The organism is Rhizobium sp. BK456, from assembly GCF_014194045.1.
Lineage (GTDB): Bacteria > Pseudomonadota > Alphaproteobacteria > Rhizobiales > Rhizobiaceae > Rhizobium > Rhizobium redzepovicii.
On the sequence record NZ_JACIAO010000001.1, the window covers coordinates 772,081 to 883,771 of the forward strand.

Annotated in this window: 108 protein-coding genes, 3 tRNA genes, 2 pseudogenes and 1 riboswitch (1 of these 114 cut by a window edge); of the genes and pseudogenes, 46 read left to right on the plus strand and 67 right to left on the minus strand. The window is 61.4% G+C overall.

Going from position 1 to position 111,691, the window contains the following annotated elements; genetic code table 11:
* On the plus strand, nt 1-392 hold the 3' end of the coding sequence (locus FHX03_RS04105; RefSeq protein WP_183852660.1) for a Ku protein. The gene continues 460 nt to the left of window position 1, outside the view; the window shows 392 of its 852 coding nt (coding positions 461-852); its start codon lies beyond the left edge, outside the window; its stop codon occupies nt 390-392.
* Between the two features lie 44 nt (nt 393-436).
* On the opposite strand, the gene FHX03_RS04110 is transcribed toward FHX03_RS04105, so the two are convergent.
* Entirely contained in the window at nt 437-1,240 is an 804-nt protein-coding gene (locus FHX03_RS04110; RefSeq protein WP_183852662.1) for a Ku protein, read from the minus strand.
* Nucleotides 1,241-1,687: 447 nt separating this feature from the next.
* On the opposite strand from FHX03_RS04110, the gene FHX03_RS04115 reads away from it, so the two are divergent.
* Complete coding sequence (locus FHX03_RS04115) at nt 1,688-3,022, plus strand: O-antigen ligase family protein (protein ID WP_183852664.1); 1,335 nt, start codon at nt 1,688-1,690, stop codon at nt 3,020-3,022.
* Between the two features lie 101 nt (nt 3,023-3,123).
* Here FHX03_RS04115 and FHX03_RS04120 read toward each other — a convergent pair whose 3' ends face one another.
* A complete protein-coding gene (locus FHX03_RS04120; protein WP_183852956.1) occupies nt 3,124-4,269 on the minus strand; it encodes a right-handed parallel beta-helix repeat-containing protein in 1,146 nt (381 codons plus the stop codon).
* Between the two features lie 589 nt (nt 4,270-4,858).
* Here FHX03_RS04120 and FHX03_RS04125 point away from each other — a divergent pair.
* The gene (locus FHX03_RS04125; RefSeq protein ID WP_183852666.1) at nt 4,859-6,703 is read left to right on the plus strand and encodes an acyltransferase family protein; all 1,845 of its coding nucleotides are present in this window, start codon (nt 4,859-4,861) and stop codon (nt 6,701-6,703) included.
* Between the two features lie 52 nt (nt 6,704-6,755).
* Here the strand turns inward: FHX03_RS04125 and FHX03_RS04130 are convergent, their stop codons facing one another.
* Nucleotides 6,756-7,406 carry an esterase/lipase family protein gene (locus FHX03_RS04130; RefSeq protein WP_183852667.1) on the minus strand — a complete coding sequence of 217 codons (651 nt, stop codon included), beginning with the start codon at nt 7,404-7,406 and terminating at the stop codon, nt 6,756-6,758.
* 169 nt (nt 7,407-7,575) lie between these two features.
* On the opposite strand from FHX03_RS04130, the gene FHX03_RS04135 reads away from it, so the two are divergent.
* The gene (locus FHX03_RS04135) at nt 7,576-8,595 is read left to right on the plus strand and encodes a LacI family DNA-binding transcriptional regulator (RefSeq protein ID WP_097624163.1); all 1,020 of its coding nucleotides are present in this window, start codon (nt 7,576-7,578) and stop codon (nt 8,593-8,595) included.
* A gap of 33 nt (nt 8,596-8,628) precedes the next feature.
* On the opposite strand, the gene FHX03_RS04140 is transcribed toward FHX03_RS04135, so the two are convergent.
* The 12 genes from FHX03_RS04140 to FHX03_RS04195 all read right to left on the minus strand — a co-directional run bounded on the left by FHX03_RS04140 (nt 8,629) and on the right by FHX03_RS04195 (nt 20,526).
* The gene (locus FHX03_RS04140) at nt 8,629-9,639 is read right to left on the minus strand and encodes a zinc-dependent alcohol dehydrogenase family protein (protein WP_183777196.1); all 1,011 of its coding nucleotides are present in this window, start codon (nt 9,637-9,639) and stop codon (nt 8,629-8,631) included.
* Between the two features lie 88 nt (nt 9,640-9,727).
* Entirely contained in the window at nt 9,728-10,516 is a 789-nt protein-coding gene (locus tag FHX03_RS04145) for an L-iditol 2-dehydrogenase (RefSeq protein WP_183777195.1), read from the minus strand.
* Nucleotides 10,517-10,652: 136 nt separating this feature from the next.
* On the minus strand, nt 10,653-11,711 hold the full coding sequence (locus tag FHX03_RS04150) for a carbohydrate kinase family protein (RefSeq protein ID WP_183777194.1): 1,059 nt from the start codon (nt 11,709-11,711) through the stop codon (nt 10,653-10,655).
* A complete protein-coding gene (locus FHX03_RS04155) occupies nt 11,711-12,382 on the minus strand; it encodes a D-lyxose/D-mannose family sugar isomerase (RefSeq protein WP_183777193.1) in 672 nt (223 codons plus the stop codon). The genes FHX03_RS04150 and FHX03_RS04155 overlap by 1 nt, the downstream gene beginning before the upstream one ends.
* A complete protein-coding gene (locus tag FHX03_RS04160) occupies nt 12,382-13,536 on the minus strand; it encodes a Gfo/Idh/MocA family protein (RefSeq protein ID WP_183852669.1) in 1,155 nt (384 codons plus the stop codon). Before FHX03_RS04160 ends, FHX03_RS04155 begins: the two co-directional genes overlap by 1 nt.
* Before the next feature lie 22 nt (nt 13,537-13,558).
* Nucleotides 13,559-14,383, minus strand: a complete 825-nt coding sequence (locus FHX03_RS04165) for a class I fructose-bisphosphate aldolase (protein WP_183852671.1) — start codon at nt 14,381-14,383, stop codon at nt 13,559-13,561.
* A gap of 155 nt (nt 14,384-14,538) precedes the next feature.
* Nucleotides 14,539-15,312: an SDR family NAD(P)-dependent oxidoreductase gene (locus FHX03_RS04170; RefSeq protein ID WP_097624831.1), complete on the minus strand. Its 774-nt coding sequence runs from the start codon at nt 15,310-15,312 to the stop codon at nt 14,539-14,541.
* 11 nt (nt 15,313-15,323) lie between these two features.
* A complete protein-coding gene (locus FHX03_RS04175; protein WP_097624830.1) occupies nt 15,324-16,049 on the minus strand; it encodes an SDR family oxidoreductase in 726 nt (241 codons plus the stop codon).
* A gap of 12 nt (nt 16,050-16,061) precedes the next feature.
* Nucleotides 16,062-17,357, minus strand: a complete 1,296-nt coding sequence (locus tag FHX03_RS04180; RefSeq protein WP_183852958.1) for a class II D-tagatose-bisphosphate aldolase, non-catalytic subunit — start codon at nt 17,355-17,357, stop codon at nt 16,062-16,064.
* Nucleotides 17,357-18,334, minus strand: a complete 978-nt coding sequence (locus FHX03_RS04185; protein ID WP_097624828.1) for a sugar kinase — start codon at nt 18,332-18,334, stop codon at nt 17,357-17,359. Before FHX03_RS04185 ends, FHX03_RS04180 begins: the two co-directional genes overlap by 1 nt.
* Nucleotides 18,335-18,365: 31 nt before the next feature.
* Nucleotides 18,366-19,580 (minus strand): ROK family transcriptional regulator, encoded by a 1,215-nt coding sequence (locus FHX03_RS04190; protein ID WP_183852673.1) that lies wholly within the window; start codon nt 19,578-19,580, stop codon nt 18,366-18,368.
* 61 nt (nt 19,581-19,641) lie between these two features.
* The gene (locus FHX03_RS04195) at nt 19,642-20,526 is read right to left on the minus strand and encodes a sugar phosphate isomerase/epimerase family protein (protein ID WP_097624826.1); all 885 of its coding nucleotides are present in this window, start codon (nt 20,524-20,526) and stop codon (nt 19,642-19,644) included.
* Nucleotides 20,527-20,820: 294 nt separating this feature from the next.
* Here FHX03_RS04195 and FHX03_RS04200 point away from each other — a divergent pair, with 294 nt between their 5' ends.
* The 6 genes from FHX03_RS04200 (at nt 20,821) to FHX03_RS04225 (ending at nt 26,227) form a co-directional block, all read left to right on the plus strand.
* Nucleotides 20,821-22,254: an extracellular solute-binding protein gene (locus tag FHX03_RS04200; RefSeq protein WP_097624825.1), complete on the plus strand. Its 1,434-nt coding sequence runs from the start codon at nt 20,821-20,823 to the stop codon at nt 22,252-22,254.
* 94 nt (nt 22,255-22,348) lie between these two features.
* Nucleotides 22,349-23,224: a carbohydrate ABC transporter permease gene (locus FHX03_RS04205; protein WP_097624824.1), complete on the plus strand. Its 876-nt coding sequence runs from the start codon at nt 22,349-22,351 to the stop codon at nt 23,222-23,224.
* 4 nt (nt 23,225-23,228) lie between these two features.
* The gene (locus FHX03_RS04210; protein WP_097624823.1) at nt 23,229-24,065 is read left to right on the plus strand and encodes a carbohydrate ABC transporter permease; all 837 of its coding nucleotides are present in this window, start codon (nt 23,229-23,231) and stop codon (nt 24,063-24,065) included.
* Nucleotides 24,066-24,069: 4 nt separating this feature from the next.
* Nucleotides 24,070-24,276 carry a DUF2160 family membrane protein gene (locus tag FHX03_RS04215; protein ID WP_097624822.1) on the plus strand — a complete coding sequence of 69 codons (207 nt, stop codon included), beginning with the start codon at nt 24,070-24,072 and terminating at the stop codon, nt 24,274-24,276.
* A 153-nt stretch (nt 24,277-24,429) separates the two neighbouring features.
* Nucleotides 24,430-25,491 carry an ABC transporter ATP-binding protein gene (locus FHX03_RS04220; RefSeq protein ID WP_183852675.1) on the plus strand — a complete coding sequence of 354 codons (1,062 nt, stop codon included), beginning with the start codon at nt 24,430-24,432 and terminating at the stop codon, nt 25,489-25,491.
* A gap of 10 nt (nt 25,492-25,501) precedes the next feature.
* Complete coding sequence (locus FHX03_RS04225) at nt 25,502-26,227, plus strand: SDR family oxidoreductase (RefSeq protein WP_097624820.1); 726 nt, start codon at nt 25,502-25,504, stop codon at nt 26,225-26,227.
* A gap of 37 nt (nt 26,228-26,264) precedes the next feature.
* Here FHX03_RS04225 and FHX03_RS04230 read toward each other — a convergent pair whose 3' ends face one another.
* From FHX03_RS04230 to FHX03_RS04240, 3 genes are all read right to left on the minus strand, one after another.
* Nucleotides 26,265-26,465 carry a hypothetical protein gene (locus FHX03_RS04230; protein ID WP_183852677.1) on the minus strand — a complete coding sequence of 67 codons (201 nt, stop codon included), beginning with the start codon at nt 26,463-26,465 and terminating at the stop codon, nt 26,265-26,267.
* Nucleotides 26,466-26,573: 108 nt separating this feature from the next.
* Entirely contained in the window at nt 26,574-27,347 is a 774-nt protein-coding gene (locus FHX03_RS04235) for a response regulator transcription factor (protein WP_097624819.1), read from the minus strand.
* 641 nt (nt 27,348-27,988) lie between these two features.
* Nucleotides 27,989-29,077, minus strand: a complete 1,089-nt coding sequence (locus FHX03_RS04240) for a hypothetical protein (RefSeq protein WP_183852679.1) — start codon at nt 29,075-29,077, stop codon at nt 27,989-27,991.
* Between the two features lie 477 nt (nt 29,078-29,554).
* Here FHX03_RS04240 and FHX03_RS04245 point away from each other — a divergent pair, with 477 nt between their 5' ends.
* The 4 genes from FHX03_RS04245 (at nt 29,555) to FHX03_RS04260 (ending at nt 33,682) form a co-directional block, all read left to right on the plus strand.
* Nucleotides 29,555-30,130, plus strand: coding sequence for a hypothetical protein (locus tag FHX03_RS04245; RefSeq protein WP_012556558.1), 576 nt, complete (start codon nt 29,555-29,557; stop codon nt 30,128-30,130).
* Between the two features lie 93 nt (nt 30,131-30,223).
* Nucleotides 30,224-31,939: a type I secretion system permease/ATPase gene (locus FHX03_RS04250; RefSeq protein WP_097624817.1), complete on the plus strand. Its 1,716-nt coding sequence runs from the start codon at nt 30,224-30,226 to the stop codon at nt 31,937-31,939.
* A gap of 14 nt (nt 31,940-31,953) precedes the next feature.
* Nucleotides 31,954-33,396: an HlyD family type I secretion periplasmic adaptor subunit gene (locus tag FHX03_RS04255; protein WP_131711358.1), complete on the plus strand. Its 1,443-nt coding sequence runs from the start codon at nt 31,954-31,956 to the stop codon at nt 33,394-33,396.
* Entirely contained in the window at nt 33,386-33,682 is a 297-nt protein-coding gene (locus tag FHX03_RS04260; protein WP_131711357.1) for a transposase, read from the plus strand. The genes FHX03_RS04255 and FHX03_RS04260 overlap by 11 nt, the downstream gene beginning before the upstream one ends.
* Nucleotides 33,683-33,723: 41 nt before the next feature.
* Here the strand turns inward: FHX03_RS04260 and FHX03_RS04265 are convergent, their stop codons facing one another.
* The 10 genes and pseudogenes from FHX03_RS04265 to FHX03_RS04305 form a co-directional block, all read right to left on the minus strand.
* The gene (locus FHX03_RS04265; RefSeq protein ID WP_183852681.1) at nt 33,724-34,119 is read right to left on the minus strand and encodes a DUF3307 domain-containing protein; all 396 of its coding nucleotides are present in this window, start codon (nt 34,117-34,119) and stop codon (nt 33,724-33,726) included.
* Nucleotides 34,109-34,789 (minus strand): adenylate/guanylate cyclase domain-containing protein, encoded by a 681-nt coding sequence (locus FHX03_RS34295; RefSeq protein ID WP_312865333.1) that lies wholly within the window; start codon nt 34,787-34,789, stop codon nt 34,109-34,111. Before FHX03_RS34295 ends, FHX03_RS04265 begins: the two co-directional genes overlap by 11 nt.
* Nucleotides 34,790-34,980: 191 nt before the next feature.
* Nucleotides 34,981-35,922: a hypothetical protein gene (locus tag FHX03_RS34300; protein WP_246699184.1), complete on the minus strand. Its 942-nt coding sequence runs from the start codon at nt 35,920-35,922 to the stop codon at nt 34,981-34,983.
* Between the two features lie 58 nt (nt 35,923-35,980).
* Nucleotides 35,981-37,297: pseudogene (locus FHX03_RS04275) on the minus strand (NAD(P)/FAD-dependent oxidoreductase).
* Between the two features lie 3 nt (nt 37,298-37,300).
* On the minus strand, nt 37,301-37,774 hold the full coding sequence (locus FHX03_RS04280) for a DoxX family protein (protein WP_183852960.1): 474 nt from the start codon (nt 37,772-37,774) through the stop codon (nt 37,301-37,303).
* A gap of 12 nt (nt 37,775-37,786) precedes the next feature.
* Nucleotides 37,787-38,569 carry a DNA-binding domain-containing protein gene (locus FHX03_RS04285; protein WP_183852683.1) on the minus strand — a complete coding sequence of 261 codons (783 nt, stop codon included), beginning with the start codon at nt 38,567-38,569 and terminating at the stop codon, nt 37,787-37,789.
* Entirely contained in the window at nt 38,559-39,584 is a 1,026-nt protein-coding gene (locus FHX03_RS04290; protein ID WP_183852685.1) for a DUF692 domain-containing protein, read from the minus strand. The genes FHX03_RS04285 and FHX03_RS04290 overlap by 11 nt, the downstream gene beginning before the upstream one ends.
* A 42-nt stretch (nt 39,585-39,626) precedes the next feature.
* On the minus strand, nt 39,627-39,896 hold the full coding sequence (locus FHX03_RS04295) for a DUF2282 domain-containing protein (RefSeq protein ID WP_183852687.1): 270 nt from the start codon (nt 39,894-39,896) through the stop codon (nt 39,627-39,629).
* A gap of 216 nt (nt 39,897-40,112) precedes the next feature.
* On the minus strand, nt 40,113-41,156 hold the full coding sequence (locus FHX03_RS04300; RefSeq protein WP_183852689.1) for a patatin-like phospholipase family protein: 1,044 nt from the start codon (nt 41,154-41,156) through the stop codon (nt 40,113-40,115).
* A gap of 60 nt (nt 41,157-41,216) precedes the next feature.
* Nucleotides 41,217-42,047 (minus strand): 3-hydroxybutyrate dehydrogenase, encoded by an 831-nt coding sequence (locus FHX03_RS04305; protein WP_183852691.1) that lies wholly within the window; start codon nt 42,045-42,047, stop codon nt 41,217-41,219.
* Nucleotides 42,048-42,229: 182 nt separating this feature from the next.
* Here FHX03_RS04305 and FHX03_RS04310 point away from each other — a divergent pair, with 182 nt between their 5' ends.
* The 4 genes and pseudogenes from FHX03_RS04310 (at nt 42,230) to FHX03_RS04325 (ending at nt 45,680) form a co-directional block, all read left to right on the plus strand.
* Entirely contained in the window at nt 42,230-43,126 is an 897-nt protein-coding gene (locus FHX03_RS04310; RefSeq protein WP_183852692.1) for a LysR family transcriptional regulator, read from the plus strand.
* Nucleotides 43,127-43,357: 231 nt separating this feature from the next.
* Entirely contained in the window at nt 43,358-43,819 is a 462-nt protein-coding gene (locus FHX03_RS04315) for a cupin domain-containing protein (protein ID WP_246699196.1), read from the plus strand.
* 90 nt (nt 43,820-43,909) lie between these two features.
* Nucleotides 43,910-45,110 (plus strand): annotated as a pseudogene (locus FHX03_RS04320) (MFS transporter).
* An 87-nt stretch (nt 45,111-45,197) separates the two neighbouring features.
* Nucleotides 45,198-45,680, plus strand: coding sequence for a DUF302 domain-containing protein (locus FHX03_RS04325; protein WP_183852696.1), 483 nt, complete (start codon nt 45,198-45,200; stop codon nt 45,678-45,680).
* Nucleotides 45,681-46,134: 454 nt separating this feature from the next.
* On the opposite strand, the gene FHX03_RS04330 is transcribed toward FHX03_RS04325, so the two are convergent.
* From FHX03_RS04330 to FHX03_RS04375, 10 genes are all read right to left on the minus strand, one after another.
* Nucleotides 46,135-46,210 (minus strand) — tRNA-Phe (locus FHX03_RS04330).
* Nucleotides 46,211-46,494: 284 nt separating this feature from the next.
* Nucleotides 46,495-46,707 (minus strand): DNA gyrase inhibitor YacG, encoded by a 213-nt coding sequence (gene yacG, locus FHX03_RS04335; protein WP_003588672.1) that lies wholly within the window; start codon nt 46,705-46,707, stop codon nt 46,495-46,497.
* Nucleotides 46,708-46,874: 167 nt separating this feature from the next.
* A complete protein-coding gene (locus FHX03_RS04340; RefSeq protein ID WP_003570453.1) occupies nt 46,875-47,495 on the minus strand; it encodes a Maf-like protein in 621 nt (206 codons plus the stop codon).
* 55 nt (nt 47,496-47,550) lie between these two features.
* On the minus strand, nt 47,551-47,769 hold the full coding sequence (infA, locus tag FHX03_RS04345) for a translation initiation factor IF-1 (RefSeq protein WP_003545338.1): 219 nt from the start codon (nt 47,767-47,769) through the stop codon (nt 47,551-47,553).
* Between the two features lie 123 nt (nt 47,770-47,892).
* Complete coding sequence (locus FHX03_RS04350; RefSeq protein ID WP_179867088.1) at nt 47,893-48,378, minus strand: low molecular weight phosphatase family protein; 486 nt, start codon at nt 48,376-48,378, stop codon at nt 47,893-47,895.
* The gene (locus FHX03_RS04355; RefSeq protein WP_183779335.1) at nt 48,375-48,848 is read right to left on the minus strand and encodes a UPF0262 family protein; all 474 of its coding nucleotides are present in this window, start codon (nt 48,846-48,848) and stop codon (nt 48,375-48,377) included. The genes FHX03_RS04350 and FHX03_RS04355 overlap by 4 nt, the downstream gene beginning before the upstream one ends.
* A 4-nt stretch (nt 48,849-48,852) precedes the next feature.
* Nucleotides 48,853-50,151, minus strand: a complete 1,299-nt coding sequence (gene hisD, locus FHX03_RS04360) for a histidinol dehydrogenase (RefSeq protein WP_183852698.1) — start codon at nt 50,149-50,151, stop codon at nt 48,853-48,855.
* Between the two features lie 115 nt (nt 50,152-50,266).
* Complete coding sequence (locus tag FHX03_RS04365; RefSeq protein WP_183779331.1) at nt 50,267-50,698, minus strand: DUF2948 family protein; 432 nt, start codon at nt 50,696-50,698, stop codon at nt 50,267-50,269.
* A gap of 93 nt (nt 50,699-50,791) precedes the next feature.
* Nucleotides 50,792-52,084, minus strand: a complete 1,293-nt coding sequence (murA, locus tag FHX03_RS04370; RefSeq protein ID WP_088939387.1) for a UDP-N-acetylglucosamine 1-carboxyvinyltransferase — start codon at nt 52,082-52,084, stop codon at nt 50,792-50,794.
* Nucleotides 52,085-52,190: 106 nt separating this feature from the next.
* The gene (locus FHX03_RS04375) at nt 52,191-52,385 is read right to left on the minus strand and encodes a hypothetical protein (RefSeq protein ID WP_003588684.1); all 195 of its coding nucleotides are present in this window, start codon (nt 52,383-52,385) and stop codon (nt 52,191-52,193) included.
* A 156-nt stretch (nt 52,386-52,541) separates the two neighbouring features.
* Between FHX03_RS04375 and FHX03_RS04380 the strand changes: the two genes are divergently transcribed.
* Nucleotides 52,542-52,616: transfer RNA gene (locus FHX03_RS04380), tRNA-Thr, on the plus strand.
* Between the two features lie 190 nt (nt 52,617-52,806).
* Here FHX03_RS04380 and FHX03_RS04385 read toward each other — a convergent pair.
* A complete protein-coding gene (locus FHX03_RS04385) occupies nt 52,807-53,229 on the minus strand; it encodes a hypothetical protein (RefSeq protein WP_312865332.1) in 423 nt (140 codons plus the stop codon).
* Between the two features lie 279 nt (nt 53,230-53,508).
* On the opposite strand from FHX03_RS04385, the gene FHX03_RS04390 reads away from it, so the two are divergent.
* Nucleotides 53,509-53,751 carry a DUF982 domain-containing protein gene (locus tag FHX03_RS04390; protein ID WP_003588688.1) on the plus strand — a complete coding sequence of 81 codons (243 nt, stop codon included), beginning with the start codon at nt 53,509-53,511 and terminating at the stop codon, nt 53,749-53,751.
* A gap of 267 nt (nt 53,752-54,018) precedes the next feature.
* On the opposite strand, the gene FHX03_RS04395 is transcribed toward FHX03_RS04390, so the two are convergent.
* Nucleotides 54,019-54,279: a hypothetical protein gene (locus tag FHX03_RS04395; RefSeq protein ID WP_097624809.1), complete on the minus strand. Its 261-nt coding sequence runs from the start codon at nt 54,277-54,279 to the stop codon at nt 54,019-54,021.
* A gap of 58 nt (nt 54,280-54,337) precedes the next feature.
* A complete protein-coding gene (locus tag FHX03_RS34305; protein WP_183852701.1) occupies nt 54,338-54,598 on the minus strand; it encodes a BON domain-containing protein in 261 nt (86 codons plus the stop codon).
* Between the two features lie 178 nt (nt 54,599-54,776).
* Here FHX03_RS34305 and FHX03_RS04405 point away from each other — a divergent pair, with 178 nt between their 5' ends.
* Together FHX03_RS04405 and FHX03_RS04410 are read left to right on the plus strand one after the other, a co-directional pair.
* Entirely contained in the window at nt 54,777-55,043 is a 267-nt protein-coding gene (locus FHX03_RS04405) for a hypothetical protein (protein ID WP_097624862.1), read from the plus strand.
* Nucleotides 55,044-55,149: 106 nt separating this feature from the next.
* Entirely contained in the window at nt 55,150-57,210 is a 2,061-nt protein-coding gene (locus FHX03_RS04410) for an ATP-dependent helicase (protein ID WP_183852703.1), read from the plus strand.
* Between the two features lie 13 nt (nt 57,211-57,223).
* On the opposite strand, the gene FHX03_RS04415 is transcribed toward FHX03_RS04410, so the two are convergent.
* The 5 genes from FHX03_RS04415 to mscL form a co-directional block, all read right to left on the minus strand.
* Nucleotides 57,224-58,276, minus strand: coding sequence for an enoyl-CoA hydratase/isomerase family protein (locus FHX03_RS04415; RefSeq protein ID WP_183852705.1), 1,053 nt, complete (start codon nt 58,274-58,276; stop codon nt 57,224-57,226).
* Between the two features lie 127 nt (nt 58,277-58,403).
* Complete coding sequence (locus FHX03_RS04420) at nt 58,404-60,365, minus strand: putative bifunctional diguanylate cyclase/phosphodiesterase (RefSeq protein WP_183852708.1); 1,962 nt, start codon at nt 60,363-60,365, stop codon at nt 58,404-58,406.
* A gap of 106 nt (nt 60,366-60,471) precedes the next feature.
* Nucleotides 60,472-61,506, minus strand: coding sequence for a UDP-glucose 4-epimerase GalE (gene galE, locus FHX03_RS04425; protein WP_183779312.1), 1,035 nt, complete (start codon nt 61,504-61,506; stop codon nt 60,472-60,474).
* Nucleotides 61,507-61,700: 194 nt separating this feature from the next.
* Nucleotides 61,701-62,867 (minus strand): pyridoxal phosphate-dependent aminotransferase, encoded by a 1,167-nt coding sequence (locus FHX03_RS04430; protein ID WP_183852710.1) that lies wholly within the window; start codon nt 62,865-62,867, stop codon nt 61,701-61,703.
* A 122-nt stretch (nt 62,868-62,989) separates the two neighbouring features.
* A complete protein-coding gene (mscL, locus tag FHX03_RS04435) occupies nt 62,990-63,427 on the minus strand; it encodes a large conductance mechanosensitive channel protein MscL (protein ID WP_097624861.1) in 438 nt (145 codons plus the stop codon).
* Between the two features lie 221 nt (nt 63,428-63,648).
* Here mscL and FHX03_RS04440 point away from each other — a divergent pair, with 221 nt between their 5' ends.
* Nucleotides 63,649-67,152, plus strand: a complete 3,504-nt coding sequence (locus tag FHX03_RS04440) for a hybrid sensor histidine kinase/response regulator (protein ID WP_183852712.1) — start codon at nt 63,649-63,651, stop codon at nt 67,150-67,152.
* A 9-nt stretch (nt 67,153-67,161) separates the two neighbouring features.
* Here the strand turns inward: FHX03_RS04440 and FHX03_RS04445 are convergent, their stop codons facing one another.
* Entirely contained in the window at nt 67,162-67,719 is a 558-nt protein-coding gene (locus FHX03_RS04445; protein ID WP_183779304.1) for a TetR/AcrR family transcriptional regulator, read from the minus strand.
* Nucleotides 67,720-67,882: 163 nt separating this feature from the next.
* Between FHX03_RS04445 and FHX03_RS04450 the strand changes: the two genes are divergently transcribed.
* Nucleotides 67,883-69,076 (plus strand): MFS transporter, encoded by a 1,194-nt coding sequence (locus FHX03_RS04450; RefSeq protein WP_097624801.1) that lies wholly within the window; start codon nt 67,883-67,885, stop codon nt 69,074-69,076.
* A gap of 60 nt (nt 69,077-69,136) precedes the next feature.
* On the opposite strand, the gene FHX03_RS04455 is transcribed toward FHX03_RS04450, so the two are convergent.
* From FHX03_RS04455 to FHX03_RS04465, 3 genes are all read right to left on the minus strand, one after another.
* Complete coding sequence (locus FHX03_RS04455; RefSeq protein ID WP_183852714.1) at nt 69,137-71,494, minus strand: methyl-accepting chemotaxis protein; 2,358 nt, start codon at nt 71,492-71,494, stop codon at nt 69,137-69,139.
* Between the two features lie 259 nt (nt 71,495-71,753).
* On the minus strand, nt 71,754-72,218 hold the full coding sequence (locus FHX03_RS04460; protein WP_183852716.1) for a YybH family protein: 465 nt from the start codon (nt 72,216-72,218) through the stop codon (nt 71,754-71,756).
* Nucleotides 72,219-72,301: 83 nt separating this feature from the next.
* The gene (locus tag FHX03_RS04465; RefSeq protein ID WP_183779298.1) at nt 72,302-72,706 is read right to left on the minus strand and encodes a GFA family protein; all 405 of its coding nucleotides are present in this window, start codon (nt 72,704-72,706) and stop codon (nt 72,302-72,304) included.
* 54 nt (nt 72,707-72,760) lie between these two features.
* Between FHX03_RS04465 and FHX03_RS04470 the strand changes: the two genes are divergently transcribed.
* Complete coding sequence (locus FHX03_RS04470) at nt 72,761-73,261, plus strand: MarR family winged helix-turn-helix transcriptional regulator (RefSeq protein WP_097624798.1); 501 nt, start codon at nt 72,761-72,763, stop codon at nt 73,259-73,261.
* 223 nt (nt 73,262-73,484) lie between these two features.
* Here the strand turns inward: FHX03_RS04470 and FHX03_RS04475 are convergent, their stop codons facing one another.
* The 5 genes from FHX03_RS04475 to FHX03_RS04495 all read right to left on the minus strand — a co-directional run bounded on the left by FHX03_RS04475 (nt 73,485) and on the right by FHX03_RS04495 (nt 80,000).
* Nucleotides 73,485-73,694, minus strand: coding sequence for a cold-shock protein (locus FHX03_RS04475; RefSeq protein ID WP_003545273.1), 210 nt, complete (start codon nt 73,692-73,694; stop codon nt 73,485-73,487).
* Between the two features lie 458 nt (nt 73,695-74,152).
* Nucleotides 74,153-76,366 (minus strand): 3-hydroxyacyl-CoA dehydrogenase NAD-binding domain-containing protein, encoded by a 2,214-nt coding sequence (locus FHX03_RS04480; protein WP_183852718.1) that lies wholly within the window; start codon nt 76,364-76,366, stop codon nt 74,153-74,155.
* 16 nt (nt 76,367-76,382) lie between these two features.
* Nucleotides 76,383-76,766 (minus strand): cupin domain-containing protein, encoded by a 384-nt coding sequence (locus FHX03_RS04485; RefSeq protein ID WP_183852719.1) that lies wholly within the window; start codon nt 76,764-76,766, stop codon nt 76,383-76,385.
* Between the two features lie 2 nt (nt 76,767-76,768).
* Nucleotides 76,769-77,977, minus strand: a complete 1,209-nt coding sequence (locus tag FHX03_RS04490) for an acetyl-CoA C-acetyltransferase (protein WP_183852721.1) — start codon at nt 77,975-77,977, stop codon at nt 76,769-76,771.
* A 226-nt stretch (nt 77,978-78,203) separates the two neighbouring features.
* Nucleotides 78,204-80,000: an acyl-CoA dehydrogenase C-terminal domain-containing protein gene (locus tag FHX03_RS04495; RefSeq protein ID WP_183852723.1), complete on the minus strand. Its 1,797-nt coding sequence runs from the start codon at nt 79,998-80,000 to the stop codon at nt 78,204-78,206.
* 230 nt (nt 80,001-80,230) lie between these two features.
* Between FHX03_RS04495 and FHX03_RS04500 the strand changes: the two genes are divergently transcribed.
* From FHX03_RS04500 to FHX03_RS04540, 9 genes are all read left to right on the plus strand, one after another.
* A complete protein-coding gene (locus FHX03_RS04500) occupies nt 80,231-80,920 on the plus strand; it encodes a DNA-3-methyladenine glycosylase I (RefSeq protein WP_183852724.1) in 690 nt (229 codons plus the stop codon).
* 75 nt (nt 80,921-80,995) lie between these two features.
* A complete protein-coding gene (locus tag FHX03_RS04505) occupies nt 80,996-81,697 on the plus strand; it encodes an SDR family NAD(P)-dependent oxidoreductase (RefSeq protein WP_183852725.1) in 702 nt (233 codons plus the stop codon).
* Nucleotides 81,698-81,781: 84 nt separating this feature from the next.
* Nucleotides 81,782-82,147, plus strand: coding sequence for a VOC family protein (locus FHX03_RS04510; RefSeq protein WP_097624792.1), 366 nt, complete (start codon nt 81,782-81,784; stop codon nt 82,145-82,147).
* Between the two features lie 327 nt (nt 82,148-82,474).
* Nucleotides 82,475-86,260 carry a peptidoglycan-binding protein gene (locus FHX03_RS04515; protein WP_183852726.1) on the plus strand — a complete coding sequence of 1,262 codons (3,786 nt, stop codon included), beginning with the start codon at nt 82,475-82,477 and terminating at the stop codon, nt 86,258-86,260.
* Nucleotides 86,261-86,606: 346 nt separating this feature from the next.
* Complete coding sequence (locus FHX03_RS04520; RefSeq protein ID WP_054183786.1) at nt 86,607-87,530, plus strand: sulfite exporter TauE/SafE family protein; 924 nt, start codon at nt 86,607-86,609, stop codon at nt 87,528-87,530.
* Nucleotides 87,530-88,330 (plus strand): TIGR02186 family protein, encoded by an 801-nt coding sequence (locus FHX03_RS04525; protein WP_097624791.1) that lies wholly within the window; start codon nt 87,530-87,532, stop codon nt 88,328-88,330. Before FHX03_RS04520 ends, FHX03_RS04525 begins: the two co-directional genes overlap by 1 nt.
* A 181-nt stretch (nt 88,331-88,511) precedes the next feature.
* Nucleotides 88,512-89,069 carry a dihydrofolate reductase family protein gene (locus tag FHX03_RS04530; RefSeq protein ID WP_183852727.1) on the plus strand — a complete coding sequence of 186 codons (558 nt, stop codon included), beginning with the start codon at nt 88,512-88,514 and terminating at the stop codon, nt 89,067-89,069.
* 108 nt (nt 89,070-89,177) lie between these two features.
* On the plus strand, nt 89,178-90,164 hold the full coding sequence (locus tag FHX03_RS04535) for an alpha/beta fold hydrolase (RefSeq protein ID WP_097624789.1): 987 nt from the start codon (nt 89,178-89,180) through the stop codon (nt 90,162-90,164).
* Nucleotides 90,165-90,192: 28 nt separating this feature from the next.
* Nucleotides 90,193-90,774 (plus strand): transglycosylase SLT domain-containing protein, encoded by a 582-nt coding sequence (locus tag FHX03_RS04540; RefSeq protein WP_003588729.1) that lies wholly within the window; start codon nt 90,193-90,195, stop codon nt 90,772-90,774.
* Between the two features lie 70 nt (nt 90,775-90,844).
* Here the strand turns inward: FHX03_RS04540 and pdeM are convergent, their stop codons facing one another.
* The 3 genes from pdeM to FHX03_RS04555 all read right to left on the minus strand — a co-directional run bounded on the left by pdeM (nt 90,845) and on the right by FHX03_RS04555 (nt 94,846).
* Nucleotides 90,845-91,570: a ligase-associated DNA damage response endonuclease PdeM gene (gene pdeM, locus FHX03_RS04545; protein ID WP_097624788.1), complete on the minus strand. Its 726-nt coding sequence runs from the start codon at nt 91,568-91,570 to the stop codon at nt 90,845-90,847.
* Between the two features lie 69 nt (nt 91,571-91,639).
* Nucleotides 91,640-94,165, minus strand: a complete 2,526-nt coding sequence (locus FHX03_RS04550) for a ligase-associated DNA damage response DEXH box helicase (RefSeq protein ID WP_097624787.1) — start codon at nt 94,163-94,165, stop codon at nt 91,640-91,642.
* A gap of 48 nt (nt 94,166-94,213) precedes the next feature.
* Nucleotides 94,214-94,846, minus strand: coding sequence for a YitT family protein (locus tag FHX03_RS04555; RefSeq protein ID WP_183779284.1), 633 nt, complete (start codon nt 94,844-94,846; stop codon nt 94,214-94,216).
* A gap of 130 nt (nt 94,847-94,976) precedes the next feature.
* Between FHX03_RS04555 and FHX03_RS04560 the strand changes: the two genes are divergently transcribed.
* Together FHX03_RS04560 and FHX03_RS04565 are read left to right on the plus strand one after the other, a co-directional pair.
* A complete protein-coding gene (locus FHX03_RS04560) occupies nt 94,977-95,477 on the plus strand; it encodes an RrF2 family transcriptional regulator (protein ID WP_183852728.1) in 501 nt (166 codons plus the stop codon).
* A gap of 21 nt (nt 95,478-95,498) precedes the next feature.
* Nucleotides 95,499-95,960: a carboxymuconolactone decarboxylase family protein gene (locus FHX03_RS04565; RefSeq protein WP_183852729.1), complete on the plus strand. Its 462-nt coding sequence runs from the start codon at nt 95,499-95,501 to the stop codon at nt 95,958-95,960.
* A 377-nt stretch (nt 95,961-96,337) separates the two neighbouring features.
* On the opposite strand, the gene FHX03_RS34890 is transcribed toward FHX03_RS04565, so the two are convergent.
* The 3 genes from FHX03_RS34890 to FHX03_RS04575 all read right to left on the minus strand — a co-directional run bounded on the left by FHX03_RS34890 (nt 96,338) and on the right by FHX03_RS04575 (nt 98,379).
* Nucleotides 96,338-96,472 (minus strand): hypothetical protein, encoded by a 135-nt coding sequence (locus tag FHX03_RS34890; protein WP_275617445.1) that lies wholly within the window; start codon nt 96,470-96,472, stop codon nt 96,338-96,340.
* Nucleotides 96,473-96,603: 131 nt separating this feature from the next.
* Entirely contained in the window at nt 96,604-97,239 is a 636-nt protein-coding gene (locus tag FHX03_RS04570; protein WP_097624783.1) for a YitT family protein, read from the minus strand.
* Nucleotides 97,240-97,446: 207 nt separating this feature from the next.
* Nucleotides 97,447-98,379: a class I SAM-dependent DNA methyltransferase gene (locus FHX03_RS04575; protein WP_183852731.1), complete on the minus strand. Its 933-nt coding sequence runs from the start codon at nt 98,377-98,379 to the stop codon at nt 97,447-97,449.
* A 174-nt stretch (nt 98,380-98,553) separates the two neighbouring features.
* On the opposite strand from FHX03_RS04575, the gene FHX03_RS04580 reads away from it, so the two are divergent.
* The 3 genes from FHX03_RS04580 to FHX03_RS04590 are packed head-to-tail and all read left to right on the plus strand — an operon-like array spanning nt 98,554 to nt 100,689.
* The gene (locus FHX03_RS04580) at nt 98,554-98,820 is read left to right on the plus strand and encodes a DUF6460 domain-containing protein (RefSeq protein WP_064836366.1); all 267 of its coding nucleotides are present in this window, start codon (nt 98,554-98,556) and stop codon (nt 98,818-98,820) included.
* A 1-nt stretch (nt 98,821) separates the two neighbouring features.
* Entirely contained in the window at nt 98,822-99,319 is a 498-nt protein-coding gene (locus FHX03_RS04585) for a CAP domain-containing protein (protein ID WP_183852733.1), read from the plus strand.
* A gap of 29 nt (nt 99,320-99,348) precedes the next feature.
* Complete coding sequence (locus tag FHX03_RS04590; protein ID WP_183852735.1) at nt 99,349-100,689, plus strand: MATE family efflux transporter; 1,341 nt, start codon at nt 99,349-99,351, stop codon at nt 100,687-100,689.
* Here FHX03_RS04590 and FHX03_RS04595 read toward each other — a convergent pair.
* The gene (locus FHX03_RS04595; RefSeq protein WP_183852737.1) at nt 100,665-101,753 is read right to left on the minus strand and encodes a quinone-dependent dihydroorotate dehydrogenase; all 1,089 of its coding nucleotides are present in this window, start codon (nt 101,751-101,753) and stop codon (nt 100,665-100,667) included. The two genes, FHX03_RS04590 and FHX03_RS04595, sit on opposite strands and share 25 nt — an antisense overlap.
* Complete coding sequence (locus tag FHX03_RS04600; protein WP_183852739.1) at nt 101,750-102,103, minus strand: DUF952 domain-containing protein; 354 nt, start codon at nt 102,101-102,103, stop codon at nt 101,750-101,752. The genes FHX03_RS04595 and FHX03_RS04600 overlap by 4 nt, the downstream gene beginning before the upstream one ends.
* Before the next feature lie 118 nt (nt 102,104-102,221).
* Between FHX03_RS04600 and FHX03_RS04605 the strand changes: the two genes are divergently transcribed.
* The 5 genes from FHX03_RS04605 to FHX03_RS04625 all read left to right on the plus strand — a co-directional run bounded on the left by FHX03_RS04605 (nt 102,222) and on the right by FHX03_RS04625 (nt 105,364).
* Nucleotides 102,222-102,620 carry a hypothetical protein gene (locus FHX03_RS04605; protein ID WP_183852741.1) on the plus strand — a complete coding sequence of 133 codons (399 nt, stop codon included), beginning with the start codon at nt 102,222-102,224 and terminating at the stop codon, nt 102,618-102,620.
* Between the two features lie 93 nt (nt 102,621-102,713).
* On the plus strand, nt 102,714-103,361 hold the full coding sequence (locus FHX03_RS04610; protein WP_012556514.1) for a response regulator: 648 nt from the start codon (nt 102,714-102,716) through the stop codon (nt 103,359-103,361).
* A 113-nt stretch (nt 103,362-103,474) separates the two neighbouring features.
* Nucleotides 103,475-104,152, plus strand: coding sequence for a helix-turn-helix transcriptional regulator (locus FHX03_RS04615; RefSeq protein ID WP_012556513.1), 678 nt, complete (start codon nt 103,475-103,477; stop codon nt 104,150-104,152).
* A gap of 11 nt (nt 104,153-104,163) precedes the next feature.
* Nucleotides 104,164-104,868 (plus strand): thermonuclease family protein, encoded by a 705-nt coding sequence (locus FHX03_RS04620; RefSeq protein ID WP_183852743.1) that lies wholly within the window; start codon nt 104,164-104,166, stop codon nt 104,866-104,868.
* Between the two features lie 82 nt (nt 104,869-104,950).
* Nucleotides 104,951-105,364, plus strand: coding sequence for a tellurite resistance TerB family protein (locus tag FHX03_RS04625; protein ID WP_003570543.1), 414 nt, complete (start codon nt 104,951-104,953; stop codon nt 105,362-105,364).
* 114 nt (nt 105,365-105,478) lie between these two features.
* Here FHX03_RS04625 and FHX03_RS04630 read toward each other — a convergent pair whose 3' ends face one another.
* On the minus strand, nt 105,479-106,354 hold the full coding sequence (locus FHX03_RS04630; RefSeq protein WP_183852745.1) for a transporter substrate-binding domain-containing protein: 876 nt from the start codon (nt 106,352-106,354) through the stop codon (nt 105,479-105,481).
* A gap of 540 nt (nt 106,355-106,894) precedes the next feature.
* Here FHX03_RS04630 and FHX03_RS04635 point away from each other — a divergent pair.
* Entirely contained in the window at nt 106,895-108,901 is a 2,007-nt protein-coding gene (locus tag FHX03_RS04635) for a methyl-accepting chemotaxis protein (protein ID WP_183852747.1), read from the plus strand.
* Nucleotides 108,902-109,225: 324 nt separating this feature from the next.
* Here the strand turns inward: FHX03_RS04635 and FHX03_RS04640 are convergent, their stop codons facing one another.
* Nucleotides 109,226-109,609: a VOC family protein gene (locus FHX03_RS04640; RefSeq protein ID WP_097624776.1), complete on the minus strand. Its 384-nt coding sequence runs from the start codon at nt 109,607-109,609 to the stop codon at nt 109,226-109,228.
* Between the two features lie 363 nt (nt 109,610-109,972).
* Between FHX03_RS04640 and FHX03_RS04645 the strand changes: the two genes are divergently transcribed.
* Nucleotides 109,973-110,251 carry a hypothetical protein gene (locus tag FHX03_RS04645; protein ID WP_183852749.1) on the plus strand — a complete coding sequence of 93 codons (279 nt, stop codon included), beginning with the start codon at nt 109,973-109,975 and terminating at the stop codon, nt 110,249-110,251.
* Between the two features lie 22 nt (nt 110,252-110,273).
* Here the strand turns inward: FHX03_RS04645 and FHX03_RS04650 are convergent.
* Together FHX03_RS04650 and FHX03_RS04655 are read right to left on the minus strand one after the other, a co-directional pair.
* Nucleotides 110,274-110,347, minus strand: a tRNA-Gly gene (locus tag FHX03_RS04650).
* 58 nt (nt 110,348-110,405) lie between these two features.
* Complete coding sequence (locus FHX03_RS04655; RefSeq protein ID WP_183852751.1) at nt 110,406-111,500, minus strand: 2'-deoxycytidine 5'-triphosphate deaminase; 1,095 nt, start codon at nt 111,498-111,500, stop codon at nt 110,406-110,408.
* A gap of 73 nt (nt 111,501-111,573) precedes the next feature.
* A riboswitch (SAM riboswitch) is annotated at nt 111,574-111,652 on the plus strand.
* Nucleotides 111,653-111,691 lie beyond the last annotated feature (39 nt).

A 111,691-nucleotide genomic window follows, 5' to 3' on the forward strand; every position in this document is an offset into this window, starting at 1 on the left:
TGATCCGCCCGCATGACGACCACATCGTCGCGACCATGCTGAACTTCGACTACGAGGTGCGCTCGGCCGACAGCGTCTTTGACGAGATTCCCGACTTTAAATTCGACAAGGAGATGCTCGAGCTCGCAGGCCATATCCTCAAGACCAAGCAAGGCACCTTCGAGCCGAGCGAATATGAGGATCGTTACGAGGCTGCCCTCGTCGAGCTGGTGAAGGCAAAAATCGAGGGCCGGGCACTGCCAAAGAAAAAGCAGCCGCCAGAACGCAAGGTTGTCGACCTGATGGAGGCGCTGCGACAAAGCGCCGGGGTGAGCGGCAAGGCCACTGCAAAGAAGGCGCCGGCGAAGAAGGCGCCGGCGCGTAGCGACAGCCGCAGTAAGAAGGCGAGTTGAGCTGGCTTTTGAGATCTATCGAGTGAAATGCCCTCACCTTTTCGCTAATGCGGTTTGCGCCCGTCATCCGCGGCAAGGCTCTTCTTCAGCGCATCCATGATGTTGATGACGTTGCCGGTCGATTTCACCGGCGCGGGCTTTTTCGCGGGCGCGGCCTTCTTCAGGCTCTTCTGCTTGCCCCGGATCATCGATTTCAGGCGCTTCTGGATCGGATCCTGCACCATGGCCGGGCTCCAATCCTTGGTCTCTTCCTTCACCAGCCGTTTCATCAACGTTAGAAGCTTGCTGTCGATCTCGGCCTTGCTGTCGAGTTCGGCCACCGGTTCACGCACCTCGTCGCCATAACGCAGCGTCCAGAGAATGATGCCCTTGCCCTGCGGCTCCAGGAGCACGGCACGCTCGCGACGATAAAGCACCAGCCGGGCGATGCCGACCACATCGTTTGCCTTCATTGCCTCACGAATGACGCAGAAGGCTTCCACCCCAACCTTATCCTCGGGCGCCAGAAAATGCGGTTTGTCGTACCAGATCCAGTCGATCGAGCCGCGCGGCACGAAGCTGTCGATATCGATGGTGCGGGTGCTTTCGAGCCCGACCTCCTCGATCTCCTCGTCTTCCAGCAGAACATAGTCGTCCTCGCCGCGGGGATAACCTTTCACCTGATCCCGGTCGGCGACCGGCTTGTGGGTGACGCTGTCGACATAGCGGCTTTCGACGCGGTTCTTCGTCTGGCGATTGAGAACGTGGAAGCGCACCTTATTGCTTTCGGTCGTCGCCGGCGTCAGCGAGACGGCTGCCGTCACCAGCGAGAGCTTGAGGTAGCCCTTCCAGAATGTCTGACGTGCCATGTCTGTCTCCCGGACACGGTTGGACATCGCATTCAACGGCGGAGCCGATGTTTGGTTCCGAAAATTGGGTGCGCCGTAAAATCGCCTGGGTAGTGCCAATAGTCCAGAGTCGATCGGACGGTTAACGGCGCGACATGATGACATGATTATATCGGCTGGATTCGCGGAATGAGTTCGCTTAAAGTCGCGCCGCATGGCGAAGTGAGACGTGCCGCCTTGAGAAGCTTGGGGCCACTGGTCAAATTGCCCTGGCCAGATCGCCCACCGAAACGGGCAGTTTGGGAAACTAGGACGACGTTATCGAAACCGCCAAAAACGAATTCGTTCTTCGCGAGCGGAAGCCGAGGATGCGCAGATCAGTTCCCGCCTCCGTTCAATCGAATACCGGCATCGCCTTGATCGTGGCGAACAGCCGGGGTTCTGCAGATTGATTTATATGAGCCTTTGATGACGATAGAAAATGCAGCTTTGGCAAGACACCACTATCCGGCGGGCTACCACCGGCAGTCTGTGCCTCGGTGGCGCGTCCGGCGCGATGTGCTGGCAAAGCTGGTCCTTACGATAGCATTTTACGCGTCTCTATGGCGGGCGACAGGCATGTGGTACGGCCTGCCTGCAAACTTCGACGACGGCGCCGCGGTCGACCCGCTGCCGATGAAAATATTGCTCTACGGCCTTATCCCTTTGTCAGGATTATATTTTCTGTTGGAACAGAAACAGTTCCTACGGGTCTTTTCAAGGTTTTCGCCGTTCATCGTGGTTGTCGGCATTTCCTGCCTGACATCGATCGTCTTCTCCATCGACAAGACCGCATCCTTAAAGGGATTGGCTGCGGTCATCGTTCTCGCCATCCCGCCTCTTCTGTACCGCGCGCGCTACGGCAATGTCGAAGCCTTCCGAGTCCTCGGGCGTTTTGCGATTGCCGCCGCATTCATCAACGTTCTCTACACAGCAGCTTTCCCACAATTCGCCATCATGCGTGGCAGCTATGCGGGCATGGTCAAAGGCGCATTTTATCATAAGAACACGTTGGGGCAGTTTTGCTCGGTCAGTTTTGTCTGCCTGCTATCGACGGAGAAATTCGGCCGGCTTCGTTACAGTACCCTGATACGCTGGGCTGCAATGCTCTGCCTTCTCGCCTTGATTGTGGCAACGAAGTCCTCGACGGCTGTCGTCTTGACGATGTTCGGCAGCATGATGCTGTATGGCATTCGCGTTATTCACATTTACCCGAACCGCCTTTTTCGTTCCTTCGTCGTTTTCCTGTTGTTCGTGATCATCGGGTTCGGCGCCAGCTTCGTTTACCTCGGCGTGGCTTCAGCGGTTGCAGAAGCATTCGGCAAAGATATTACTTTCTCCGGTCGCACCAATATCTGGGAACAGCTATTGCCATTGATCTGGGATAGGCCCCTAACAGGTTATGGGTTTGCGATGTTTCGTCAGCCCGATGTCATGGAAGAGTACGTCAAGGTTACCTTCGATGCACGATCGACCCATAACACCTATCTTGAGCTAGCGCTCAATATCGGCATTCCAGGCGTTACCGCATGGACGTTGTTTGCGCTGACCCGCGTGTTCCGGAAGATGACAATCGTCGACCCCGATCCGGCAGAATCCGGCGCCAGGCGAAAGGAGATTGTTATCATCATCCTCATCATGCTTGGAGCCATGACCGAGGCAGGCATGATGCTGGCACCTTTCATTTGCTGGCCACATATGGTCATCGCACTCTCGGAACTGCGTCCCAGGTTGCGAACAAACCGGAATCAACGCCAGCCTTGAGGGAGGGTGTGTTCGACATCTGGCGATAGAGCGCCTCATTCCGTCCTTCTTGTCGCATCGGTCAATATCGTCGGCCGCCGGACGGGCATGCGAGCAGCCGTTCAAATCGAGAAATACCGCTTCTGCCAGGGCAGCATGTTTTCCTGCCACGCACGCGGCGTGAAATCGTCATAAGCAGTCTCAGCGATCGCCAACATCCAATTCTGCTCCTTGCGGGCCAGCAAGACGCATGACAATTCCATGCCGGCTTCGACCGTTATAGATGGCCGGTTGGCGCCCGGTATATCGATCCCCTTGTTACGCCACTGGATGCGGATTTCGTCGGGCTCGGATGTCCATTCACCTGAAGAAACGGAAGCCTTTCCGTCGGGTTTGACGCGAAGCGGCGGCGGAGTGACGTTCAGAAAGCTGCCGTCATTGAAATAGTTTCCGTCAATGTCCCCCGCAGTCGCCTCCCCGTTTCCCTTCAGCAGAATGCCCTGCTTGCACCGCAGGAATATGTTGCGCCGAAAGCTTCCGGACCATGGTCGATTGGCGAAAAAAGCGATGTCACATTCGCTGATGACGTTATCGTGGATATTCATATCTTTGCGAAATGCCAGATTCTGATCGGAATAACCGCTCAAACTCACGCCGCGATTGCTGTTCTCGATCCTGTTGTCATAAACATGGTGGCCGGCATGGCTGACTTGATCGCCAACTCCATAACCGAAGGAATAATCGTTCATCCTGCCGTCACGCATGATGTTACTGCGCACGACGGCGTCGTCGCCGATCGATGAAAAAGAAAAATTCTTCCCGCCGATGAAATTATATTCAACGAGGTAGTTTCGGGTCCTGCCGCAAACCAGCGCCCCCTTGTTCGAGGTGCTGGTCGGTCTTTGTAAAAGAAGGTTGCCCCGGACCACCACATTGGAACTTATATAGCTATCTTTGTTTTCGTAGGCGAATTGGCAACAATCCGCTCCCTGGCCGGGCGCTGAGCCGACGCGGTTGTTTTCCAGCAAAACATTCGACGTCATCGTAAGGTAAATGCCGTCGCCGTTCACATTTTCTGTTTCGCAGCGCCTTACGACAAGATTCTTGCCGTTGTGAAATTTGAAGCCGCGCGGAGAGTTCTTGACCACCACGTCTTCGACCACCGTGTCGGAAAACACCTGATAAGCGACGCCGATATCCTCAGCACCGTCGATGACCTGCCCCCGTGTGGATGCTCCATGAATTTTCTTTCGCAAGATGGCGGGCATCAGATCTTCCTTCGATACGCTTGTCGCTGACAATAGTGAGCGACGGTGTGGCGGATGTTTGAATATCTGAAAATTATCTTCACCTGAACGGCCGCTGAGAAATCTCTGCACATAGACCAATAGAGACAGTCCGCCCCGATTGTCGCGTTCAACCAGCCGACGCCCTTGCAGCGAGTTGAAGTCGCATTGCATCTCGGGTCGAGGATCGGCCGGTACCGGGCTCGTCACATGTTCGCCCGATTTTTCCTGCATGGCGTTCTGGCAACGCCGCCGCTGCGTTTCAGCAGCTCATTTTAATCGCCCGTCAGTCTTCTTCTGTGGCCTGAGTTGGGGACCGTTGAAAGGCAGCTGTTTAGTCAATCACTGTTGAGTTGATGGACGCCATTCTTCTCCTCGTCGGCGCCATCGGACCAGTGGTAAAAAAACACTATCTCGAAAACCTAGATGACCTTGCGCTCGCTCGCTGGGCCTCTATCTCTGGGCCGAAAGCGCCTCTAAGGCGAGTTGTTTTCATTTTACCATGACTCTGGTTGCATATTGATCGGTCTCACGTTACGAAATCCCGGGAGGCCAAACACCGAGGCCGACAATGATTACGCATCGTCAAGATATCGACGGCCTGCGAGCCGTAGCCGTCATTTTTGTGATTCTTTATCACTGCGGATTTGATCGCATTCTCCCCGGCGGATTTATCGGGGTGGACATTTTTTTCGTGATATCGGGCTTCCTGATAACAAAAATAATCCTCGCCGAAGTAAGCGATGGCCGATTTTCGATCGGCAACTTCTACAGCCGTCGGGCCAAACGAATTCTTCCCGCTGTCGTGGCCATGTATGCTGTCGTGATGGCGGTTTCGTATTTTACGATGCTGCCTGACGAAAGCCTGCGGGTCTTCAAGTCAGTGACGTCCTCCGCGCTCTTTGCTTCCAATGCCTATTTCTATTTGACGACTGGATATTTCGATGATTCCGCGGAATTCAATCCGGTCCTGCACACATGGTCGTTGTCGGTCGAAGAGCAGTTCTACGTCATTTTTCCGCTGATCGTCATGGCAGCGAGCCGTTATGGCCGCAGGGCAACCGGGATAGCCATTGCGGGACTTTTCGCAGTCAGCATCATTGCTTCCATCATCGCTGTTCCAATCAACCGCTCTGCAGCTTTCTATCTTGTGCAATATCGCGCGTGGGAGCTGCTGGTAGGCTCCCTCATCGCAGCACCGGCATTGACGAAATTTTCCGATATGCGGATCAATAATGCGCTTTCGGCATTCGGCGCCTTGGCGATCGGCCTCAGCGCGCTGCTGTTGTCGAAAACCTCTGAGTTTCCAGGGCTAATGGCCTTACCCGCGACGGCAGGCACGGCTCTTATCATCTGGGCGGGTCCAGGCACGCTGGTCAGCAGGCTTCTATCATTGAGGGTCGCCACCTCGATAGGTTTGATCTCGTATTCCCTCTATTTGTGGCATTGGCCGATCTGGGTGTTTTCGAACCAGTACGGGGCGTGGGAGCATGGCTGGCAATTGGTGCCCGTCGCTTTGAGTTTTGTCGTCGCATATTTCTCGTGGCGATTTATCGAAACGCCCTTCCGAACGATGCGATACCGGCCTCTGGTGTCCGTAGCCGCCGGGGCTGCCTCAATTGCTTCCGTAGCAATGCTGGCATTCGTCGGGCAACTCGCCGCCGATCAAATGAAGGACGACAACAAGCTCGTTGAGCGGGTGGCGGAATTTGCCGATTACGACCCCTCGAAAGCCTTCCGCAGTGGAAAATGCTTCCTTACGTCAAACGACGGTATCGAAAAATACGATCGCGATACCTGCTTGGCTCTCTCAAATAGTCAGCAAAACATAGCGCTCGTCGGTGATAGTCACGCTGCGCACCTATATCCGGGCTTGAAAACGCTGCCGGGGACCAACGTCCTTCAAGCTAACGCATCAGGATGCCGTCCTACTCTTGAAGCCGAAGGCGAAGAGCGCTGCCTAGACCTCATGAACTACGTCTTCAAAGAGTTTTTGCCGAGCCACAAGGTCGATGTTCTCGTGTTGGCCGGACGCTGGACTGAAGATGACGTCAAACTCATCAGAAAGACGGTGGACTACCTCTCACCCTTTGCCAAAAAGATCGTCGTCTTCGGACCAGTGGCAGAATATAAATCTTCCCTGCCGCGGCTGCTCGCTCATAGTCTCTATGAGAAGCAGCCATTTCATGCCGCCGATCATTTGGCGCCTCGGCAGCGCATCGGTGTAGATATTCACGACGCATTGGCCGGAAGCGGAGCAATGTACATCTCCACCTATAAGACCATGTGCAATCCCGACTGCATCGTGTGGACAAAAAGCGGGGACCCGGTGCAATTCGACTACGGGCACTTCACCGCTGACGGCTCCCGCCTGCTGATTTCAAAGGTCAAGCAGGACCTCATCGTTCAACGGTGAGGTCAGCCCACGCTGTGCGTTTTGAAACTGTCGATGAGGCAACTGTCGGTGTTCAGCTTGCGAACCGTCCATCCTGCAGAAACGACAGGGCTTGCCTCCACATGATCTTGTTGACCGGCAAGAAAGTGTGGTTGGCGGGAATGACGATATGCGCCGCGGCGCCGTCGAGGCGTGTGCTCTCCACCGACACCTTTCCATCATTCGGAATTCTAAGGCCGATGATCAGGGAAGAGACCGGGTCGATGGTCCGGTTCCCCGCGATGATGCCAAGTTCGTAATCGACCGTGCCGAACAGCTTGGTCATTGCGGTTTGATCGGTAATCAGCTGCTGCCCTGCCGGTCCATAGAACCTCCTGTAGAGCGGCCAGGTCTTGAGGAAATCGGCGATCTGGCTGCCGTTGTTCGGCGTTCCGACCATGACCACTCTTCCCAGCTTCGGCGGGCGATGGTTCCGGAGAAAAGCACGGATAAGCAGCCCACCCATCGAATAACCGATGAAATGCACACGGCCGTCGCCTGCCTCCTTCACAGCCGCGTCGATCTGCGGCCGAACGATGTCGACAAGGTCGCCGATCGAAAACCTGGTGGAGGGGTAACCGACATTCGCAACCCGATACCCCTTCCCGGACAGGAAGGCTGCGAGCTTCTCCATGCTTTTCTTCGTCCGGGCAATGCCGTGAAAAAGGATGACTGTGTCGTTCATCAGGTGTCCATGCCGAATAGCCATTCATTCGAAATGGCTTGGTTGTGGCGTACGAATTGCTTAGATCGGAATCGATTTAAGGATAAGTTGTGCAGCATTCAAACTGCTGCAGCGTCCTTTGCGCAGCTGCAAAGACGCTCAGTGCTGCACGAAGAGAGAAATGCGGGCCGTGACGACCAGCATCAGACATATCGCCAAACTTGCAGGAACGTCGGTCTCTTCGGTCTCGCGTGTGCTCAACAACAGCGGCTACGCCTCGCCTGAGCTCCGGCATCGCGTAGAGTCGGCGATCCGGACACTGAACTACACACCCAGCAAGGGTGCCCGTATGCTGCGCGGTGCACCAAGCCGGATGATCGGGCTGATGCTGCCGTCGATTGACGTGCCGTTCTTCGGTATCCTCGCCCATGCCATCGAACAGGAACTGTTTCAGCACGGCTATCAGACGCTGATCTGCAGCACGGCGGAAAATATGGATCACGAGGCGCGCTATATTTCCATGCTGCTTGCCCAGCGCGTCGACGGTGTCATCGTCGCAAGCGCCTTCGGCAGCATCGAGCATTTCGGGGTGCTGCGGGATGCCGGTATACCGATCATCGCCATCGACCGTGAGCTGAGCGGCATCGCCGACGACGCTGTCATGGCCGATCATGCGGAAGGCGGACGGCTGATGGCGCGCCATCTGATCGACCTCGGCCACCGGGCTATCGCCATCGTCGGCGCGCCGGCACACAGCCAACCTATCCAGCTTCGCCTTCAGGGCATCACGGCGGAAATGGCCAAGGATGGCATCGCACCTGCCATCGTGGCGATGGCGGAAGAGCACAGCTTTGCGGAAACCTACCGACTGGCGCGAGAATTGCTGGCGTCTCGACCTGAGGTCACCGCGATCATCGGCACAACCGACGTTTCGGCGATTGCCGCAATCCATGCCGTCCAGGATCGCGGATTTTCCGTTCCGAACGACTATTCGGTCGTCGGCTTCGACGACCTGCCGGAGGCAGCCTATGTCTTTCCGCGGCTGACAACGGTCGCGCAGCCGATCCGCGATGTCGGGCAGCAAGCAGCACGGTTACTGGAAGCGCTGATCGAAGAGCACCAGACAGGGGACGCATCTCGGCAGGGTGCGATCGTAAAGGTGCCGGTCACGCTGATCGAGCGCGATTCCACCGGCCCCATCCGCAGCTGAGCAGGCGGTGCGGATCAGAGTGGCGCGGCGAAGCTAGGGTCGGACGATGACCTTGATCTCGCCCGGTAATGGCACGTTGCCCACCACGTCGGCGACCTCCTCGAGACCGATGGTTTTGGTGACCAGCGCGTCCAGCTCCAATGCCCCGTTTGCTACCATTGCAGCAGCGCGCGAATGGGTGAAAGGATTGAGGTAGGCCGGCCTGATATCGACTTCGTTCACCAGCAGATCGAAGGGCAGAACCGGCACCTCGACACCTGCCGGCGTGACCCCGAAAAGCACGAATGTGCCACCGCGCCGCGCCATCCTCAGACCGCTTTGAAGCGTATCGGGCACGCCGGCGCACTCGATGACCACGTCTGTGCCGCCTTTGGTAACCTCTCGCACGGAAGCGATCGTGTCGGAGGAGGCCGGGTCGAAGGCATGTGTCGCCCCCAGGCGCAAAGCGGTTTGGCGTCTCGACTGCTGGCGCGTGATCAAAATGATCTCGCTCGCCCCCGCCAGGCGGGCCAGCTGCACCATCAGCAGACCGATCACGCCCCCGCCGAGGATCGCGACGCTGTCACCCGCACGGATCCTTGCCTTGTCGATGGCGTGGATACAGCAGGCCAGCGGTTCACTGAAGGCGCCGTGAACGGGATCGAGGTTGGCCGGCAACACGAAGGCCTGCGCATGCGGCACCGCCACATATTCCGCAAAGCCGCCATCCCGCGTCACGCCGATGGCAGTCAAGCTCTCGCACAGGTTCGGCCGCGCCTGCGTGCAAGCCGGACAGATGCCGCAGGCGATATTGGGGTCGACCGTCACGAGCTCCCCGCCGGTAAACCGTGTCACACCATCGCCGATCTCTTCCACGATGCCGCAGAATTCGTGGCCCAGCGTGACGGGGATCGCTGTCGGATATTCGCCCTTGTACATGTGGCGATCGGAACCGCAGATGCCGGCTGCTGCCACCCGGATAAGCAGCTCGCCTGGCCCGGCAACCGGTTTCTCAACGTTGCGCATGGTCAAAGACCCGATCGACTCCAAGCGTACAGCCTTCATTCCGCTCCTCCAGACCTAAAGTTCGATTGCCGATCGTGCTGATGAAGCCGCCTTGCAGGATGATGCACCCGCGACGCGGCTCAAGCGCTCAGCTCATGACATTGCCGCCGTCGACATTGTAGCACTGCGCCACGATATATGCTGCATCAGGCCCGGCCAGGAAGGCGGCCATTGCAGCTTGTTCTTGGGGAGCGCCAAATCGTCCGGCGGGAACGGCGGCAGCCACGCGGCGCTTGACGTCACCGGGTTTCAAACCTTCCCGGCTGCCGAGTTTTGCATCGACGACGTCCCACATCGGCGTATCGACGACACCGGGAGCGATGGCGTTGACGTTGATGCCGTAACGGATCAGCTCCAGAGCGCAGCTTTGCGTGATGCTGATGACCGCCGCCTTGGATGCGCAGTAAGCCACAGCAGGTCCTTCGCCCCGACGCCCCGCCTGGGACGAGAAGTTGATGATGCGTCCACCTTTCCCTCTCTCCACCATGTGCCGGGCAACGGCCTGTGTCATGAAAATCACGCCTTCGATATTGACCTGAAATACCCTAGCGGTGCGCTCCCGGGATATTTCCAGAATGGACTCGACCTCGTAAATGCCTGCGGCATTGACCAGGATATCGATCTGACCGGCAGTGGCGATGGCGAAGCGTGCAGCTTCTTCGATGCTGTCCTGGCTGGTCACGTCAAGCGCCACACCCCAGGCATGCGGACCGATCGCTTCCGCCACCCGTGCGCATCGTTCACCGTCGAGATCCGCCACGACAACCCTGGCGCCTTCGGCGGCGAAGCGTTCGCATACGGCCTTGCCGATACCGCTCGCTCCCCCTGTGACCAATGCCACCTTGCCCGAGAGCCGCGCCGTTTCCGTATGGGTCATCGTACTGCCTCCCCGCTCGGACCTGCGCCGGCAAGGGTGCCATGCGCGGCTGCCATCGTGAATAGCTTCATGTCTGCTCCTCCATTCTGACTGGATGGTTATTGGAACCGCCCTCTCCTGAAGCGACACCAATAGGCTAAGCGGATTGCGGGCTCGCCTCCTGCGCCTCCCGAAGGAGCACAGACATGTCGGGGATGCCGTCGGTGGCCGTCGCACCCGCGAGGCAATGCGCAGCCGCAGCATGGGCGACGGCGCAAATATGCTCGACCGGCCAGTTCTCATGCAGACCGTAGAGCACGGCGGCACAGAAGGCGTCTCCTGCGCCGACCGTACTGACGATGTCATCAGGATCGACGGGTCGTGAACGCGTCATGATCGGGGAAGCGCCTGATGCAAACCAGAAGCAGATTTCCGGTGCATGGATGATCGCGCCTTTAGTGACGCCTGCGGCAAGCAGGCGCTCGCCCGCTTCCAAAAGCCCCGCCTCGATCAAATCTCCCTTCGCGTCGCGAACGACAACATCGGTTGCCCGACCCGCCTCCATCTCGTTGATGATCAGATAATCGCAGAAGGGCAGAGCGACGCCGACCTTGGACGCAAATTCCGGGTCTTCGCTCGATACGAAATCCACGCAGGTTGTGAGCCCGGCGCGGCGCGCAGCCTCCAGCAGGCGCGACGCTCCCGAACGACCATCAGGGCCGATGCGGTCGAGACCCGGCAACAGCATGAGATAACCGAGATAGAACAGCCGATAGCCGGCCTCAGCGAAGGTGGCTGGTGAGACGAGCTCATCCGTCACGGCATCGTTGGCGCCGCCATGATAGAAGAAGGTCCGGTTCTGGCCGGGCACATTCATGACATGCGTATGCGCCGTCACCCGGTCGGCAAGCGCGGTCAGCCCACCGACATCGACGCCGGCAAGTGTAAGGCGGGCCTTGACGATCTCCCCGTCCTGATCAGCGCCGATGCATCCCGCCGCCGCCAGCTTTCCGGGAAATCCGAGCGAGGCCAGATCGGTAACGACATTGGCCGCCCCGCCGCCCACGCCCAGATCCTGGTGCAGGATATGCGCGAGATTGCCCTGTTCTGGCCAATAGGACAGGGTGTGGACGCGATCGACAATGAAGTTTCCCGCGCAGACGATGCCGCCGTGCTTCTGGCTATCGCGATCGCAAACCTCCTCCCCGGCTCGCATCAGCCGACTCCTTCATTCCACAAGGGTCTCAGCGGCGGCTCATCTTCCTCGATCGCGGCAAAGCGCCCGATCGGTTCCAGAAAGAAATTGTCGCTGTTGTCGTCGTTGACCTGACTGACCTCGCCGACAAGGACAGGTCCGCCCCCTTTCCTGCCGTAAAAGCGGTGGTAAAGCCCGGTGCGGATCGTCACGCTTTGGCCAGGCTCAAGAATCAGCGGCTCCCATGCCGCGAGCCGGTGCGGCAGCCCGTCGACCGGAACCGTCACATCCTCCGTCAGCACATTGCCATCGGCGTCGGTTGCGGCGAATTCGATGACGAGATCGCCGCCGGCGCGATTGATGATGTCTTCCATCTTCGCCGCATGGCGGTGCGTCGGCGTGACCTGGCCTTCTTCGACGAAGAGCAGCTTTTCGGCATAGGTCCGCTCCCCCTCGACATCAACGATGCCATTGCGCAGGCAGAACAACACGAGGCCGCGTTCGGCAAACCGGTTCGAGCCGAAATCGGTGACATCCCAACCCAGCTGATGGGCGCGCAGATAGGCCGATGCCTCCGGATGAGCGGCAAAATCCGCCGCCGTCCAATATCCCCATGCCGGCAGGGACCAATGCCAGCGCTCGAGGGTCTCGGTTGCCCGCAGCAACGCGGCGTTGATCGCGGAGCGCTGCATCAAACGGACACCCCGTCATACGCGACCGGTACCACGACGTCCTCGCGACCGGATTTGAGGGCTGCCGTCAGGACCGCATGATGCGCCTGCGCCTCCGCCGGCGTCGCGCAGCCGAAACCGTTGGCATCCCCGCCGGCAAGCTCATCGACGAAGGCCGCCCACATCTGCTGTATGGCGTCGGCAAAACCGAATTCAAAGATCTTGCCTGTGATGGCCGGAAACAGCGAGCCATAGCCGAGATCCTCGGTGCTCCAGGCCTGGGCTCCGCCATTATAATCCATCCACTGCCACTGGCGCGGCGACTTCGTGCTGAAGAATGCGCTTTTCTTCATGCCAAGAACCCTGATGTACCAGGTGTTGGATTCGCCGGGCGCGATGCGCCAGGTTTTCAGCACCATCGGGAAATCCTGATCCCCGGTGCGTACGCGGCTGCTGATCGTGGCATTGTCCCAGGTGGTGCAGGGCAGCATGCCGCCCTTGCCGTCGGGACGTTCGGTAACCTTCTTGACCAGTTGCGCATGCAGGGTCGTCGGGCGCCAGCCGAGACGCAGCGGCACATGCAGCACATGCATGCCGAGATCACCCATGCAGCCATAGTCGCCATTGATCTCGGCCATACGCTTCCAGTTGATCGGCTTCTGCCGGTCGATATCCGAAGAGTGCAGGAAACCCGCCTCGACTTCGATTATATCCCCCATCTCGCCGCTTTTTGCGAGCGCGATGACCTTCTGTGCGCCGGGGAAGAAAGGCATTTCCGACGAGCAGCGGACCAGGAGTTCGGGATGCTCGGCCAGAACCGCCATGATTTCCCGGTTCTGCGCGGCGTCCATGCCGAAGGGTTTTTCGCCGAGAAGATGCTTTCCGGCCTTCAGGACGTCGATGTAGAATTGCTGGTGCAGCACATGCGGGACGGCGCAATAGACCGCATCGACCTCGGTATTGGCCAGAAGCTCCCTATAGTCGGCGGTGAACTGCCGAACAGTCGGCACATGATCCTTGAACCAGTCGAGCAGCGTCGCGTTGGTATCACAGACGGCGACGATTTCCGGTCGCGCCTTCACATCGGCCAGATGCAGCCAGCGCGCCGCGGCACTCGCGAATTCGCGCCCCATCAGACCGCAGCCGATGACGCCGAAGCGGAATATTTTCGTCATGACATGTCCTCCCAGACGCGCGTCAGCCAATATGCAGCGAGGCTTGCTCGACGGAAGCCTGGTCATGGACGATTGCCATCAAGGCCCGCGTCATGCCGCCGGGATTGTGATGCTGGATGACGTTGCGGCCATAGACGATGCCACGGGCGCCTTGCTCCATCAACTGCTTGGTGCGGATCAGGATTTCCTGATCCGAAACGCGGCCGCCGCCGCGCACGAGCACCGGCAGGCCCTGAGCGATTTCGACCACGCGGTGATATTCCTCGACATTGTCGCAGGGATCGGCCTTGATGATATCCGCACCGAGTTCGGCGGCTTGGCGCACAAGCGGCAGGATCTTATCGATCGCGCCATCGACCATGTAGGCGCCCTTGGAATTGTCCTGCATGACGAGCGGCTCGACCATCAGCGGCATGCCGTAGATCTCGCATTCGCGCTTCAGGCTGTTCACATTGCGCACGCAGGCGCGGTAGACTTCCGGCTGGTCCGGCAGCATCAAGAGATTGACGACGACACAGGCAGCATCCAATGCAACGCCTTGCTCCCCCGCCCTGTCGATCATTTCGGAAAACAGCTGAGACGGCAGGGGATTGCCATAGATGTTGGCGATGTCGGTGCGCAGCACCAGTGCCGGGCGATGCTTGCCGGGAATAGCCTGCAGAAGGGGTGCCGTCCCCGGCGGCAGCTGAATGGCATCCGGTGCCGCTTGCGCGATCACCTCGATGGCAGTCTTCATGTTCTCGATACCGGCGAGGAAAGTCCGTTCATTGAACATGCCGTGATCGATAGCAACGTCAAAACAATTTCCAGACACGCCGAAAAGTCGGTTCAACCGCGCGGATTTCATCAGCTTCCTCCCAGATATGGCAACGTTTCCACATTCGAATAAACGCAGGAGAATTACGAGTCAAGAAAATGTGGTAACGTTTCCACATTCGCTGATTTGTTCGCTGCTGGCCCTCCATTGCGGACGAGGCGCCGCTCGCGCCTCGTCCGCAAGCACTACCAGCAGGTAAAGCCTGCATCGACGTTGACGATCGCCCCGGTCATGAGGCTGGCGGCGCCCGATGCGAGGAAGAGGACCGCGCTTGCAACCTCCTCCGGCGTTCCCATTCTTCCCATCGGCGTGTCGGCGAGCCAGAGCGGAATACGCTCGCGATTGGCTTCGACGGCCACCACCATCGGTGTCTCGATGTAGGTGGGCGCGACGGCGTTTACCCTGATACCATGCTGCGCCCACTCGGCGGCCAGCGACCGCGTGAGGTGATGGACTGCCGCCTTGGAGACGTTATAGGCCGTCTGAGGCTGCGGCCGGTTGCAGATGTGACCCGACATCGAGCCGAGGTTCACGATGGCGCCCCGCCTCATCGTGACCATGTGACGGCCGAAAGCACGCGAGCACCAGAAGACGCCGTTCAGATTGACGTCCATCATGCGCAGCCAGTCCGCGTCGGTGAGATCCTCCGCCGGGATGCCGCTCTGGCCAATCCCGGCATTGTTGACGAGGATCGTCGCCGGCCGGCCTCCGTCGGCAAGCTCATTGGCGATCTCGTCCATGCGGGCCGCGTCGGTGACGTCGCCCAGCCGGACTTCGATGTCGTAGCCGTTGTCGCGCAGCGCAAGCGCTTGCCGGGCGTCGGCGTCGCTGCGCTCGATGACGACGACAGCCGCACCCGCCTCCGCCAGCGCCTCGGTGCAGCATAGCCCGATGGCGCGCCCTCCGCCGGTGACCACCGCCCGTTCGCCGTCGAGGCGAAATTTCTTCTGGTAGCTCATATCAGGCTCCTTCAGATGTCAAAGGCGCTTGGAAGCACCACGATATCACGGATGGTGACGTTGCGCGGACGGGTCAGCATGAAGATGATCGCGTCGGCGACTTCCTTGGGCTCGATCAAAGCGCCGGCCTCCTTGGCCTTGCGAAGATTTTCCTCCGGCCAATCCGCAAGCAGAGCGCTGATGACCGGCCCCGGAGAAACCGACCCCACGCGAATGCCGTTTTTCAGAAGCTGGCGCCGCATCGTCTGGACGAAGCAGGTCATCGCCCATTTCGACGAGGAATACACCGGCTCCCACGGGATAGCCGAATGTCCAGCGACGGAGCTCGTGACGACAATGTCGCCGGTGCCGCGTTCGATCATGTGCGGAATGACATTGCGAACGTTCTTGATGACGACATTCACATTGAGATTGAGCATCCGATCGATCGTATCGAGGTCGGTTTCCACAAGGTCGCCGCCGATATAGGTGCCGGCATTGGCATGCAGGATGTCGATCTTGCCCGTCTTCGCCAGGACGCCCTCAAGCAGTCCCGCGCATTCGTTCGGATTGAGCAGGTTGATCACGAGCGGAATAGCCCGCTCGCCAAGCCGGCTGCAAACCGCCCCAAGGGCCTTCTCATCCCGGTCCACCAGCACGACCGTCGCGCCTGCGGAAAGCATTGCTTCCGTGGAAGCCAATCCTATGCCGGAGGCCGCACCCGTGACCGCCGCGATCTTCCCATTCAATTCCTGCATCGATGTCTCCTCCTATCTTGATCCCGATTGCTCATTTTTTCCGACGCCGCAGGCGGCATGATAGTCCGCCAGGCTCTTCGTTACTCTCCAGATCAGAACCTCATCCGGATCGAGCGGCGCTTCGGCGAAATGCTGGGCGGCCGGCATATGCTGCCAAAACAATGGCAGCGGTACCGACTGCCCTCGAAGAGCCTCGCACAGGCCCCAGACGGCCTGTTGTGCTTCAGCCGACGCCCAATAATAGCGGATGCGGTCAGACAGCGAGTAATGCCGCAGCCAACGCATCTCGGCCTCCGTTCCGTGATAGTGGCGCCGCCAATTTCCGGGCTGGTCGAGCATCAACACTTCCATCGCCGCATAGAGCGGACGCTGGCCATAACCGGGCAGGAGATCGGAAGCGATCGCGTCCAACCCGTAGAGCGCCTCGCGCAGGACGAAGGTCAGTTCGGGACCGACTTTCAGAATCGGAAAACCGTCCTTCACCAGCGCGCTCAACGGCTCGGCGCCCTGATAATCGGTCGAGTGCGCCTCGAACACGAATTGCGGCTCCTCGGTCAGCACCGATTGCAGCGCCTCCATCTTGCTGCTGTCGTAGACGATGACGTTGTGATTGCCGAATTCGACACCCGGCTGAACGACCAGGCCGATTGCCCGCCCAAACGCCTGCCCGAGGTCGGCCGCCGCAAAGATCCGGCGGTGGACTTCGATCGTCTTCAACGCCGCCGCGGCAGCCGTCGGCTCGATCGTCGTCAGGGCATGGTCGGCCCCGCCCGGCGGCGGCACTTCGGTGCCGATGACGTAAACCGGCATCGCGCCACCGGTCTTCCTGGCCGAAGCCTCGGCGACCGCGGCAAGCCGGGCGGCGCGACGGGCGGTGGTTACGTCGTCGAGCGCCATCGGTTCGCCCTTGCAGCCCATCGAAGCGTCGAGGTGAATCTTGCGGAACCCGGCGTCGACATAGGCGGCAACCATCGTCTCCGCCTCGGCCATGGCCTCCTCCGCAGGCCGGTCGCACCACGGATTGGGGCCGAGGTGGTCGCCGCCGAGAACGATGAGTTTTTCCGGGCACCCCTCCTCCGCCGCGATCTTCATGACGAGGGAGGCGAAATCGCTCGGCGTCATGCCGGTATAGCCGCCGAGGTGATTGACCTGGTTGCAGGTCGCTTCGATCAGCACGGTGCTTTTCTGTTGCCGCCCGTGCCGGAGGGCGGCGCGCAGCACGATCGGATGGGCGGAGCATACGGAGGTCACGCCTTTCGGGTGGCCTTCGATCCTGAGCCTCGCCAGTTCGTTGAGATGCACCTCCATCACGGCCGCCTTTCCGTTGACGCGACAAATGCATCGAGTTCCGGGCGGGTGCCCGCACCTTCCATCGGCCCCAGCACCGTGACGTTGCGGGCGCCGGCGGCCGAGGCATAGGTCAGAGCCTGCTTTGGAGACATTCCGAGCCGCCGGCAGGTGAGATAGGCACCGCCGAAGCAGTCGCCGGCCCCCGTAGGGTCGACCTCCTGAACGACGAAGGCGGGAGCGTGGATGCGGTCTCCGCTGCTGGCGAAGTAGGTCGCGCCGCCGGCGCCGCGCTTCAGCACGATCTCCTTGACGCCTATCTCGAACAAACGCTGGATCGCTTCCGCCTCGCCTTCGACACCGGCGGCGCGCTCAAGCTCCTCTCCGGACGGCAGAAGCAGATCGGCGGCAGCAACAAGCTTGGCAAACCGGCGTTCGGTCTCCTCGTCCAGCTTCAACTCCTTGCGAAGGTTCGGATCGACCGACAGCGTTCCGCCGCGCGCCTTGACAATGTCGACCGCCTTGTCGATCACCGCACGGGCACTCGGAACCGACAGCGCGGAGCCCATCACGTGAAGGTGCCCGGTCCGATCGATGAGATCGGCGACCCCTCGGGACCAGCCGAAGCGCGCGGCTGCGGAGGTGGCGATGTTGTAGACGAAATCTCTGGAGCCATCCTTGCGGTAGCGAACGAAAGCGCTTCCCGTCGGGTAATCCGGATCGATCGAAATCGCCGAGATATCGACGCCGTCGCGCTTGAGGCGATCGGTATTGACCCGGCCGAAATCGTCATCGCCGACGGCGCCGACCATTGCCGCCTGACCGCCGAGACGGCCGCATTGCGAAATGAAGATCGCCGGCGCACCGCTCGCGAACGGACCGACGAGCGGCTGGGCTTCGAGGAAGCCGTTTCCAACCGTCGTTGCGACGATCTCCACGAGGATCTCCCCTACGCAAACCGTGGGACCAAGTGCGTCCGGAGCCAGTATTGAAGCCATATGCAGTCCTGCTTTCGATCCCTGTTGTCTCTTAACTCAGCGCCGATTGGACCGGCGCACCGTCCTCGCTGCCGAACTCCTCGTTCTCCAACGACAGAAAGCGCCGGTGCAGCATACATGCCGCCCCGAAGGCGGAATCGAACTCTGCATCATCGTCCACGACGATCTCCGGCGTGGGGAAAGCGATGTTCTGGCCTTCCGACATGTGAACCGCCACGCGGGCAGCCACCATTGGATAGAGCGGTGCCACGGAGCCGCCCAGCACGATCCTGTCTGGGTCGAGCAGGCGACAGGCCTGCAGCAGTGCATATGCAAGATGGCGCGACCAGGTTTCGGCGATGTTGACCGCGGCCGGGACGCGGTCGCGAACGCCACCAAGGAAATCCTGCAGATCGGCGTCCTCGTGTCCGACAGCCTCGCGATATTGACCGATCAGCACCTCGCGACCGATCAGTTGTTCGAGCTTCTGACCGCCGCTTCCCGGCACCAGCGTGTGGCCGATTTCTCCCGACAGACCATGGCCGCCGCGAAACAGCTTGCCATCGATCATGATGCCGCCACCGACGCCCGTTTCCATCAGCAGGAACAGGGTCACCCCTGCGACGCCGTGACGATAGCTGTCGCCGATCGCAAACGCATTGGCATCGTTTTCGACCGCGATCGGGACGGCGGCCGGGAAGGCTGACCGGGCAATTTCCTTCAACGGCACGTCCCGCCAGCCGATGATCGGCGCCAGTGTGACAAATCCATCCGGACGCACGTGGGACGGCGTCGATAGGCCCAAGCCTTTGCACCTGTCGATCATGCGCTTCGCCATTGCGCCGACAATCAGTTCGATACCCTGCGCCACAGCCTCCTCCACCGTCGAAGACGGTGTGTCGAACGCGACTTTCCGACATGCGCGAACTTCGGCGGAGAGATCGACAACGACGGCCGATATATGCTCGACGCCGATCTCTATCCCGACGAAGAAGGCAGCATCCGGAACCAGTTCAAGCATGATGCCGGGACGGCCAGCACGGGAATGTTCCAGGCGCTGCCTGCCGCTCTCCTCCGACTCCTGAACGAACCCGCCCTCGGTCAGTTCGGCGACGATCTCTCCCGAGGATGAGCGGTTCATGCCGAGCTTACGAGCGAGATCGGCCCGGCTGAGGCTTCGGTGGACATAGATCGTCTGTAAGGCGGCGACGATGTTGTTCTGCCGGATCCTGCGCGGCGAACTTCCGATGGAGACGGTGTCGTTCATAGGTCTATTCCCTTCAAGCCGCCCACCCTTACACGACTGGAACAGGCTGTCAGAAGGATAATCAGGGCCGCGCGTTTGTGGCCCGGCGACGCTTGGCCTCGTCATATTTCAGCTCGATGTAGCGCTTGGCGTGCGCCGCAAGCAAATCATTGTCCTCCCAGGTATCGCGCCAGATGGCGCAGGCGAGCGACAGGCCTTCATCCACGACCGTCGTCGAGAAGCTCTCGAACACGATGTCTCTTTCGTAGCCGATGTCGAGCAGGGCGTCGAAGATCAGCTCGAAGTCGATGACGCCATCACCAAGATGGCCGCGATTGCTTTCGCCGATGTGGAAATAACCGATCTTGTCGCCGGCAAGACGGATGGCGGCGGCCGGATTGGCTTCCTCGATGTTCATGTGGAACGTGTCGAGATGGAGACGAACATGCTGCGATCCCGTCTCGGCGATGAACTTCAGCCCCTGCGCCGTGGTATTCAGCAGGTTGGTCTCGAACCGGTTGACCACCTCCAGCACTATGTCGACGTTCGCCTGCTTGGCGACCTCGCCGGTCGCGGCGATCGCGGCCACACTGTTGTCCCAGCCCTTCTTCGTCGGCTGGCGATTGTACTTGGTGTGGGCGGAATAGAGAATCCCGCCGAGCTTGTTGCCGCCGATATCACGGACTGCACGAACGGCGTCGGCCAGCGTCTGCCTGCCGGCGGACACCGCAGCAGCGTCCTCGCTCGACACGTCCTTGTCGAGCGGCAGCCCCATGGTTACGCCGATCTCCACATCGAGGGACTGGGCGAGCTTTGCCAGCCGGTCGAGATTGAATTTCTCGGGGCGCAGATAGGCAAATTCGATGGTGCGATATCCGTGTTCGGCGGTCTTGTTGAGGGCCATCTCCAGGCCTTCCTGCGTTTGGCCGCCTGTCCATACAAATGAATGGATACCCAATCGACGCATAGGTCTTTCCTCCACGATATGCCGGTGATTGTGCCCAGTGCTATGCCATTTAGTTTGGCAAGACAACAAATAAATTCTGACACCGTCATTTTGCTGTCCTGCAAAAAGACTTTGCGTTGCAGCATTTTATGCCATGGCCTTCGTTTCCAGGTCGGTACGAAAAATTTGTTCCTGTGAAAATCAATGGGATAGGCTATCTATTTGCATGTTTAGACAACAAATGTTGCGCTGTCGGTTTTTTTGGCCTACACAAGCACCGGCGAATGTTCTCGCTGCTATCTGGGAGGATTGGAAATGCACTATGCTTTGAAGGCTAGCGCGCTTGCGCTGACGCTCGGCCTTGCGACGACCGCTTCGCCGGCCTGGGCTGACTTCTGGTCCGACGCGGGCGCAAAATACAAGGGTGTGACCCTGCACGGCGTCACCGAAAGCACCCCGCCATCGAACTACATCAAGAACGTGCTCGCTCCGGAATTCGAAAAGAAGACCGGCATCAAGGTCGAAATCGAGACGACCTCCTGGGATCAGATGTACGACAAGGCGATCAAGGACATGGAAGCCAAGACCGGCATCTATGACATGGTCTACATCGAGCAGGACATCATCTATTCCTATCTGGCCAGGAATTTCCTCGTCGACATCACCAAGACGCTGAAGGATCAGCCGGATCTGAAGGCCCCGACCTACGACGATTCGAATTTCACCAGCTTCGCCGACTATTTCAAGGACGCCAACGGCGATCTCTTCGGCACGCCGATGGAAGCGTTCCTCAAGACATATCTCTATCGCAAGGACCTCTTCGACGATCCGAAGATCAAGGAGGCCTTCAAGAAGGAAACCGGCAAGGACCTGAAGCCGGCGACCACCCACGAGGAATACACTCAGATTGCCGAATTCTTCACCAAGTACGGCAAGGACAACGGCATGGAGCTCTGGGGCACGACCGCCCAGGCCCATACCGGCCATCCGGCTTCCTGGTATGAATTCTTCGAGTCCATCGTGCCGACGTTCGGGGTCTACAATTGGGGCATCGACGCCAAGAACAACTATGCGGCCACCGTCGAACACGGCGGCACGATGAACGGCGACAAGGCGAAGGCCGCGCTGAAATATTGGCTGCACCTGCGCGACATCGCTCCGCCGGAATCGACCCAGTCGACCTGGACGGAGACGGCAACGACCTTTGCCGCCGGCCGTGTCGCCCAGGGGCTGATCTACGGTGAGAATGCCGCGTGGATTGCAAGCGATGAAGCGCAGTCGAAGGTCGTCGGAAAGGTCGGGTTCGCGCTGCCGCCGCTCGAACCAGGCGTTTTGGACGATGCAAAAGCCGGAAAGGGCTATATCGGTTACTACGACGGCGGCGCCTTCGGCGTGCCGATCACGTCGAAGAACAAGGAAGCGTCGTTGCTGTTCCTCGAATTCATCGGTCAGAACGAAGTGCAGCCCGACTGGGCCATCGCTGCGCCGCGCATCACCAATAAGGCGACGTTCGACGATCCGAAGGTGAAGGAGATGGATACCAAGCTCGGCGGCTTCTACACGATGCTGAAGGATGAGGGCAAACTCTTCGCCGGCGCTCCTCCCTACCCCTTCCATGCGCAGGTGCGGGAAGCGACCGCCCCGATCTTCTACGACATCTTGACCGGCAAGATCGCTCCCGATGAAGGGCTCGACCAGATGGCGGCCAAGGCCGAAGAGGAACTGACATCGCTCGGCTATCGCAAATAAACATCCTCCCCAATTGACGGGTCGTGTCCTACGACCCGTCATCTTTCGCTCCAGGATGGGCGGACGTCACATAACGTTCAATGGGGGATAGGCGATGCATTCGCAGAAGCTCGGGTGGCTGTTGCTGTCACCGACCATCGTGATCCTTGGACTGTTCGGGATCTTTCCGTTCATCTACGTCCTCTGGGTCTCGTTCCATGCATGGAACCCGTTCGCGGCCAATCCGGGCATGGTCTTCAATTGGGCCGACAACTATCGGCGGCTCGTCTTCGACGCCCAATTCCTGGCATCGCTCGGCATAACCCTCACATTCGTCTTCTTCGCGGTCGTCTCGGAACTGATCCTCGGCTATATCCTCGCCCAGGCGCTGCTGAAGGATTTTCCTGGAAAAGCGGTGTTTCGCACGATCCACACCTTGCCGCTGATCATGGCGCCGATCATCGTCGGCTCTGTCTGGAAGCTGATGACCACACCGTCGATCGGCATCATCCCGTATCTTCTCAGAAGCTGGTTCGGCTACGATCTGAATATCGGCCAGAGTGCTGTCGCGGCCTTCACCGTTACGGTGATCATGGACATCTGGCACTGGACGCCGCTTGTCACCCTGTCGCTGATCGCCGCACTGGTCTCGCTCCCGCCCGATCCGTTCGAGCAGGCGCAGATCGACGGCGCAGGCAAGAGCCAGATCTTCTGGCACATCACGCTCCCGCTGATCCGCCCGGCCCTGCTCGCCACGGTGTTCATCAGGCTGATGGATGCGCTGCGCACCGTCGACGAGGTCCTGATGCTGACCGGCGGCGGCCCGGGTTCGTCGACACGCTATATCGGCGTCCACATCTTCAAGGAGGTCTTCCCCAAGACCAATTACGGCTATGGTTCGGCCATCTCCGTCATCGTCCTTTACCTCACCATCGTCGTGTGCTGGCTGCTCTATGTCGGCCTGATTGCGCCCCGCGTGAAGAGAGGTTGATCCGATGAAAAACCAGACCCCCTGGCTTCCGGTCGTCCTTTGGATCTTAATCAGCCTCGCGACGCTTTTCCCGATCTACTGGCTGTTCGTCATATCGGTGAAACAGCCCTTCGACCTGTTCTCGACGCCCGATGTCGTGCTCCGCAGCTTCTTCTGGAAAAACTACCAGGATGTGCTGACCAATCCGACCCTGCGCGGATACATGCTCAACTCGATGATCATATCGTCGGGCAACGCGCTGCTCGTCACGACGCTCGGCTTCTTTGCCTGCTACGCGCTGACCCGCTTCGACCTCGCGGGCAAGGAAAGCATCTTCTTCTGGACGATCACCAACCGCATGGCGCCTCCGGCGGTCTTCCTGCTGCCGCTTTTCCTGCTGCTGACGCAGGTCTACAAGATCGGCGACTTCTCGCTCGCCGATTCCCGGCTGGGCATGATCCTGGTCTACTGCTCCTTCAACCTTCCCTTCGCCATCTGGACGCTGCGCCCGACCGTCGAAGGCATTCCAAAGGAATTGGACGAGGCGGCCTATATGGATGGCGCCAGCCCATGGACCGTCCTCTATGACATCGTCTTTCCCCTGGCGCGGCCCGGACTTGCGGTGACCCTGATCCTGACCTGGGTGTTTGCGTGGAACGAATATCTGCTAGCAGCGACGCTCACCAACTTCAATGCGCGAACCCTGACCACCGGCCTGTCGGAATATGTGACGACCACGGGGACCGCCTGGGGCATCATGGCCGCGATCTCGATGCTGACATTGGTGCCGGCGCTCATCGTCTTTTCAGTGGTGCAACGTCACATCGTCGCCGGCCTGACCTTCGGTGCGGTGAAAGGGTGAAGCCATGAGCTCTCAATCAAGAAACAACCAACGCAAGCCGGGATTTCTGCCGATCGAAACGAACTGGTTCGACCGGCTGTTCATCTCGGTGGTGATCTGGGTCGCTCTCTCGTTGTTCTGGATGCGGTTCATCGAGCCGGTCGGGCTGTCGGTATGGTGCGCGGCGGCAATCTCGGCGGTGCTTGGCGCCTACATCGTCTGGAAGGGATGAGCCGATGACTTCCGTCAACACACCAGCCGCGCTGCTTTAAAGCGCGTCGCGATCTTTCAGATTCGCTCACGCTTTAGGTCTTTGTTTTTACGCATGTCTTTATCGCAAAACCGCTGCACACTTTTGCGAGACATGCTTTAGGGAGGAACGACATTGGCAAACGTACAGGTTAGCGACGTCACCAAGAGGTATGGCGCGCTTCAGGTCATGCACGGCGTCAGCGTCGACATCGAGGACGGCGAATTCGTCGTGCTGGTCGGCCCCTCCGGATGCGGCAAGTCCACCCTGCTGCGGATGATCGCCGGCCTCGAGACCGTCAGCGGCGGCGACATCCGGATCGGCGGCCGTGTCGTCACCAACGCTCCGCCAAAGGAGCGCGACATCGCGATGGTCTTCCAGAGCTACGCGCTCTATCCCCACAAGACGGTCGCCGAAAACATGGGCTTTCCGCTGAAGATGGCCAAGCGCCCCAAGGCGGAGATCGACGAGAAGGTCGGAAGGGCCGCCGAGATCCTCGACCTGACGCGTTATCTCGATCGCTATCCGAAGCAACTGTCGGGCGGGCAGCGTCAGCGCGTGGCGATGGGCCGCGCCATCGTCCGCGATCCGCAGGTCTTCCTGTTCGACGAACCGCTGTCCAATCTCGACGCCAAGCTTCGCGTCACCATGCGCGTCGAAATCAAGGAGCTTCACCAGCGGCTGAAAACCACCACCGTCTACGTCACGCACGATCAGATCGAGGCCATGACGATGGCCAACAAGATCGTGGTGATGCGCGACGGCAGGGTCGAGCAGATCGGCAAGCCTCTCGATCTTTACGACTTCCCGGTCAATCTCTTCGTCGCCGGCTTCATCGGCAGCCCATCGATGAACTTCCTTCAGGGCCGCATCGCCACCCGCGACGGCAGGAAGGTCGTCGTCACAGACCAGGGCGTCGTCCTGCCCATCGACAAGACGAATGCGGACGACGGACGAGCCGTGACCTACGGCATCCGACCGGAGCATATCACGATCGGCGACGATGGCGTTCCCGTCGAGGTATCGGTGTTCGAGCCGACGGGTTCGGAGACATTGATCTTCGGCCGTACGCAAGGTGTGCCGATCGACGCCTTGATCCGCGAACGTATCGAGGTAGATCCCGGACGGACGGTGTATTTCCACATCGATCCCCGGCGTGCACATATCTTCGATCGGGAAACGGGCCAGAGACTGTAAGGAGGCGACCATGGACTTCAATGGAAAGACGGTCATCGTTACCGGAGCGGGAAAGGGCATCGGACGCGAAATTGCCCGGATGCTCGTCGAACGGGGTGCTGATGTCGTTGCCCTCACCCGCAGTTCCGCCGACGTCGACGCCCTGCGAGAGGAAGCGGGTTGCCGCGCCATAGAGGTCGATCTCGCCGACGCCGATGCGACGAGGAAGGCGGCGATTGCGGCCCTGCCGGCGGATTTCCTGATCAATTGCGCCGGCACCACCGAACTCCAGCCGTTCCTGGAGACGACAGTCGAAGCATTCGACCGGCTTGTCGCGGTCAACACACGTGCACCGATGATCGTGGCGCAGGAATATGCCCGCTTCCTGATCAAGGAGGGCCGCAAAGGCGCCATCGTCAACGTCTCGTCGGTCGCCTCGTTTGTCGGGATCCCCGACCACGCAGCTTATTGTGCATCGAAGGGCGGGCTGGATGGCTTGACGCGTGTCATGGCGAAGGAGCTTGCCCCGCACGGTATCCGCGCGAACGGCGTGCACCCAACGGTGACGCTGACACCAATGGCGGTGAAGGCCTGGAGCGACCCCGAGAAGGCCGCCGGGATGATGCAGCGCATCCCCGTCGGTCGTTTCGCCGAGCCGAGTGACGTCGCCGAAGTCGTTCTCTTCCTGCTGTCGGATGAGGCGGCGATGGTGAACGGGATATCGATGCCGGTGGACGGCGGTTATATGATTGCCTGAGATCGATAGCTGCGCGTTTTTCCAAACGCGCAAAGATCTACTGCACCAATCGGCGCAACTGTTCCTGATCGACAAAGTGATCCGTCACCCCGGCCTCTTTATCCGGGTGACTGAAAACAAGACCGTCGGCATCCGCAAGCTCGAGGGCTTGCTCCGTATTCATGATCCCGAGCGGCTGGCGCTCATATTCGGACTCGAGCGCCGCCTCGACGATGGCCTTTTTCTTGCGCATGTCCATATCCTCCGTTCCTCAAAAGGTAACGGCCGGCTGGACTCGCGGTTCCCATGAGGGATTCACGATATAAAACCAGCTGACATGAACACGGCCGCGCGGGTGGTGCTGGGCCTAACTGGGCGAGGCGTCAGGCCCGCTGGCGGCTCTTTGGATCAAGCGGGCAACCACTTCAGTCCGGTTCTGCGCCTGCAGCTTTCGCATGATGTGTTGCAGATGCATCTTCACCGTATGCCCCGACAAATTGAGCTTTCCTGCAATGACCTTATTTGAACAGCCGGATTGCAACTCTGCGAGGACATCCGCTTCGCGGGGCGTGAACTCAGCAAGCGCCAAGTATTGCGTCCTCTCATCCAGGCTTTTTTCGGCCTCGTTTCTGGCGGGGCTATGCTCGTTTGAGCCGTTTGTAACTGCCCCCAAAAGCTGTGGGAAAAATGTTCCTCCTGCCAGGACGAGGCGAAGACCGGCAAGAGCAATGTCGATGGGAAGGGACGTCGAGAAAAAGCCGCGGATGCCGATCTTGAGCGCCTGACGGGCAATGATGGCGTCATCCGTACTTGAGAGCAACGTGATAGGAACCTCGGGAAAACGTGCGGTAATCGCGGCGAGATCATCCCGCAGGCTGGCGCTCTCAAAACCTCTGCCGGCCAGATCCAATGCGATCAAACGCACCTCGGCTCCAAGCGCCCGATCGAGACTTTCGGTCGAGCTCAAATCGATTAAGTTCCACCCGGCGAGTTCCCGCTCAAGTAGCTTCACCACGGTTGTGCGCGCCAGTGTAGAATGCTCAATAATGATCACAGTTGGTGCATTGCGCCGGCGCTTTGTTCCAGCACTGTCGGACACCTGCGTGCTCCCCAGATTATGTGCAACCCAACAGTCATTCATACTATTCCTGTTCTCGCGACATGTCATGAGAAAAAGCGAGTGTATTGCCACTATCAATAGTCTGATCTCTCAGGATAATTATTATAGCCTATAAGATTTCCATGAGAGATAACTATTCTCTGAGAGCATATTGATGCGCTTGTTCATCATTAGCCGATGGCTCGACTTATCGCCGAAGACTTTCCCGACTTCGCCGAATTCACGTACGGCAAGCAGGTCAACAAAGCTTTGAAAGGAGTTGAAAAGGCAACCGATCTGCTACGGTCCTATTCTGCAAAATGCTGTCTTACATAACAAGGTGCGGATCGTTTCGGCGTTATTTCTCTGTCTCAATTCAAAACAGTTGCAAATCTCGACAGAAAAACGACAAACGCCGGAAGCAACAAAAGCCTGAGATCGGCGACTACCCTTTTTGATTACTGAAAATCGCGCTCCAATGACGCATTAATACCAGCCGGCATCGCTTTTCACTCAGGCAGCATCGCGAAGGCGCCGACTATGCCGATAAGGTCATGGGGGAATGGTCGGTATCTCCGTTGAAACCGAGCGAAGAAAGCGATTCAACATAAGGCTTGAAAAACGGCACCGAGAACAATCTCGTGCAGTTGTGCCGGCGCAATACGAGCGGGGAGTCTATCCGGCTAGCTATGCATGAAAGTCAGAATGTCGTCGACGAGCGCCGAATGGGCGTCCGTGAGGTTACCCTCTCCGCCGTGGCCCGCGATGCCGGCCAGCTGAAGCGCATGCTGATCATAGAGAACATGATCGATCTGTTGGGCGTCCGCCGTTCCACCGGCGGGAACGGCAATGTTGATGGGATGGAAATAGCCGAAATTGACGTCGACCATGGCGCCGGTCGACGATCCGTCGCCGCCACCGCCACCGGCATGGTTGCCGGTAAAAATCGTGTCCGACGACAAGTTGAAGCCACCGCCATTGCCGCCCATGCCTGCGATCTGCACAGTGCCCTGATCGAAAATCACATTGTTTGTCTGATGAGCCTCCGCCGAGCCGCCTGCGGCGCCGATGGCAATGTTGATCGGCGAGAAGATGGCGATGCTCACGTCGACCATGCTGCCGACGAAATATCCATCGCCGCCGTGGCCGGCATAATAGTCGCCGGTCAATGTCAACGCAGTTCCCGGGCTCATCGACGAGCCATGGGTCGCGACATTATGGTCTCCGCCCGAGCCGCCTATGCCACCCATCTGGGTTGCGCCCTGCAGGAACATTGCGTTGTTCGACTGCTCGGCGTGAGCCTCCGCGCCTGGGCCGGCAGCCACAGCGGTATTGACGGGCGCAAAGACTGCGACTTCGGTGCTGACCAGCCCGCCATAGAAGAGCCCGTTGCCCCCGGTGCCGGCATGAGTGGCGCCATTGCCGCTGCCGATGGCAACATTGCCGCTTCCACCATTCCCGCCGATCCCAGCCATTTCGGTGGGATGCTGATTGATTGATGCATCGTTGCCCTGGAAAGCGTCGGCACTCGAGTGAGGTCCCGCAATAGCCGCATTGGACGGCATGAAGACGGCCAACGCATTGCTGCTGATCACGCCTTCGCTTATCCCGTCACCACCGCTGCCGGCTGACGTATGACTTGGCGCGGAAGCGACATCCAATGGAAGCCAGGTCGGCACTAGTGCCAGATGCCCCGCAGCCACATTGGCGGCGAGGTGTTGATCGGTGCCCGTCTTGGGCAGGTCTTCCAATAAGGGACGAGGTTCCGCCATTACCGTCTCCATTCGCGGTCGACCGCACGGCCACCGAGCATGCGGCGCCATGCCGCCTTTAATTGTTCAGGCATTGTGCATCTGAACCTCGGAAAAGCAGAGCCTGCAATTCGTCTACATCCACTCGGCTAGTTCTCTAGCCATTTGGGTGTCATGGCCGCAGCACCCGCTGTGCGCGTTGCAAGCACTCAATCGGCTTTGGATGAGAGGCTCCGGGCGTCGCTTCGGCGAAGTCGAAGACTTGATCATGAGCATGCCGCCCTGCGCCAAATCACCAAACATCAATCCAAATAACGTTCCGCCACATCAAGTATACATCCGAAGGAATGTCTCCGAATATCTAGGTAGTTCAAATTTTAAATCGCGAGCAATATTCATCCGCGGTCGTATTGGCTGTGGCGATATGCCGGAACGCATGCCGCAGGGGGACGCCGTAAAAAACCAACACGCACGAAACCAAGTAGAGGAGTGACATCAATGCCTATTCCACAAATATCCGACACGATTCATCTCAGCCATCCGGATGCGGGTGACGCGAATGCCGGCAACGGTGGTGATGGCCACAACGATGGCAACATCAACTACAACCCGGTTGCATATGTCGATCCCGTGCAAAAGGTCTATGGGGCCACTACCGATGTGCACAACGGCGATCACGTTTGGCAGACGGCCGATTGGGATGCCGGCCATGGTGGATCCGGTGGCTTTACCGAGGCCCAGAACGGCTTCCTGGCGAAAATCTCGAACCACGGCGACGGCGGCGCGGGCGGAGATTCCAACTCGAACGGCAGTCAAGGAAACTCAAGCGGCGGCGACACGGCTGCAGTGGCTGCGGCAACGACCGCGACACAATATACGCAGCTTATGGCCGATCAGCATGCCACCATCCTCGCCGGTGTCGGCGGCAACGGCGGCAACGGAAACATGGCGCATGGCGGCGATATCTCGTCGGCATTGGTCCACACGGATCCCGAAACGACGACGGTGACCAATTCTCTCGATCACTTCATCAACGCCTTCGGCCATATCGACGTCGACCATCTCGGTTCCTGAACTCAGACGACATCAAGGGCCGCTGGTTTCGGCCGGCGGCCCTCAGGGCAAGCAGTCTCTTCTTGTCAGTATCAAGGGCAGCGAGATCTGATAATGACAACAATCTCCATAAAACCGCCGCGACCACCGACACAGCTCGTTGTTGCGCTCCGGGCTTGTGCCGGGGCCTTCGGGTTGGTCTTCCTTTACAGCTGCGGCTACAATCTCTTTCTTCTCACGCCTTCCATCTATCTCCTGCAGATCTACGACAGGGTCCTGTCAAGCCGAAGCGTCGACACGCTGCTGATGCTGACGATGATCATCGCCATCGCCGTGCTGGTCGGGTCGACGCTCGATATCGTGCGCAGGGCAGCTCTTTCGCGCATCGGCAGCTGGCTGGACCACAGGCTGCGGCCCATGGTGCTTACCGCATCGTTCGAATATGCCGCTCGCGCCGATACGGGAGCCGCATCAGAGTGCTACAGGGATCTCGCCGCATTGCGCCAGTTCCTCGATTCACCGGCCAGCTCGCTTTTATTCGACGTTCCCTGGGCGCCGGTATTCCTGCTTCTGCTCTTTCTTGTTCACCCGCTGCTTGGAACCATCGGTCTTCTGTGCGCAGTTGCGCTCTTGCTGTTTGCGTTGGCGACGGAACTGGCGACGCGAGCGCCGCTTGCTCACGCCAATCTTGCCCTTTCGAGGAGCTATCTGCGATTTGCGACCGCACTGAAAAACATCGAAGTGATCCGGGCCATGGGCATGCAGGACGGTGCAGCGCTGATCGTCTATCGCGATGCGGAAATGGCAAGAAGGGCCCAGGACATCGCGATGCATCGCACGGAGATCATCCTTGGTTTCTCGAAATCGATCCGCACATTGGCGCAGATCCTGATGATGGGATCGGCGACCTGGCTGGTGCTCGTCAACAGCGGCAGTCCCGGAATCATCTTCGTTGCGAGCCTGCTGCTCGGGCGTGGGCTCGCACCGATCGAGGGCGCAATAGGGGCATGGCGCTCCTTCATGTTTGCGCGCAATGCCTTCAATCGCTTGAACAGAATGCTGATAGCAATTGCATCGGAATGCGATGCCCGCATGGTGCCGCTGCCGGAACCCAATGGCCTGGTTCTCGATAATGTCAGCTATATCAAGCCATTCGCCGATCGACCGATATTGACCGATATCACATTGCGCCTGGCACCTGGCGATTGCATTGCGCTCATCGGTCCGTCTGGATCGGGAAAATCGACACTGGGCCGCATCATGGCAGGCGTTGTGCCGGCAACGAGCGGATATGCTCTTCTGGGCGGGGTCGATATCTCGGCTCTGCGTCTTTGCGGGGGGACCTGCCACGTCGGATACCTGCCGCAGGATATCGAGCTTTTCGGCGGAGCAATCAAGGATGTGATCGGCCGGCTGGACGGAGGAGATCCCGGCAAGGCGATCGACGCCGCAAAGCTGGTTGGATTGCACGACGCGATCATGCGACTGCCGCAGGGCTACGAGACCGATATCGGTGAAGGCGGAAACCTGCTCCTTCGGGCTCAGCGCCAACAGCTGGGGCTGGCACGGGCCGCCTATGGAAATCCGTCCCTTATCGTTCTCGACGATCCGAATTCGAGCCTGGATTATGACGGCGAACGCATGCTGTTTACGGCAATCGAGCGGATGAGATCCAGGGGCATGACCGTCGTTATCATAACGCACCGGATGGGGATCCTGCCGGTCACCAATAAGATTGCCATCATGCGCAACGGGACGGTGGCTGCCTTCGGCGACAGCGAGCGGATTTATGAAACCTATCTTCAGCCACCGGCTCGAACGGGAACCTAGGGAGGGATGCTGCCATGACCCTTGTTCCACTGGACGCGCCGCCGGCGAAATTTTCGAATTCGTCAAGGATGGGCCAGCGCTTCGCTCATGGATGGACAGCGACAGCCAGGCAGACTGCCTATCCGCCGGTGATCGAACAGAAACAGCGTGGACCCGCCGCCCCTTCGCCCATGCCGGTGCTCAGAGGCGTCGTCTGGACGGGGAACCTGCTGATCCTCGTCTTTGTCGTCGGATTGGGAATTTGGTCGGCTCTGGCCCCGCTGCACAGCGCTGCGGTCGCATCCGGCGTTATCGAGCCGGAGACCAGCCGCAAGACCATCCAACATCTCGAAGGCGGAATTGTGCGGCGGATCCTCGTCAGGAACGGCGACACGGTGATGGCCGGGCAAATCGTCATAGAACTCGACGACACCAAGTCCCGCTCGGAGCGCGACAGCATCCAAGGGCAGCTTTGGGACGCCGAAGGAAGCCGCGCCCGGCTGCTTGCGGAGCAGACGGGCGGCGACCATGTCGCCTATCCCGACGATCTCAGGGCAGCCATGGACAAATATCCTTCGGTCGGCGCGATTCTGACCGGGCAACAGAAAATCTTCGAGGCCCGCCGCCGGGTCATGGAGGCGGAAATTCAGATCGGCAATGAAAAAATCGCGCAGGTGCGGCAAGAAATCGTCGGGCTTGGTGCTCAGAAAGGGGCACTGGCCGACAGAGCCGCAATCTCGCAGGAAGAACTGGATCAGGTGACGATCCTCACTGCCAAGGGACTGGAACGAAGGAGCAGGCTTCTCAACCTCGAGCGCGAAAAAGCAGATCTTGACGGCCAGCAGGGCCAAGTCGAGGCACAGATCGCTCGCGCCTACCAGGTGATCAGCGAGTCGCAGGTCGATCTCGCAAAGCTTGAGAGTGACCGCTTGAGCGAAGTCGCCCAAGGCATGCGCGATACGGAAAGCCGGATCATGCAATTGCGCGAGCGCTTGCGGGCGATCGACGACCAACTTTCAAGGACCGATATCCGGGCTCCCGAAGATGGAACGATCATGAACCTGCGCATCCACACAGCAGGCGGGGTGATCGGTGCGGGCGAACCGCTCGTCGATCTTCTGCCACGCTCCGATCGCCTGATCGTGTCTGCCCATGTCAGGCCGGAGGACATCAATCTTGTCCATGCGGGGCTGGAGGCGCAGGTGCACCTTCTTCCATACAATCAGCGGCGCGTTCCACTGCTGAAAGGTCGGGTCGAGTATGTGTCAGCCGACCGCCTCACCGATACGCAGAGCGGCCAACCCTATTATGCCGCGACAATCCGCGTAACGGACGAGCGGCTGGCGAAAATGCGTGATGTCGAACTGGTCGCGGGCATGCCCGCACAGACACTGATCGAAACCGGCAAAAGCAGCGTGGCGCTCTACGCTGTCAGACCGCTTCTCGACAGTTTCAACAGAGCATTTCGTGAGGACTGAAGCGGTGATGGGCAAGCGAAAATTTGACGACGACCAGATTACGGGCATTCTCAAGGAGCACCAGGCCGGCGTGACGGTGGCCGATGTTTGCCACCGATACGGCATCAGCGAGCCGACCTTCTATCGGTGGCAATCCCTGCAGTCCGGAAATGCCGGTCTCCATGCGAGACGGCTAAGAGCCCTGGAGGAAGAGAACCAGAAGCTCAAGAAGCTTCTGGCCGAATCCATGCTTTCGGCGGCAACTCTGAGCGAGATGCTGGCGAAGACGACAAAAGGGCGGCACTGACCTCTGAACAGAGGGCTCTATTGGCAACGAATTGCCAGCCTTCAAACGTTGAGATAACTTTGCCGAGCGACCACAGTCAAAATCATCGAATAGGTTAGATGATGAGCGAGTTGATCGCCACCGTGCAGTATCCAGAATGAGCGCGCATTCACTGCGCAAGGATTACGGCGGCCGTGAACGGCTTTGAGATGATCGATTAGGAAATGAACCAGAAACTCGCCAGTTGCGACAGCGACACTCCATGTCAGATACGGCATTGATAACCAGAGAATTGGCAGGGTAGCGGCCGCGTGGATGCCTGCGTGGACGTATCCTCCCGGTTTCCTGAAATCCCCTTTGCCGCCTATCATCCAGGCAGGCTGCAGCACGTAATCGGCCACGAAATGCTTGATCTGCAGCCAAACGAGCGTTGTAAGGAGGAGGCAATCAATCGGCATGTCGCGCTACCTGCTCCCGCTTAATGCCTGGATCGATCGTATGCACGCAGACCGGCGCAGTCTTTCCTCGGATGTTTACTGCTCCCAACAATCTTGCATGGAGATGGCCTCGCGTCCTCCGGAACGTTTCGTCGCTCAGCGCGATCTCCACGCCCTTCTCCTTCGCGGCGCCGACGAGCCGGCTCGCGAGATTGACGGCGTCGCCGATCGCCGTGTAACTCAGCCTTTCTGTTGAGCCAATATTGCCGACCAGCGCCACGCCGCTATTGATGCCGATACGCACGCGAATGGCATCGTGCTTCGGCGCGATGGGAGGCATGGCGTGCATGGCGTCACGGATTGCCGCCGCAGCGCGACACGCACGCAATGCGTGATCGGGTTCGTCATTTGGCGCATTCCAGATTGCCATCACCGCGTCGCCGATGAATTTGTCGACCGTACCGCCCTCGGCATGAATGGCGGCGATCGACGAGGTTAGAAAGCGGGTCAGGCTCGGCTCGACGCCGCTGCCGAGCTCTTCGGTCAGTTCCGTGAAGCCAGGTAAATCGGCAAACAGGACTGTTATTTCCCTCAGTTCACCGCCTGGACGAGGCTCGATGCCGCCATCGACAAGCGGACGAACGACCTCGATCGGCATAAAGCGTGCAAAGGCAGAAAGGCCACTCGACATCCGTTTCAGCGCGAACGAGAAATCGTCGAGCTCGGCCAGCAGCGCCGGGCGGTGCTCAACGGCCTCGAGTTCGAACCTCTCGATCAGGTGCAACTGTCCGGCAAGGCGGGACAGTGGTCGAGTGAAGAGCGTTCTGGCAAACAGGATCGCAGTCACTGCTGCGAGCAGTGCGATGGCGCCAATGATGAAGATCACGCGCTCGGTATTGGCATCGATGTCGCCGGCAAAGGTCGCCCGTGGTATCGCGGTGACCAGTCGCCAATCTTCGAACGGCAACTTGCCCGACGACACGAAGACCGGACCGAGGCTTTTGCTATCGACCAGCGTCCGGAAGCTGTCGACCCCGTCGCGGGTCGCCGCGGTGGCGACCGCCGCAGCCAAAGCGTCGGATGGAGGGAAATCCTTGAGATGAGCCGCCACGACACCATCGGATGGTTCTGATGTCGCCAATACCATATCGTCTCTGGCGAGGACGAAGGCTTGCTGCCCTTCGGAACCTTGAGTGCGGAAAGCGTGGCCGACAGCCGATTCAGGCTGACCGCTACCATCACCACGCCTTCGAAATGTTTGAAGACTTCAACCCTTTTGGAGACCACGATCGCCGGCTCGAAGCCATTGGGCAAAATGCTGACGACAGTCCAGGCCGCGTCCGAGTTCATGCTGCCGCGCCGGTACCACGGCGAACCCTCCGAGACGTAGACGCTTTCGGACTTCAGGCGGTTCTCGAAGAAAATATCACCAGGTATTGGCTTATAAAGATCACGACGCAACGGGCGCGGCTTTCCCGGAGCCGCCGCGCCAATCTCCACCATTTCGATCTCGCCGTCCGGCATCGCGTGCGAGCCGAAAAAACGGCCATCCGGGAAGCCGAACCCGATCCAGGCGATCGCCGGCTGCTCGCGCAGCAGCGACAGGAACAGGAACTCACGCTTGACTTCGTCGTCTGGCCGGACCGCGCCCTGAAAAAAAACTGATCTGATGATCTCCGCGCTGCTGGAAACCAGCGCCAGATTTGAGGTCAGCGCATTGCGGACGGCGGCGGTGCTTTGGGCGTCGAGGCTAGCGACAACCGTTTCGACATTCTGGGTGGCCGTGCGATACCAGACCAGATGGACAAGCGCTGCCGTCGACAACACTGCAAGCAACAGCAACGCCGTGACTGCGCGTCCCATTTTGATCCGTGGAAAAGCCCTAGCGTTCATGGCGATCGGTAATCAGACGGGCGCTGCGATCATAGCGAACATAGGCCAGAGCCCAATCGATGAACACCGCGGCGCGATTGCGGAAACCGACAAGAAACCAAAGATGCGCAATATTCCACACCAGCCAAGCACCAAAACCCGACAGCCGGATTCGCCCGAAGTCGGCAACCGCCGCCTTCCGCCCGATCGTCGCCAGACGGCCAAAATCACGGTAGCGGAACGGCCCGATGGCCAGACCGTCAAGATTGGCAAGAATAGCGCGTGCCGTGTGCTCGCCCATCTGCTTGGCGGCTGGCGCGACGCCCGGAACTGCCCCGCCGTTTTCATCCGTCACCGCCGCGGTGTCGCCAATCACGAAGATGTCATTGTTGCCTGGCGGATTAAGATTTCGGTCGACATGGACGCGGCCGGCGCGATCGGCAGGCACGCCTAGCCATTTCGCTGCTTTGGAAGCCATGACGCCGGCCGCCCACAGTACACAGGATGATTGAATTTCCCGCCCGTCGGCAAGTGTGACACCTCGACCATCGCAGCGCTTCACCGCCGCCTTAAGAAGTACCTCGACGCCAAGCATCTCCAGGTGCCGCCGGGCTCTCTCAGACAGTTTCGGCGGCATGGCGGGCAGGACAACATCACCGGCTTCGACCAGGACAACGCGCGCGGAGGACGAGTCGATGCGTCGAAAATCGCGAACGATGACTTTTTTTGCCAGTTCGGCAATGGCGCCTGCCAGCTCAACGCCGGTCGGGCCGCCGCCGACGACGACGAATGTCAGAAATCGCGCGCGGTCGGCCTGATCTTCGGCAGCCTCGGCGCGTTCGAAGGCCGACAGGATACGGGCGCGGATTTCGGTCGCATCGGCGATCGTCTTCAATCCGGGTGCCGTCTCCGCCTATTCATCATTGCCGAAATATGCGTGCCTGGCGCCTGTCGCGATGATCAGATAGTCGTATGGAATGCGGCGGTTGGCCGTCTGGACGATCCGGGCCTCCTTGTCGATCCCCTCGGCGCGCTCCATCAGAACGGTGACATTGGCTTGTCGCGAGAGGATGCGGCGGATCGGCATAGCAATTTGCGCCGGAGAAAGCCCGGCTGTCGCCACCTGGTAGAGCAAAGGCTGGAACAGATGGTAGTTGCGCCGGTCAATGACCGTCACATCGACATCCGCATGCCGCAGTCCCATGGCCGCGGCAAGACCGCCAAATCCGGCCCCGAGGATGACCACCTTCTGACGGCGAGTAGCCTTTAAAGCATTCCGATTGATCGCAGGCGAACTGCTATCGGCCTCCTCTACCGTGATACGCATGGCTCAGCGCTCCCCTTGAAACAGGCGGCTGGCGACATAGTCGAGCGAGATAACACCGGCTCCGCGCGTCAGGATCAGCAACAGCGGCGCGGTCCAGAGCAAATGATCGGGCCAGTTCTGCGGATAGACGAGGAGCTGGATAGCCGAAATCACGCCAAGCAACATCAGGGTGGCAAGTCGCGAGAACAGACCGAGAAAAATCAATATGGAGCCGCTCAGCTCAGCCGTCGTCGCGAGCCCCGCGGCCACGCCGGGATCGATGACGGGCAGCCTGTATTCAAGCGTGAACAGCTGCACCGTTGTCGGCCAGGAGGCAAGCTTGCTCTGCGACGACTGCCAGAAGACGTGAGCGACGGCCAGGCGAGAGACGAGTTGTGCAAGCGAGAGCGGCAGGATGTTCAAACGCTCCAACGCGGAGACGTAGAGTCCGGCAATCCCGCCTTTGCGGCCCGTTGCGACAGAGTTGATCATGGTCATGATTTCCATCCTTCAATTGGTTGGGAGCTGGATGTGGCGAATGCGGGCCACGAGGCCTTCGGCGAACAAGCCGCTCAAGGCAGTCGCGAGATCGAAATCAGGCGTTCGGAAAAGGATACGGTCAACCGCCGCCTCCAGACTTGCACGCTTCTTCAGTGCACGCAGGAATGCGAAATGCTCAGCTTCGAGACGCAGAAAACGCACGCTCTCGCTGGTTCGCCATAAAGCGATGCGCTCAGGTCGGCGGCGCAATCCCGTCAGCGTCCCGATCTGTCCGCCCGGCTGATGCGCCGACCAGATTTCCAGTGCCGGCCAACGACAGACGAGCAGACGCAGCGACGGCTGAAGAGAAATTTGTGGAATCGTGTCGGCTTCGCCGTCTGCAAGCTGGTCCAAGATGCAGCCCGGCAATGCCGGTGCATCAAGCGCTTCCGCAATCATACATTCCAGCCGGGCCGTTTCGGCGATGAAGGGCATCGAACGAATGTCTTCGAACCCGGCCAGAAAGCAGGGGAAATTGCCGCCATAGCGAACGAGCCGCGCCTCCTGCGGCGGATTGCTGCGTATGAAGAGGCCGGCAATGTAACGAAAGTAGTTTTCGCTTAAAAGCTGCACCGTGACCGGGAAAACCGCGATCAAGGTCGCCGTCAGCGAGGCGAACGTGTTGTTACGGTAGATGTTGAACCGGCGCAGCGGGTCGAAAGCAGCTTTGGCCAACACCGGACCAACGTCACTCCGATCGCCATGCAGAATGGCCTGGGCGATCCTTGACTGCAGGGCGCAATTAGAAGACATGGCCACTCCTCCTTGCCCTTGAATGAATGGCGAAGACGGACGGCTTGATCGTCGCCAGCGCGGCAAGCGCCGGCATCGGCCCTTTCGTGCTGGCGGGCTGCAACGGCAGGACCATGCCGTCGAACCGGCTCGTTTGAGGCGCTGGCCTTGCGGCCAGCATTCGATCTTCGAAGGCGATCGATTGGGCAAGCATATCAGCCCACATGGCTTCGCCGAGCAGCACGTCCAGAGCGGGGACATCGGTATCCCATTCGATGAGCGTGGGGCGATGTCCGATTTTCCGGATCGCATAGGCATAGAGTGACCAGACCGACGGCGGAACGCGGGAGCCGTGGTCGTCGATCAGCACGATATCGCCCTCAACCTCGTTGACTGCATGGCCGGCGAGGTGAATTTCACCGATGGCATGCGCCGGGAGCTGATCGATGAAGGCTTTGGCGTCGAAGCCGAGATTGCATGCCGATACATAAACGTTGTTGACGTCGAGGAGCAGACCGCAACCGGTGAGCCGGACGAGTTCGGCGAGAAATTCCGCCTCGGTCATCGTTGAATCCTCGAAGGCGATATAGGCTGAAAGGTTTTCGATAAAGACGCGCCGCTGAAGCGCGTCCTGAAGCCTCAAGACATTAGTGGCGACGACGGCCAGCGCCTGCGCATCATAGCGCAGCGGCAGAAGGTCATTCAGATAGGCGCCATCGGCAACGCTCCAGGCAAGGTGTTCGGAAACAAGACTTGGCTGGAAACGCAGGCAGAGCTTGCGCATACGTTCCAAGTGATCTCGATCAAGAGCGGAGCTGCTGCCGAGCGAAAGGCCGACACCGTGGATAGACAGGGGATAGCTCTCCCGCAGCCGCTCAAGCGCATCGACCGCCGCCGAGCCGCCCATATAATTTTCCGCATGGACTTCGAGCCAGCCCGCCGATGGGCGGCGGGACAGCATTTCGCCGATATGTTGGGAGCGAAGACCGATGCCCGCGGCGTTCGGCACCGGATTGCTCGGAAATATCTTGGACATCGGTTGCTCCTTTCGGATGTGCAGTTGAGAGCTTGAGAGAGCTCAGGCCTTGGGTTCGGTGCTGCCGCCGGCAATTTTGCTGCAGGTGCCGGCCGGAATGTAAATCCAGGAGTCCTTGGCATTATCGGCCGTCGACGTGCCGGCGCAGGAATGGCTGGCGGTCTGGCAGTCGTTCAGGCCGGCCTTGACGACGCCAAAGCATTTTTCGAACGAGAAATCCGGTTTGGCAGCCGGGCCGGCAAAGGCGCTGGCTGCGCTCATGGAGGCGGCAGCGGCAATGGCTGAGCTGATAAGAAAGCGTGTAGCATTCATGAGAAATCTCCTGGTTCGTGGGTCAAACCGCCATCGGCTTGACCACCTAACTTTCCCAGAAGTCAGCTCGCGTCTGAAATGCTGTCTCCGCATGGTTTCGATACGCCGTCTCTATGCTTCGGCAGTCGATCCCATCTAAAAAAGAGCCCCCGTTGGAAGAGACGGGGGCTAAGGAGGCAGGATTTTGCAAATGCCGGGGGTAAGCTTCGTAGAGGATCAAAGATAGCGTTCGCGGATGTCCACGGTCGATCGCTTGCCGATGTCGTCATAGTTGGCGATCAGCCAGAGTTCGGCGCATTCGCGGCCGCGATCCCTTAAGTCCACGAGCGCTCCCCAGTCCGCGTTCAGCTTGCTCGAGACGCTGAGATTCTTCATCGTATCGTCGTCTGAGATACCGTGCACGAAAACACGCTTGAGATTGGGCGGCGGCGTCCCCTGTGTATCGATAAGCTGCGTGACGAAAGCCACTGCGCGCATCTCCCTGAGCAGCGACGAGTTGAAGCTGATCTCGTTGATGCGGTTGAGAATTTCACCTGCGGTTCGCGGCAGGTCAGTTCTTTCGATCGGGTTGATATGGACCACGAGGACATCGGGCGTATCGCAGCCATAGATCAGCGGGAATATCGCGGGATTTCCCATGTAGCCACCGTCCCAATAGGCTTCCCCATCGATTTCCACCGCCTGGAACAGGAAAGGCAGGCAGGCGGACGCCATAACCGCATCGATGGAGAGCTCGTCATTGCCGAAGACCTTCACCTTGCCGGTCCTCACGTTGGTGGCACAAATGCTGAGTTTGACGGGGCAGCGCGCCATTCGGATCGCGTCGAGATCTATCGATTGTTCCAGCACTTGGCGCAGCGGATTGAAATTGAATGGGTTGAACTGGTAGGGCGACATCAGCCGGGTGACCAGGTCGAACATGACAAATGCCGGGGAGAATTCCAGCGATCTAGAACCAGTCAGACGGTCGAACAAAGACGGCTGCAAAGGTCCCGATGCGGACGCATGGCTGACGCGGCGCCAAAAATTGGCGAGTGCGCTCTGCGCGCCGCTTCGTCCGCCCGCAGCAAGGCCGTAAGCCATGACGGCGGCATTCATCGCGCCGGCGCTCGTCGCCACGATGCCTTCAAAAGAAAGGCTGGGCTCGTCAAGCAGCCGATCGAGCACACCCCAGGTGAAGGCGCCATGCGCGCCGCCGCCCTGCAATGCAAGATTGATCATCCGCGGTTCACGCCCGGCAACGGAGAGTTCGGGCTGCATTCTGGGCTGTCTTCCTATATGTTTGTTCACGATTGCCTCCCTCTTGGTCCGAATAATTGGTCAGTGCGCGGTCCAGCCGCCGTCGACCGGAATAGCGGTCCCGGTGATCGATCCAGCAAGTTCGCCGCAGAGAAACACGGCGAGCGCACCCATTTCTTCGATGGTTGCAAAACGCTTGGTCGGTTGGTCCTTCAGGAAAACATCGCGGATCACTGCATCTCGCGCGATCTTATGCGACTTCGCCTGATCTTCGATCTGGTGCTCGACGAGCGGCGTCCAGACATAGCCAGGGCAGATCGCATTGGATGTGACGCCGAATTCCGCGCCTTCGAGTGCGATCGTCTTTGTGAAGCCGACGATGCCATGCTTGGCCGCCACATAGGCGGACTTGAAGGGCGATGCGACCAATCCATGAGCCGAGGCGACATTGATGATCCGGCCGTAACCTCTGGCGCACATGCCGTCGAATGTCGACTGCACCAGATGAAAAGCGGCGGAGAGATTGATGGCGAGGATGGCGTCCCACTTTTCCGGCGGGAACTTTCCGATCGGCGAAACGTGCTGGATGCCGGCATTGTTGATGACGATGTCGACCTGGCCAAACCGCGCGGCCGCCCTCTCGACCATCATTCGAATGGCTTCCGGTTTTGCCATGTCAGCGGCGTCATAGGCGACGTCGACGTCGTTGTCGCCTGCGATGCCGGCACGCAGCGCCTCGATCTCGACAGGGTCGCCAAAACCGTTCAACATCACGGCCGCACCTGAGCGAGCAAGTGCACGCGCAATGCCAAGACCGATCCCGCTGGTGGAGCCGGTGACGATGGCGCTGCGCCCTTCCAGGGGCTTGCGGCCGACGAGAGTATCAATTTCGGGATCAAAGGCGTTCAGCATATGCGCTCTCCACTGCAATCGACGACACTTTCTGGCGTCATGCAGTCACAGTGGAGTATCGGCGCTCACTTTAGAAATGCCGGTCTGGTATGGAATTGATAAATCCATGGCATTGGATGAGAATGCCGCCGCTGTAGAGAATAGCAGCATAATTAAAAATCGCGTTCACCCTGGGGGCGGCGATGGATATTCATCATATACGTTATTTCTTGGCCGTCTGCGAAACACGCAATTTCACGCGTGCAGCCGAAAGGTGCAACGTTACTCAACCGGCCCTCAGCCGCGCCATACAGCAGCTTGAGGACGAGGTCGGTGGCCTACTGTTTCGCCGAGAGCGCAATCTCACTCATGTCACCGATCTTGGCAATCTGCTCCGGCCACGGTTCCAGCAGATTCAGGATGAGCTCATGGGCGTTCGGACGGAGGCCTCCCGGTTTCTCTGTCTGAGCGAAGCTAATCTCAAGGTCGGTATCATGTGTACGATCGGGCCGCGGCGGTTCACCGGCCTCCTGACCGACTTCAACATGCGTCACAAGGGCATCCAGCTGCAACTGATCGAAGGCGTGCCCACGAGACTGTCCGATCTGTTGGAGACCGGCGAAATCGATGTGGCGCTGATGTCAACGGCAACGGATTTTCCGGAGCGGTTCGACGTGACCTCGCTCTTCCGCGAAAGGTTCATGCTCGCCTTTCCTGCCGGCCACAGGCTCAGTCAATACGACGCCATTCCGATTGCTGCGATCGACGGCGAAGTCTACCTGCGTCGCGTCAACTGCGAATATTGGGACTACCTCTCGGATCTTTGCGATGCGCAAGGTGTCAAGACGCTCGTTTCCTATTCCAGCGAACGCGAAGACTGGATCCAGAATCTTGTCGCCGGCGGCTTGGGCATTTGCTTCATCCCGGAATATAGCGCCGTCATTCCCGGACTGCAGGTGCGACCGGTCGCGGAACCGGAGGTCAGCCGTGAAGTCTGTCTCGTGACTGTCGCAGGCCGTCGCTTTTCGCCGGCGGTTTCCGTCTTTGTCGGCGCTGTGAAATCCTATGGCTGGGCTTCCCCGCCAACCCGACCGCATTGATTGAATGTATCGTACTGCCCCTCTTGAGCATGGCCCGGCATTCGCCGGGCTTTTCGTGCTTATTTGGCAATCGGCAATAGCCCGCGGCTATCGAATTCAAAAGCATCTGGCATTTCTCTTTGGGTCGGCGCTCCGCCACTCTCCTCACATGCTCGACACCGATCTTGCCGAGCCCCAACAAGGAGAACCACGATGCTGCCTTCATTCAAAACCCGCCGAGTCTCTTTGGCTATGCTTGCCTTTAACGCACTGACGATCGCCGCCGGCCTGCACGCCTCATTTGCCTTTGCCGGTGACTGCCCAGCCGATCAAGTTGCCGAAGATGGCATGAAACCTGGTGCGATGATGCCGAAGGGCGTCACCGACAGCGTCCTCAAAACGATCGATCTTTCCTCCAAGGGTGATGCTTGGAAGGGCAGCATGCTACGCATGCGAAAGCTCGTCGTGGAGCCGGGCGGCGTTGTTCCCTGGCATTCGCATGATATGCGCCCAGCAAATATCCTGATCGCCTCCGGCTCGATCACCGAATATCGCAGCACCTGCAAGGTGCCGATCCTGCACAAGGCGGGCGAGGTCACCGCCGAGTTCGGCCACCTCTCCCATTGGTGGAAGAACAACGGCAAGGTTCGGGCCGTGCTTTATTCCTCCGACATTCTGAGCCCGGAGATGCACGACGACAACGCAGCGATGTAATCGCCGGTTTGTCCGTTGACCCAGCCCTTTGAGCCACGCTCCGGCGTTTTCGGCCATTGCCGAAATCGCCGCATTTCGGGGGACCTCGCAATGACCGATATCGAACAGCCGCTCGCATCCATTCATGCGGATAAGACACTACCTGCGGACAGTTGGCGATTTGGACTGATCGCACTTATTGCGTTCCTGACTCTTGTCGACCTCTTCGCGGCACAGGCGGTGTTGCCTTCGCTGGTGGAGAGATTCGAGGTGAGCCGCGCCACGATGGGTTTAGCCGTCAATGCCAGCACATTGGGCATGGCAATCGCTGGTCTGCTCGTGGCTTTTTTTGGTGGTGATGTCGACCGGCGCAACGGCATCTGGATCAGCCTCGCCCTTCTGTCCATCCCGACGACGCTGCTGGCATTTACCGACAACATTCTTGTCTTCGCAGCGTTACGGGTGCTTCAGGGACTATGCATGTCGACCGCCTTTACGCTCACGGCAGCCTACTTGTCTGAACATTTTTCCGCCGGGGAGACCTCCGGAGCGCTCGCAGCCTATGTCACAGGCAATGTCGCGAGCAATCTCTTTGGCCGTATGCTGTCTGCCGCTATCGCCGGCATCGGCGGCCTTTCGCTGAATTTTCTGATATTCGCAGGACTTAATCTCCTCGGCGCCGCGTTGGTTTGGTTCTCGCTCAAGAAAACCGCGAGCATGATGCGCACGAACGATCGAGGAAGCGTTGCCAGGCACATCTGGCGCGTTCACCTTGCCGATCCGGACCTGCGCCGCGTCTTCCTGATCGGTTTCCTGATCCTGTTCGTGTTCATCGGCACCTACCTATGTGAACTTCCAGATCGTTGCGCTCGGCGTGGCACCGATGGCGCTTGGCCTTGTCTATCTTGTCTTTCTCCCTTCGATTGTGACCACGCCGTTTGCCGGGAAGATCGCAAGCCATGTCGGGTCGAAAGCGGCAATCGTATCGACCCTTGCAATGTCCGTCCTCGGCCTCGTGGCGCTTCTCAGCACAAATTTGCCAATCATCCTCGGCGGATTGACGCTGGTGGCAATCGGCACGTTCCTGGCGCAAGCTATCGCCACCGGCATCATCGGCCGGCTTGCCATGAGCGACAAGGCCGGTGCCAGCGGCATCTATCTGGCATCCTACTACACCGGCGGCATGATCGGCAGTCTGGCTCTCGGACAGGTCTATGACCATCTCGGCTGGAACGCCTGCGTGTTTATCCTGATCACCGCACTCGGCGCAGCAATGCTGCTCGGAAGTTCGCTAAGCGCGCCACCGTCATAAGTCCAGCCTCTCGAAGCGACCGGAACGCTGTTCCGCCGCGACCAGACAACTACGCCGAAGATTTACCCAACCAAAGGAGAGAATGACATGCAAAGAGTGATCAACCTATTCCTCACCGCCATGTTTTCATTGGCAGTCGCCATCGTGGCAACGCCCGTCTCAGTCGCCCAGGCAGGGACCCGCGACGGCGTCGTTGTTCTGAAAAGCCATTACTCGGTTGACGAGACTGTCAGTAAGATCAAAGCCAATGTCGCTGAGAAGGGCATCATGCTGTTCGATGATATTGATCAAGCGGCTCTCGGCACGGCTGCCGGCAACAAGGTCCTCCCCTCACGGCTGATTCTGTTCGGCAATCCGGCACTCGGAACGACATTCATCACCGCCAATCCCACAGCCGGCCTCGACTGGCCGGTCCGCGTTCTCGTCTACGAAACGAAGGATGGGACGGTTCGCGTCGCCTACACGGATTTTGCCTGGATCGCGCAGCGCCACGGCATCACCAGCCGCGACAAGGAATTCAAGATGGCGTCTGACGTCATCAAAGCGGTGACGGAACCGGTCGGCCAATGAAGCAGGCTGAGCTCGCGAGCTAACTGACCGTGCCCGCCCAGACACTGATCGAAACGGGCGAAAGCGGCGTGGCCTTCTATACTATTAGACCACTCCTCTACAGCTTCAACAGAGCTTTTCGTGAGGATTGAAGCAGCGATGGGCAAGCGAAAATTTGACGACGACCAGATTACCGGCATCCAGGCCGACGTGACGGTGGCGCATGTTTGCCACAAGCAAGGTATCAGCGAGCAGACCTCTATCGGTGGCAATCGCTGCGGTCCGGAAACGCCGGCTCGATGCGAGAGGACTAAGAGCCCTGGAGGAAGAGAACCATGGCCGGATCCATGCTTTCGGCGGCAACTCTGAGCGAGACGCTGGCGACGACAAAGAAAGGGGCGCTAGCTTCTAGACAAAGAGGTTTGTGGGCCAGCTATCCGAGACTGTGCGTGGAGATTAGTTCTAGGGGATTGAGTGGTGCCCAGGACCGGAATCGAACCAGTGACACGCGGATTTTCAATCCGCTGCTCTACCAACTGAGCTACCTGGGCTAACCTGCTTCCGATGGTGCCTTTTTCGAAAAAGAACCGCGGGGCCTTGGTTCGCCCCGGAAGCGAGCGGGGTTATAGCATCTTGTTCGGCCATGGCAAGCGTCAAATGACTCTTTTTTGACGGTCTTGCCCGTTTTGCCGATTCGTGAGGAAAAATAAGAGCTTCGCTGGCCGAATTCTCTAAAGCGCGTCGCATCAAACTTGATTCATGCGACGCGCTTTAGTTCTTTGTTTTGATGCATGTCGTTACCCCGGAACCGCTGCACACTTCCGGGCGACATGCATTAGTTTTCCTCATCAGGATATTCGGCCTTGGTCTCGTCGTCGGCAACCGGAATGGCATAGGCGCCGGTCAGCCAGCGAGAGAGATCGACCTCGCGGCAGCGGTTGGAGCAGAAGGGGTAATGTTCGCGGTGAGAGGGTTTGCCGCATTCGGGGCAAGGGCGCGCCTTGCGCAGCGGTTCGACCTTGGCGGCGGCTTTGTTGTCTTCGGGCATGATCGGTCCGTCCTAAAGCGCGTCACGATCTTTCAGATTCGCTCCTTGCGCTTTAATTCTTTGTTTTTACGCATGTCGTTACGGCAAAAGCGCTTCGCGCTTTGCCAGGGAAAACCGCTGCACACTTTTGCGCGACATGCTTTAGTTCAGGAGTCGGCCTTCGGGCTTTAGCCCTCGGGCCACCGGCTATGCACGTCGAAGCCTTCGCCGGTCAAAAGCACGATGGTTTCATAAAGCGGCAGGCCGACGACATTGGTGTAGGAGCCGACCATCTTCTGCACGAAGGTGCCGGCAAGTCCCTGAATGCCATAGGCGCCTGCCTTGCCGCGCCACTGGCCGGAGGCCAGGTAGTTTTCGATCTCGAAGCCGGAGAGACGCTTGAAGCGCACCTTGGTCTCGACGATCTTCTGGCGGATCTTGCGATCCGGCGTCACCAGGCAAACGCCGGTATAGACGAGATGGTTGCGTCCCGACAACAGATGCAGCGAACTTAACGCCTCGTCGGCGAACTCGGCCTTGCCGAGAATGCGCCGGCCGACGGCGACCACCGTATCGGCCGAGAGAATATAGCTGCCCTTCCAGGTGATATCGCTCTTGATGGCGGCAAGGGCCGCTTCCGCCTTCTCGGCCGAAAGCCGGCGCGCCAGCGAACGCGGATGCTCCGACTTCTTGGGCGTCTCGTCGATATCCATCGGCATCAGCCGCGACGGTTCGATGCCCGCCTGGTTGAGCAGGTCGACGCGGCGGGGCGAGCCCGAGGCCAGAATGAGCTTGTATTTCAGCGCCATGGAACCTCGACCATCGGCAGACGGGAGAAAACCCCTTGCAGGATCTTGGGCAAGCTTACTTGAAACGGTAGGTGATGCGGCCCTTGGTCAGATCGTAGGGCGTCATTTCCACAAGCACCTTGTCGCCGGCGAGAACGCGGATGCGGTTCTTGCGCATGCGGCCGGCGGTATGGGCGATGATCTCGTGTTCGTTTTCGAGCTTCACGCGGAACGTCGCATTCGGCAGAAGTTCGGTGACGATACCCGGGAATTCGAGGACTTCTTCTTTCGGCATATAAGTGTTTTCTTCCTGTGGGTTGAAGAGGCAGCGCAGCGCGCGCCCTTAAAATTTGGGCGGAAACTACACAATCAACGAAGGTTTGTGAACCTTGTTGATCAGGCTTTCCTTTATTTGTTTTCATGCCGATTGCGCGGCAATGCCATTTCGTTTGAGCAGCCGGCTTTCGATGAGGCCGGCCAGGTGATCGCGGACCTCGCGGTAGCTCTCCAGAATCTGCTCGCGCGTGCCACTGACGACCGTCGGATCCATGGTCGGCCAGTAGACGACGTCGATCGCATTCGAGCGGGTCAGTTCGAGGGCGGCGTGATGGGCCGGCGGCGACAGCGTGATGATCAGATCGAAATAATCGTCCTCGAGTTCCTCAAGCGTCTGCGGCAGGCGGCGCCCCAGTGACAGGCCGATCTCGTCGAGCACGACATCGACGAAAGGATCGCGCTCGCCGGCGCGCACGCCGGCCGACCTGATATAGGTATTGGCCGGCAGAATACTACGGGCGATCGCTTCAGCCATCGGCGAGCGGATGGCATTCATCCCGCACATGAAGAGGATGGCGCCCGGCCTTTTTCCTTCCTCGACGTCGGCGGCGCGATCCATTGCCGTCATCCGCGCCAGTAGAGCACGCAGACCAGGGTGAACAGCCGCCGGGCGGTGTCGAAATCGACCTCTATCTTGCCGGTCAGCCTGTCCTTCAGCGTCTGCGAACCTTCATTGTGGATGCCGCGCCGGCCCATGTCGATCGCCTCGATGCGGCTCGGCGTCGACGAACGGATCGCTTCATAATAGCTCTCGCAGATCATGAAGTAATCCTTGACGATCCGCCGGAAGGGGGTAAGCGACAGGATATGGGTGGCGACGTCGATGCCTTCCTCCGTCCTGATGGCAAAGACCAGCTTGGAATCGACCAGCGAGATATTCAACCGGTAAGGGCCGCCGGCATGGCCGATCGGCGCAAAACTGTTCTCCTCGATCAGATCGAAGATGGCGACGGCGCGTTCATGCTCGACATCGGGCGTCGAACGGCCGATCGTATCGTCGAGGACGACATCGCAAAGCCGGAAATCGCCCGCCGCCATCCCCTCACCTTTCGAGGTTGAGGCGGATCGCAACCGATCGCGCATGGGCATCGAGGCCTTCGGAGACGGCTAGCGCAATCGCCGCCGGGCCGAGGGTGCGCAATTGCTGTGGGCCAAGCCGCAGGATCGAGGTGCGCTTGACGAAATCGAGCACCGAAAGGCCGGAGGAGAAACGCGCCGAGCGCGCCGTCGGCAGCACGTGGTTGGACCCGCCGACATAATCGCCGATCACCTCGGGCGTATGGGCGCCGATGAAGATCGCGCCGGCATTGCGGATGCCGTCGAGCAGCCGGTCCGGATCGGCAACGGCAAGCTCCAGATGCTCGGCGGCGACGCGGTTGGCAAGCGGAATGGCCTGGTTCAGATCGGCAACGAGAATGACCCCGCCGAAATCGCGCCAGCTTGCCGCGGCGGTCTCGGCGCGGTTCAGCGTCTTCAGCTGGCGTTCGACCGCCTGCTCCACCGCCTTGCCGAATTCGGCATTATCGGTGATCAGGATTGCCTGGGCGCTGGCATCGTGCTCGGCCTGCGCCAGCAGATCGGCGGCGATCCAATCGGGATTGTTGTCCTTGTCGGCGATGACCAGCACTTCGGAAGGGCCAGCGATCATATCGATGCCGACAGTGCCGAAGACGTGGCGCTTGGCGGCTGCGACATAGGCGTTACCGGGACCGGTGATCTTGGCAACCGGGGCGATCGTCTCGGTGCCATAGGCAAGAGCGGCGATCGCCTGGGCGCCGCCGACACGATAAACCTCGGTCACACCGGCAAGCTTGGCTGCGGCAAGCACGGCGGGGTTGACGGCACCGCCGGTGGCGGGAACGGCGATGACGATGCGATCGACGCCGGCAACCTTGGCCGGCACGGCATTCATCAGCACCGAGCTCGGATAACTCGCCGTGCCGCCCGGAACATAGAGTCCGACCGCCTCGATCGCCGTCCAGCGCGAGCCGAGTCCAACACCCATGTCGTCTTCGTAGATATCGTCCTTCGGCAGTTGCCGGCGATGATGGCTTTCGATGCGCAGTGCTGCGAGCTTCAGCGCCCCCAGCACTTCCGGAGGCACCGCCTCGATCGCCGCGTCGAATTCCTCAGGCGTGACCCGCATCGGCACGGCGGCGAAATCGATGCCGTCGAACTTCAGCGAATATTCGGCAAGCGCCACATCGCCGCGGGCCCTGACATCATCAATGATGGCGCGAACGACCGTGTTCACATCCTCGGAGACTTCACGCTTGGTCGTCAGAAAGGCGGCAAAACGCTGCTCGAAACCTTCCGATGCCTGATCCAGCCAGATTGCCAAGGCCGATATTCCTTCTCAACTCGAAACTGCGATGTTCAAACCTCAAGCGTCAAACACTCATTGTTTCATGCATGTCGTTATCCCGGAAGCGCAGCACACTTCCGGGCGACATGCATTAGCGGTGACGAGGCTTGGACGAAGCCTCCCAGGCACCGCCGATATCGGCCATCTGCACCTCGATGCATTCGACATCGAGCGCAAGCGAGGCGGTGCCGGACAGCGACAGCTCGATCGTACCCTCCGGTCCCTCGCCCTTCTGCTCGAAGCGCAGGGCCAGCAGCGACAGCACCTCGTCGCGTTTGCCGCGGTCGATGCCGAGCGACCGCACGGCGAGCACCCGCTTGAACACCAGGGCAGCCCGGCGGCGCTCGAAGCCTCTGCGCTTGCGCTCGGCACCTTCCCAGACGAAACGATTGACGGCAAGGGCGAACTGCGCGTCGCGCGGCGACCAGTCGATATCCCCGACCTTGAAGACGCTGTCCTGCATATGCGCGGAGATGATCGCAAGATCCTCGTCATCGAGCGCCACAAGCTTCAGTTCGGTCATTCAGCTTCATCCCAGCAGGCACCGCCGAAATGGCGATGCGTCAGACAAGGGAAATAAGATGCTGCGGCCAAATACGCAACCGGGATGAACGGCTTACTCGCTGATGCGCTCGACGACGGCGCCACAGCGGGTCAGCTTCTCCTCGAGCCGCTCGAAACCGCGGTCGAGGTGATAGACGCGGGAGACCGTGGTTTCGCCCTCGGCGGCAAGGCCGGCGATGACGAGCGAGACGGAGGCGCGCAGATCGGTCGCCATGACGGGGGCGCCGCGCAGCCGCTGGACACCCTCGATCTTTGCCGTCTGGCCGGAGAGCGTGATCCGGGCGCCGAGGCGGGCCAGCTCCTGCACATGCATGAAGCGGTTTTCGAAGATGGTCTCGGTCACGTGCGAGATGCCGGAAGAGCGGGTCATCAGCGCCATGAACTGCGCCTGCAGGTCGGTGGGGAAGCCCGGGAAGGGATCTGTGACGATATCGACCGGCTTGATGCCGGCGCCATTGCGCCTGACGCGCATGCCGTTGTTGGTCGAAGAGATGTCGGCGCCGGCGCGGCGCAGCGTTTCCAAGGCGGTGTCGAGCAGCGCTACATCGGTATTTTCGAGCACGACGTCGCCGCCGGCCATGGCGACGGCCATGGCATAGGTGCCGGTCTCGATGCGATCCGGCAGCACGCGGTGGCGCGCGCCGGAGAGCGAGGTGACGCCTTCGATGGTGATGGTCGCCGTGCCGGCGCCCGAGATTTTGGCGCCCATGGCGTTCAGGCAGTTGGCGAGATCGACGACCTCGGGCTCGCGGGCGGCGTTGCCGATGACGGTCGTGCCGCGGGCGAGCGTTGCCGCCATCATCAGCACATGGGTGGCGCCGACGGAGACTTTCGGGAAGGTGTAGCGCGCGCCGATCAGGCCACCATTCGGCGCCTTGGCGTTGATGTAACCCGCGTCGATCTCCATAGTGGCGCCGAGCGCCGTCAGGCCCTCGATGAAGAGATCGACGGGACGCGTGCCGATGGCACAGCCGCCCGGCAGCGACACCCGGCAATGGCCTTCGCGCGCCAGGAGCGGGCCGATGACCCAGAAGGAAGCGCGCATCTTCGAGACCAGTTCGTAGGAAGCGGTGGTATCGACGATCGTGCGGCAGGTGAAATGGATCGTGCGGGCGTAGGAATCTTCCTGGCGCTCGCGGCGGCCGTTGACGGCGACATCGACGCCATGATTGCCGAGGATGCGCATCAAGAGTTCGACATCGGCCAGATGCGGCACGTTTTCCAGCGTCAGCGTGTCGCTGGTCAGAAGCGAGGCAATCATCAGCGGCAATGCGGCATTCTTGGCGCCGGAAATCGGAATGATGCCATTCAGCTCATTACCGCCGACGATTCTGATACGATCCATGTGCGCTTACGGGCCGCGCCCGCCTTTCCTGAAATACTGCCTTGGAATAGGGAGTGGGGTGTTTAAGGGATTTTTCGCGACGCTTCAATTGACCGCGGACGGAACATTACGATTCGTCCATTTTTGCGGCAGGCAGTCCATTTGTTTCGTCGGCCTGGCCCGAACGGCGGGCGCGCACCTGCTGTTTGCGTTTCGAAAGATTTTCCCTGAGTTTTTCGGCGGCGCGTTCTCGGCGCAGTTTCGCCTGGGCCTCGATCGCCTGTTTGCGGCTCTGCTGGCCGGTTTCGGTCTTGTCGTTCATGTGACAGGATTAGCCGAATTCGCGCCGATCCAAAAGGGCCTTGCACCCCAATCCACGCGAAGTTGGAATTTGCTGCTTGCGCTTGCCGCCAAGCTGTGGCAATAGCCGCCCCGTTCCCGCGATTTGAGCCACCCGGCTCGCACGGGTCCTGGTCCTGCTGCCGTAGCTCAGTGGTAGAGCACACCCTTGGTAAGGGTGAGGTCGGTGGTTCAATCCCACTCGGCAGCACCAGTTTTCTCTTTCAGTATCCGACATCATTTTCCGCGCGCTCGGCTTGCCCTCATTCAGCTGCCGCCACCAACCGGGGTCGGGCCACTCGTCGCGACCCGTCCTTCGGACCCCCGCTTGCGGGGCGAAGGGGGTATGTCGCGACCTCTCCGTCCATCGCTAACCTCTTGCATGGCACGTCCCCTCGCCCCGTTTACGGGGAGAGGGTTAGGGTGAGGGGCAGCCATCCGCACGAAGCGGACAGCACGGCAGTGCAATCCGGGATTTCGGTGACTTCGAGATAATAAGGTATGAAGGGCGAAAACTGCCAGAGGTCGAACAATTCTCCGGTCAGCACTACTTCCTCATCTGGAATTGGTTCGTGAGGCCCCAAAGGAACTCCATCGAACACGCTTTCGACATACCAGTGATCAAATTTCTCTGCCGAGAGATAGGCGCCAAGATCAATGACCGTGCCGTACACCGGGAGGATAGCTTGCAAATATTTCCGCTGCATTTCGGGGATGGTTTCGACGGAGATATGTGTCAGGAAAGCGTCTTCAGTAGCAGATACCTCTGCCTCGCGAGCGAAGGCCGGCATTGCCAGCGCCGCGCAGAGAAAAGCAGCCTGGATCATTTTTCGATCTAAACTCATGTCGAGCCCTCAGATTTCCCGGCACGGTAGCGGTGGCACCGCGCCGACGCCATACAACTTATTTGCGACTGCGAAAAATTTCGTATGGCGCCCGCCCGCGGTCCGTCCTCCACAAGCTGACATTTGGCCTCATCGGCAACAAACGATTCACCATTGTTGGCCGTGAAAATCCCGCTAGAATGCTACTATGGCGACGTCTCCACGGAGGAATACGGAGGCGCTGCATGCTTTGTTTCTGTCGACAATCGTGGAGGAGCATTGATGGCAACTGAAAAATGGGACAGCCCGGTCAAGGTCGGTTTCGAAGATGCCGACGCGCGAACGGTCAGCGGGCCGTTCGATGCGCTGAAATGCCTGGCGGATTTCTGGCCGAATTCGCGCGGGCTGCGTTATATCAAGGCCCGCAGCACCTGCCGGGCAGCGCTCGATGGGCGCAAGAGCGTGGAAGAGGCGAGAGCCGAGTTTCTGGCGGCGGCCGAAGAGGCGAAGCTGAAGTTGCATTAGCGCCCAAGCGTCCGACAGGACGCGGAAGCACGCTCCGCCACGATGAACTGGCTCCTTCTGCCGGCATTTCCGTAAACGGAGTGTGCCGCAACGGTGCGACGCTTTAATTTACTTAACCCTGCATCGAACCTATGGCGGGTTTTGGTGCAACGGGCGTTGTGCCCGGGATAAGTCTATTCATAAAAGACACGCAGCCATCATGATGATGGTTAGAGGCTCGTCACCTCTGCGGGAACGCAGGCGAGCCTCGTTTGGGCAGGACTATTTTCAGCAGTCCGCGCCACCCTCACTTTCCACCTCGATATAACCGACGCCGATGATCGTGCCATCGCCGGCGCGGATGAAGGAGGGGAGATACTGCGGTTCTGCCGGCGTGCAGGCGATGGCGCCGGTATATTCATTGAGGGCGACCTGGTCCTTCGGCAGCGCCGAATAATTCGTGCCGGTTTCCAGCGAGGCATAAGCGGAACCGGCAAAAACGCCGGCCGATATCATGGTGACTGCCGAGAGGCGAGGAAGCGACTGCATGAGGGGTCTCCAGCGTTTCGATCCGGCATTTCAACCCGCGGAAGGGCACTTGGTTCCCTCAGCGCCGCAACAGACGACTGTGCACATAACCTCGGCCGACGATGCTTTCGGCGATTGCGACCGCCCGCTCGACATCGCCGCGCCGGCGCACGAAACCGTCGAGAATGACATAGGAGCCCAGCATGCTCACAGCAATTTCCTCAGCGTCGAGACCATCGGCGGCATGAAGAGCGCTCTCCACCGAAGCACGTGTCGCCGCATCGCCATGGCCCTGTCGGCCGGGTTCGTCATGGTCGGGGAATAAAGGATACCCGATCACCAAAGCGCCTCCTGAGGTTTGGTATATCCGGTTAACGCCGCAACAACGCTTTTCGTTGCGGCCCGCCGGTCTCGACCGGATATTCGCGCGTGATTTCTGCGGGGCCTGGTGTGGCCCACCCTTGGCGAAAGGTGCCGCGGCTTCCATATCTCTCTGCAGCCGAAAGAGGATGACGGTGATGAAAGTGCTGCTGCCCGTTTTGTTTGCCGGAGTGTTGCTGGCCGGCTGCTCGTCGGCCGATAGTCCGGCGTTGGACCCCATTCCCGGCAGCATCACCTATGGCGGCCAGCCGCGAACGAAACTGACCAAATCGCCGGTCGGCAGCGCCGTCCACCACCAGTTCTACGACGGGACCGGCCAGCGCGTCGAGGAAACCTACATTCTTCAGCCGGATCGGAGCCTGAAGCTGGTGCGGCGCGTGGTAGGGCCGGATTTCCCCGATTGAGGCACCCCTCTGCGCCAGAATGCTTGACAGCGGCTGAAATCGCGAACATTCAAGGAACATCTAATCTTTCCGCAGTGATTCTGCGGAAGCCCGACCGGACGGCTGGATGTATCTCGAAAAGCTCAATCCCCAGCAGCGCATGGCCGTCGAGCATGGCACGCTCACCGACGGCAGCCATATTGCCGGGCCGCTGCTGGTCATTGCCGGCGCCGGCTCGGGCAAGACCAATACGCTGGCGCATCGGGTCGCCCATCTCATCGTCAAGGGCGCCGATCCCCGCCGCATCCTGCTGATGACCTTCTCGCGGCGGGCCGCCGCCGAGATGGCGCGGCGCGTCGAGCGCATCTGCCGGGATGTGCTGGGCACGAACGCCGGCGTCATGGCCGATGCGCTTCACTGGTCCGGCACTTTCCACGGTATTGGCGCGCGGCTGTTGCGCGATTATGCGCAGCAGATCGGCCTCGATGCCGATTTCACCATCCACGACCGCGAAGACAGCGCCGACCTGATGAACCTCATCCGGCACGATCTCGGCTTCTCCAAAACGGAAAGCCGGTTTCCGGCCAAAGGCACCTGCCTTGCCATCTATTCCCGGGCAGTGAACTCGGAAACGGCACTCGATCAGGTGCTGCGCGACGTTTTTCCCTGGTGCGCGGCCTGGGAGAAACAGCTGCGCGAGCTTTTCGCCTGTTATGTCGAGGCGAAGCAGAGCCAGAACGTGCTCGATTACGACGACCTCTTGCTCTACTGGGCGCAGATGGTCGGCGAGAGCGTGATTGCCGAGGATATCGGCAGCCGCTTCGACCATGTGCTGGTCGACGAATATCAGGACACCAACCGGCTGCAGGCCTCGATCCTGCTCGCGCTGAAACCCCAAGGCCAGGGGCTGACGGTCGTCGGTGACGATGCGCAGTCGATCTATTCCTTTCGCGCGGCGACGGTGCGCAACATCCTCGATTTTCCCGCCGCCTTCAGCCCGGCCGCCAATATCGTCACGCTCGACCGCAACTATCGCTCGACGCAGCCGATCCTTGCGGCGGCCAACGCCGTCATCGATCTCGCCTCGGAGCGCTTCACCAAGAACCTCTGGACCGAGCGGCAATCTGCCGAGCGGCCGCGCCTCGTCACGGTGCGCGACGAGGCTGACCAGGCGCGTTATATCGCCGACATGGTGCTCGACAACCGCGAGGAAGGCCTGACGCTCAAGCAGCAGGCCGTACTCTTCCGCGCCTCGCATCACAGCGGGCCGCTGGAGGTCGAGCTGACACGGCGCAACATTCCCTTCGTCAAGTTCGGCGGGCTGAAGTTTCTCGACAGCGCCCATGTCAAGGACATGCTGGCCGCCCTTCGCTTCGCGCAGAACCCGCGCGACCGGGTGGCAGGCTTCCGGCTGATGCAGATCCTGCCGGGCGTCGGGCCGTCGACGGCGCAGAAGGCGCTCGACCTGATGGCCGAGGATGCGAGCCCGATCACGGCACTCGCCGCCATGCCGGCGCCGCCGCGTTGCGGCGAAGACTGGACGGGTTTCGTTTCGATGCTGCAGGAGATGAAATCCGGCAAGGCCGGCTGGCCGGCGGAAATCGAGCTGGCGCGGCAATGGTATGCTCCGCATCTGGAAAGGCTGCACGAGGACGCAGCAACGCGGCAGGCCGACCTGCTGCAGCTCGAGCAGATCGCTAGCGGTTATGCCTCACGCGAGCGTTTCCTCACCGAGCTCACCCTCGATCCGCCGGATGCGACCAGCGACCAGGCCGGCGTGCCGCTGCTCGACGAGGATTACCTCATTCTATCGACCATCCATTCCGCCAAGGGCCAGGAATGGACGAGGGTCTTCATGCTGAATGTCGTCGATGGCTGCATACCGAGCGATCTCGCCGTCGGCGCCACCGCCGAAATCGAGGAGGAGCGCCGGCTGCTCTATGTGGCGATGACGCGCGCTCGCGACGGCCTCGACCTCGTCGTGCCGCAGCGCTTCTTCACCTATGGGCAGAATGCCCAGGGCGACCGGCATGTCTATGCATCGCGCAGCCGCTTCATTCCAGCAACGCTGCTGCAGTTCTTCGAGGCCTGCAGCTGGCCGCAGGTGAAATCGGAGACCGCCGCGCAAGCGCATGTGCGGCAGATGCGCATCGATGTCGGCGCCCGCATGCGCGGCATGTGGCGATAAATCGACTATCGTCTCAGAGAGATAGCGGCGGTTCAGCCGGCTTCAGGAAATGCTCGATCCTTGCAGCTCCCACCGCCTCGACGGAGGCCGGCGACCATTTCGGGTTGCGGTCCTTGTCGATGACGGCGGCGCGGATGCCTTCGAAGAAATCGGGATTATCGAGCATCTGCAGGCAGGCGCCGAGTTCGCGGCCAAGGCATTCGGCAAGCGAGGCGCTGCGGCGGCCGGCCCTGAGCAGCGCCAAAGCGAGCTTCAGGCTGGTCGGCGAACGGGTCGACAGCACCCGGCGGGTCTCGGCGGCGAAGTCGCCCTCCTCCCCGGCAAGCGCTGCCAGGATTTCCTCGACACTGTCGAAACGAAAGGCGCGATCGATCATCGCAGCATTCTGCCTGAGCCGGCTTTCTCCGGCAGGCTCGGCAAACTCCTGCAAGAGGGCATCGACATCGCTGGACGAGCTGTCAAGCGGCAGGGCCGACAGCGCCTCGATCACGGCGCCAAGCCGCGACGAGGCGATGTGACGATCGGCCAGCCCGGCGTGGATCGCGTCGGCAGCACCAATATCGAGCCCGGTCAGACCGAGCCATGTTCCGGCTTCACCGGGCGCCTTCGGCAACAGCCAGGTGGCGCCGACATCGGGGACATAGCCGATGCCGGTTTCGGGCATGGCAAGCCGGGTGCGCTCGGTGACGATGCGGTGGCGGCCATGCGACGATAGACCGACGCCGCCGCCCATGGTGATGCCGTCCATCAGCGCGACATAGGGTTTGGGGTAGACGGCGATCTGATGGTTGAGGCTGAATTCCTCGCGCCAGAAGGCGCCTGCGAGCCCATCGCCGGCGCGCGCACTTTCATGCAGGGCGCGGATGTCGCCGCCGGCGCAGAAACCGCGTTCACCCTCCCCCGTCGCCACGACACTCGCCACCCCGGCATCAGAGGCAAAGCCATCAAGAGCCTCGGTGATCGCCCGGATCATCGGCAGCGTCAGGCTGTTCAGCGCCCGCGGTCGGTTGAGCCGGATGATGCCGGCAGTGCCCTGCTGTTCAATGATGACTTCGCCGTCCTGCATGCTTCGCCTCCGCTGCTGGAGCCTTCCTGATCCATTGAGGCATTCTGCCCAGGAAAGGCTCGAGACCATGAATAGACGACGATGCAGCGTCGCTCCAGTCGATTTAACACAGGCGAAATCGATCGGCTCAGGCAGACAGCGAATTGCGGGCGGAGGCTGCGGCGTCGCACCGAGCTGCGTAGTCGATGGCAAGCTCCAGCGGCAGCGGCCGCGAGAAATGATAGCCCTGCGCCAGGCGAACGCCCATCGCCTTCAATCCCTCGGCGACCCCTTCGCTTTCGACGCCTTCGGCAACGGAGGCAATGCCGAGATTCTGGCAGAGATTGGCGACCGAGCGGGTGATGTTCATGCAACGGGCGTCGCGATCGAAATTCATCACGAAGGCCTTGTCGATCTTCAGCTTGTCGAAGCCGAGACGGTGGATATGGCTGAGGCTCGAATAGCCAGTGCCGAAATCGTCGAGCGCGATCGAAATGCCGGCCGCGCGCAGCATGGTGATGACCTGATCGGCGGTGTCGAAATCGGAGAGCAGCGCCGTCTCGGTGATTTCAAATTCGATGCGCCGGGGATCGAGTCCGGAGCGGGTGATCATGCCAAGCAGCGCCATCGATGTTTCATGGTCGCAAATATCGCGGGCCGAAAGATTGAAGGACAGCTTGAGATGGCATGGAATGATTGCCAGCGCTTCGAGCGCCTTGGCAAAAAGGATGCGCGTCATCCGGCCGATGACGGCCGTGCGCTCGGCCGCGGGAATGAAAGCTTCGGGGCTGATGCGGCCGAAGCGGGCGCTGTCCCAGCGGGCAAGCGCCTCGTAACCGACGACGCGGCCGCTCTTCAACTCGACGATCGGCTGATATTCAAGTTTCAATTCGCTGGCAAAATCATTCGCCTGCAGCTCGAGTTCGATCAGGTGGCGCTGGGTCAGGATCTTCTCGTGCTCGGCCGAGAAGAATTCGACGCCACTGCTGCGCTTGCTCTTGACCTGGTAGAGGGCGAAATCGGCTTTCTCGTAGAGATCCTCTGCGGTGTATCTGCCGATCTCGGGATAGACGATGCCGCAGGAGCCGAAAACGCGGACCGAGCCGTCGGGGATTTCATAGGGATCGCGGACGGCGGCGCAGAGTGCCTGGCCGAGATCGGCGATCGCCTGGCGTGTCATCGAACAGGGGAAAATGATACCGAACTCGTCGCCGCCGAGACGGGAGACGATGCCCTCTTCGCCGACCAGCGCGGCAAAACGGCGGGCCGTCTCCTTGAGCACCAGATCGCCGGCGGCATGGCCGAAGACATCGTTGACGGGCTTGAAGCCGTCGAGATCGAGAATGCCGAGAACGGGCGGCGCGGACGGATCCTTCTGCAACCGTTTTTCCAGCGAGAGAAAGAAGCTGCGGCGGTTGGCGAGGCCGGTCAGCTGGTCCTGCAGCGCGTTGCGGCTATTGACGAGGTTCAACTCCTCGGCTTCCGCCCGCTTCTGCTTCAGTTCCTCGGTCAATTGCACCAGACCGACGAAATTCTGGAAATAGCTGTCGATCACCCTGAGGAAGGGCAGGATCAGGAAGAGGCCGCTGACGGCGGTCGCGACGAAAACAGGATTGCCCGAGAACATGAAGGTCGCGACCATGGCCGAGAAGGTGATGACCGTGGTCAGCGCCGCCGCCATCGGCAGATGCATCAGGCAAAAGATGCAGGAGATGCCGGTGACGACGAGGAAATAGGCGATCTGGCCCTGCTGGGACGCATCGCCATACTGGGAAAGCGCGATCGCCCAGCCGCCGAAAGCGACGGTGAGGATGGCGGCGCCCGATATGGTGATCTTCATCAGCCGGTAGGCGCGCTCGGCTGTGACGTTCTCCTTGCCCCTGATTTCCCACCAGCAGAGACGGAAGACACAGACGATGCTCAAGGCGACAGGGATATAGAGCGAAAGCCAGAGCGGCGCGGATTCAAGATGGGTGATCGCCACCGCAAGGGCGTTGATGACCAGGAGTACATAGAGAATGGGGATCTGCGACGACAGGGCCCGAAACTGCGCCGTCAGAAGCGTCGGATTGTCTTTTTGCAGCTGCAATGAGGCCAGAAACTTCTTCATCTTCCCTTTTCCGTCGACCACAGCCGGCCAGAGAAAGCTTGATCATTCCTTATTCACGGACGGCATGCGAGGCTTGTAAGCGCGGGATGGTCAGCGCTCAGGCCGCTCAGAAGGAAGCGGCTGCGAGTGCCCGGTGGATGCTGTGCAGGTCGTCGACGTTTCTGTTCGCTAGGAAGAGTTCCCAGTCGAGAGAGCTCTGGACGATGGTTTCCAGCGAATCGTGCCTGGGCTTCCAGTCGAGCACCTGCCGGGCGAGCGAAGCGTCGGCGACGACGCTGGCTGAATCGCCGGCGCGGCGCGGCGCCATGTGGATCTTGAAGGAATGTCCGTGCAGGCGGGTGACCATGTTCAGCACGTCGAGCACGGAATAGCCGCTGCCATAACCGCAATTGGCAACGAGCGAACCCTTGCCGCGGCGCAGGTGCTGCAGCGCTTTCAGATGCGCATCGACAAGATCGGTGACATGGATGTAGTCGCGCACGCCGGTGCCGTCATGGGTGGGATAATCGATCCCGTAGACACTGACGCTGTCGCGCCTGCCGAGCGCTGCCTCGCAGGCAACCTTGATGAGGTGGGTGGCACCTGACGTCGACTGGCCGGCGCGGTGGTCGGGATCGGCCCCGGCAACGTTGAAGTAGCGAAGCGCGACATAGTTGAAGTCATAGGCCGCGGCGGCATCGCGCAGCATGAATTCGGTCATCAGCTTCGACTGGCCGTAGGGATTTTCCGGATTGAGGGAGGCAGTCTCTTTCACCGGCAGGTCGGTCTTTTGCTGACCGTAGACGGCCGCAGTCGACGAGAAGACGAAATTGCGGATCCCGGCTTCGACCGACGCGGAAAGCAGCGCCCGGGTCTTGCCTGAATTGTTGTCGTAATAGGAAAGCGGATCGGCGACCGAGACCGGGACGACGGCGGAGCCGGCGAAATGAATGATCGCCTCGATGTCGTTTTCGATGAAGATTTTCTTCAAGATGTCGGGATCGGCGACGTCGCCGAGATAGAAACGCGCCGCCGGCGCCACGGCCCAGCGAAAGCCCGTGGAGAGGCGGTCGAGCACGACCACATCCTCCCCCGCGTCGAGCAGCGCCCAAACCATGTGACTGCCGATATATCCGGCGCCGCCCGTCACCAAAACCGCCATGTCCCGCATCCCTGCCTTGTTTTATAGCAGGGTCATCAGGCCCGGTTTTTCTTTCCAATTTTCTTATCGAACGGCCGTTCCAGGCCCTTTGAACCGGTATGTTTGGACTTGTGGTTAGAGGCCGATTTCAGGCTTTGCTCAAGTTTTATCGATCGGCCGATTCCGGCACGAAATCGTTTGGATCGAGCCGCTTCTCAGCGCTTGAGGATATAGTCGCAGAGACGCTCGGCCGCGACCGCCACCTGGGCGGGATCGCGCAGGAAACAGGCGCGCAGGAAAAGTTTGCCGCCGGCGCCGAACGCGGTTCCGGGGGCAAGGCCGACGCCTGTCTTGTCGACGATGTCGATGGCAGCGCTGCGGCTGTCGGTGACGCCGTCGATCTTCAGGAAGGCATAGAGCGCGCCATCCGGCTTCAGTGTCTCCACGCGATTGGTGGCGACAAGCGCGTCGCAGAGAAGATCGCGGGAGCGGGCCGCCTTGGCGATATTGGCGGCGATGAAATCGTCGCCCTGATTAAGGGCTGCGACGGCGCCCTTCTGCATGAACTGGGCGACACCCGATGTCGAATACTGGATGAGGTTTTCGAGCACTTGGCCTATCTGAGGCGGGGCGACGATCCAACCGACGCGCCAGCCGGTCATCGACCAGTTCTTCGAGAAGGAATTGACGAAGATGATCTTGTCGTCCGTCTGCATCACATCGAGGAAAGACGGCGCCCGGCCGCCGGCAAAATAATAGAGCGCGTAGATTTCATCGGCCATGATCCAGAGATCGTGCCGGCGGGCCAGCGCCAGGATATCGGCAAGATCCTTCTTCGTCGCCGTCCAGCCCGTCGGATTCGACGGCGTGTTGACGAAGATACCCCTGGTCTTCGGCGTGATGGCGGCTTCGACGCGGTCGAGATCGACCGCCCATTTGCCGCCTTCGAACTGCAGTTCGACGCCGACGGAGCGCGCACCCGCGATCTCCAGGGCTGCGGCGATATTCGGCCAGGCAGGGGTGAGATAGACGAATTCGTCACCCGGCGAGGTCATCGTCTGCACGGCGATCTGGATCGCCTGCATGCCGGAGCCGGTGACATAGAAATGCTCGACCGGAAGCCGGTGTCCGAAATGCCTGAAGTAATAATCCGAAAGCGCCTGGCGAAGCTCGGGAATGCCGCGCTGCCAAGTGTAGAAGGTCTCGCCTGAAGCAAGCGCGTCCATCGCCGCCCGGCTGATGAAATCCGGCGTTGGCAGGTCGCCTTCCCCCACCCAGAGAGGCAGCAGGCCTTCGCGGCCGCGGGCATAATTGACGACTTCGACGATCCCGCTTTCTGGCGCCGCCAAGGCGCGCGGGCTGAGGCTCTTCACAATCGACATGCATATCTCCGGTTTCCGCCTTCATAGAGGATTTGCGCCGGCAAATCCCATGATATCCAGTGATGGCACATCGATTTTCGTGATGAATGAGTCCGGCCGGAACGGATGGGCTCCAGCTCGGATCAAGCCGTCGGGCGTGTGGCCAGAAGATCGCGGATTTCCGTGAGCAGCTGAACGTCTGCCGGCGGCGGGGGCAGTTCCTCCGGTGCGGCCTTTTCCTTGCGCTCGACCTGGGCACGCAGGGTGTTCACGCCCTTGACCATCAGGAAGATGATCCAGGCAAGGATCAGGAAGTTGATGAGCACGGTGAGGAAGCTGCCATAGGCAAACACCGCCCCTTGCGCGCGGGCGGCTGCCAGTGTCGGCGCGTTGACGGCAGAGGAGAGCGGCAGGAAATAATTCGAAAAATCGAAGCCGCCGAAAATGGCGCCGACGATCGGCATGATGAGGTCGTCGACCAGAGATTTGACAATGCCACCGAAGGCGCCGCCGATGATGACGCCGACCGCCAAATCCATGACATTGCCGCGGGCGATAAAGGCTTTGAATTCGTTGAGCATCGGATCCGTCTCCCTTCGATCCATTTCAGAGAGTATGCGATGGATTTCATTAGCTACATCTTCATTGCGATTAATCAATCGGCAATCGCAATTATTTGGCAATACCCCCGGTGGTCTTTGACTTAAGGCCTAGACGGGCGGGAATTTTCAACGCCTCTGAAATGACTTAAGCTGAAAGGGTTGCGGGAGGTCCCGGCGGGTTTTCCGCCGGCGGAGGGTCAATGCTTCCAGGCTGGGTCATATTCGCGTCTGCCTTCGGCTATCTGCTCCTGCTTTTCGCCGTGGCAAGCTATGGCGACCGCAAGAAGCGCGGCCCGGGTGCGCTCGAAGGCCGATTGCCGGTGGTCTATGCGCTGAGCCTGGCGATCTACTGCACCTCCTGGACCTATTTCGGCAGCGTCGGGCTTGCCGCGCAGCGCGGCCTGGAATTTGCCGGCATCTATATCGGCCCCATTCTGGTCTTCACGCTCGGCATGCCGCTGCTTCGCCGCATCATCGAGCTCGCCAAGGCCGAGAAGCTCACCTCGGTTGCCGATTTCGTCGCCGCACGCTACGGCAAGAACCCGACGGTCGCCACCATCGTCGCGCTGATCTCGCTGATCGGCACCATTCCCTATATCGCTCTGCAGCTGAAGGCGATCTCCAGCACCGTCAGCGCCATGGTCAACCCGTCCGACTACGGCATTGGCAGCGGCAATCTCTACTTTCTCGACCTGCCGCTCGTGGCGACGCTGGTGCTTGCCTGCTTCGCCATCATGTTCGGCACGCGGCATACCGACGCGACGGAACACCAGGATGGCCTCATCCTCGCCGTCTCGATGGAATCGGTGGTCAAGCTTGTCGCCTTCCTGACAGCCGGTATCTGCGTCATCTGGTTTCTCTTCGACGGCCCGAGCGATCTCTGGCAAAAGACCGTCGACAACAGCCTCGTCATGTCGGCGCTCAGCTACCACACGCCGATCAGCCGCTGGATCACCCTGATCGCGCTGTCGGCCTTCGCGATCATCCTGCTGCCGCGGCAATTCCACGTGACGGTCGTCGAAAACCGGACGCCGAAACAGCTGAAACTCGCAGGCTTCCTGTTTCCCACCTACCTCATTGCGATCAATCTCTTCGTGCTGCCGGTGGCGATCGGCGGACTGCTGACCTTCGGCGGCGCCGGCAATGCCGATTTCTACATGCTGTCGCTGCCGCTGGCCGGAGAGATGCCGGTGGTGTCGCTGATTACCTTCATCGGCGGCTTTTCCGCCGCAACGGCGATGGTCATCGTTGATTCCGTGGCGCTGTCGATCATGGTGTCGAACGACATTATCATGCCGATCTTCCTAAGGCGTAAACTTGCCGGCCGCGCCAGCCAGCGCGACAATTTCGCCAAGACGCTGCTCAACATCCGCCGCAGCGCCATTTTTGCGGTGCTGCTGTTCGGCTACGCCTATTACCGCTCGACCGACAGCACCGCCGGCCTTGCCTCGATCGGCCTTCTCTCTTTTGCCGCCATCGCCCAGATCGCCCCAGCGCTGTTCGGCGGGCTGATCTGGCGGCGGGCCAATGCACGCGGCGCGATCCTCGGGCTTTCCTCCGGCTTCGTCATCTGGATCTACCTGCTGTTCCTGCCCTCGCTCGGCGGCCCCGATTATTCCTATGTGGCGAGCGCCGTGCTCGGCTTCATCTTTCCGGGCACGACACTGTTTGCCGCGCCCGACGCCGATCCGCTGGTCAATGCGACGGTGATGAGCCTCCTCGTCAACACCGCCTTCTTCATCGTCGGCTCGCTGACCCGCAATGCCAGGCCGCTGGAACGCATCCAGGCCGGCATCTTCGTCAAACGCCATTCGCGCTCGCAATTTGCCACGCGCGGCTGGAAGACCCGCATCAGCGTCGGCGACCTCAAGGCGGCGATCTCGCGTTATCTCGGCGAAGAACGCATGCAGCGCTCGTTGACGACCTACGAACAAAGCTCCGGCCGCAAGCTGGAGGACGATCAGCCGGCCGATATGGCGCTGATCCATTTCAGCGAGCAGCTGCTCGGCAGCGCCATCGGCTCGTCCTCGGCGCGGCTGGTGCTGTCGTTGATCCTGCAGAAGACCGAGGACGCCTCTTCCGACACTGCATGGCTGCTCGACCAGGCGAGCGAGGCGCTGCAATATAACCAGGATATGCTGCAAACCGCCCTTTCGCAGATGGACCAGGGCATTGCCGTCTTCGACAGCTCCAACCGGCTGACGATCTGGAACCGGCGCTTCCGGCAATTGCTGGACCTGCCGGAAAGCGCCGGCCAGGTCGGTTTCCCCTTGTCCGATATCGTCAAAACACTCAGCGAGCGCGGCGACATCGCGCCCGGCGATCTCAATCAGACGGTGCGGCATTTCCTGACGCTCGACAAACCCTTCGCACTGGTGCTCAGCGGCGGCGAGCGGATTATCGAGGTGCGCTCCAACGCCATGCCGGACAAGGGCATCGTCGCCACCTTCACCGATATCACCCAGCGCGTCAGCGCCGACCAGGCGCTGAAACAGGCAAATGAGACGCTGGAGCAGCGCGTTGCCGAACGCACGGCCGAGCTGACCCGCGTCAATCACGAACTCGCCGAGGCGCGGGCCGCCGCCGACGAGGCGAATATCGGCAAGACGCGCTTTTTCGCCGCCGCTGGCCACGATATCCTGCAGCCGCTGAACGCCGCCAGGCTCTATTCCTCGGCACTGGTCGAGCGCATGGCGCAATCCGACAACAGCCCGATCGTCCGCAATATCGATTCGGCGCTGGAATCGGTCGAAACCATTCTCGGCGCGGTGCTCGATATCTCCAGGCTCGATACCGGCGCGATGCGGCCGCGGCTCGCTGCCGTCGCACTTTCCGACCTCTTGGAGCGGATCGAAACCGATTTCGCGCCGATCGCCCGCGAAAAACAGCTGAAGCTAGTGGTCATGCGGACGTCGCTCAGGGTGCGCTCCGACCCCAATCTTCTGCGCCGGCTGGTGCAGAACCTCGTTTCCAACGCGATCAAATACACGATCACCGGCAAGGTGCTGGTGGGCGCGCGGCGGCGCGGTAACCAGGTGATCATCCAGGTGATCGATTCCGGCATCGGCATACCGCCGTCGAAATTCCGCACGGTGTTCAAGGAATTCGCCCGGCTGGACGAAGGGGCGAAAACCGCTTCCGGCCTCGGACTCGGCCTGTCGATCGTCGACCGCATCGCCCGGGTGCTCAACCATCCGGTGGAGCTGCACTCGACGCACGGCAGGGGCACGGAATTCCGCATCGCCATGCCGCTCGACATCTCGCGGCCGGCCGAGGCGGCGGCGGCCGTCACGCCCGCCGACCGGCCGGGGCAGCCGCTCAAGGGACTGAAGATCCTCTGCATCGACAACGAGCCGAAGATCCTCGAAGGCATGCGGCTGCTGCTGAGCGGCTGGGGCTGCGAGGTCAAGGCGCTTAATGGCCTCGCCGACGTGATATCAGGCGACGGCCGTGACGGGCCGCCGGATCTCGCCATCGCCGATTATCATCTCGACGACGGCACCGGCATCGCCGCGATCCTGCATCTGCGCCGGCAGTTCGGCGCCGATATTCCCGCTTTGTTGGTTACCGCCGACCGCACGCCTGAAGTGCGCAGCGAGGCCGAGCGATACGGCATCGCCGTCCAGCACAAGCCGGTGCGGCCGGCAGCCCTGCGCGCCTATATCACGCAGATTTCCGGCCTCAAGCGCGCGGCCGCGGAGTAAGAGACAGGCTCAATCCTTCGTGGTCATGACGCGCGAGACTAGATCGCTCACCCGCGCGGCATCCGGCACGTCGCCGAACAGGATGCGGTACATGATCGGCGCCACCACATCATCCATGACCCGGTCGACATCCGGAAAGATCTCGCTACGGGCCTTGGCCCTCTCGGCGATGACGAGGATCTGCTGGCGGGTATATTCCGAGCATTTGCAGGCATTGGCGCCCGCTTGTGCCGCCAGCACGTCGCGGATCATCTCGCGGCCCGGCCCGGAGGACATTTCCTCGGCATATTGCTCAGCCCAGGCCTGTAGATCGGCCTTGCCGCTGCCGGCATCGATCGGCTGCATATCCGGACGCAGCCGCTCGACGGCGACATCGGCAAGAAGCTCCTGCAGGTCGCCCCAGCGGCGATAGATGGTCGACGGCGTCACACCCGCGCTGGCGGCGATCAGCGGAATCGTCACCTCGGCACGGTTCATGTCGGCCAATAGCTCACGGACCGCCTTGTGCACCGATGCCTGAACCCGGGCGCTTCTGCCGCCCGGACGGAGATTCTCTTTCACTGCCATGCCTGCAACCCGACCTCTTATCCCGGAACCTTCCGGGCGACATGCCTTACACACGCATGGTTCAAAATCTTTGACAGAACCATAAACGCAAAGAATTTGCCTTTACGATGCACTCGCCTTACATGGAGCTAACGCAACGGCTTAGCTTTAAGAGGGCTTATATATGGTCGCCGCAGCCAAATCCACAGAGAATGCGCCGCAGCCCTCGATCGGTTTCCATGCGCTGACGCTCGCCACTTTTTTCGGCGCCTCCGCGGCGCCCACGCCGCTCTACCGGATCTACCAGGAAAACTTCTCGCTCTCGCCGGTGCTGATTACGGTGGTCTTCGCCGTTTACGCCTTCGCGCTGCTGGCAGCGCTCCTGACCGCCGGTTCGCTCTCGGATCATCTCGGCCGCAAGCCGGTGATCTTTTTCGCCCTGGTGCTCGAAATCATCGCCATGGGCCTCTTCGTCGTCGCCGGCGGCCCCGGCTGGTTGATTGCGGCGCGGATCGTCCAGGGAATTGCGACCGGGATCGCCGGCGCCTCGCTGGGCGCTGCTCTCGTCGATGTCGACCGGGCAAAGGGGCAGATCGTCAATTCGATCGCGCCGCTTTGCGGTATGGCGGTGGGCGCGGTCGGCACCAGCGCCCTGATCCAATACGGCCCTTTCCCGATGCATCTCATTTATGCCCTGCTGCTTCTCGCCTTCGCGCTGCTGGCGGCGGCGATCTGGCTGACGCAGGAGACCGGCGGCACACGGCCGGGCGCGCTCGGTTCGCTGATCCCCAGGGTCACGGTTCCCCAGCAGGTGAAGCGGCCGCTGTCGCTGGTGACGCCGATCAACATCGCCAACTGGACGCTCGCCGGCTTCTATCTTTCGCTGGTCCCGTCGCTGGTCGCCAGCACCACCGGCAGCCGCGCGCCACTGACCGGCGGGGCCGTCGTGACTGCGCTGATGGCGAGCGGAGCGATCACCGTCTATCTCAGGCGCGGCAAGTCGGCCTCGGCCAATCTCGGTTTCGGCGTGTCGGCCAAGACGCTCGGCATTCTGACGGTCGTTGCCGGCGTGCATCTCGCCAATGTGCCGCTGCTTCTCATCGGCACCGTCTTCACCGGCGCCGGTTTCGGCACCAATTTCCTCGGCTCGATCGGCACCATCATGCCGCTCGCCAAGGCGGATGAACGGGCCGGGCTGCTGTCGGCGTTCTACGTTCAGAGCTATCTCGCCTTCAGCCTGCCGGCGATTCTTGCCGGGTTCCTGGCGAAATCTGCCGGTTATGCGCTGACGACCGATATCTATGCGACGGCAATCCTGCTGCTGATGGGCGCCGGACTGCTCGGGCTTCGCGCCGGACGACGGAAGGCGGCGGCCTGAGGACGGCCGCCGCAATCATCCATGGTGGGGATCCGTCACCGTTCCGTTGAAGGGATCGGGTCAGAAATCCTCCCAGCCGTGGTCGGCCGGCGCGGCCGCCTTTGAACCGCCGCCAAGCGCGGCCGCCAGCGTCTTCTTCAGCGCACGCGCCGGCGAGGGAACCGGGATCGTTGCATGCGACGAGACGATTTTCGGCGCGGCGAGCGGACGCGGCGCGTTCGATCGCGATATAGCCGATGTCATGCCCGTGCCCGTATCGAGGCGGAACTGGCCCAACCGTCCGGACAGGGCGGAAACCTCGGTCGCAAGCGTGTGGGCCGCGGCATTCGACTCCTCGACCATAGCCGCGTTCTTCTGCGTCGCCTGATCCATCTGATTGACGGCGGTATTGATTTCCTGAAGGCCGGTCGACTGCTCGCGCGCGGATTGGACGATCGCGTGGACATTGCGGTCGATCTGCTGCACCTCCTGCACAATCCCGTCCAAGGCATCGCCGGTCTCACGCACCAGGGCAACGCCATGCCGCACCTGGCCGCCGGAAGCACTAATCAGCGCCTTGATCTCCTTGGCTGCGCCGGCCGAGCGCTGCGCCAGCTCCCGGACCTCCTGAGCGACGACCGCGAAGCCCTTGCCGGCTTCTCCGGCACGGGCGGCCTCGACGCCGGCATTCAGCGCAAGCAGGTTCGTCTGGAAGGCGATCTCGTCGATGACGCCGATGATATTGGAGATCGACTTGGAGGACTGTTCGATGTCGTTCATCGCTTCGACAGCCCGCTGCACGATCTGGCCGGACCGTTCGGCATTTTCCTTCGTGCGAACAACCATCGATCCGGCTTCTTCGGCACGCGCCGTGGAATCCTTGACGGATGTCGTGATCTGCTCAAGCGCCGCGGCAGTTTGCTCGACGGAGGCAGCCTGTTGTTCCGTCCGGCGCGCCAGATCGTCGGCCGCAGAACGAATCTCCTCGGTGCCGCTTTGGATGACCTCCGCATTCTGCGAGAACGACACCAGCGCCGAACGCAGTTTAACGACCGACTCGTTGAAATTGATGCGGGTCTCATCAAGCGTCGCGGCGAAAGGATGCTCGAGCGCGCTCGTCATGTCGCCTTCGGCAAGCTTGGCTAGGCCAAGCGCCAATTCACCGACGGCGAATTTGACGTCCGCTTCCTGGGCCTGGTCGATCCGGGCGCGCTCGGCACGCTCCCGTTCCTGCAGCGCGCGGTTTTCTTCTGCCTCGGTCTCCAGACGCGCCCTGTCGCGGTTGCTCTCCAATAGCGCCTTCAGCGAGCGCGAGAGATCGCCGATTTCGTCCTTCGCCTCACCGTCCTTCAGGGTGACATCGAGCTTGCCCGCGGCAATCTCGGCAGTCTCGGCGATGACGCCGGAAATCCGGCCGACGAAGCGGCGTGCGATCAGCCACCCGGCAATGCCCAGCAGCACCGCCGCAAGGCTCGTCGCGACGATGGCATCCCGAACCACCGCATAGAGCGGTGCGAACAGTGTTGCCTTCGGGACCGAAACGATCGCATACCAATTGGAGCCCTCGGCAAGCTTGACGGCGGTGGCAATTGCCAGGGAGACGCTGCCGTCCTCATTGGTCACTTCACGCTCAAGACCGGCGTTGGCGATGAGATGGTCCCAATCCGCAGTTTTCGCTCCGGTCTCGGAAAGGCTCTTGCCGATGAGGCTTGCATCCGGGTGACTGACGATCTTGCCGGCACTGGTGACCAGGCCAAGAAAGCCCGCTCCCATCGGTCGGCTGGCTGACAGCGCCTTGGCGGTGTCCTGAAGCGAAAGATCAAGGCCGGCAACGCCGACGGCTTTGCCGTCGATCACAATCGGCTCGGTGACAGAGGTCATCAAAACGTCTTTTCCATCGATCGCATAGGAATAGGGCTCGATGATCACGGTTTTGCGCTGCGTGAACGGCAGTTGATAATAGTCGCCCGCTCCGGCGACGGTGTAATCCGTCAAAGCCGCATGGGTGATCTGGCCGCCGCTGCGCACCCAATAGGGCACATAGCGGCCCGTCGTGTCGTGTCCTTCCTTGCCGACGTATTCCTTGTCCTTGCCGTCGAAAGCATTCGGCTCCCATCCGGTCCAAATCCCAAGGACCGGGGGGTTGGCTTGCAGCATGTTGCGCAGGACCTTGTCCGCCTTGGCACGATCGGTGTCGCCCATTTCCTTCATCGTCGTCAGCACGGCGTTCAGACCGTCCACGATATGCACGGTGCCGCCGATGTTCTTTTCGACCTTCAGCGCCTCGGCCGTCGCGATCTGGCGCATCTGCTCGATGCTGCCGCTGTGAATTTCGGTATAGGACCGATAGAAAATGGCCCCCGAAGCGACAATAACGGCAATGACGCCGCAGGCCGCCACAGAGAAGAGATTGCGACTTGTCGTAGACTTGAAAAGCATGTTCCCGCTCGCCTTCGCTGCTGTACTCGCGCATGCCTTAAGTCCAATTCGCCGGCGCGTTTAAACAACCGTCATCCAGCAGAAACTGAAGGCCCCCCAATATTCATGCTTGCAAAATTTGATTAAAAGAAAGTTTTTATGCTCTAAAGCAGCGCCGCTATCCTTCAGATCCGCGCGCGCTTTAAGTGTTTATTTTCTCGCATGTCTTTGCCGCAAAACCGCTGCGCGGTCTGCACGGCATGCTTTGAAGACGACGGGATTATTCCGCAGGGCCTGCACTTTCCGGCTTCAGATCGAGCAGCGCACGGCCGCTGCCATCCATGGCGAAGGGGACGGAAGCGTGCTGATGGACGACCAGCCAGCGGCCATCCCGCTTGACGAGGCCCAGCGTCTGGCGGAACCAGAGATCGACCTCCGTGCCATCGGTCTTGGTGCCTGTCATGCGCGTCAGCCCGCTCCAGAAGGCGACATCGCCGCCGACCGTCAACCTGGCATCGCGCACTTCGCCACCGATTGGGCCTTCCCAAGTATCGAACCAGGCCTGCACGCCGGCCTCGTCCTTGCCATTGATGACGAGCGGCGGCGCCAGCGAAAACTCGACGGAATCCTCGGCCTCATAGGAAAGCGCCTCTTCGGCGTTCTTTTCACCGAGCGCCTTGGCCCGCATCATCAGCATGGCGATGATCGCCTCTTTTTCATGCCTGGCATTGGCTTCGTCGTTCACGATCGTTCTCCTTTTCCACTACGGCCAGAGGACGAACGAGAGGAGGACGATCCGACAACCGCCACGCAATTTGCTGAATTGCTTCAGAGATAACTCGTCACTTCAGGCTCGTTCCACCAGGCATCGTGCCTGCCGTCGTAATAACGGACTGATAAGGCTGCCAGTTCCTCAGGGGTGATATCGTCGAGACAGGCGATGTTGATCGAGACATAGGCGCCGCCGACCGCCTCGACATAACCGTCGCCGAAGGCAGGCACGCCGCAGGTGCGGCAGAAGCGGTGATGGCCGCTCATCGTGTTGAACTGGTAATCTGATGTCTCAGCTGCGTCGGACATCAGCCGGAAATCCTCCGGCTTGACGTTGGCGCCCCAATAGCGCCGCTTGGCGCAGATCGAGCAATTGCAGCGGCCGGTGCCTTCTTCGAGATCCATATCGACCTCGTAGTGCACTTTGCCGCAATGGCAGCTTCCCTTGTAGGTCTTCTTCATGGCGCTCGCCTCACTGTTGCCTTCAACACTTCGATATGACAATATGTTGTCATTATGGATGAGATACAAAATCGACAACATGTTGTCAAACAAAATCGGCCGGAGCGAACGATGGAGGGGAATGCCTTTTCCGCTTTCGCGATCACCGCCCTTCGCCTCGCCGGCCATCTGACGGCGGCGGGCGACCAGCTGGCGAAGCCCGCGGGACAGACAAGCGCGCGATGGCAGGTGCTGGCCGCAGCAAGGCGCGGCGACATGTCGGTGGCGCAGATCGCCCGTGCGCTCGGCCTCGCCCGCCAGGGCGTGCAGCGGCTTGCCGACGTGCTGGAGGGTGAAGGGCTGATCGCCTATGCCGACAACCCGCAGCACCAGCGGGCCAAGCTGGTGCGGCTGACCGCGGAAGGGGCAGCGCGGCTCGGTGTCATCGAGGTGGCGCAGGCCCGATGGGCCGATGGGCTTGGAGCCGCGTTTATGTCGACCGAACTCGATGCCGCGCGGGGGGTGATGGCGCGGGTGATGGAGATGCTGGAGGCTGAAGAGGCGTCGCGCGGCTGAACGATCGGCCTTGCGATGATACGGCCGAGGCTGACCGCAAATAAAAAAGGCCGGGCTAACCCGACCTTCCCTGCCATCTCAACGAACCGTGCCAGTACATCCGTGGTCACGATCCGGAGATGATATTCAAAGCTCCACGCGTCCAAGGGACGCGCTGCTTTTTATTCTACGCAATTCCCGACGGAAAACCGCTTCGCAGTTTTCCTAGAAATTGCTCTGGGCCTTAAGCCGCCTGGAGGCGGTCAGCCGACATCTTGCCGGACTTGTTGTCGCGGACGAGCTCGTAAGACAGCTTCTGGCCATCCTTGAGATCGCGCATGCCGGCGCGTTCGACGGCCGAGATGTGGACGAAAACGTCGGCAGCGCCGTCATCCGGCTGAATGAAGCCGAAGCCCTTGGTTGCGTTGAACCACTTTACGGTACCAGTGCTCATGACGATATCCTTTTCGAATCGCTCATAGAAGATTGCCGCGCGTACCGAAGCACGAGCGGCGATGAAAACCGATTTTGGAGGAAGTTCGCCAGGAACGACGCAAGCGCCGTTTCAAAGTTCATCTAGCAAGATCGATGCGAGAACCTTTAATCGGGAATTGTGTCCGTGGCAAGGCGTCGGCACGGGAAAGTCGAATTCAGCTTGCGGGACGTTCTTGGACGGCGTGCCGTGGCCACCCCTCTGCCCTGCCGGGCATCTCCCCACAGGTGGGGAGATTGGCTTGGCATACTGGCTTCCCCAAACAACTGGCGTCACAGCGTGGCGAAACCGTCGAGGGACGGGAAGGTTTGGCCACTTGTGATCTCCCCACCTGTGCGAAACATGCCCGGCAGGGCAGAGGGGGCGGCCGCGGCACAACGGAAAAGCTCGTCCCGTTAAGACCAAGACCGCGAAACGGCTTACGCCGCCACCTTCGCCCCCGCATAAGGATCAAACCGCCCATAAAACGTCTCACCCTTGGCAGCCATATCCTTCAGCAGCGGCGTCGGCTTGAAATGATCTCCGTAAGCCCCAGCTAACTTTTCTGCCAGGTCCACGAAGGCCTTAGCGCCCATGCCGTCGATATAGCTGAGCGCGCCGCCGGTATAGGGCGCGAAGCCGAATCCGAGGATCGAGCCGACGTCGGCTTCGCGCGGATCGGTGACGATACCTTCCTCGACGGTGCGGGCGGCTTCGATCGCGATGGTGACGAGGAAGCGTTGCTTCAGCACGGCGACATCGACCTCATCCGCCTTCTTCTGCGGGTAGAGGCTCTTCAGTTCGGGCCAGAGCGACTTTTTCGCCGGTTTCGGCGGATAGTCGTAAAAGCCCTTGGAATTCTTGCGGCCGAAACGGCCCTCCTTTTCCACCATGCGGGAGATCAGCTCCATATGCCTGGGGTCGATCGCCTTCTCGCCAAGATCGGCGGCGGTGGCCTTGAGGATCTTTAGCGACAGGTCGATCGCCACCTCGTCGTTCAGCGCCAGGGGACCGACCGGCATGCCGGCCATCTTCGCCGCATTCTCGATCATCGCAGGCGGCACGCCCTCGATCAGCATGTCGTAACTCTCAGACATGTAGCGCAGCACGCAGCGATTGACGAAGAAGCCGCGGGTGTCGTTGACGACGATCGGCGTCTTCTTGATCGCCGCGACATAATCGAGAGCGACGGCGAGCGCCTTGTCGCCGGTCTCCTTGCCGAGGATGACCTCGGTCAGCATCATCTTCTCCACGGGCGAGAAGAAGTGGATGCCGATGAAATCGGCGGGGCGCTTCGAGTTCTTCGCCAGTCCCGTGATCGGCAGGGTCGAGGTATTGGAGGCGAAGATCGCGCCTTCCGGCAGTACGGCTTCGACCGCCTCGATGACCGACTTTTTCACTTCGCGATCCTCGAACACCGCCTCGATGACGAGATCGGCGGTGGCGAGACCGGCATAATCGGCGGAGGGCGTGATGCGAGCAAGAAGGGCCGCGGCCTCGTCCTGCGTAAACCGTCCCTTACCGACGGAATCCTTGACCAGGCCTTCGCAGACGGCCTTGCCCTTGGCGGCCGCTTCCATGTCGCGGTCGATCAGCGTCACCGGGAGACCGGCGGCGGCGGTGACATAGGCGATCGAGGCGCCCATGAAGCCGGCGCCGACGACACCGACATGTTTCAGTTCGGTCTTGGGATGGCCTGCCGGGCGGCGGGCACCCTTGCCGAGTTCCTGCATCGAGATGAACAGCGAGCGGATCATCGAGAAGGCTTCGCGGGTCTGCAGCACTTCGGTGAAATAACGCTGCTCGATCTTCAGGCCGGTATCGAAGGGCACCTGCAGGCCTTCATAGACGCATTTCAGGATGGCGAGCGCGGCTGGATAATTGCCGGAGGTTTCGCGGCGCAGGATTGCCGGTGCGGCCGGCCAGAGCTGGGCGGAGGCCGGCGTCCAGATGCCGCCACCCGGCGCCTTGAAGCCCTTCTCGTCCCAGGGGGCGACCGGCTTCAGGCCATCCTTGATCATCTGCTTGGCGGCGGGGATCAACTGATCCGGGTCGACCACCTGATGCACGAGGTTCATCGCCTTGGCGCGGGAGCCGGTCAGCGACTGGCCGGTCGTCATCATCTGCAGCGCGTCCTGGGCGTTGGCCAGCCGCGGCACACGCTGGGTGCCGCCGGCGCCGGGGAAGATGCCGACCTTTACCTCGGGCAGCGCGATCTTGACGCTCTTGGCGTTGGAGGCGACACGACCGTGGCAGGCAAGCGACAGTTCAAAGGCGCCGCCCATGCAGGTGCCGTTGATGGCCGAAACCCAGGGCTTGCCCGATGTTTCGAGCTTGCGGAACAGGCCGGACATGCGCCCGACCAGCCCGAAAAGCGTCTGCACCGCTGTCTCCGGGCTGTTTGCCTTCTCGTCCTGATAGGCGCTGAACATCGACTTGATCATCGACAGATCGGCGCCGCCGGAGAAGGAGGATTTGCCCGAGGTGAAGACGACGCCCTTGACGGCAGCGTCAGCGGTCGTGGCGTCAATGATCGCGTCGAGTTCGGCCATCACCTCGGCGGTAAAAACGTTCATCGATTTGCCGGGCATGTCCCAGGTGACGAGAGCGATGCCGTCGGCGTCGGTTTCGAGCGTGAAATTGGTGTAGGTCATTGGGTTTCCTCCCCGATCAAGCCGGCAAATGGCTGCGCTGCGCGTGTAAGGTCTTCGTCTTTTCGGTGACGACATCGCCGGTGTGCTTGGTCTGCGACGGCTCGAAAAGCACGATCCAGCATTCCTCTGGCGCAACCGGATTATGCTCGACACCTCTCGGCACGACATGAAAATCACCGGCGCTCAGATGCACATGCGGGCGGTCGCGATATTCGATGGTCAGCGACCCCTTCCAGATGAGGAAAAGCTCGTCCTCGTCGCGGTGGGAATGCCAGGTCAGCTGGCCCTGGACCTTGGCGAGCTTGACGCTCTGGCCGTTGAGATCGGCGATGACGCGGGGCGACCAGTGCTCGGTGACCTCCGCATATTCGGTTTCGATCGTGCCGGTGTTGAAGCCCATCCTCAGACCCTTTCGATAACCGTTGCCGTGCCCATGCCGGCGCCGATGCAGAGCGTCACCAGCGCGGTGTTGAGGTCGCGGCGTTCAAGTTCGTCCAGCACCGTGCCGAGGATCATCGCGCCGGTGGCGCCGAGCGGATGGCCCATGGCGATGGCGCCGCCATTGACGTTGATCCTGTCGTGATCGATGTCGAAAGCCTGCATGTATCGCAGCACCACGGCGGCGAAGGCCTCGTTCAGCTCGAAGAGGTCGATATCGGCAAGGCGCATGCCGGTCCGCGTCAACAGCTTCTCGGTGACATCGACCGGGCCGGTCAGCATCAAAGCCGGATCGGAGCCGATATTGGCGAAGGCCTTGATGCGGGCGCGGGGCTTCAGCCCCATGCTTTCGCCGCCGGCCTTCGAGCCGAGCAGGACGACGCCGGCGCCGTCAACGATGCCGGAGGAATTGCCGGCATGGTGGACATAGTTGATGCGCTCGATCTCGGGATGCGCCTGGATGCCGACGGCTTCGAAGCCGCCCATCTCGCCCGGCATCTGGAAGGACGGATTGAGCGAAGCCAGCGCCTGCATATCGGTGCCCGGGCGCATATGTTCATCCTTATCCAGGATCGTCAGGCCGTTCTGATCCTTGACCGGGACGACCGACTTGTCGAACCAACCCTGCGCCCAGGCATGTCCGGCGCGCTTCTGGCTCTCGACGGCATAGGCGTCGACATCGGTTCTGCTGAAACCGTATTTGGTGGCGATGAGATCGGCCGAGACGCCCTGCGGCATGAAATAGGCCGGGAAATTCACCGAGGGATCCATGAACCAGGCGCCGCCGGACATGCCGAGGCCGACGCGGGACATGCTTTCGACGCCGCCCGCGATGACGATGTCGTCGGCGCCTTGAGCGATCTTGCCGGCGCCGAAATTGACGGCATCGAGGCCGGAGGCGCAGAAACGGGAGATCTGCATGCCGGGCGCCCTGGTGGAATAACCGGCCTCGAAAGCGGCGGCCTTGGGGATGACCGCGCCGGCATCCATCACCGGATCGACGCAGCCCATGATGATGTCGTCGACCGTCGTGGTGTCGAGCCCGTTGCGGTCGCGGATTGCCTCCAGCGTCTTGGCCGCAAGGCGGACGGAGGGCACCTCATGCAGGGCGCCGTCCTTCTTGCCGCGGCCGCGCGGCGTGCGGACGTGATCGTAAATGAAAACCTCGGTCATTGTCTCGTCTCCCTGGCGGCGCGGCGGGCGCCGGTAAATTTCGTGTTTTCGCTTCTCCCCAGCGGGGGTGCGAAGGACGGGTCGAAACCAGTGGCTCGACCCTGGGCAAAGCGAGGCGATGAGGGGGCTCCGGCAAGGCCGGAGCCAAACGAAAGCCGCGCCTGCGGCCCCCTCATCCGACCCTTCGGGCCCCCTTCTCCCCGCTAGGGAGAAGGGGGAACCTCAATTAGAAGGCTTCCGCGGCCAGGTCCATCATCGTGTCGGCGCCGGCTTCGATGCGGGTCTTGCGCAGCGCGGTTTCCGGCATGATGCGCTCCATGAAGAAGCGGGCGGTCACCAGCTTGTTCTTCAGGAAATCTTCGCGGCTCGCATCGCCGGATGCAAGGCCGTCATCGGCGGCTTTCGCCATCTTTGCCCACATATAGCCGAGAACGACGAGGCCGAAGAGATGCATATAGTCGGTCGAGCCGGCGCCGGCGTTGTCGGGCTTGGCCATGGCGTTCTGCATGAACCACATGGTCGCGGCCTGGACGTCGTTCAAGCCCTTCTTCAGATGCTTGGTGAAGAAGGAGAGCTTTTCGTCGCCGCGGTTCTCCTCGCAGAAATCACCGATCTCCTTGAAAAGGGCCATGGCGGCGCGGCCGCCGTTCAGGGCGAGCTTGCGGCCGACGAGGTCGAGCGCCTGAATGCCGTTGGCGCCTTCATAGATCATGGCGATGCGGGCATCGCGCACATACTGGCTCATGCCGTGTTCTTCGATATAGCCGTGACCGCCGAAGACCTGCTGGGCCATGACGGCGTTATCGAAGCCCTTGTCGGTCATCACGCCCTTGAGGATGGGGGTGACGAGGCCGAGAATATCGTCGGCCGTCTGGCGCTCCTTGTCGTCGGTGGCGCGGTGGGCGATATCGGATTTGAGCGCCGTCCAGAGCAGGAAGGCGCGGCCGGCCTCGTTGAAGGCGCGGATGGTCATCAGCGTCCGGCGGATATCGGGATGGACGATGATCGGATCGGCCTTCCTGTCCGGCGCCTTGGGACCGGACAGCGAGCGACCCTGGATGCGGTCGCGGGCGTAGTTGGCGGCATTCTGATAGGCGATCTCGGAAATGGCGATACCCTGCAGGCCGACCATCAGACGGGCCTCGTTCATCATCACGAACATGGCGTTGAGGCCGCGGTTTTCGGCGCCGATCAGGAAGCCGGTCGCCTCGTCGTAATTCATGACGCAGGTGGCGTTGGCGTGGATGCCCATCTTGTGCTCGATCGCACCGCAGGTGACCGCGTTGCGGGCGCCAAGCGCACCGTCCTTGCCGACGAGGAATTTCGGTACGATGAAGAGCGAGATGCCCTTGGTACCCTCCGGCGCGCCCTCGATGCGGGCAAGCACCAGGTGGACGATGTTGTCGGCAAGGTCATGCTCACCGGCGGAGATGAAGATCTTCTGGCCGGAGATCTTGTAGCTGCCGTCGGCCTGCGGCACTGCCTTGGTGCGCAGCATGCCGAGATCGGTGCCGCAATGCGGCTCGGTCAAGTTCATCGTGCCGGTCCAGGCGCCGTCCACCATCTTCGGCAGATAGGTGGTTTTCTGCTCGGCCGAACCGTGGACGAGGATCGCGGCGATCGCGCCCTGCGTCAGGCCCGGATACATCATCAACGACATGTTGGCGGCGGAGGTATATTCGCCGACGGCGGTATGCAGCGTATAGGGAAGCCCCTGCCCGCCGAATTCCTCCGGCACCGCAAGGCCGATCCAGCCGCCATCGCGATAGGCTTTGTAAGCCTCCTGGAAGCCTTTCGGCGTCGAGACGCTGGCATCGTCGTGGCGCGTGCAGCCTTCCTGATCGCCGGAATAATTCACGGGAAAGAGAACTTCTTCGGCCACCTTGGCCGCCTCGCCGAGGATCGCTTCGATCATATCGGGCGTGGCGTCGGCGAAACCCGGCAGATTGTTGTAGCGTTCGAGGCCCAGCACGTCGTTCAGGACGAAGAGCGTATCGTTCACCGGGGCCTTGTAGACTGGCATCTGTCAAATTCCTCCCATTCGACTGCCGGTCGCGCCGGCCTCGCGGACTGTCTTACAAAATATTGACGTTTGCGTAAACGTCAAAATCGCCACGTTGGCTGCCTTTCGCGAAAAAAATTACGGGCGCGAATCCGCAACTGCTGACGAGACGTCGTCTCCCCTTCCTTGTCCATTGCGGAACGACGTATAAGCGGCAAGGCTCTTTAAACCGCAGATAGGGAATGCTTCAGATGATCAGTTTCGATGCGATAAGGCAGCGTGCGGAGCAACGGAAAGGCGGCGCGGCAGCGCTGCAGGCAATGCTGGAGAAACATCGGCCGGATCACGACCGGCTGCGCACCATGCCCGACGACCGCATCCTCGCCGACATGACCCGACGTATCTTCTACAGCGGCTTCGTCCAGAAGGTGATCGATGCGAAGTGGCCGGGCTTCGAAGCGGCGTTTTACGGTTTCGATCCGGCAATGCTCAATATTGCGCCGGACGATTACTGGCATGAGCTGACCTCGGACGAACGGATCATCCGCAACGGCGCGAAGATCATGGCGGTGCGCGCCAATGCCGCTTTCGTGAGGGAGCTGGCGAAGGAATATGGCAGCGCCGGCGCCTTTTTCGCCGACTGGCCGCGAGAGGACCAGATCGGCCTTCTCGACCTGCTGAGCAAACGCGGCAGCCGGCTCGGCGGCATGACCGGGCAATATTTCCTGCGCGGCATCGGCCGCGACAGCTTCGTCGCCACGATGGACGTACTCGCCTGCCTGCGATCGGCGGGCGTGCCGCTGTCTGCCTCCGGCACAGCGAAGAAGGACCAGCCGCTGATCCAGCAGGCCTTCAATGCATGGGCGGAGGAGACCGGCCTTTCCTTCAATCACCTCTCGCGCATCAGCGCCTATTCGATCGATGCGGTAGGGCCGCACTGAAATTCCCGCCAGGGCGCTGGCACGAGCCATCGGCACTTCCTACCTCTTTCGGACGATCCACGCAGGAAGATACTCATGTCCGACTTTCCCTATGCCAGCGCCCTCATCGTCGGGGCGGGTTCCGGCATCAGCGCATCGCTCGCCCGGCAATTGTCGGCGCTCGGAGTCAAGGTCGGGCTTGCCGCCCGCAACATCGAAAAGCTCCAGGCGCTCTTGGAGGAAACAGGCGCCAGCGCATTCAGCGCCGATGTGTCGAAGCCTGCCAGCGTCGCGGCGCTGTTCGAAGAGGCTGCCGCCACCATCGGCGGGCCAGAGGTCGTGATCTTCAATGCCGGCGCCCGGGTGCGCGGCCCGCTTGCCGAACTCGACCCCGCCGAAGTGGAAAAGGCGATCGCGACCACCGCCTTCGGCGGCTTTCTGGTGGCGCAACAGGCGGCGCAGCACATGATACCGCGCGGCCGCGGCGCGATCTTCTTCACCGGCGCTTCGGCAAGCGTGAAAGGCTTTGCGCAATCGGCTCCCTTCGCTATGGGCAAGTTCGCGCTGCGCGGCCTTGCCCAGAGTGCCGCCCGCGAGCTCGGGCCGATGGGCATCCATGTCGCCCATTTCGTCATCGACGGCGGCGTGCGTTCCGAAATCCGGCCGGACCGGGTGGAGAAACCAGACGGCACGCTGCTGCCGGACGCGATCGCCCAGACCTATATCGACGTGCTTCGCCAGCACCGCAGTGCTTGGTCGCTGGAAGTGGAAGTCCGGCCATGGACGGAGAATTTCTGAGCTGCCGGCGGCGCAGAAGAGGCCGCTTTCGCGGCGGTTACGAACAGACTATGTTTCGTCGAAAGAGCTGGCAGGGAGGAACCGATGCCGCGCCTGGACCATGTCACGATCGATACCCGCGATGCGCCTCGCATGATCGGCTTCTTCAAGACCGTGCTCGGCGTCGAGGAAGGCTACCGGCCGCCTTTCCCCTCGCCCGGCCACTGGCTCTATCTCGACGACCGCCCGGTCATCCATCTCAGCCTGACATCGCGCAGCGGTGATTTTCCACCCGGCATCTTCAACCATGTCGCCTTCAGCCTTTACGAATTCGCCCCGGCGCTGGAGCGCATCAAGTCGAGCGGCTATCGCTACGAATATTACGATATCCCCGACACCGATCTCGGCCAGGTCTTCGTTTACGGCCCCGAGGGCGTGAAGATCGAGCTGCAATATAAGCGGCCGGCCTGAACGCGCACCGCCGTTCGATCCGACCAATTGGCCGGCAATTGCCGCCAAAAACGGCGTTTTGAGCCCAAACGTTAAAAAATTCTCAGCGACATTAACGGCTTGTTTACCACGTTTCGTGAAAGGTGCGGATTGAGCAACAGCAATCCGCATTCCTTTTCCCAGTCTCGCGTTTCCCAGGGATGCCGCTACATCGTTCAGCTTGAGGAAAGTCTAATTGACTAACTTCTGATGAAAGATGCTCCGGTCCGCGTGAAGACGCTGGCCACAGACGGAAAAGCCACGGATCGAGCTCTGACGAGGGGTCGAGCAGTCGAAGCGAGCAAGAAGATGAACGGATCGCGATCAAATCCTTCCCGACAGTCCGACAGGACCTCGCTCGATGCGCTGAACCGCACGATCGAGGGGCTGGAGGCGCGCATTGAAGGGCTGATGGGCAGCGGGCGCGAACAGCGGCCGCGCACGGCAACGGCCGAGCGCGATCCCTATGCCGGCTCCAACCCTCCGCGCCCGGCAAGGGCGCCGATCGAGCCGCGGCCGGATCCGCTCGCCGAAATCCGCCAGCGCCAGCGCGCGCTCGAAGCCGGCCGTGAGCGGCCCTACGGACGCGAGCCGGCCCCGCAATTGCGCGACCCTGCGCCGCGCGCCTCACCGCAGGCGGCACCCGCCTTCCGCCCCGGCGACGACACGATGACGGAGATCGCCCAGGCGCTCGTCAACCTGCGCCAGGACCTGAAGCGCGACATTTCCGAAGGCGTCACCCGCGAGATGAACGCGCTGCGCGCCGAACTTCGCGAGATCAAGACGAATGCCGGAGACGGCCGCTTCGCCGACGACATGCGCGCCGATATGGGCCGCCTTGCCCAGAGCATCACCCAGCTGACCGGCCGTTCGAGCGCCCCGGAGGCCGCCGGCCTTCGCGAGGATTTCGAGGAACTGCGCTCGCTGATGGACGGGCTGGCGCGCGAGGATTCGCTGCGCCATATGGAAAATCGGTGGGACGGCTTCGAAAGCCGGCTTGCCGCCCTCGATACCGAGGGGCTGCAGGAAGAACTGGTTTCGCTCGCCTATCGGCTCGACGACATCAAGCGCCATATCGGCGGCATGGGCGAAAGCCCGGCGGTCAGGGCGCTTGAGGACAAGCTCATCGCCATCGCCACTGCGATGGAACAGTTCGGCAGCATGATCCAGCCGCACGACCGGGTGATGTCCGAACAGTTCGCCGCCATGGACATGCGGCTCGACGAGATCAGCCGGGCGATCGCGGCCAGCGGACGCGCGGCCGCCGCCAACGATCCGGGGCTGATGCAGCGGCTGGAGGGCCGGCTTTCGGCGCTGGCCGACCAGATCGACCTGATGAGTCATGATGCGGCCAATCGCGCAACGCCTGATGACGAGCTGGCGCTGCGGCTCGAGGCCCTAACATCCCGCGTCGAGGAGCTGACCAAGGCGGAAGCGACGTCGCGACTCGACGAACGGCTGGAACATCTGTCCTATCTGCTGGAGCACACCCAGAAGGCCGCGCCGCAGCCCGATCTCACCGGACCGCTTTCCGACATTTCCCGCAAGATCGACGCGCTCGAAAACGGCGCCGTCAACGACGTGCTGGCGCAGCGGCTCGATCATCTCGCCCGACGCATCGACGAGATGGCCTATCAGCAGCCGGCGCCCGTGGCGGCGGTCGACGACGGCGCCTTCCAGCGTTTGGAAGGACGGCTGAGCGACATCGCCGCCCGGCTGGAAGAGAGCACGGCGGCAGCTCCGACCGATCCGCACGCGCTGAAGAACCTCGAAGACCAGATCGCCAATCTTTCGGCGCTGATGAGCGAGCCGCGCGAAAGCGCTGCGATCCCCGCCGATCTCGACCGGCGGATGGGCGCGATCGAAGATTATATGGCGACCAGCGACGAATATATCATCGAGGCAGCGCGCCAGGCGGCTGAGGCCGTCGTCGAGGCCTATTCGCGCAATGGCGCCGCCCAGGGCGGCGTGCCCGCCGCCGACATGTCGGCGCTGACGGCGCTCGCCGAAGACCTGCGCCATCTCGAGGATATCAGCCGCGACAGCGAGGAACGCACGCACAAGACCTTCAAGGCGCTGCACGAGACGCTGGTGCATATCGCCGATCGCCTCGATGGCATGGAAGAGCGCGGGCGGCCGGCCGCCCAGATGCCGTTGGCCGAGGTCGACTTCGATGTCGATCCCTATGCGCTGATGGTGGCCGAGGCCGAGATGAACAAGGCGCCGGCCGCTGTCGCGACGGCGAACGCCTCACCCGTCATCCGCACCGCCGAGGTCGCCCCCGAACCTGCCCCCCCGGCACAGGCAACCGCCATGAGCGGAACGAGCGCGATCGCCATCGAAGCCGCCACCAGGACGCCGGAGGCTGCCACCCCCGCGCTGGCACAGGCACCGGCAAAGGCCAGCCTGCTCGCCAGCCTCGGCAAGCGGCTGCGGCCCGGCAAGAAGGCCGAAAACCGGGCAGCCGAACGCCCGATGATCGACCCCGCGCCGTCGATCGATCCCGCCGACGTGATGCCGTCGGATGCATCAAACGAACTGCTCGAGCCGGGCTCGGGCGCACCGGACGTCAAGAAGATCCTCGAGCGGGTTCGCGCCAGCCAGAGTGCGGCACGTGGCAAACCTGCCGCCGAAACTGATCGCGCCGATTATATCGCCGCTGCCCGTCGCGCCGCTCAGGCGGCCGCGATGGAGGTGGACGCCAATCCGAAACAGGCAGCCGTCAGGGGCGAGAAGAAGGCTGCCGACAAGGCCGGCAAGATTTCCGAGAAGACGGATAAGGCAGGCAAGACCAGCGCCTTTTCGCGTTACCGCCGGCCGATCCTGCTGGCAGTCGGCGCCGTGCTGCTCGCGATCATGGCCTTTCCGCTTGCGAGAACGCTGACTAGCGGCGAGAGCGCACCGCAGCCGCCGGCCGAGGTCTCGGCCCTGACCGGCGCGACTGAGAACCCGCAGCCGGCCTTGCCTGAAGCGACGCCGGCCCAGTCGGACAGCAATGCCGCAGAAACGGCCGCTCCCACAGCGGAGGCGACCCCACCCGCCGCCGAGCAGGCACAACCCGGGGCAACCCCACCGGTTGCCGGAGATCATCTGACCGACGCGACGCCGCTCGACGGCGAAGGGGCCGCGACCTTTGCACCCGGCGCGCCATCGGGTGCTGCGCAGGAGACATCGGGCTTCGTCGCAAATACGCCGGCGGCCAGCGCGCCCCAGGCCGCCATCGCCATTCCCGACACCATCCAGCCGAAATCGCTTGCCGATGCGGCGCAGGGCGGCGATGCGCTGGCGCTGTTTGAGATCGGCGCGCGTTATTCGGACGGCCGCAACGGCATCACCGTCGATCAGAAGCAAGCCGCAGGCTGGTACCAGCTTTCAGCCGACAAGGGTTTTGCACCGGCGCAATACCGGCTCGGCAGCATGTACGAGAAGGGCAACGGCGTCGAACGCGACATCGCCAAGGCCAAGGGCTTCTACGAACAGGCGGCAAACCAGGGCAATGCCAGCGCCATGCACAATCTCGCCGTGCTCTACGCCTCTGGCGCTCTTGGCCAGCAGGATTATGCGACGGCCGCCTCCTGGTTCACCAAGGCTGCCAACCTCGGCATCACCGACAGCCAGTTCAACTTGGCGATCCTCTGCGCGAGGGGTAACGGCGTCCCGGCGGATCTCGAAGAATCCTACAAATGGTTTGCGATTGCCGCCAAGGCCGGCGACAAGGATGCGGCGCAGAAGCGCGACGAAGTGGCCAACGCCATGAAGCCCGACCAGCTCGAACGTGCCCGCGCCAAGGCCGATCTCTGGAAGCCGGAGCCGCTCGACCACCGCAGCAATACCATCGACATTCCGGACGAATGGGCGGGAACCGGCCTGAAGACGGCGAGCGTCGACATGAAGAAGGCGGTCCGCAACATCCAGGCGATCCTCAACAATAACGGCTTCGACGCCGGGACGCCGGATGGCGAAATGGGCGCCAAGACGGTGACCGCGATCAAGAACTTCCAGAAGTCGATCGGCCAAGAGCCGGACGGCAAGGTGACCGACGCAACCGTCAAGGCGCTGCTCGAACGCAACAAGCAGGGAGCCAAAGCGATCTAGAGCATTTCCATTCCCTCGGGCGCGGAAATGACTTCTATCGTGATTGCGCCAAACCGGGCGCAAACCGCACGGCCCTTCTGCTGAAATTGCTTTAGAAAAAGCCTGGCGGCACTATGCCGCAAGGCTTTTTCCAATTTTGCCGCCGACTGTCACAAAACCTGAAAAAAGCCGGATTATGCGGGACATATCCATCCGCGCATCCGGCGAATCTTCTGCCACCGATCTCCATCGCTCGATCCAAGGGCCGATCGAAAGCCTCTGGCAACGATTTCACAGTATGGTGCGCATTCGAACGGGGACGTGACAGAAACCGCCCGGCAGGAGCGGTCATCATTCGGGGTCGGCTGTGACAATCTATCTGCCCATCGCAGAATTGTCGGTGAACATCTTCATCATTCTCGGCATGGGGGCGGCCGTCGGATTCCTGTCTGGAATGTTTGGCGTCGGCGGCGGCTTTCTGATCACGCCGCTGCTGATCTTCTACAATATCCCCCCCGTGGTTGCCGTCGCCACCGGCGCCAACCAGGTCGTGGCCTCGTCGATCTCCGGCGCGATCACCCATTTCCGGCGCGGCACGCTCGACGTCAAGCTCGGCACGGTGCTTTTGATCGGCGGCCTCACCGGGGCCACGGTCGGCATCTGGATCTTCTCGTTGCTGCGCGCCATCGGTCAGCTCGATCTGATCATCTCGCTGATGTATGTCATCTTCCTCGGCACGGTCGGCGGGCTGATGCTGCTCGAAAGCATCAATGCCATGCGGCGGGCGGCGCGCAACGAGCCGCCGGCGCCGCGCAAACCCGGCCATCAGCACTGGGTGCACAGACTGCCGCTGAAGGTGCGCTTCAAGAAATCGAAGATCTTTCTCAGCGTCATTCCGATCGTCGCGCTCGGTTTTGCGATCGGCATCCTCACCTCGATCATGGGCGTCGGCGGCGGCTTCATCATGGTGCCGGCGATGATCTATCTGCTGCGCATCCCGACCAATGTCGTCGTCGGCACGTCGCTGTTCCAGATCATCTTCGTGACCGCCTATACGACGATCGTCCAGGCGGCGACGAACTTTTCCGTCGATATCGTGCTCGCCTTCATCCTGATGGTGGCGGGCGTCATCGGGGCGCAATACGGCGTGCGCGTCGGCCAGAAGCTGCGCGGCGAGCAGCTGCGCGCCCTGCTCGGCTTGCTGGTGCTTGCCGTCGGCCTGCGTCTGGCGATCGCCTTGGTGGTGACGCCGGCCGACATCTATTCGGTGGTGATCGGAGCCCACAACTGATGCGCCTGCTTGCCGCCGTCCTCACATTGCTTTGTCTGCTGCCGGCGGCGGCCGGAGCGCAATGGCTGCCGGGGCAGTCAACCGAAGCAGTGCGTGAAGGACTTGAGATCGGCACGTCGACCAGCGAAATCGCCATCACCTCGGATTTCCACGGCGCCGATCTGACCATCTTCGGGGCGCTGTCGAATACCGACCAGCTGCTGCTCGCCATCGGCCAATATGACGTGGTCGTGGTCCTGGAGGGCCCGCGTCAGGATGCGACGGTGCGCAAGAAGGAGCGCGTCTTCGGCATCTGGGTGAATACGCGCTCGATGACCTTCGAATCCGTACCGCACTCCTATTCGATGTCGAGTTCGCGGATGATCGACGACCTGACGACGCCACTCGAACTGACCGACCAGGGGATCGGCATCGACCATATTCCGCTGACACCGGTCGGCTTCGTCGGCGACGGCAGCAATCTCGGCGAATTCCGCGATGCCTTCCGGCGGCTGCAGCAGGGCGGCGGATTCTACGACCGCAACCCGAGCGGCGTGCGTTTCGTTTCCTCCAACCTCTTCAAGGCGAGCCTGCGGCTGCCGGCAAACATTCCGAACGGCGTCCACACCGTGCGCGCCTATCTCTTCAAGAGCGGGACTCTGATTACCGAGGAATCGCTTCCGCTGCGCGTCATCAAGACCGGTATCGAGCAGACGATCACCGACGCCGCGCATGGTCAGCCGATCCTCTACGGCTGCGCTGCCGTGCTGCTCGCCGTCATCACCGGCTGGGGCGCCAGCCTGATCTTCCGCAAGGACTGATCTCCGCCGCCGGCGCGGCATTCATGAAAATCTCCTCCCGGAATGGCACGCGACACGGATGCGGCTCATCTTGCCTTCCCGTGAAAACCGCTTGCATTTTGCTATCAGTCGCTCTAGCTTGAACCAGTTGCTATTCGCAATCGGTTTGTTGCGGTGAATGCAATCCACAAGGAGGATGGACATGAGAAAGATTATCGTCTGGAACCTGATGACCCTCGACGGCTATTTCGAAGGCACCAAGCCTTGGGATATCGACTTCCACAATCTCGCCTGGGGGCCGGAGCTGCAGCACTATGCCGAGCAATTCGGCGAGGAAGGCGATCTCCTGGTCTTCGGCCGCAAGTCCTATGAGGGCATGGCCTCCTACTGGCCGACCGCCGAAAGCGAAGACACAATCAAAGCCTATATGAACGGCATCGCCAAAATCGCCGTGTCGCGGACGATGACCGAGCCCGGCTGGAACAATGCCCGCGTCGTCAGCGATCCGATCCCGGAACTGACGCGGCTGAAGCAGGAAGACGGCAAAACGATCTTCATCTTCGGCAGTGCCGAGCTCGCCGATAGCCTGCTGAAAGCGGGTCTTATCGATGAAATCAGGGTCTGCGTGGTGCCCGTCATCCTCGGCGGCGGCAACCCGCTCTTCAAGCCTGCCGAGGGCCAGGTGCCGCTGAAGCTCATCGAATCCTCGACGACGCAAGGCGGTGCGGTGATCCTGCGCTACGAGCCGGTGAAAGCGTAGCGTCTTAGACTATCTGATGACGCCGGCGGCCCAATCTGGGGCCGCATTCGGCTTTTCCTGCGGAAATGGCGCCTCTATCATCATCCCCGAAGATTGGGGAGACGGAGCATGGCAGAAGGCGCTGACCTGTCGCTTGCGCAAGAACAAGATGAACGGCCGGCGGTGGATACACCGGTGGAGATCCGATGCAGCGATGGCGTGATGCTCCGCGGCCACCTTTGGACCTCGGGCGGGGCGAAAGCTCACGCCAGCGTCATCATCAATCCCGCGACCGGCGTGCTTGCACGTTATTATCACCGTTACGCCCAGTTTCTCGCCGCTCATGGTTTCGACGTTCTGACCTATGACTACCGCGGCATTGGGCTTTCGAGGCCGGCGCGGCTCCGCGGCTGCGGTTATCGGTGGCGGGAGTGGGGCGAAAAGGATTTCGACGCGGCGCTGCGGTTTATGGACGGACGGGCGGACCAGCCGCTTTGCATCGTCGGCCACAGCATCGGCGGTTTTCTGCCCGGCCTCTCGAAATATGCCGGCCGGATCGACCGCATTCTGACGATGGGCGCCCAATACGCCTATTGGCGCGATTATGCGCCGGCGCGCCGAATGCGGCTGCTGATGAAATGGCACGTCGCCATGCCGGCGCTGACGGCGCTCTTCGGCTATTTTCCCGGCAAACGCCTCGGCTGGCTCGAGGATCTGCCGGCCGGCGTCGCCCATGAATGGAGCTTTCGCCGGGCGCGCATGGAAATGAGCCACCCGGCCGCGGAGCGGGACGAGGTGCTCGCGCGTTTTGCTGCGGTGACCGCACCTATCCTGGCCGTCGCCATGTCGGACGACGAGCTCGGAACCGTGCCGGCGATCCGTCGCACGCTTGCCTATTACTGCAATGCCGAGATCGACGAAGTGCTGTTGCGTCCCGCCGATCTCGGCTTCGAGGCGATCGGCCATTTCGGCCTGTTCCATTCACGTCATTGCGAGGGTTTCTGGCGCGATAGCGTCCTCTGGCTGCGCGACGGCATCCATCCCTGGACGGCACAGGCAGCCCTTCAGAAAACTTCGTATTCGACTAAAAACCGGTTTTTAACATTTACGAGTTAGTAATCTCTCGGAAACGAGAGATTTTGTTATGCGTACTCGTATCGTTCTGACCGCTGTGGGTCTCGCGCTGCTCGCCGGCTGCGCGACGGCGCCGAAGCAGACGCGGAACATCTGCGCCGTCTTCGACGAGCGCGACGGACTTTTCTCCAGCTGGCAGAGTGCGGCCGAGCGGACGGAGAAGAAATACGGCGTGCCGGTGCCGATCCTGATGGCGACGATGTATACCGAATCCGGCTTCCAGCCCTACGCGCGGCCGCCCCGCACCAAACTGTTCGGCTTCATTCCCTGGACGCGGCCTTCGACCGCCTACGGCTATTCGCAGGCGCTCGACGGAACGTGGGACCATTATCAGTCGCAGACCGGGAACTGGACGGCGCGGCGGGCGAACTTCGCCGACGCGATCGATTTCATCGGCTGGTACCACGCCCAGAACAGCGCCGAGACCGGCATTCCGCTGAACGATGCTTATAATCTCTATCTCGCCTATTACTCCGGCCCGACCGGATACAAACGCGGCGACTGGCGCTCGAACGGGCAATTGCAGCAGACCGCGCAGAAGTTCGCGCGGATGGCTGGGACCTATCAGCAGCAGTTGCAGGGGTGTGATTAGCGATATTGGGGCGTGCCGTGTGGCGCCTCCCTCTGCCCTGCCGGGTATCCCCCCGCAGGTGGGGAGATCGCTACCCCCGCAAATTCCCGTACCTGACCGAATAAATCCGATCTCGCCCCAGCAGATGTGCGATCAGTGACCCCTTGTCGAACAGGCCTTTCATCGCCTGATGGCCGAGATCGAGGCCGCCGCTCATGACGCCGAAGGCGGGCATCAGGAGGCGGGCGCCGTCGGTGGCGAAGCAGGGACGGCGGATGGATCTGTCGCGGCGGCGCACCGTTGCCGACGGGTGCAGGTGGCCGGCGATTTCGCCGCTCTGCAAGCCGTTCCTCGGCTCATGGCGAAAAGTCAGGCCGGCATAGTGCATTTCGTCGACGGAGGTGCCGGGCAGATCGACGACGCCGTCGGGATCGTGGTTGCCGTTGACCCAGATCCATTCGCGGCCGCGGGCCATGGCGACGATCAGCGCCCGAAAATTCTCCGGCAGATGTTTGGAGCCGATGCGATCGTGAAAATTGTCGCCGAGCGAAACGACGAGCTTCGGATCATAACGGGAAATGAGGGCGGCAAGCACGGTCAGCGTCGCCAGCGTATCATAGGGCGGCAGCATCATGCCGCGGCGGGCGAAGGCGGCACCTTTCTCCAGATGCAGGTCGGAGACGACGAGCAGGCCGGCGTCCGGCAGATAGAGGGCGCCGAGCGGATCGCAGACAGCGGCAATGCCATGGACCGATGTCTCGATGCCGGGGATCGCAGCCAATCCGGATATGTCGCGCGCCAGCGCCAGGCGGTTCATCACTATCGTCGTTTCCAATTCTCGTCAGGCCCAATCTCTTCGGGCCCAATCTCTTCGGGCCCAGTCTCCTCAGGCGAGCGCCTCGGCGATCAGATCGTCGGCCGCCTCGGCCAAGAGCGCGTCATGGGCCTCGCCCGGCACCGCCTCGCGTCCGATCTCCAGCATCACCGGCACGGCAAGCGGAGAAATATGGTCGAGCGGGCGATGGGTGATGTGGCCCCTGATTCGCTTCAGCATATCGCCAAGGCGGCCAATATCCAAAAGTCCCGTCGCCGCATCCTGCCGCGTCGCCTGCAAAAGGATGTGATCCGGCTCGTGGCTGCGCAGCACATCATAGATCAGATCGGCCGAGACGGTGATCTGCCGGCCGCTCTTTTCCTTGCCCGGATGACGGCGCTCGATCAAGCCTGCAATCACGGCGCAATTGCGGAAGGTGCGCTTCAGCAGGAAGGATTCGTCGAGCCAGGCTTCGAGATCGTCACCGAGCATGTCCTCGTCGAAGAGGTCGGAAAGGCTGAGCCGGCCATTGCCGATCATCAGCCCCATATCCTCGAGACCCCAGACGGCCAGCGAATAATCGGTGGCGACGAAGCCGAGTGGCTTGGCGCCGGCCCGCTCTAGCCGGCGGGTCAGCAGCATGCCGAGCGTCTGATGGGCGAGACGGCCCTCGAAGGGATAGGCAACCATATAGCCGCGGCTGCCGCGCGGAAAGGTTTCGATCAGGAACTCGTCGCGCTTCGGCAGCATCGACTTGTCGTCCTGCAAGGACAGCCAATCGCGCACCTGATCCGGCAGATGGCGCCAGCGGTCAGGATCGGCAATCATCGCCCGCACCTGCTCGGCGAGATAGGTCGACAGCGGAAACTTGCCGCCGTTGTAGGAGGGGATTTTCGGATCGAGCGAAAAGGCCTGCGAGGCCAGGCATTCGTTTTCGCGAATGCCCTCGAAACGCAGCACCTTGCCGGAGAAGACGAAAGTATCGCCCGGCGACAATTGCTCGAGGAAATATTCCTCGACCTTTCCCAGCGTGGCGCCGCCGCGGCCGATCCGGCCGCCCTCGCCGCGCTTGACCATGCGGATGTTCAGCATCGGGCTTTCGACGATGGTGCCGAGATTGAGGCGATATTGCTGGGCGACGGCCGGATTGGAGACACGCCAGCGGCCCTCCTTGGTCTTGCGGATGCGGGCATAACGCTCATAGGTGCGGAGCGCATAACCGCCGGTCGCGACGAAATCGACGATGCGCTCGAAGGTCTCCCAGCTGAGATCGGCATAGGGCGAGGCGCTGACGATTTCGTCGTAGAGATCCAGCATGTCGAAGGGTTCGGCGCAGGCCATGCCGAGCACGTGCTGGGCGAGCACGTCGAGCGCGCCGCGGCCGACGGGCGGCGTGTCCTGGGCGCCGATATAATTGGCGTCGAGCGCTGCCTGACACTCCATCACCTCGAAACGGTTGGCCGGTACGAGGATCGCCTTCGACGGCTCGTCCATGCGGTGATTGGCGCGGCCGATGCGCTGGGCAAGGCGCGAGGCGCCCTTCGGCGCGCCGACATGGATGACCAGATCGACATCGCCCCAGTCGATGCCGAGATCGAGCGTCGAGGTGGCCACGACGGCGCGCAGCCGGTTTTCGGCCATCGCCGCCTCGACCTTGCGGCGCTGGGCGACATCGAGCGAACCGTGATGGAGGGCGATCGGCAGGTTGTCGTCATTGATCGTCCAGAGTTCCTGGAACAGCATTTCCGCCTGGCTGCGGGTATTGACGAAGAGCAGCGTCGTCTGGTGGTCGAGGAGCTGCCGGTAGACATCGGGAATGGCATATTTGGCGGAATGGCCGGCCCAGGGAATGCGCTCTTCGGTCGACAGGATCGAGATATCCGGCTTGGCGCCGCCTTCGACGACGACGAGACCGGCATGGTGTTCCCTGCTCTCCTGCCCGCTGCCCTCTTGTTGGGCGACCAGCCATTTCTGCAGATCCATCGGTTCGGCGACAGTCGCCGACAGGCCGATCGTCTGGAGGCCGGGGGCAAGACGTCGCAGACGCGCAAGGCCGAGCGACAGCATATGACCGCGCTTGGAGGTGACGAGCGAATGCAGCTCGTCGAGCACGACATATTTCAGATCCCTGAAGAAGCGCTCGGCCTCGCGGTTGGCGAGAAGCAGGGCGACTTGTTCGGGCGTCGTCAGCAGAATATCCGGCGGATTGAGCTTCTGGCGCTGGCGCTTGGCGTTCGGCGTATCGCCGGTGCGGTTTTCGACGGTGACCGGCAGGCCCATTTCCGCCACCGGCTTCATCAGGTTGCGCTCGATGTCGATTGCCAGCGCCTTCAGCGGCGAGACATAGAGCGTGTGAATGCCGGTGAAGGCGGAGCCGGGCGGAATTTTGCCGCGGCGGGTAAGATCGGTCAGCGACGGCAGAAAACCGGCAAGCGTCTTGCCGGCGCCGGTGGGCGCAATCAGCAGCGTGCTTTCACCGGCCTCGGCGCGGGACAGCAGCTCCAGCTGATGCGCGCGCGGCCGCCAGCCCTTTTCCGCAAACCAGCGGGTAAAGGCGGCAGGCAGCAAAGCGCGGGCTTCGGAATCGATCTGGTCCACGCCCTGAAGGTAGTGAAATAGGAAGGAAAAAGAAGAGCGTCCATCGCCTCATACGGCGATATAGCGGTCCTTGCGATGGTTGATGGCAAGCGTGAGGTTGAACACGACCGCGCCGAGCACGGAGCAGGCGATGATCGAGGGGCTGGCGACCAGGAAGGAGAGTGCCAGGATGACGCAGTCGAAGCCGAGCTGGACGAGGCCGGCGCGCCAGCCGAGCCGATCCTGGATATAGAGGGCGAGAATGCCGATGCCGCCGAGGCTGGCGCGGTGGCGGAAGAGCGCCAGCATGCCGGCGCCGATGACGAGGCCGCCGAAGAGCGCACCGGCGATCGGATTGACATGCCCGATACCGATAAAGCCAGGGACGAATTCCGACAGGACCGAAGTCAGCGCGATGGCGGCGAAGGTCTTGATGGTGAAGGCAGGCCCCATGCGGCGGAAGGCGAGATAATAAAAGGGCAGGTTCACGGCAAAGAAGCAGAGGCCGAAGCTGAAGCCGGTCGCGTAATGGGCGAGGAAGGCGAGACCGGCCGTGCCGCCGGCAAGCAGCCCGGCGCCGGAGAGCAGCGAGACACCGAGCACGGCGAGCATGCTGCCGGCGACGATGCCCTGGGCGTCGTCGAACAGCGAGTGGCGGTCGGCGCTGGAGTTCAGAAGGCCTGTGAAGGCGTTGGCTGCCATGATCTTCCCCTGTCGTTTTTCCCGTTTCTATCCGCCGTCGGGAGAAAGGCAAGCCGCCAGCCGTAAGGTCTGCTCTTGACAGCCGATATAATCATGGATATCTTTTATCCACGATTAGGAGATTGCCTCGATGAAGATGAGCGATGGCGTCGAGCAGGCCATTCACAGCGTTGCGATGCTTTCTGGCCTTTCCGAGGGCGGCGTGCTGTCGGCCGCAGCCCTGGCGGAATTCCACGGTGTGTCGACGAGCTATCTGTTGAAACATCTGCAGACGCTGTCTGGCGCCGGCATCCTCGATACCGTGCCGGGGCCGAAAGGCGGATACCGGCTGGCAAAGGCGGCGGAAGAGATTTCGCTGCTCGATATCCTGCTCGCGGTCGAAGGACCGGCGCCGGCGTTCCGCTGCGCCGAAATCCGCCAGCGCGGGCCGAACCCTGTCTCCGATCGCTTCTTTGCCAAGCCATGCAATATCAGCGCGGCGATGCTCCGGGCAGAACGGGTCTACCGGGCCGAACTGGCCAAGACCAGCATTGCCGATCTCGGCATCGAATTGAATGCCCTCGATGATGGATCGATCGCAGCCAGAGGCTGCGCCTTCCTTGAAATCCATGAACGCAAGACGGCTCGCTGAGCCATATCAAAGGAGAAGACCATGCAACCCCGTTTCAACTTCGCCAAAGCCGCCCCCGATGCCTACAAGGCGGTCGTCGCACTCGAGCAGTACGTCCAGTCTTCCGGGCTGGAGCGCCGCTTCATCCACCTGATCAAGCTGCGCGCCTCGCAGATCAACGGCTGCGCCTATTGCGTCGACATGCATGTGAAGGAAGCCCGCCATGATGGGCTCTCCGAGCAGTGGATCAACCTGATGTGCGTCTGGCGGGAATCGCCTGTTTATGACGCCAGAGAACGGGCACTGCTCGGCTGGGTCGATGCGGTGACGAACCTTGCCAAAACCGGCGCACCGGATGCCGATTACGAGGCGCTGAAGGCGCATTTCTCCGAGGAGGAGATGACCAAGATCACCGTGGCGATCGGCGCGATCAATATCTGGAACCGGCTTGCCGTCGGCTTCCGCTCGCAACATCCGATCGATGCTGCCGTCAAGGCCGCTTGAGGCCAATGCCACGGGGTTGAGGCTGGGGGCTGAACCCAGGCAAACGTCGGGGCCACACGGCACCGCGTTGAACCAGGAAGTGCGACGTGTCATCCGCTGCGTCAACGGCGAGTTTGGCAAAACAGGCCCCTACCCTCCGTCATCCCAGGCCTTGAGCCTGGGACCAATGGCCCCGCCGCGGTGGGGCGGCGTGGATCCTCGGATCAAGCCCGAGGAGGACGGAGTGTGGGGTGATTTTTGGAGCAAGAACAGCGAGGAATCGGGGCCCGGCTGCGACTTTTACGTGGGCTTCTCAACTCCATCATCTGCCCTCCCGGCGCCTTCATGATGGCATCCCGGCGACCGACCCGAAAAATTCGGGTCGGTTGAATATAAGGTCACTCGTAATTCGGAGTGGCTCGTACAGCAACGGCGTCAGGCGATAAGCCCGAAAGGTCGATGCTGTTGAAGAGGTCGCGGACGACTTTCGCGATTTCCTCTGCGGAAGCGCCTTTGGCGTATTCTTCCTGCATGCGGCGTCTCACAAGCTTTTCCAAATCTGACATAACTCACCTCATCAAATCCGGCGCGGGAAGAAGTGTCGCGCCGGGAGGGACTTCAGGCAAGTTACGTTTTGTTTAGAATGGCTTACCGATTTGTAATGTCAGAGCGCGATGTACCTGTCGGCGCGATGGTTGATGGCGACGAAGAGGTTGAGGACGACGGCGCCGAGGACGGAATAGAAGACCACCGGCGGCGTGGCGACGAAGAAGGCAGCGGCGAGCACGCAGAGGTCGATGGCGAGCTGGACGAGGCCGGCGCGGATGCCGAACCGCTCCTGCAGATAGACGCCGAGAATGCCGACGCCACCGAGACTGGCGCGGTGGCGATAGAGCGCCAGCACGCCGAAGCCGAGCAACAGGCCGCCGAGAAGGGCGGCCCAGGCCGGGTGGATGCTGGAAATGGAGAAGAAGCGCGACTGCACGTCGGCCAGTACCGAGGTCAGGCCGATGGCGACGAAGGTCTTGATCGTGAAAGCCATGCCGAGACGCTTCCAGGAGAGCCAGAAGAACGGCAGGTTGAGCAGGAAGAAGGCAAGGCCGAAATTGACGCCGAAGGCATAATGCAGGAGGAAGGCAACACCGGCGGTGCTGCCGGTCAAAAGCCCGGCACTGGCGAGCACGTAGAGGCCGAGTGCGGCGACCAGGCTGCCGGAGAATATGCCCTGCACGTCCTCGATCGGGGCATGGCGCGTAGCGCTGGTATTCCAGAAGCCAAGGGCATTGATGAGCTGTGTCATGTCGCCAGTCTCCAACAGCAGACGCGTTCGGGAACACGTCCGGGGAAAAGCCGGACGCGGTGGTTTGATTGTGAAATGGACAGGATCGCCCGGCGTTTTTGGCCGCGCTTTCTGCGGATAGCTGTGCAATATCAGTGTTCTGGCGTGCCGATCAAGTGAAATAGGTAAGCAATGTTGTCCTATTAAAAAATCGCAAGAAATATTCGCTCACGCGGGTTTGCGCGTAAGAAACAGAATGCCGGCAACCGGTTTGCCGCCATCTTTGCGAATGACCGTCTTGACGATCTTCAGGATTTCGAGGCCGTGGCGGGCAGCGAGCTGCCTCACATAGGCCTCCGAATGGGCGTAACGCAGCGACGGCGCGAGGTGGAAGCCCCCGCTGTCCCCTGCATCCTCGACGGAAAAGGCGATGTCGGCGCCCGATGCGGCGAGGTCCTCGATGATGGCAAAGACGCTTTCGAGATTGCCGAGATACATCAGCACGTCGGCGGCCGTTACCAGCTCGGCGCGATGGCGCGCGGCGTCGGCGAACAAGCCGGAGAAATCGGGCGCCAGCGAGAGATCGGCCTGAGCGAGGTGATCATAGACTCCCTTCTCGGCGGCTTTGGCCAGCATGTTCTGCGAGAGGTCGAAGCCTTCGAGGCGGCTGACGCCCGCTCGGATCTCGGGGCCGAGCAGGCCGGTGCCGCAGCCGAGATCGACGGCGCGTGCGTAATGCCTGCCGGTGGATGCGACGAGGGCTGCGAGCTTCTGCGGGACGGTGTAATCGAGTTTTTCGACGAGCGCCGATTCGAAACGGTCGGCATAGTCGTCGAACAGGCGCTCGACATAGCGGCTCGGCGGCCGGTCGGGTGTGGCGCCGGCGCCGAGAAGGACGAGTTTGAGGGCGGCGCCGAAAATGTCGTCGGGATCAAGGGTAAGGGTGTTGCGATAGGCCTCGATCGCGGCCTCGCCGCTGCCCGCCTTTTCGCGATAGGTGGCAAGGCGATACCAGCCGGCGGCCCAGCCGGGCACGAGTTCGAGGGCCTGTTCCATCAGCTCGGCGGCCGCTTCCGGCTCGCCGCCCTCGTCGAGCATTCGGGCATAATCGGCGCGGCGGTCGGCGATGACGTCGCCTGAGGAAAGCTGGTGGGGCTGCATCATCGGCTCTTTATTTGACGCATGTCGTTGCGCTGCACAGTTTTACGTGGCCCGCATCTGGCGGCGGCCACAAAAAAACTCAAGTCCTATTTCAGAGGCGAAGCGGCCAATCCCCGAAAGGGCTTGCAGGCAACACGCCGCAACCTTATTCCAAGGGCAAACAGGAGATGGCGCATGTCCGATCAGGTGAACAGGTTCCTCGGCGATTCCTTCGCCCGCACATTGATAAAGCTTGTCGTCGTGTCGCTGATCGTCGGTTTCGTCATGACCGTGTTCGGCCTGACGCCGTGGAACATCATCTATGGCTTCCGCGACTTCATCCTGGAGATCTGGCATCGCGGTTTTTCAGCGCTCGGGCGCGTCGGCGACTACCTCCTCCTCGGGGCGACGATCGTTATCCCGCTTTTCGTCATCCTTCGCCTTTTCAGCTATCGCCGGTAACATGACATCGATCGATCTTTCCAGGCGCAGCCTGCTCATCCTTTCCGGGCTTTCGCTTGCCGCCGGCATCGCCGGCTGCACCACCACCTCGCACCTTGCCGGCACGCCTTCGAACGGCGAGGACGAAACGGCGAGCGTATTGCCGCTGGTCAACCAACTGAGAGCGAAGAACGGCTTGCCGCCGCTAGCTGTCGATCCGGCGGCGAGCACCGCCGCGCTGTTCCAGGCCAAACGCATGGCAAGTGCGGGTAAGATGGCGCATCTGATGGGGCTGACCGACAGTTTCGGCGCCCGTGTCAAGGCGAGCGGCGTCCGGCTGCCGGCGGCGGAGAATATCGCCTCCGGCCAGCAGAGCGTCGATGCGGTGGTGACCGCCTGGATCAACTCGCCGCATCATCTGGAAAACATGCTCGGGCGCTATGACGGCCTCGGCGTCGCCGTTGCCCACAATTCAGCTTCCCGGAACCTGCCCTATTGGGCCATGGTGCTGTCGAGCTGAGGCGATTCGGCCTCGATATCAGGCCATGGATGGATACGCACAATAACAGGTTCGCCTTCGAGGTGACGCACCGGCTGGTGCTGTCGATCGCCATTCCGATGACGCTCGGCTTCATGACGACGCCGATGCTCGGGCTGACCAACACCGCCGTAGTCGGCCGTATGGGTGATCCGGAAGCGCTGGCGGGGCTGGCGATCGGTGCGATGCTGTTCGATCTGATCATGGGCAGCTTCAATTTCCTGCGCGCCTCGACGACCGGCCTGACGGCGCAGGCCTATGGGCGGCGCGACCAGCACGAGCAGCAGGCGGTCTTCTCCCGGGCGCTGATTTCGGCGCTCGGCTGCGGGCTGGCTCTGCTCTTTCTTTCGCCGCTGCTGAATACGGCGGGGTTGCGGCTGATGGGCGCGGAAGGCGCGATCGCAGAGGCGACCAGCACCTATTTCTCGATCCGGATTCTCGCTGCACCGGCTGCACTTGCGAATTACGCCATTCTCGGCTTCGTGCTCGGGCGCGGACAGGGCAAGATCGGGCTGCTGCTGCAGGCGATCATCAACGGCATGAATATCCTGCTGTCGATCTATCTCGGCCTGACGCTCGGCTGGGGCGTGGCGGGAGTCGCCTGGGGAACGATGGCCGGCGAGATGGCCGGCGCGCTTGCCGGGCTTTTCATCGTGCTTAGCGGCTTTGCCAAGGCCGAGCGGCCGGCATGGGCGGAGATCTTTTCGCGGCATCGGCTGGCCGAGCTTTTCGCCCTCAACCGCGACATCCTGATCCGCACCTTCGTGCTGATCGGCGCCTTCACCATCATGACGCGGATCGGCACCAGCTTCGGCGCGGTCACACTTGCCGCCAATGCCGTGCTGATGAATTTCGTCCTGCTCTCCAGCTATTATCTCGACGGGCTTGCCAATGCCGCCGAGCAGATCACCGGCCGGGCGATCGGCGCACGTTACCGGCCGGCCTTCGACCGCGGGCTGAAGCTGACGATCCTGTGGTCCTTCGGGCTGGCAGCGATCGTTTCCGCTTTCTTCTTCCTCGCCGGTCCCTGGCTGATCTCGGTGCTGACGACTTCGCCCGAGGTGCGGCAGGCGGCAGCAACCTATCTGCCCTGGGCGGCGGTGACCGGCCTGACCGGCGCACTCGCCTTCCTGATGGACGGAGTCTTCATTGGCGCGACATGGTCGGCCGAGATGCGCAACCGGATGCTGATGTCCTTTGCCGGCTACCTCGCCATGCTTGCCGTTTTCGTGCCGCTCGTCGGCAATCACGGCCTGTGGCTTGCTATGAACGCCTTCCTGCTCTTCCGGGGCTTTTTCCTGGCCGTGCTGGTCAAGCCGCGGGCCGATCAGACTTTTCGCGCCGCCCAGTAATCCAGCCTGCTGTCGCGCAACTCGCCGATCCCGGATGCCTTTTCGCGGTCCATGAGTTTGGAGAAGCCGCGGACAATATCGCCGGGCAGGCCAGGGCCTTCATAGACCATGCAGGAATAAAGCTGGACGAGATCGGCGCCCGCCCTGATCTTCTCCAGCGCGGTTTCGGCCGAGGAAACGCCGCCGACACCGATGATCGGCAGCGCGGGGCCGACGCGCTTGCGCATTCTGGCAAGCACGGCAGTCGATTTTTCGAACAGCGGCACGCCGGAGAGACCGCCCGTCTCCCTCGCCTGGCGCTGATCTTTCAGTCCGTCACGCGACAGCGTGGTGTTGGAGACGATCAAGCCATCCAGCGCATGCGAGAGCGCTTCCGCCGCGATATCGTCCATGCCTTCCTCGGTCAGATCCGGGGCGATCTTCAGAAAGACCGGCACCTTGCGGCCGGAGGTCGCCGCCATCTCGTCGCGCGCTGCCAGCACCGCCGACAGCAGCGTTGCCAGGCTTTCCCGCGCCTGCAGGTCGCGCAGGCCGGGCGTGTTCGGCGAGGAGATGTTGGCGGTGAAATAGCGCGCCACCGAATGGAAGCGGCGGATGCCGGCGACGTAATCGGCGATGCGATCCTCGCTGTCCTTGTTGGCGCCGATATTGACGCCGACGATGCCCTTGCCGCTCAGCGCCGCGAGGCGCGCGAAAGCGGCCTCATGGCCTTCATTGTTGAAGCCGAGGCGGTTGATGACAGCCTCATCCTCGACCAGGCGAAAGATGCGCGGCCGGGGATTACCGGCTTGCGGTTTCGGCGTCACCGTGCCGATCTCGGTAAAGCCGAAGCCGAGCTTCAAGAGCGCCTCTGGCACCTCGGCATTCTTGTCATAGCCTGCGGCCATGCCGAGCGGGTTTTCGAAGGTGAGGCCGGCGACGGTCTGGCGCAGGCGCGGATCGGGCGTGATCTGGCACGCGGGCACGAGGCCGGATTTCAGGGCGGCGATCGACATGCCGTGCGCCGTTTCCGGATCGAGCAGGAAGAGACCGCTGCGGGCGAGACGTTTGAAGGGATCGATCATGGCTGCAGCTCCGGGAAGATATGGGCGCCGGTCTCGTCGAGCGGCAACGCCGCTTCCCAGAGCACGGCTTCAAGCGGCAGATCGGCATAGAGATGCGGGAAGAGATCGCCGCCGCGCGAGGGTTCGAATACCAGCTTGTCACCGAAGCCCCCGCCATCGACGGCAATCAGCAGCAGGCCGGCCTGGCCGTTAAAATGCAGCGCGGCGGTCTGCTTGGCCTGTTCTGCCGTCGAGAAATGGATGAAGCCGTCCTTGAGATCAATGCCGGCGCCATGAAAAATGCCGGTTTGTCTGGCTTGCTGCCAGAGCGTTTCCGTCACGATCTTGTAAAGGGTCGGTGTCAGGGTCATCATGGCCTCGCGGTTGCTGGTCCTCGATCACCAGCGCTTTGCCGGAAAGAGGCGGCGATGTCCACGCCCCGGCGCTTAAAAACAGGACCCGCACAAGCAAAATCCGGAGGATGAGACGATGAAGATTTTGGTTCTCACACTTGGCGTTCTTCTCCTGCCGTTTGGCGCGGCCGCAGCCGAGGCCGATGCAAGTCGGTTCCAGCTGGAGAAGAGCGGCGACCATTTCGTCCGGCTCGACCGGCAGACCGGGGCCATGTCGATCTGCCAGGACAAGGACGGCGCCCTCGTCTGCCGGATGGCGGCCGACGAACGGGCGGCCTACGAGGACGAACTCGACCGGCTGTCCGAGCGGGTGACGAAGCTGGAACAGGGCGGCCCCATCCAGCGCGCATTGCCGAGCGATGCCGAGATCGACCGCTCGATCAGCATCATGGAGAAGATGATGAAGAGTTTCATGGGGATGGTGAAGGAGTTTCAGGCTGAGGAAAACACCAATCCCCTTCCGCAGAAGACCTGATCTGATATAGTCATATCACTAGGCATGCATGCAAACCTCGGAGGGGACGGCGGCGCATGCAGGCACGATCGGGCTCTTGGGAGGGAGTTTTCGATGCAGGAACAGACCATCATCATTGCGGACGATCATCCGCTGTTTCGCGATGCGCTGCGCCAGGCCGTCATCGGCATGGAAGGCCGGCAGGCGATCGTCGAAGCCGGCGATTTCGCGGCGGCGCGCAAGGCGGCAGGCGCCCATGCGGAGGCCGACCTCATGTTGCTCGACCTCGCCATGCCCGGGGTCAGCGGCTTTTCCGGCCTGATGGCGCTGCGCTCCGAATTCGCCAGCCTGCCGATCATCATCGTCTCGGCAACCGACGATGCGACGACGATCCGTCGGGCGCTGGAACTCGGCGCCTCCGGCTTCATTTCCAAATCCGCCGGCATCGACGACATTCGCCGCAGCATCCAGACGGTGCTTGCCGGCGACATTGCCACGCCGGAAAACTACCGCGGCGGCCAGGAGCAGGATCCCGATGTCGCCGACCTGATCCACCGCCTGCATACCCTGACGCCGCAGCAGAGCCGGGTGCTGACCATGCTCGGCGAAGGGCTGTTGAACAAGCAGATCGCCTACGAACTCGGCGTCTCCGAGGCGACGATCAAGGCGCATGTCTCGGCGATCCTCTTGAAACTCGACGTCGACAGCCGTACGCAGGCAGTCATCCAGCTCGGCAAGATCAACATGGCGATGGTCGCCTGAAACCCTTGCAATAACAGGATTTTATTCCTCCTTTGCCTTTACTCCGGCGGCACGGTCGGTTAATATTCCGACCGGCTGACGCGCGGATGAGCCGCGCACGGAATCGGGCGCCTATGCTGTCACACGATCAGATCTGGGGAGCGATCGACAGGCTTGCCGAGCGGCACGAACTGACGCCATCCGGTCTTGCGCGGCGTGCCGGGCTCGACCCTACCTCCTTCAACAAGTCGAAACGGCTTTCCGCCGATGGGCGGCTGCGCTGGCCCTCGACGGAATCGATCGCCAAGGTGCTCGACGCCACCGGGGCGAGCGTCGAGCAATTCCTTGCCTTTCTGCAGCCCGATGCCGGTTTTTCCAAGCGGCCGGCCGGCCAATCTGACGGCGCCTTTCCGCCGCAGGGCAGTTCAATCCCGCTGCTCGGCTTTGCCCAAGCCGGCGCCGGCGGCTTCTTCGACGATGGCGGTTTTCCGGCCGGCCAGGGCTGGGACGTGGTGGAATTTCCGGCGGCGCCGGCGCAGAAATCAGCCGTCTATGCGCTGGAGGTGCAGGGCGAGAGCATGATGCCGCTCTATCGCGACGGCGACGTGCTGATCGTCGAGCCCGGCGCGCAGGTGCGCCGCAACGACCGCGTCGTCGTGCGCACATGCGAGGGCGAGGTGATGGCCAAGGTGCTGCTGCGCCAGAGCCCGCGCTCGATCGAGCTGATGTCGCTCAATCCCGAGCATCCCAACCGCACCCTCGAGCTTTCCGATGTCGATTGGATCGCCCGCATCATCTGGGCCAGCCAATAGGAAGATATTCCATGCGCCCTGCCGCCATCTTCACAGGTCTCATAGGCATGGTGGTGGTGGCCGGCCTGCTGATGGCGGGTGAAGCAAGGCTGCGGGGCGGCACGGCCGAAGGCGAGCCCGTGCCTGCCGAGGAAACGGTGGCCGCGGTGGATCCGCCCGCGCCAGCCGGCGAACCGGCTGCGATTTCGGAGGACCGGGCCGAAGTGATCGTCCGCTCGACGGAACCGGCGGCGCCCTCCCTCGGGGCTGCCGACGGCACGGCACCCAAAGTCGCCGAGAGCGAGAAACGGGCCGAGACGGCCGCCGGGCAGACGGCAAGCCCAGCCGCGAAAAAACCGGTGGAGCTGGCGCGGCCGGCAGTCGAAAATGCCGGCCTTCTCTCCTTCGGCGAGCGCAAGCTGCAGCTTGCCGGCATCCTGCCGACGCCGGCCGACAAGATATGCGGGCCGACCGGCCGGCAATGGCCCTGCGGCATGATGGCAAAGACCGCGCTGCGCCAGCTCTTGCGCAACCGCAGCATCGCCTGCGATCTCGACGCTGTTGAATGGACGGAAACGGCGACGGTCGCCTGCCGGCTCGGCACGCAGGATCTCGGCGCATGGCTTGCCGAAAACGGCTGGGCCGAGGCAGCGGCGGGTTCGCCGCTGGCATCGGCCGCCGAGAAGGCCAGGCAAGCCGGAAAAGGCCTTTACGGCGACGATCCGCGCCGGAGATAACCGGCGGTCTTGACAGGGCGCCGATCCCTTGCAATGCCGGCTGCCAATTCCCACTCTGGGCTGATCGAAAAAGGAATCAGAGATGAACAAGCCGCTTTCCGCCCATGATGCGCTGATCTACGTGATGGTGATGGCCTCAGCCGTCGACAGCACGATGAACGACCGGGAGATGGAAAGGATCGGACAACTGATCGGGTTCCTGCCGGTTTTCCGGGACTTCGACGACGACAAGCTGATTTCGGTGGCGCGCGACTGCGCCTCGCTGCTGGCCGGGCCCGAAGGCCTCGACGTCGTTCTCGAAACCGTGCGCGACACCCTGCCGGCAAAACTCTACGACACCGCCTATGCGCTGGCCGTCGAAGTCGCTTCCGCCGATCTCTCCGTCAAAGCCGAGGAACTGCGGCTGCTCAGCCTGCTGCGCGACCGGCTCGGCCTCGACAAGCTCACCTGCGCGGCGATCGAGCGCAGCGCCATTGCCCGCTTCCGCAAGGGATAAGGCATGTCGCGCAAAAGTGTGCCGCGGTTTTGCGGCAACGACATGCGCAAAAACAAAGAGCTAAAGCGCGAGGAGCGAATCTGAAAGATCGCGCCGCGCTTTAGGCTTGAAGGCTCAATAAAGCCCGTAGGGAAAATAGCGCAGATAGATTTCCTGAAGCCGGCCATTGCGCGACAGCGTGGCGAGCGCATGGTCGATCGCCGCCGTCAGCACGCTATCCTTTTGCCGCAGCATGATCGTCATGCCCTCGCCAAGGAAATGCTCGGAGAGATAAGGGCCGTCGAACAGGGCGCAGCATTTGGCCGAGGCCGGCGAGGAGACCCAGAAGGAGAGCTGCAGCGCATCGGCGAAGGCGGCATCGACCTTGCGATCCTTGAGTGCTGTAAGCAGGGCGTCCTTGGTGTCGAAGGTTTGGGCTTTGATCGCCGGAAAGAACGCGGCCAGCATCGCCTCGTGCACCGTGCCCCTGACCACACCGACCGGGTGCGCCGAAAGGGCGGCAGCCGTTTTGCCGTCGAGCGGCACGGCGAGATTGCGCACGAAGCGGGCCGGCAGCATCAGATACGGCCGGGAGAAGACGAATTGCCGGCGCAGCTCCGGCGTCACGGCAAGGCCGGCGATCACGGCGTCGCCCTGCGAGGCGGCGAGCGCATCCTTCAAATCGGCAAAGGGGATCGCCTGGATCTGGCACTTGTCCGAAATCTCCAGCTCGCTGCAGATTTCGCGGGCGAGATCGACGTTGAAACCGGAAAGCTTGCCGTTCTGATCGGTAAAATTGAACGGCGGAAAATCGACCGAGGTCAGGAAGCGCAGGCGGACCAGCGAGGAGAGATCGGGCCGCGCCAGACGTTCACGCGCATCGAAAAGCAGCGGCAGCGAGGGTGTTGCCTGCTGGGCGGATGCGGAAAAGCCAAAAGATAGAGCGCCCAGAAACAGGCCGAACGCGAGAAACCCCTTCACAGCCAGGGATGCCAACTTGGATTGCATCATCGTGATCTTGGTCTCGGATTAAGCGCGAAGCGTGTGGTGTCGGCGAGATGTAGCAGAGTCATGCGGGACGGGGAATATGCATGGGACGGATCGTGCCACATCCGCCCCTCATCCGGCTGCCGCCACCAACCGGGGTCGAGCCACGCGTCTCGACCCGTCCTTCGGACCCCCGCCTGCGGGGCGAAGGGGATATGTCGCGACCTCTCCGTCCCTCGCTGACCTCTTTGATGGGCCGTCCCCTCTTCCCGTCAGAACGGGGAGAGGGTTAGGGCGAGAGGCAGCCTTCGGCGCGGTGGCAGCCGGAGCGGCTTGCCGGTTGACGCTCCCAAAAATCACCGCGGCGCCGCCCCGCCGTTAGCGCGGAATTAAAGAATATCGCCTCTATTTGTGACGACGACACGGACCCGCCGGCCGATTGCATGATGCATGCGTCAACCCCGCAATAATCCCCGAGCCGCGACACCGACGCAGTGCTCTGTTTGCAACAATTGATTTCAAAGAACCGGGCGTGCGACGCCCGGTCAACCGGGTGACATTTCCATGAAGCATCTGAAAATCCGCACGAAAATCATATCGGTCGTGGCGCTGCTGGGGCTGATCACGATGGCCGGGCTGGTCTATGTCGTCGCCGAATTCCGCCGTGCGGACGCCGCCTACAGCGCCTTCATCGATCATGAAGCACTGGCCTCGATGCAGAGTGCGCGCGCCAGCGCCTCGGTGGTTGCCTCGGTGCTGCAGGTGAGCCTGCTTGCCGACATGAAGCCGGATACGCCGGCATTCCAGACGACGCTCGCCACGCCGAGCAAGCTGCCGCAGGCCCGCGAGCGGATGAAAGATGCGTTGGCGCTGGTGCCGAGCCGCAAGCCGGCGATCGACGACATTCAGGCGGGCATCGATGAGATCGAAACGCTGGCGAACAAGATCATCGAGCAGAGCAAAGCCAAGGACGGCGCCGGGGCGCAGGCGAACGTTGCTCTGATCAATGCCAAGCTCAATGCGCTGACGCCGAAGATGATCGCCAACAATGATGCGATGATGGCGATGCTCAACGACGGCGGCGACGCGCTTTCGGCTTCGGTCAACGGGCGGATCGTCTTCTGCCTCGTTCTGATCGGCATCGCTGTGCTGCTCGCGGTCGGCTTCAGCGTGGTCGTCGCCCAGATGGGTATTGCCGGCCCGATGACGAGGCTCAACCTGCGCATGACGCGGCTTGCCGAGGGCGATACCGCAAGTGAGGTCGGTGGGCTCGACCGCGGCGACGAAGTCGGCCAGATGGCTAAGGCCGTGTCGATCTTCCGCGACAACGCGATCGAGCGTGCGCGGATCGAGGCGCGTGCCGAAGCCGACCGCAACCTTAGCGACGGCGAGCGCCGCGAACGCGAGGCGCAGCGGACCCGTGAAGCTGCGGAGCTCGAAGGCGCCGTGACCGCGCTCGGCGACGGCCTGCGCCGCCTTGCCGCCGGCGATCTCGCCTCGCATATCGACCAGCCTTTCGTCGCCCATCTCGACGCGCTGCGCGAGGATTTCAACAATTCGGTCGAGAAGCTCAACGAGGCGCTGCATACGGTCGGCGCCAATGCCCGGGCGATCGGCGCCGGTGCCAACGAGATCCGCTCTTCCGCAGACGAGCTTTCCCGGCGGACGGAACAGCAGTCGGCCTCCGTCGAAGAGACGGCGGCAGCACTGGAGGAGATCACCACGACGGTGCGCGACGCCGCCAAGCGCGCCGAGGAGGCGAGCCAGCTCGTCGCCCGCACCCGCCTCGGCGCCGAAAAATCCGGCGAGATCGTCCGCAAGGCCGTCTCCGCCATGCAGCAGATCGAAAAGTCTTCGGGCGAGATCTCCAACATCATCGGTGTCATTGACGATATCGCCTTCCAGACCAACCTCTTGGCCTTGAATGCCGGCGTCGAAGCGGCGCGTGCCGGCGAAGCCGGCAAGGGCTTTGCCGTCGTTGCCCAGGAAGTGCGGGAGCTCGCCCAGCGCTCCGCCAAGGCGGCAAAGGAAATCAAGGACCTGATCACCAATTCCGGCACACATGTGCAGACCGGCGTCTCGCTGGTCGGCGAAACCGGCAAGGCGCTCGATTCGATCGTCCAGGAAGTGCAGGAAATCAACCAGCACGTCCACGCCATCGCCGAAGCCTCGCGCGAACAGTCGATCGGGCTGCAGGAGATTAACACCGCCGTCAACACCATGGACCAGGGTACGCAGCAGAACGCGGCCATGGTCGAGCAGTCGACAGCCGCCAGCCACAGCCTGGCGACGGAAGCGACAGCGCTGAACAACCTGCTCGGCCAGTTCAAGCTGACCGGCACCGGCGGCTTCGCCGCTGCCGCGCCGATTTTCTCTGCCCGACCGCCGGCAGCCGCACCGCGCGCCGCCGCGCGCCCAGTGGCCAAGGCACCCGCGATCCGGGTCGCGCGGGAAGGTGCGGCCCGCCCGACCGCCTCGCCGGCCCGCGCCCTCGGCCAGACCCTCGCCAACGCCTTCGCCGCAACCGACAGCGCGCCGAAGGGCCAGGATGGTGACTGGACGGAGTTCTAAGCAGCAAATCTCGGCACGAAGCACGAGAAGGCGTGTCCTGCGAGACGTGAGCGAGGAACAGAGAGGTTGCCGCAAATTCTCTTCTCCCCTCGGGGAGAAGGTGCCGGCAGGCGGATGAGGGGGCTACGCGGAAAGCCCTCCCGTCACAATCTATCCCACTGTCGAAGCCTGCATGGACGTCGATGAAAAGACCGGCTTCGCCGGCCCCCTCACCCGCCCTACGGGCACCAGCCTGGGCGAGCCACGGGTCTCGCCCGTCCTTCGGACCCCCGCTCCGGAGAAGAGGCAATCGCAAGGCCGCGGCATCTCCTCCTTTCGCCGCGTTTACCTGGCCGGCCGCCACCCAACTTCCACGAGGATATTCCCCGGCGCCGTGCAATAAAACAGCCAGCCGCCGCGCATAGCGGCCGGCGGGCCGGAGAGCTCCACGCCGGCGGCAACCAGCCCGGCGTGAACCCTATCGACATCCGCCCTATCAGGCAGAATGAAGCCGATATGATAGGTCTGGCGCTGCAGTTCGACCTGGTCGGCAATGCCGAACTTGGCGATGGCGTGGCTGAGGACGATTTCGAGGCCGGTATCGTCCTCCAGGATCGCTAGGCCGTTGTTACCGCGCATATCCTTCAGCGTCAGGCCGAAATGGCGGATGAAGAAGTCCGCCGTTTCAGCGATATCGGGTACGTGAAAATCGAGATGGTTCAGGCGCATGACAGTCTCCGTTCAAAAAAATCCCGGGACTGCAATTTGCCGTCTCCGCACGCCGCCGGGATCCCGCATCTGATGCAGATCACGTCGCGGGTTCTCGTGCCATAGGCTACGGAGCAGAGCTTCTTTGAGAGCGCTCGTGACGCTCTGACGGAAGGGATCGGGCTTACCTCAACCGATCCTGCCTTTTTCGACGCTGCCGATCTAGCAGACGGCGCCGGTTTCGGCAATGAAATAGCCCGCGCCCGATCACGGCGTCCCAAGCAGCGTTTCTCGAAGGATTGAAGGCGGATACGCCGTTTCATCTGGCGAGCGTGATCCGATCGGGAGTAAGATCGCATCCTCGGCGCATCGGAAGGGATGGACATGAAACCCGCACTCATCGGCCTGATCGGCGGCCTCATTCTCACCGGGTGCAGCACCGCCACCTATAGCGGCCCCGGCCTGGAGCCGATCCCGGGAAGCATCACCTATAACGGCCAGCCACGCAGCAAGCTCACCAAATCACCTGCTGGCTCCGCCTTCCCGCATGATTTCATCGACCAGTATGGCCAGCAGGTGGAGGAAACCTACATCATCCAGCCCGACCGGAGCCTGATCATCGCGCACCGCCGGTACAAGCCGATCCGGTTTTTTGGGGATTAGAGAAGTTCGCTGGAAAGGCAGTTGGAGCGGGTGAAGGGAATCGAACCCTCGTATTCAGCTTGGGAAGCTGCTGCTCTACCATTGAGCTACACCCGCGATCCGCTGAGATTTCCAACAGATGGGGGCCGCTGTCAAGCCGCGCGGGACCGATCTCTCAGATGCGGAAGTGTTTCGAGAGTTTGAGGCCCTGGGCCTGGTAGTTGGAGCCGAGTCCGGAGCCGTAGAGGCTGGTCGGTTTTTCCTGCATGTGCTCGTAGACCAGGCGGCCGACGATTTGGCCGTCTTCGAGGATGAAGGGCACTTCGTGGCTGCGCACTTCGAGCACGGCGCGGCTGCCGCGACCGCCGGCCGGTGCGTGGCCGAAGCCCGGATCGAAGAAGCCGGCGTAATGGACGCGGAATTCGCCGACCAGCGGATCGAAGGGGGTCATTTCGGCGGCATAATCCGGCGGCACGTGCACAGCCTCCCGCGAGACGAGGATATAGAACTCGTCGGGATCGAGGATCAGTTCGTTGCGGCCGCGGCTATAGAGCGGCTCCCAGAAATCGAAGATGTCGTGCTGATCTTTCTTGTCGACGTCGACAACGGCGGTGTGGTGCTTGCCGCGATAGCCGATCAGGCCGTCTTCATCTCCGGCAAGGTCGATTGACAGCGCGATGCCGCCGCCGGAGACGTTCGGCTGTTTGCTGGCGACCAGCGTTTCGCTTTCATGCAGCTTCAACAATTCCGGCTCGCCGAGCAGGGCCTGCCCGACGCGGAAGCGGATCTGCGACAGGCGCGAGCCGCGGCGCACGACGATCGGGAAGGTGCGTGGGCTGATTTCGAGATAAAGCGGGCCGGCATAGCCAGCCGGGATCTTATCGAATTCCTGGGCGTAATCGGTGATGACGCGGGTGAAGATATCGAGCCTGCCGGTCGAGCTCTTCGGATTGGCCGAGGCCGACATGTCGGCCGGCAGCGCCAAGCTCTCCATCAGCGGCACGATATAGACGCAGCCGGTTTCGAGCACCGCACCTTCGGAAAGGTCGATGACATGCAGGCTAAGGCGGTCGAGCTTGTCCGAGACCAGGTGCGAGGGGCCGGGCATGAAGCTGGCGCGCACGCGAAAAGCCTTGGCGCCTAAGCGCAGGTCGAGGCTTGCCGGCTGGATCTGGTCACGGTCCAGCTCCCGTTCGGAGATCAGACGCCCCGTTTCGAACAGCGCCGAGATCGCGCGGTCCGCCAGAATTCCCGTTTCACGAGCCATCATGCCTCATCCATCATTTGCCGCCGACAAAACCAAATACGGGGAATTGACGCAAGCAGCTAACAGCAGTATTGCAGAATTATCCCGTGGTGATTTGGCCGGTCGGCTTGCAGCCACGTTAAACAAGTGGCTAAAAAGACCGGGTTGAAACCGGTCTGCTTTTGCGGCCGGTTTTTTTGTTATGTGAAGGTGAT

What these genes read in the sequence shown, in the direction of transcription:
- FHX03_RS04110 (WP_183852662.1), bottom strand. Translation starts at nt 1,240, where the DNA reads ATGGCACGTCAGACATTCTGGAAGGGCTACCTCAAGCTCTCGCTGGTG.
- FHX03_RS04115 (WP_183852664.1), top strand. Translation starts at nt 1,688, where the DNA reads ATGACGATAGAAAATGCAGCTTTGGCAAGACACCACTATCCGGCGGGC.
- FHX03_RS04120 (WP_183852956.1), bottom strand. Translation starts at nt 4,269, where the DNA reads ATGCCCGCCATCTTGCGAAAGAAAATTCATGGAGCATCCACACGGGGG.
- FHX03_RS04125 (WP_183852666.1), top strand. Translation starts at nt 4,859, where the DNA reads ATGATTACGCATCGTCAAGATATCGACGGCCTGCGAGCCGTAGCCGTC.
- FHX03_RS04130 (WP_183852667.1), bottom strand. Translation starts at nt 7,406, where the DNA reads ATGAACGACACAGTCATCCTTTTTCACGGCATTGCCCGGACGAAGAAA.
- FHX03_RS04140 (WP_183777196.1), bottom strand. Translation starts at nt 9,639, where the DNA reads ATGAAGGCTGTACGCTTGGAGTCGATCGGGTCTTTGACCATGCGCAAC.
- FHX03_RS04145 (WP_183777195.1), bottom strand. Translation starts at nt 10,516, where the DNA reads ATGACCCATACGGAAACGGCGCGGCTCTCGGGCAAGGTGGCATTGGTC.
- FHX03_RS04150 (WP_183777194.1), bottom strand. Translation starts at nt 11,711, where the DNA reads ATGCGAGCCGGGGAGGAGGTTTGCGATCGCGATAGCCAGAAGCACGGC.
- FHX03_RS04155 (WP_183777193.1), bottom strand. Translation starts at nt 12,382, where the DNA reads ATGCAGCGCTCCGCGATCAACGCCGCGTTGCTGCGGGCAACCGAGACC.
- FHX03_RS04160 (WP_183852669.1), bottom strand. Translation starts at nt 13,536, where the DNA reads ATGACGAAAATATTCCGCTTCGGCGTCATCGGCTGCGGTCTGATGGGG.
- FHX03_RS04165 (WP_183852671.1), bottom strand. Translation starts at nt 14,383, where the DNA reads ATGAAATCCGCGCGGTTGAACCGACTTTTCGGCGTGTCTGGAAATTGT.
- FHX03_RS04170 (WP_097624831.1), bottom strand. Translation starts at nt 15,312, where the DNA reads ATGAGCTACCAGAAGAAATTTCGCCTCGACGGCGAACGGGCGGTGGTC.
- FHX03_RS04175 (WP_097624830.1), bottom strand. Translation starts at nt 16,049, where the DNA reads ATGCAGGAATTGAATGGGAAGATCGCGGCGGTCACGGGTGCGGCCTCC.
- FHX03_RS04180 (WP_183852958.1), bottom strand. Translation starts at nt 17,357, where the DNA reads ATGGAGGTGCATCTCAACGAACTGGCGAGGCTCAGGATCGAAGGCCAC.
- FHX03_RS04185 (WP_097624828.1), bottom strand. Translation starts at nt 18,334, where the DNA reads ATGGCTTCAATACTGGCTCCGGACGCACTTGGTCCCACGGTTTGCGTA.
- FHX03_RS04190 (WP_183852673.1), bottom strand. Translation starts at nt 19,580, where the DNA reads ATGAACGACACCGTCTCCATCGGAAGTTCGCCGCGCAGGATCCGGCAG.
- FHX03_RS04195 (WP_097624826.1), bottom strand. Translation starts at nt 20,526, where the DNA reads ATGCGTCGATTGGGTATCCATTCATTTGTATGGACAGGCGGCCAAACG.
- FHX03_RS04200 (WP_097624825.1), top strand. Translation starts at nt 20,821, where the DNA reads ATGCACTATGCTTTGAAGGCTAGCGCGCTTGCGCTGACGCTCGGCCTT.
- FHX03_RS04205 (WP_097624824.1), top strand. Translation starts at nt 22,349, where the DNA reads ATGCATTCGCAGAAGCTCGGGTGGCTGTTGCTGTCACCGACCATCGTG.
- FHX03_RS04210 (WP_097624823.1), top strand. Translation starts at nt 23,229, where the DNA reads ATGAAAAACCAGACCCCCTGGCTTCCGGTCGTCCTTTGGATCTTAATC.
- FHX03_RS04215 (WP_097624822.1), top strand. Translation starts at nt 24,070, where the DNA reads ATGAGCTCTCAATCAAGAAACAACCAACGCAAGCCGGGATTTCTGCCG.
- FHX03_RS04225 (WP_097624820.1), top strand. Translation starts at nt 25,502, where the DNA reads ATGGACTTCAATGGAAAGACGGTCATCGTTACCGGAGCGGGAAAGGGC.
- FHX03_RS04230 (WP_183852677.1), bottom strand. Translation starts at nt 26,465, where the DNA reads ATGGACATGCGCAAGAAAAAGGCCATCGTCGAGGCGGCGCTCGAGTCC.
- FHX03_RS04235 (WP_097624819.1), bottom strand. Translation starts at nt 27,347, where the DNA reads ATGAATGACTGTTGGGTTGCACATAATCTGGGGAGCACGCAGGTGTCC.
- FHX03_RS04240 (WP_183852679.1), bottom strand. Translation starts at nt 29,077, where the DNA reads ATGGCGGAACCTCGTCCCTTATTGGAAGACCTGCCCAAGACGGGCACC.
- FHX03_RS04245 (WP_012556558.1), top strand. Translation starts at nt 29,555, where the DNA reads ATGCCTATTCCACAAATATCCGACACGATTCATCTCAGCCATCCGGAT.
- FHX03_RS04250 (WP_097624817.1), top strand. Translation starts at nt 30,224, where the DNA reads ATGACAACAATCTCCATAAAACCGCCGCGACCACCGACACAGCTCGTT.
- FHX03_RS04255 (WP_131711358.1), top strand. Translation starts at nt 31,954, where the DNA reads ATGACCCTTGTTCCACTGGACGCGCCGCCGGCGAAATTTTCGAATTCG.
- FHX03_RS04265 (WP_183852681.1), bottom strand. Translation starts at nt 34,119, where the DNA reads ATGCCGATTGATTGCCTCCTCCTTACAACGCTCGTTTGGCTGCAGATC.
- FHX03_RS34295 (WP_312865333.1), bottom strand. Translation starts at nt 34,789, where the DNA reads ATGTCGAGTGGCCTTTCTGCCTTTGCACGCTTTATGCCGATCGAGGTC.
- FHX03_RS04280 (WP_183852960.1), bottom strand. Translation starts at nt 37,774, where the DNA reads ATGACCATGATCAACTCTGTCGCAACGGGCCGCAAAGGCGGGATTGCC.
- FHX03_RS04285 (WP_183852683.1), bottom strand. Translation starts at nt 38,569, where the DNA reads ATGTCTTCTAATTGCGCCCTGCAGTCAAGGATCGCCCAGGCCATTCTG.
- FHX03_RS04290 (WP_183852685.1), bottom strand. Translation starts at nt 39,584, where the DNA reads ATGTCCAAGATATTTCCGAGCAATCCGGTGCCGAACGCCGCGGGCATC.
- FHX03_RS04295 (WP_183852687.1), bottom strand. Translation starts at nt 39,896, where the DNA reads ATGAATGCTACACGCTTTCTTATCAGCTCAGCCATTGCCGCTGCCGCC.
- FHX03_RS04300 (WP_183852689.1), bottom strand. Translation starts at nt 41,156, where the DNA reads ATGCAGCCCGAACTCTCCGTTGCCGGGCGTGAACCGCGGATGATCAAT.
- FHX03_RS04305 (WP_183852691.1), bottom strand. Translation starts at nt 42,047, where the DNA reads ATGCTGAACGCCTTTGATCCCGAAATTGATACTCTCGTCGGCCGCAAG.
- FHX03_RS04310 (WP_183852692.1), top strand. Translation starts at nt 42,230, where the DNA reads ATGGATATTCATCATATACGTTATTTCTTGGCCGTCTGCGAAACACGC.
- FHX03_RS04315 (WP_246699196.1), top strand. Translation starts at nt 43,358, where the DNA reads ATGCTTGCCTTTAACGCACTGACGATCGCCGCCGGCCTGCACGCCTCA.
- FHX03_RS04325 (WP_183852696.1), top strand. Translation starts at nt 45,198, where the DNA reads ATGCAAAGAGTGATCAACCTATTCCTCACCGCCATGTTTTCATTGGCA.
- yacG (WP_003588672.1), bottom strand. Translation starts at nt 46,707, where the DNA reads ATGCCCGAAGACAACAAAGCCGCCGCCAAGGTCGAACCGCTGCGCAAG.
- FHX03_RS04340 (WP_003570453.1), bottom strand. Translation starts at nt 47,495, where the DNA reads ATGGCGCTGAAATACAAGCTCATTCTGGCCTCGGGCTCGCCCCGCCGC.
- infA (WP_003545338.1), bottom strand. Translation starts at nt 47,769, where the DNA reads ATGCCGAAAGAAGAAGTCCTCGAATTCCCGGGTATCGTCACCGAACTT.
- FHX03_RS04350 (WP_179867088.1), bottom strand. Translation starts at nt 48,378, where the DNA reads ATGACGGCAATGGATCGCGCCGCCGACGTCGAGGAAGGAAAAAGGCCG.
- FHX03_RS04355 (WP_183779335.1), bottom strand. Translation starts at nt 48,848, where the DNA reads ATGGCGGCGGGCGATTTCCGGCTTTGCGATGTCGTCCTCGACGATACG.
- FHX03_RS04365 (WP_183779331.1), bottom strand. Translation starts at nt 50,698, where the DNA reads ATGACCGAACTGAAGCTTGTGGCGCTCGATGACGAGGATCTTGCGATC.
- murA (WP_088939387.1), bottom strand. Translation starts at nt 52,084, where the DNA reads ATGGATCGTATCAGAATCGTCGGCGGTAATGAGCTGAATGGCATCATT.
- FHX03_RS04375 (WP_003588684.1), bottom strand. Translation starts at nt 52,385, where the DNA reads ATGAACGACAAGACCGAAACCGGCCAGCAGAGCCGCAAACAGGCGATC.
- FHX03_RS04385 (WP_312865332.1), bottom strand. Translation starts at nt 53,229, where the DNA reads ATGATCCAGGCTGCTTTTCTCTGCGCGGCGCTGGCAATGCCGGCCTTC.
- FHX03_RS04390 (WP_003588688.1), top strand. Translation starts at nt 53,509, where the DNA reads ATGGCAACTGAAAAATGGGACAGCCCGGTCAAGGTCGGTTTCGAAGAT.
- FHX03_RS04395 (WP_097624809.1), bottom strand. Translation starts at nt 54,279, where the DNA reads ATGCAGTCGCTTCCTCGCCTCTCGGCAGTCACCATGATATCGGCCGGC.
- FHX03_RS04405 (WP_097624862.1), top strand. Translation starts at nt 54,777, where the DNA reads ATGAAAGTGCTGCTGCCCGTTTTGTTTGCCGGAGTGTTGCTGGCCGGC.
- FHX03_RS04410 (WP_183852703.1), top strand. Translation starts at nt 55,150, where the DNA reads ATGTATCTCGAAAAGCTCAATCCCCAGCAGCGCATGGCCGTCGAGCAT.
- FHX03_RS04415 (WP_183852705.1), bottom strand. Translation starts at nt 58,276, where the DNA reads ATGCAGGACGGCGAAGTCATCATTGAACAGCAGGGCACTGCCGGCATC.
- FHX03_RS04420 (WP_183852708.1), bottom strand. Translation starts at nt 60,365, where the DNA reads ATGAAGAAGTTTCTGGCCTCATTGCAGCTGCAAAAAGACAATCCGACG.
- galE (WP_183779312.1), bottom strand. Translation starts at nt 61,506, where the DNA reads ATGGCGGTTTTGGTGACGGGCGGCGCCGGATATATCGGCAGTCACATG.
- FHX03_RS04430 (WP_183852710.1), bottom strand. Translation starts at nt 62,867, where the DNA reads ATGTCGATTGTGAAGAGCCTCAGCCCGCGCGCCTTGGCGGCGCCAGAA.
- mscL (WP_097624861.1), bottom strand. Translation starts at nt 63,427, where the DNA reads ATGCTCAACGAATTCAAAGCCTTTATCGCCCGCGGCAATGTCATGGAT.
- FHX03_RS04440 (WP_183852712.1), top strand. Translation starts at nt 63,649, where the DNA reads ATGCTTCCAGGCTGGGTCATATTCGCGTCTGCCTTCGGCTATCTGCTC.
- FHX03_RS04445 (WP_183779304.1), bottom strand. Translation starts at nt 67,719, where the DNA reads ATGGCAGTGAAAGAGAATCTCCGTCCGGGCGGCAGAAGCGCCCGGGTT.
- FHX03_RS04450 (WP_097624801.1), top strand. Translation starts at nt 67,883, where the DNA reads ATGGTCGCCGCAGCCAAATCCACAGAGAATGCGCCGCAGCCCTCGATC.
- FHX03_RS04455 (WP_183852714.1), bottom strand. Translation starts at nt 71,494, where the DNA reads ATGCTTTTCAAGTCTACGACAAGTCGCAATCTCTTCTCTGTGGCGGCC.
- FHX03_RS04465 (WP_183779298.1), bottom strand. Translation starts at nt 72,706, where the DNA reads ATGAAGAAGACCTACAAGGGAAGCTGCCATTGCGGCAAAGTGCACTAC.
- FHX03_RS04470 (WP_097624798.1), top strand. Translation starts at nt 72,761, where the DNA reads ATGGATGAGATACAAAATCGACAACATGTTGTCAAACAAAATCGGCCG.
- FHX03_RS04475 (WP_003545273.1), bottom strand. Translation starts at nt 73,694, where the DNA reads ATGAGCACTGGTACCGTAAAGTGGTTCAACGCAACCAAGGGCTTCGGC.
- FHX03_RS04480 (WP_183852718.1), bottom strand. Translation starts at nt 76,366, where the DNA reads ATGACCTACACCAATTTCACGCTCGAAACCGACGCCGACGGCATCGCT.
- FHX03_RS04485 (WP_183852719.1), bottom strand. Translation starts at nt 76,766, where the DNA reads ATGGGCTTCAACACCGGCACGATCGAAACCGAATATGCGGAGGTCACC.
- FHX03_RS04490 (WP_183852721.1), bottom strand. Translation starts at nt 77,977, where the DNA reads ATGACCGAGGTTTTCATTTACGATCACGTCCGCACGCCGCGCGGCCGC.
- FHX03_RS04495 (WP_183852723.1), bottom strand. Translation starts at nt 80,000, where the DNA reads ATGCCAGTCTACAAGGCCCCGGTGAACGATACGCTCTTCGTCCTGAAC.
- FHX03_RS04500 (WP_183852724.1), top strand. Translation starts at nt 80,231, where the DNA reads ATGATCAGTTTCGATGCGATAAGGCAGCGTGCGGAGCAACGGAAAGGC.
- FHX03_RS04505 (WP_183852725.1), top strand. Translation starts at nt 80,996, where the DNA reads ATGTCCGACTTTCCCTATGCCAGCGCCCTCATCGTCGGGGCGGGTTCC.
- FHX03_RS04510 (WP_097624792.1), top strand. Translation starts at nt 81,782, where the DNA reads ATGCCGCGCCTGGACCATGTCACGATCGATACCCGCGATGCGCCTCGC.
- FHX03_RS04515 (WP_183852726.1), top strand. Translation starts at nt 82,475, where the DNA reads ATGAACGGATCGCGATCAAATCCTTCCCGACAGTCCGACAGGACCTCG.
- FHX03_RS04525 (WP_097624791.1), top strand. Translation starts at nt 87,530, where the DNA reads ATGCGCCTGCTTGCCGCCGTCCTCACATTGCTTTGTCTGCTGCCGGCG.
- FHX03_RS04530 (WP_183852727.1), top strand. Translation starts at nt 88,512, where the DNA reads ATGAGAAAGATTATCGTCTGGAACCTGATGACCCTCGACGGCTATTTC.
- FHX03_RS04535 (WP_097624789.1), top strand. Translation starts at nt 89,178, where the DNA reads ATGGCAGAAGGCGCTGACCTGTCGCTTGCGCAAGAACAAGATGAACGG.
- FHX03_RS04540 (WP_003588729.1), top strand. Translation starts at nt 90,193, where the DNA reads ATGCGTACTCGTATCGTTCTGACCGCTGTGGGTCTCGCGCTGCTCGCC.
- pdeM (WP_097624788.1), bottom strand. Translation starts at nt 91,570, where the DNA reads ATGAACCGCCTGGCGCTGGCGCGCGACATATCCGGATTGGCTGCGATC.
- FHX03_RS04555 (WP_183779284.1), bottom strand. Translation starts at nt 94,846, where the DNA reads ATGGCAGCCAACGCCTTCACAGGCCTTCTGAACTCCAGCGCCGACCGC.
- FHX03_RS04560 (WP_183852728.1), top strand. Translation starts at nt 94,977, where the DNA reads ATGAAGATGAGCGATGGCGTCGAGCAGGCCATTCACAGCGTTGCGATG.
- FHX03_RS04565 (WP_183852729.1), top strand. Translation starts at nt 95,499, where the DNA reads ATGCAACCCCGTTTCAACTTCGCCAAAGCCGCCCCCGATGCCTACAAG.
- FHX03_RS34890 (WP_275617445.1), bottom strand. Translation starts at nt 96,472, where the DNA reads ATGCAGGAAGAATACGCCAAAGGCGCTTCCGCAGAGGAAATCGCGAAA.
- FHX03_RS04570 (WP_097624783.1), bottom strand. Translation starts at nt 97,239, where the DNA reads ATGACACAGCTCATCAATGCCCTTGGCTTCTGGAATACCAGCGCTACG.
- FHX03_RS04575 (WP_183852731.1), bottom strand. Translation starts at nt 98,379, where the DNA reads ATGCAGCCCCACCAGCTTTCCTCAGGCGACGTCATCGCCGACCGCCGC.
- FHX03_RS04580 (WP_064836366.1), top strand. Translation starts at nt 98,554, where the DNA reads ATGTCCGATCAGGTGAACAGGTTCCTCGGCGATTCCTTCGCCCGCACA.
- FHX03_RS04585 (WP_183852733.1), top strand. Translation starts at nt 98,822, where the DNA reads ATGACATCGATCGATCTTTCCAGGCGCAGCCTGCTCATCCTTTCCGGG.
- FHX03_RS04590 (WP_183852735.1), top strand. Translation starts at nt 99,349, where the DNA reads ATGGATACGCACAATAACAGGTTCGCCTTCGAGGTGACGCACCGGCTG.
- FHX03_RS04595 (WP_183852737.1), bottom strand. Translation starts at nt 101,753, where the DNA reads ATGATCGATCCCTTCAAACGTCTCGCCCGCAGCGGTCTCTTCCTGCTC.
- FHX03_RS04600 (WP_183852739.1), bottom strand. Translation starts at nt 102,103, where the DNA reads ATGACCCTGACACCGACCCTTTACAAGATCGTGACGGAAACGCTCTGG.
- FHX03_RS04605 (WP_183852741.1), top strand. Translation starts at nt 102,222, where the DNA reads ATGAAGATTTTGGTTCTCACACTTGGCGTTCTTCTCCTGCCGTTTGGC.
- FHX03_RS04610 (WP_012556514.1), top strand. Translation starts at nt 102,714, where the DNA reads ATGCAGGAACAGACCATCATCATTGCGGACGATCATCCGCTGTTTCGC.
- FHX03_RS04615 (WP_012556513.1), top strand. Translation starts at nt 103,475, where the DNA reads ATGCTGTCACACGATCAGATCTGGGGAGCGATCGACAGGCTTGCCGAG.
- FHX03_RS04620 (WP_183852743.1), top strand. Translation starts at nt 104,164, where the DNA reads ATGCGCCCTGCCGCCATCTTCACAGGTCTCATAGGCATGGTGGTGGTG.
- FHX03_RS04625 (WP_003570543.1), top strand. Translation starts at nt 104,951, where the DNA reads ATGAACAAGCCGCTTTCCGCCCATGATGCGCTGATCTACGTGATGGTG.
- FHX03_RS04630 (WP_183852745.1), bottom strand. Translation starts at nt 106,354, where the DNA reads ATGATGCAATCCAAGTTGGCATCCCTGGCTGTGAAGGGGTTTCTCGCG.
- FHX03_RS04635 (WP_183852747.1), top strand. Translation starts at nt 106,895, where the DNA reads ATGAAGCATCTGAAAATCCGCACGAAAATCATATCGGTCGTGGCGCTG.
- FHX03_RS04640 (WP_097624776.1), bottom strand. Translation starts at nt 109,609, where the DNA reads ATGCGCCTGAACCATCTCGATTTTCACGTACCCGATATCGCTGAAACG.
- FHX03_RS04645 (WP_183852749.1), top strand. Translation starts at nt 109,973, where the DNA reads ATGAAACCCGCACTCATCGGCCTGATCGGCGGCCTCATTCTCACCGGG.
- FHX03_RS04655 (WP_183852751.1), bottom strand. Translation starts at nt 111,500, where the DNA reads ATGATGGCTCGTGAAACGGGAATTCTGGCGGACCGCGCGATCTCGGCG.